This window comes from Shinella sp. WSC3-e (genome assembly GCF_945994535.1).
Classification (GTDB): domain Bacteria; phylum Pseudomonadota; class Alphaproteobacteria; order Rhizobiales; family Rhizobiaceae; genus Shinella; species Shinella yambaruensis.
This window is the reverse complement of the sequence record NZ_OZ000530.1, coordinates 4,213,821-4,325,137: the sequence shown is the minus strand read 5'-3', so window position 1 is coordinate 4,325,137 and position 111,317 is coordinate 4,213,821. Positions and strand designations below refer to the sequence as shown.

Sequence of the window (111,317 nt, the reverse complement as noted above, 5' to 3'; positions counted from 1 at the left end):
GAGGCGGTAAAGGCCGGCGGTCAGGAGATGCTGCCCGAGGATGACGAACCAGTGCCGGATGCGCCCTCCCTTCGGGGCCGCCTTCGTTTCCACCGACAAACCGGCGCCGGACAGGCCGATCTGCGGGCCCTCCGGCGCGATCGGATGGCCCTCCCGCTCCTCGCCGCCGGCCAATGCGACGATCTCCAGGACCAGGGCTTCGAAGGCCTGCGCGTTGCCCTGTCCGGCGGGAAGCGCGATGATCGAGACGATGTCGCCGCGGCGGGAGCGGATCGGGTTCCATCGACAGGAGAGGCCGGTAAGGTCCGGATGGGTCTCCGGCGGTGCCGGCGGCACGGCAAAGCGTCCCTCCTTCATGCACGCTTCGGCCCAGCTCGACCCGCCGCCGGCAAACATCGCGTAGGAAACGTCCGGGGTGACCTGGAACCGTGCGACGCGCACTTCGCGCCCGGCGGCGATGATCTCGGCGACGGGAACGAGCGCGACGCGCAGCGTCAGCCCGAGTTCCTTGCCGACCCAGTTCTGCACCGCCGAAAGGGCACTGCGCGCCCTTTCGGCACCGGACGGCGGCACGGCGACGATGGCGCCGTCACCGCCGAAGACGAAGGGAAGATCGTTGTTGCCGAGCGCATTCAGGACCGCCGAGATGACGCTGGCGCCGGCCATGTTGACCGCCTTGTAGCGGCCGGCCTCGATCGCGCCGGAGGAATCGACGATATCCGCCGTCGCCAGCGCCCAGCCGGCCGGCAGCGCATGATAGTTGTGGCTGTCCGCAACGCCGGCGAAATCGACGAAGACGGGAAGCGCGCTGAAGAATGTTTCGCTGGAAAGCTCGTTCATGCCGCAAGGCTACCATATCGGCGCGGGGCAGACGACGGTGGTTCGGCCAGGAGCGGAGAACCGCCTGTCGCCGGCAACGTGCCTGGAACACAGGCGCCTGGGGCGAAGCACACCGGCCTTCGACCGCGCGAGGCAGGAAGGCCCGCCGGAACCGGCGGGCTTGCGGGATGCAGGCGGTTTCCTCCATCGTGCGGCCGGCGCATGCGCTGAGGGCTGCCAGCCCGGTCAGCCGACCTTGTGTTCCGGATCGAGCCTCGAGCCGGTGTCGGACGGCGGCTCGATGATGATCGGCGACGGCGCTTCGGTGGCATCCACCTCACGGATCCATTCGCGCCAGATGGCGACGAGGAGGGCCATGAGGACGGGACCGATGAAGAGGCCGAGGAACCCCATGGTCTTCACGCCGCCGATGAGGCCGAAGAAGGTGGGCAGGAACGGCAGCTTGATCGGACCGCCGACGAGGCGGGGCCGCAGCGTCTTGTCGACGATGAAGAGCTCGACCGATCCCCAGACGAAGAGGGCGAGGCCCGCGACGGGCGAGCCGCTGGAGACGAGATAGATGGAGACGAGCGTGAAGGAGAGCGGCGCACCGCCGGGGAAGAGCGCCATGATGCCGGTCAGGACACCGAGCGTGACGGCCGACGGCACGCCGGCGATCCAGTAGGCGATGCCGAGCACGATGCCTTCGCCGATGGCGATCAGCGTCATGCCGGTGACGGTGGAGCTGATCGTCGCCGGCACGATGCGCGAGATGCGCTCCCAGCGCATCGGCAGGATGCGCTCGCCCAGCCGATCCACCTGGCCGGCGAAGGACTGGCCGTCGCGATAGATGAAGAAGAGAGCGATCAGCATGAACAGCATGGCGAGCAGCAGGCCGAAGGCCTTGCCGCCGGCCGCCAGCGCAACCCGGTAGATATTGCCGATATTGGCGCCGCTGACGATCTGCGTCAGCTCGCCGATGGCCCCCGGGTGATCGAGGAAGCGCGTCCATTGCATGTCGAGCCAGCCGCCGATCACCGGCAGCGCGCCGATCCAGTCCGGCGTCGGCGCGCCGGTGCGGTTCGTCTCGACGGCCCAGCCGATCCAGTCGCGGATCTCGTGGAAGGCATAGGTCGAGGCGATCATGATCGGCCCGACGATGAAGGCGAGGATCAGAAGGATGGCGATGGAGGCGGCGAGCGTGCGATTGCCGTTCACCTGGGCGAGCAGGCGCGAATAGAGCGGCCAGCTGGCAAAGGCGATGACGAGCGCGGCAAGCACCGGCACGACGAAGCCGTGGAAGAAGTAGATGCCGGCGAACACGATGAGGACGAGGAGCCAGCGCGCCGCCGAGATGGGCGATATGAGCGCGACGCTGCTCGGGCGCGCCGCGCCGAGAAACCGGGGCTCACTTCTGCGATGTTCCGAATGCAGCAAACTCGTCCACTCCCTTGGGGCCGGGCTCCGGCCGACTGTCTAGATAAGGTGTATCCCAAGAATGTTAAACATATACGTGGTTTTTTTGGCGGGGCGCGCCGAGAGGTCGCAGACGGGCGCGATCGCCCGTTCACGAAAGATGGAACGGCAGGCCGCAGGTGGATTGTTGACGTTTACGTCAATGTAAGTTACCGATGACCCTTGATGACGCTTGCCAAAAGCTTCATCCTGTGTGCATCGGATGGTTGGAGGACCCTTCGGTGCCGGCGGGACCGCGCGCAAGAGGAGGAACATCATGTCGGCCACGATCCAGGACACTTCCCCGCAACCGACCGGCCGTTTCTGGCTTGCCTCCTACCCGGAAGGCATGGCGGAGGCGATCGCCCCGCTCGAACATGCCTCGATCGGCGCCCTCGTCGAGAGCTGCTGCGCGCGCTATGCCGATCGCCCGGCCTTCACCAGCATGGGCAAGACGCTGACATTCCGCGATTTCGAGGCGGCCTCGGCCCGGATCGGCGCCTGGCTGCAGGCAAGGGGCCTCGAAAAGGGCGACCGTGTCGCCGTCATGATGCCGAACATCCTGCAGAACCCGGTGATCATCTTCGGTATCCTGCGCGCCGGGTTCGTCGTGGTGAACGTCAACCCGCTTTACACGCCGCGCGAGCTCGAACACCAGCTGAAGGATGCCGGCGCCAAGGCACTGTTCGTGCTGGAGAATTTCGCGAGCACCGTGGCGCAGGTCGTCTCACGCACGGCCGTCAGGCATGTCGTCGTCGCCACGATGGGCGACATGCTCGGGCTCAAGGGCCTCATCGTCAACCTCGTCGTGCGCAAGGTGAAGAAGCTCGTGCCGGCCTGGTCGCTGCCGGGCCATGTGCCGTTCACCCAGGTGACGGCGGAAGGCGCGCGCGGCACGCTGAAACCCGTCGACATTGCGCCGGACGACACCGCCTTCCTGCAATATACCGGCGGCACGACGGGCGTTTCGAAAGGCGCGACGCTGACCCATGCCAACCTGCTCTCCAATATGGAGCAGATCAAGCTGTGGATCGAGCCGACCTTCCATATCAAGAAGCGGCCGGACCAGCTCGTCTTCATCTGCGCGCTGCCGCTCTACCATATCTTCGCCTTGACGGTGAACGGGCTGATGGGCATCGCGCTCGGCGGTCACAATGTGCTGATCGCCAATCCGCGCGACATCCCGGCCTTCGTCAAGGAGCTGGCGAAATACCGGGTGCATATCTTCCCCGGGCTCAACACGCTGTTCAACGCGCTGATGAACAATCCGGACTTCGCCAAGCTGGACCTTTCCGGCCTCGTGCTGACGCTCGGCGGCGGCATGGCGGTGCAGCGGCCGGTCGCCGAGCGCTGGCAGAAGATGACGGGCTGCGCCATCACCGAGGGCTACGGCCTTTCGGAGACCTCGCCGGTGGCGACCGCCAACCGCTTCGACAAGCCGGAATTCACCGGCACGATCGGCCTGCCGCTGCCCTCGACGGACATCGAGATCCGCGATGACGACGGCAGGACGCTGGCGCTCGGCGAGGTGGGCGAGATCTGCATCCGCGGCCCGCAGGTCATGGCCGGCTACTGGCAGCGGCCGGACGAGACGGCCAAGGCGATGACCCCGGACGGCTTCTTCCGCTCCGGCGACATCGGCTTCATGACGCCGGAGGGCCTTATCAAGATCGTCGACCGCAAGAAGGACATGATCCTCGTCTCCGGCTTCAACGTCTTCCCGAACGAGATTGAGGAAGTGGCGATGTCGCATCCCGGCATTCTCGAATGCGCGGCGATCGGCGTGCCGGACGAGCATTCCGGCGAGGCGGTGAAACTCTTCGTGGTGCGCAAGGACCCCGCGCTGACCGAAGCGGACGTGAAGGCCCATTGCGCGGCGAACCTGACCAACTACAAGCGGCCGAAATTCGTCGAGTTCCGCAACGAGCTGCCGAAATCCAATGTCGGCAAGATATTGCGCAAGGATCTCCGGGGCTGATGTGCGCCCCGGTTAAACCGATTTAATTTTTTCGCCAAGTGGCATTTGCGGTCTTGATTTGCTCCTGCCAAAGCGACTAGCTAGCCGGCATCGTCCCAAGCCAAGGAAGACGCCGATGAACGCGCTTGTCGAAAAGCTGAAATCCATCGTTCGCGATACCAACGCCACAGACATAAGGGCTGCCTTCGCGGCCGATCCGCAGCGGTTCTCCCGCTACAACGCCACGCTCGGCGACCTCCTCTTCGATTATTCCAAGTGTGCGGTCAACGACGCGGTGCTCGACGGGCTGGAAGCACTCGCCCGGCACGCGGACGTGGAGGGCAAGCGCGACGCGATGTTCTCCGGCGCCATCATCAACATCACGGAGGAGCGCGCGGTGCTGCACACGGCGCTGCGCAACCGCGCCAACACGCCGGTGCTCGTCGAGGGCAAGGACGTCATGCCGGATGTCAACGCCGTGCTCGACGCCATGGGCGCCTTTGCCGACGGCATCCGCTCCGGCGCGCTGAAAGGCGCGACGGGCAAGAAGATAACCGACGTCGTCAACATCGGCATCGGCGGCTCGGATCTCGGCCCCGTCATGGCGACGCTGGCGCTCGCCCCCTATCATGACGGTCCCCGCCTGCATTTCGTCTCGAACATCGACGGCGCGCATATCGCCGACACGCTGAAACTTCTTTCGGCCGAAACCACGCTCTTCATCGTCGCGTCGAAGACCTTCACGACGATCGAGACGATGACGAATGCCGCGACGGCGCGCAGGTTCATCGCCGATGCACTCGGCGAGGCGGCGGTCGGCAGCCATTTCTGTGCGGTCTCCACGGCGCTCGACAAGGTCTCCGCCTTCGGCATCGAGGGAAACCGCGTCTTCGGCTTCTGGGACTGGGTCGGCGGGCGCTACTCGATCTGGTCGGCTATCGGCCTGCCGCTGATGATCGCCATCGGCAAGGAGAACTTTGCCGCATTCCTCGCCGGCGGCCACGCGATTGACACGCATTTCCGCGAAGCGCCGATCCGGGAAAACATCCCGATGCTGCTCGGCCTCATCGGCTATTATCATCGCAACGTGCTGGGTTATCCCTCACGCGCCATCCTGCCCTACGATCAGCGCCTGTCGCGCTTCCCGGCCTATCTCCAGCAGCTCGACATGGAATCGAACGGCAAGTCCGTGACGATGGATTCGACGCCGGTCGAGGGCCAGACCGGCCCGGTCGTCTGGGGCGAGCCCGGCACCAACGGCCAGCACGCCTTCTACCAGCTCATCCACCAGGGCACGGCGATCATCCCGGCGGAATTCATGATCGCGGCGAACGGTCACGAGAAGGACCTGCGCCACCAGCACCAGCTCCTGATCGCCAATTGCCTGGCGCAGTCCGAAGCCCTGATGAAGGGCCGCACGCTGGCCGAGGCCAAGGCGCAGCTCACCTCGAAGGGCATGGACGAGGCGAAGGCGGACAGGATCGCCCCGCACCGCGTCTTCTCCGGCAACCGCCCGTCGATCACCATGGTCTATGACAGCCTGACGCCCTTCGCGCTCGGCCGATTGATTGCCCTTTACGAACATCGTGTCTTCGTCGAGGGCGCGCTCTTCAACATCAACTCCTTCGACCAATGGGGCGTGGAGCTCGGCAAGGAACTGGCGACGGGCCTGCTGCCGGTCGTGGAAGGCAAGGAAAGCGCCGCGGGGCACGATTCCTCGACAGCCGGCCTCGTGGCCGCGCTGCTGAAGGCGGCGACGTAGTCTCAGCGCAGGCTGAGGCGGCGTGCCGCGAATGCATCGCGCGGCACGCGGGCGAGGTTGCCCAGGAACTCGCGGGCGCAGGCGCGCCAGCTATAGGCCATGGCACGGCCGCGCGCGGCCTCCTTGGGGATGTCGAGTGCGGCAAGGGCCGCTTCCCGCAGATCCTCCGACAAGGCGCCGCCCTCGCCCAGAACGTCCCGCGGGGCCGTGACCGGAAAGGCGGCGACCGGAACGCCGCTTGCCAGCGCTTCCAGCATGACATTGCCGAACGTGTCCGTGCGGCTCGGGAAGACGAAGACATCGGCAGCGGCATAGATCGCGGCAAGCTCCTCGCCGGTCTTGCGGCCGAGGAAATGCACGTCCGGATACCGCTGGCGCAGCGCGGCAAGGTCCGGCCCGTCGCCGACGACGACCTTGCTGCCCGGCAGGTCGAGGCCGAGGAAGGCGGGCAGGTTCTTTTCCACCGCCACGCGCCCGACATTCAGGAAAACGGGCCGCGGCAGGCCGAGATCGCGGCGCCGCGCCGGATCGAACAATTTCGTATCGACGCCCCGCGACCAGCGCTTGATGCGCACGAAGCCCCGCGCCGCCATTTCCGCCCCGAGCGACTTGGTCGCCACCATCATGCCGTTGCCGGCATTGTGGAAGCGGCGCAGCCACCAGTAGCTAAGGCTTTCCGGGACGGGCAGGCGCGCGCTGATGAATTCGGGAAAGCGCGTATGATAGGCCGTCGTGAACGGCAGGCGGCGCTCCAGGCAGGCGCGCCGTGCCGCCATGCCGAGCGGGCCTTCGGTGGCGATGTGGATATAGTCCGGCGCGATCTTCTCGATCTCGGCCAGGACACGGCGCTTCGAGGCTATGGCGAGCCGGATCTCCGGATAGGACGGCAGCGGCACCGTGGTGAAACCCTGCGGCGTCAGGAAGGCAACCTCGATACCCTCCTCCGCCATCGAGCGGGCCAGCTCCTCCAGCGTATGGACCACGCCGTTCAGCTGCGGGTGCCAGGCATCCGTGACGACGAGGATGGTGGGCGCCGGGCCGTTCGGGCGGGCGGCATCGGGCGAATCTGGAGCGGTGTGATCGAGCATGGCCCCTTTGACCACGCTGCGATGACAGGCGGATGAAGGCGCACTTTGGGCCTGGCACGCCCTTTTCGGGGTGCGCCCGTCGGCTTAAGCCAGCCCGATTTCCTTGGCCCAGGGCGGGTTGGCGCCGGCGCGCGAGACGGTGACGGCGGCGGCCTTGGCACCGAGCGCCAGCACCTTGGCGATCTGGTCTTCATCGAGCCGGGCGACCTGGTACTTGGTGAGGAGGTTCTGCATCTTCAGCGAGGCGAGCACGCCTGCATCGAACGTATCGCCGGCACCGACCGTGTCGACCACGCTCACGCGCTCGCTCGGCACGATGACCTTGTGGTTCGCGCTGTAGCCGACGGCGCCTTGCGCGCCGCGCGTGACGACCACGAGCTTGGCGCCATGATGCAGCCAGTGGCGGGCAAGCGCCTCCTCGTCCCCCTCGAGGCCGAACCAGGCGAGGTCCTCGTCGGAGAACTTGACGATGTCGGCCATGGCCGCCATGCGGCGGATGCGGCCGAGATGGGCGTCCTTGTCCTTGATGAAGCCGGGCCGGATGTTGGGATCGAGCGAGATGACGCGCTTTTCGTGCTCGCGCCGCAGCAACGCCTCGTAGGTGGAGCCGCAGGGCTCGGGAATGAGGCTGATGGCGCCGAAATGCAGCGCCTCGCAGTCATCGCCGAGAAGCGGCAGCTCCGCCTCGGTGATCATGCGGCCGGCGGTGCCCTCGTCATAGAAGGCATAGCTGGCGTGGCCGTCGACGAGCTTGACGAAGGCGACCGTCGTCGGGCGCGAAAGCGTTGCGCAATAGCTGTAGTCGACGCCGCTTTCGCCGAGCGTCCTGCGCAGGATGTCGCCCATCATGTCGTCGGAAAGGCCGGTGAAGAAGCCGGTCGGCACGCCGAGGCGGCCGAGCGCGATCGCCGTGTTGAAGATCGCCCCGCCGGCATAGGGTGCATAGGCATCCTCGCCGAGCGTTGTCGTCCGCGGCAGCATGTCGATCAGCGCTTCACCACAACACAGGATCATTCCCGTTCCTCCCTAGGCAATTCCGGCAGAGCCGATTTCAATCGATTTAAACGATCTCGATGGAAAGCGCCAGAGGCTTTTACGAGGTCGGCAGTTCCGCAACGCCGCCATGGGCGGCCGACCAGGCGAGCGGCGCATCGAAAAAGGCGGCGACGGAGGCGAGCGTCACGTCGTCGAACAGCTTCTCCTGCCGCGCCACGGCCAGCACGTCGCGCCAGGTGGCGATGTGATGCAGCCTGACACCGCCATTGGCATAACGCGCCTCGGCCTCCTTGAAGATGCCGTAGTAGAACAGCGACATGCCGTGGTCGACCACGCCGCCGGCGGCACGGATCGCGTCGATGAAGGTGAACATGGAGCCGCCGACGGTGACCAGGTCCTCGATGACGAGCACGCGCGCACCTTCCGGCATCACGCCTTCGATCTGCGCGTTGCGACCGTGGCCCTTCGGCTTCTTGCGGACATAGATCATCGGCAGGGCGAGGCGATCGGCGAGGAGGGCGGCGAAGGGAATGCCGGCCGTCTCGCCGCCGGCGATCACGTCGAAACGTTCGAAGCCGGCTTCACGCACGAGGGTCGCGGCGGCGAAATCCATGATCGCCGAGCGGATGCGCGGATAGGAGAGCAGCTTGCGGCAGTCCATGTAGACCGGGGAGGCCATGCCGGAGGCGAGCTTGTAGGGCTCCTCGGGGCGGAAATGCACCGCCTTGATCTCCCAAAGCATGCGGGCCATCAGCTCCGCCATCACGGCCCGGTCCGGAAAGGAATTGGAAAACATCGGCATCTCCCGCATGACTGTCTGCCCGTGCGCATAGCAGCAAGAGCCTCGGCTTTCCAGCGGCAGCGGCCTTTTCCAGAGGCCTGACGGCGAAAAACCCTCCCCGGAGGCCGGGAAGGGTTTCTGGAGGATCAGGGTCCGGCGCCTGTTTCAGGCGGCCGAGCGGCGGGCGTCGATCGAGAAGGTCCCGGGGCCGAAGGCGGCGAGCACGAGGAAGCCGCCGGCGATCGTGATGTTCTTCCACATCATCAGGCCGTTGAAGACGGTGAGCAGGCCGTTGGCGCCGTCCGGGAAGCCTTCGATGGCGATCGTGCCGCTGTGGAACACGAGAGCCGTGAACACGCTGAAGGCGGCGAGAAGGTAGGCGGCGATGCGCGTCTGGAAGCCGACGAGGACGAAAATGCCGGCGACGAGTTCAAAGATGCCGGCGAGATAGGCAAGCGCGGTCGCAGCCGGGAGGCCCGCACCGGCGATCATGCCGGCCGTGCCCGAGGGATCGATGAGCTTCGGATAACCGGCGGTGATGAACATGAGGGCGAGAAGAATGCGTCCGACGAGGACGACGGCGTTCTGTTGCATGGAAAGCTCCTGAGGCTTCGGCGTTTGCGTTGACGAAGAGATATCAGCTTTCTTTCGTCAAACTAGACGGCCGATCGAAAGACAGATCGTTCTCTTTTTGTGAACGATATCGCCTGTTCCCGGCGGAACAGAAGAGGCGTCGCCGCCGTGCGACAACGAGATCACGACACCCCGCCCCCCTCCTGCCGGAACCTCCATGCGTCATTCTCTCCTCGCCCTTGCCCTTGCCGCCGTCTCCTTCACCTTCATCGCGACCGGCCATGCCGGTACGCCCTATGCGCAGGGCTACTACGGGCATTACCAGCAGACCTGCATCACCAAGCGCATCCGCACGGAAGACCCACATGGCAAGACCATCACCAAACGCGTCCGCATCTGCCAATAGGAGACGAGGCCGTCCCGGAAAGCTCCGTTCTTTTCTGTTGCAAGCGCCCGGCGGCTGGGCGAAGATTTCAACCGAGCGGCGTATGTTTGTTTCGTCCGCGGCGGTCGGGGGAAACCGGGTATGAACGAGATCAACAAGAGTGCCGCGTTCTGGCGTTCTTTTCCGATTTTCGAGGGGTTTGGCAAGGACACGATCGGCGAGATCGCCGGCATCGCCACCTTTCGCAAATGGCCGGCCGGCACGGTGATCTTCCAGCGCGGCGACGAGGGCACCTATCTCATCGTGCTCGTTTCCGGCCGCATCAAGCTCTCGCTCATCACGCCGCAGGGCAAGGAACTGTCGCTGCGCCAGCTCGAGGCGGGCTCCATCCTCGGCGAAATGGCGATCCTCGACGGCCAGCCGCGCTCGGCAGATGCCACCGCCGTCGTCGCGACGGAAGGCTATGTCATCGCAAAGCGCGACTTCCTGGAGATCCTCACCCGCAACCCGACGGCCGCGCAAGCGATCATCCACTATCTCTGCACCAAGCTGCGCGAGACGACGGAACAGCTCGAGACCATCGCGCTCTACGACCTCGATGCGCGCGTGGCGCGCTTCTTCCTCGCCACCTTGCGCAACATCCATGGCGAGGAGCTGCCGGAGAGCGCCAATCTCCAGATCTCGCTGAGCCAGACCGAGATCGCTAGCATCGTCGGCGCGAGCCGGCCGAAGATCAACCGGTCGATCCTCGCGCTGCAGGAAGCCGGCGCCATCCGCCGCAACGACGGCATCATCCATTGCCATATCGGCCGGTTGCGGACCATCGCCGAGCCGGACGATGACTAGAGTGTTCCGATGCAATCCAAAACGCGGCGCCGCAACGAATCCATGCCGGAATTGCCGTAGCCCGCGGATCCCAGGGTCATGATCGCCAAGAGATACAGACCGCTTGCCGCCGGCCTCGTGGCGAGCCTTGCCGGCGCGCTGGCGCTGTTCTTCCTTGGCGAGACGGCGCTGGAGCGGCAGCGCGAATTCTATTTCGATGCCCTGACCCAGGCGGTTCCGGCGGTCCAGAGCGACCGGATCGTCGTCGTCGACATCGACCGCAAGGCCTTCCAGAGCGCGCCGGAGCGAGACTGGACACGCACGCAGACGGCGGTGCTGATCGAACACCTGGCCGCCGCGAAACCGGCCGCGATCGCCTTCGACTTCGTCTTCAGCACCAATTGCGCCGCGGACGACCCCGCCAATGCAGCGCTGGCAAGCGCCATCGGCAAGACGACGACCATCTTGGGCTTCCTCATCGGCGAGACGTTCGACGGAGCGCCGCATCCCGTGCCCGCGCTGGCCCTGCAACAACCGGTCGACGTGCCGGAACTCTGGTTCATCGACGGCACGGAAAGCTCGTGCTCCTTCCTGCAGGACAAGGCCAAGGCGGCGGCCGCCGCCTTCCTCGTCGGCGACGAGGACGCGGTGGTCCGCCGGGTGCAGGCCTATGCGATCGTCGGCAATGCCGCCTATCCGGCGCTCGGCGTCGAGGCGGCGCGCCTTGCGGCCGGTGCGCGCACGCCGGTGCTCGGCGGCCGTCCGGCCTGGCTGCGCCATGATTCCCGCATCCTTCGGCTCGACGAGGACGGCAGCCTGCGCTTCGTGGCAAGCAGCGCCGGCACGATCGGCGCGCGGACCCTTTCGGCGGCGGATGTCGTCGCGGGTACGGTGCCGGCGGACCGGATCGCCGGCAAGGTCGTGCTGATCGGCAGCAGCCTGCCCAATCTCGGCGGGCTGCGCACCAGTGCCTCCATGCCGCTCGAACCGTCGGTGCAAATCCATGCCGACGTGGCGAACGCCATCCTGACCGATCATATCCCGACGCGCGACCTCGGCCTCCTGCCCGTCGAAGCGGGCTTCGCCTTCCTCGCCGGGGCGGCGGCGGCGCTGGCGGCGGCGCGGCTTCGCCCGCTCTTTGCCGCGCTCGCCGGCATCGGGCTCGTCGGCCTCGTCTTCGGCGCGTCGGTCCTGCTCTATGCGCGCACCGCGCTTCTCTCCGATGCGGGCGGCGTTTCGCTGATCGTCGCCACCGCGGCGCTCGTCACCGGCCTCCTGCAATTTGCCCATGTGCGCCGGGCCGAAGCGACGGCCCGCCAGCGCTTTGCGCAATACCTGCCGCAATCCGTCGTCGCCCGCTACATCGACAACCCGGATCTCGGCCGCGTCGCCGGCGAGGAACGGCAGGTGACGGCCCTGTTCACGGACATAGAGGGCTTTTCCGCGCTTGCCCAGAAGATCGGGCCGCATGATCTCGTCAAGCTGCTCGACATCTACTTTTCCGAGGTCAATGCCCTCGTTGCGCGGCATGGCGGCATGGTGGACAAGGTGGTGGGCGACGCCGTGCACGCGCTCTTCAACGCGCCCGACGATCTGGAGCGCCATGTCGACAAGGCGCTTGCCTGCGCAGACGAGATCCGTGCGCTGACGGAAGAGATGCGCCGCCGCCCCGCCTTCCTCGAAAAGGCGTTCGGGCGCACGCGCATCGGCGTCGAGACGGGCATGGCGGTGCTTGGGGAGGTGGGGACCGGCGGCAAGCTCGACTATACCGCCCATGGCGACGCCGTGAACCTTGCCGCCCGGCTGCAGGATGCCAACAAGTTCCTGGGGACCCAGATCTGCGTGGGGCCGCGCGCGGCCGGCGAAACCAGCCGCCCGCTGCGCGCCATCGGCAACCACGAAATCCGCGGCTTCGGCACGATGGAGCTGTTCACGCTCGATTGACGCCCGGGCCGGCGCGGGCGCATACCCGCCCTTCCCCCAATTTTACAGCCGCGTCAGCGGATCCCGACGCTCGCATAGGCCTCGCGGATGCGGGCCTCGCCCCATCGGGTGATCTCGCCCGGCGCGGCGCCCGCCGACGCGATCTCGACGCCCTCGCCGCGGCCGACCGGACGCGTGACGCCGCCGCCCGAGACCTCGACGAGACCGTGCTCGACGAAGACGGCGAAGACGCCGCGGCTCGGACCGGCGAAGAACTTGGTGCCGCGCACGCCGATCATGCCGAAGGCGGTGCGCATGGTGAGGTCGATCTTCGCAAGGCCTTCGGGCCGGTCGAAGACCATTTGCCCCGTGCCGAGCTCGATGACGCCGCCTTGGCCGGCGATAAAGGTGTCGATCAAGAGTTCCGTCTCACTGCCGAGCAGCAGGCTGGTGTCATCGCCGAGCTCCAGCGAGGCGAAGCTTTCCTTGCCGGTCTTGAGGAAATCATGGTCCATCAGGCTCGCGCCGGCCTTCAGGCCCTCGAGATGGTTCGCCTGCTTGCGGGTGACGTCGCCGGTGATCTCGACGGCCTTGCCGATCACGGCATTGGCCTGGGTGGCGCGGATGCCGATGCCCGTCAGGGCCAGCGCGCCGCCCGCTATGAAGAGCCTGCGGCTGAAGGAGACCGGACTGAAAGCGTTGAGCGTTCGCATGACATGCCTTTCGCGCGAGAACAAACCCGACGGAATGGAATTGAACCGATGCAGACCGTGCCGTCAACCGCGCACCGCCTGCCCTGCACCCCTTATGCGCCGCCCTGCCCGCTCCTTCTGTTCCCGCGGAAACAGCCGTCTTTCGCCCGTCCTCTAAGGTGCGGTCATCCAACGAAGGGAGACGGATCATGATCAAGCGATCCACAGGAATGAAGACGGCTGGCCGCGCCCTTTTCTTCGCGGTCCTTCTTGCAGGCGCCGCAGGCGGCGCCAGGGCCGATGTGCTTTCCATCGAAAACCGGTGCGACGCCAGCGCCGGCAGCCGCTACGACATGACGCGCAACACAACCTTCGCGCCGGTCGCGCTCGACGACATCGAGATCGGCCCGGCGCTTTCGGCCTGCCGCGAAGCCTACAATGCCGGCGGCGGGGCGCGCATGGCCTTCCAGCTTGCCCGGGCGCTGGAGCGCGCCGGCCAGGACCTCGAGGCCATGAAGCTCTATGCGGAGGCGGCCGCGCTCGGGCATACGGTGGCGATGGTGAACTACGGCGCCATGCTCGGCAAACGCGGCGATGCCGCCGCGGAATTCAGCCATTACAAGAAGGCTGCCGAACTGGGCGACCTGCTCGGCGCCTACAATCTCGCCGTCGCCTATCGCGACGGTATCGGCACGAAGATCGACGGCGCGGCGGCGGCCCGCTGGTTCGACAAGGCAGCCGCCGCCGGCGACGAGACCGCCGCCTTCAATCTCGGCGTGCTGCTCGACGACGGCAGCCTGATCGAGGAGGACAATGCACGGGCGGCGGCCTTCTACCGCCTCGCCGCCGAAGGCGGCAGCGTCGATGCGATGATCAATCTCGGCCTCATGCTGGAAGCCGGGGAAGGCATCTCGCAGGACCTTGCCGCGGCCGCCGGCTACTTCAAGCAGGCCGCCGACCGCGGCGACAGCTACGGCAAGCTGAAATTCGGCCTGATGCAGCAGAGCGGCACCGGCATCGTGAAGAATGTCGAGCAGGCGGTGACCAGCCTCGTCGCGGCCTTCGAGATGCGCGATGTCGATCTCGAGGTCATCCTACGCGACACGCCGGAAAAGCTCAGCGCCGACGCCCGCCTTGCCATCAAGCAGGTGCTTGCCGGACGCAAGCTGATTGCCGGCGCCGAGAATGCGGAGATCGACCCGATCACCCTCGGCGCCATCGAGAAGCACTACGCCGGAAACTAAGCCTTTCCTTGGGGAGGGATCAGCGAATCTCGCCCGCCTGCGGTCCCCAGGTGTCCGTCATCGCAAAGCCGTTCGCCAGCGGATCGGTCGGGTCGAGCGCGATCTGGTGGAGGCCGAATGTCCAGCCGCGGCCGGTGATGGTCGGGATGATGGCCTTGCGGCCGGCAACGACCGTTTCGGCCTCGAGCCCCACCTCGAATTCGGACCCGATGATCGAGCGCGAGCGGAACGTATCGCCCACCTTGGCAAGGCCGCGGGCATGCAGCGTTGCGAGGTTGGCCGAGTTGCCGGTGCCGCAGGGCGAGCGGTCGACGCGGCCGGGCCACATGGTGGTGGCGGTCCGCACCAGGCCATCCGGGTCGCGATCACGGAACATGACATAGGCGACGCCACTGATCTCCGGGATTTCCGGGTGCACCACCTTCATCGACGTGTTGATCAGGTCCTTCAGCGCCATGCCGGCGTCGACAAGCGCACGGGCATTGGCCTTCTCGATCTTCGTGCCGATCTGGTCGACATCGACGAGCGCATAGAAAATGCCGCCATAGGAGATGTCGAAGCGCACGCGGCCCCAGTGCGGCGTGTCGATTTCCACGTCGAGCTCCTGCACGAAGGACGGCACCATGGTGAGCCTGACCTTCTCGCAGCGCCCGTCGCGGCAGGTCGCCGTCGCCTTGACGAGGCCGGCGGCCGTGTCGAGCACCACCACCGTTTCCGGCTCCTTCATCTCGACGATGCCGGATTCCAAGAGCGCCGTGGTGACGCAGATCGAATTGGAACCGGAGGAGGCGTGCGCCTGGTCGGCCTGCAGGATGATGAAGCCGGCATCGGCTTCCGGCCGCTTGGCGGGAACCAGAAGGTTCACCGAACCGGTTGCGGCCGCGCGCGGCTCCAGGCACAGGAAGCGGCGCAGGCTGTCATCCACCGTGTTGATGTGGTGGAGCTGCTCGGCGATCGTGTTGCCGGGGATCTTCGGCACGCCGCCGATCGCCACCTTGCCGATCTCGCCTTCGCAATGAACGTCCAGCAGCTGGATCGTACGCTTCCATCTCATGTCGATATGCTCCGTCTGTGCCGGTCCGGCGGCGGTTTCCATCCCCGGGGCCATGGGCGGGGAACAGTTGTTTCATTCTTCTGATATATCAGATTGCTGCTCGTTCCAACTGCTTTTCATGCGACGGGTTTGCACGCTACGAAAAGCACCCGGGAGGAGATTGCCCATCCCGGACAATCCGTTCGCCACGAGGCCCTTTCATGACCAAGCTCATTGTCTTCACCGATCTGCACATGGTGCCCGAGGGCACGAAGATCATCGGCCTCGATCCCTATCAGCGCCTGCTTGCCGGCATCGAGCATGTCAACCGTCACCATGCCGACGCCGACCGGGTCATCTTCACCGGCGACCTGACGCACCGTGCCGACACGATGTCCTACCAGCGCCTGCGCGACCTGCTGTCGCTGCTCGTGCCGCCTGCCGCCATCACCATCGGCAACCACGACTATCGCGAGCGTTTCCTTGAGACCTTCGCCCATGTGGCGCCCGACGAGAACGGCTTCGTGCAACAGGTGGTCGACTTCGACGACTGCCGCGTGGTGCTGCTGGACACGCTCTTCGCTCCACCCTACGACTATCCGCGCAGCCATGCCGGCTACCTGTGCGAACGACGCCTCGCTTGGCTCGACCGGATGCTGGCGGGCGCGAACGGCCTTCCGGTCCTCCTCTTCATGCACCACCCGCCGCACAAGACGGGTTTTACCGGCATGGACGCGATCAGGCTCGGCAACGAGGACGCCTTCTACGACCTCGTGCTGAAACACGGCAATGTGCGCCACATCTTCGCCGGCCATGTGCACCGCACGATCGGCGGCTCGCATCGCGGCATTCCCTTCTCTATCTTCAAGAGCCCCGTCCACCAGCAGCCGATGCCCTTCGACACGCCGAACGCCTCGCTCTCGGTGGACGAGCCTGCCGCCTACGGCATCGTCGTGGTGACGGGCGAGGGCCTGCAGGTGCACCACGAGGACTACGAAATCGCGCGGCGCGATTCCGAGATCGCCTGAAGAGGCCGGTTAACGCGCGTTACACATCGTGATGCCCGATCCGCGTTCTGCGGGAACCGGGCAGGGCATCCCACGTTGTCTCCGCCGAAGGGGTGGGAAACCCAACTTTCGAAGGAGAAAGACATGCGCAAGATTCTCATGGCCGGTGCCGCGCTGGCACTCATCGGCGCCACGGTCGCCCATGCGGACGATGGCGACAAGGAAGTTCTCGGCGGCGCTGCGGGCGGTGCCGCCGGTGCCGCTGCGGGCGCCGTGGTCGGCGGCCCGGTCGGCGCCATCGTCGGGGGCGTCGTCGGCGTGGCGATCGGCGCGGAAGCCGCCGTTCCGGACGATGCCCGCGTCTATGTGATGGAAAACCCGACGCCGCCGGTCGTCCTGGACGGACAACTGACCGCCGACACGCGCTTCGACGACACCGTTACGCTGACGCCGATCCCCGATCATCCGGACCTCGCCTATGTCTATGTCGACAACCGCCCGGTGATCGTGCGCACGGACAGCCGCCAGGTCGTCTATGCGCCCGAGATCGAGACGACCGCCAGCATCTCGCCTGACATCCCGGAGACGACCATCACCTATGTCGAGCGCCACCCGCTGGAGCCCGTCGTGCTGGAAGGCCCGGTCGAGGCCGGCGTCGTGGTCCCGGACACCGTCCAGATCGTCGAAGTGCCGGAAAGCCCGACCTATGGCTACATCTATGTCGACGAACGTCCCGTTCTCGTCGACCGCAGCACCCGCGAGGTGATCTGGGTCCGCTGACCCCGCGGGATCATCGAGGAAGGGCGGCCCCTGCGGGGGCCGCCTTTTTACTGTCCGGTCGCCGTCACCGCGGTATCCTCGACCGAGCGGCCGAACCGCAGCCACTGGTCGTCGTAGTTCTTGCGTGTCACCGGATCGAAGACGGCGATGGGCGTGGAGACCGCGATGCTGGCGACGCTGCCCACCGTCTGCGCCGTGCCGAGCGCCACCGCACCGAGCCGGTCGCCGAGGCCGACCTCGGAATCGGTGACGGTCTGGCCGGCGATCAGCCGGTTGCCGATGAGCCGGACGACCTCCGGACTTTCAGCGAACTTCCCGTGGTTCAGGCTGTCGCCGGATTTCAGCGCCGTCAGGTCCAGCACGATGATGCCCTGCTTCTCCAGCATGCTGCGATAGGGTTCCTGGGACGGGTCGATCTGGCCGAGCCGGTCGACATTGCCGGAAATGCGCCGCGAGAGCGTCAGCGCCCGGTCGTCACGCGAAACGAAGAGCGTGAATTGCGGGCGCTCCGCGCCGATGGCGCGCAGCTGCTGGCCGAAGACGTCCACGTCGAGGTCGGGCGAGGCGAGGATGACCTGCTGGATCTTCTTCGGCACGCGCCCGTCGCGGATCGCCATCTGGCGCAGCGTCTCCACCGCAAGCCAGGTGCCCATGGAATGGGCCATGATGGTGATCTCGCCGACCTCCGGCGTGTCGACCGCCGCCCGCAGCAGCTCCTCCAGCGCATCGCGCGAATAGTTCGTGCTTTCCTTGTCGTAGGAATAATCGAAGATGCTGGCGCGCGAGGGCCAGGTGAAGATGACGGGCGCGGCGTCGGTCTTCGAATCGTGCACGATCTGCGCGAAGCGGTAGACGGCATCCTCATAGCGGTTGTTGAAGCCGTGCACGAAGACGAGCACGCGACGGCTTTTCGGCAGGTGCCCGTCGAGCCAGGCGCGGCCGGCCTTCGCGCTGTCGATCGGCGTCACGCTGACGGTGGAGAAATCCTTCATCGGATCGGCCGGCAGCTTTTCCGGCCATTGCACCTGCCCCACCTTGCGCTTGCCGTCCGGCGGAATGGAGACGGTGATGTCGCGCATGACGAGCTCGGAGCCGCGCTCGCCGGAAAACAGCACGCCCGGCTGTTGCGAGGGCGCGCGGGTGGTGGCGACCAGGAGGTCGACCGTGGAGACGCCCGCCGGCGTTTCGCCGCTCGGCACGAGCACGCCCTCCGGCCGGCCGGCGCAACCTGCAAGGGCAAGCAGTCCGGCGAAGATCACGCGACGCAATACGCGCGGCATTTCGCGGTTCATCATGCCCCGCTTCCTTCCGCTTTCAAGGTTTCGCCGGTGCATGCCTCGCACCGTTCATCCCTGCTTAGCCGAGCGGCGGGCGGTTTTGAAGAGAGCCCGAAGGCAAGGACCGCCACGGAGCGCCTCGCGTGGCATATCGGTCACGCGAACAGCAATGCCGGGAGAGAGCCGAGGACGGCCAGGTTCGACCGCGGAGCGGCCGGCAGATCGTCTTTATGGATTGGAAAGAATGGCGCACCCGAAGAGATTCGAACTCCTGACCCCCAGATTCGTAGTCTGGTGCTCTATCCAGCTGAGCTACGGGTGCGCTGGCAGTGGCGGGTCTGTTGCCCGGCTGCGAGGCGGTTCTCTAAAGGGTCCTCCGGTCTATTGCAAGCGTCTTTCGCAGAAATAATGTACTTTTTTCATCGGGCCGTCACACGGGGAGCGGCAGAGGCCCGGATTACGAGGCGCGGTGGCGGAAGGCGTCGAGGGGGACGGGGCGGTCCGGCAGCTCGATGCGGAACAGCGTGCCCGGCGTCGGCTTTTCCACCAGCGCGATGGTGCCGCCATGGGCGAGCACGAGCTCGCGGGCGATCGCAAGGCCAAGGCCCGTGCCGCCCGAGCGGACGGAGCCGCGGAAGGCGGCAAAGAGGTTTTCGCGCGCCTTTGCGGGCATGCCGGGGCCGTTGTCGTCGATGGCGATGGACACGACGCTGCCGGTGCGAAGCCCCGTGACGAGCACGGTGCGCCGCTCCGCGCCGCTGTCCTGCGACAGCGCCTCGACGGCGTTGCGGCACAGATTGTGGATGACGCGGAAGAGCTGCTCGCTGTCGGCATCGACCTGCAGGCCCGGCTCGACCTGCGCGACGAAATCGATGTCGCTGCGCGAATCGAGCGCCAGCACCTCGGAAACCTCCTGAACCAGCGGGCGCAGCGCGACGAAGCGGCGGCGCGGCTCCGGCTCGCGCATCCGGCCGTAGGAGAGCACCTCGTTGGTATAGCCCACCGCCCGGTCGATGCTGCGCAGGAGCTTCGGCGCGACACGCTTGACCACGGGGTCGTCGACGTCGGACAGGCGGTCGGACATCAGCTGGGCCGAGGAGAGGATGTTGCGCATGTCGTGGTTGATCTTCGACACGGCAAGTCCGAGATCGGCGAGGTTCTTCTGCTCCTTCAGCGTGCGTTGCAGCGTCTGCTGCATGGCGGCGAGATGGATGCCGGCGACGGCGATCTCGTCGCGCCCGCCGGACGGCTCCAGCACGCGCGCCGGGTTCGACGGGTCGGCGGCGAATTCCTGGATATTCGCGGTCATGCGGCGGATCGGGCGGATCAGCAGGCGGTTGAGCGCGAAGAAGATGGGGCTCGCCGTGACCACGGAGATGATCATGGACAGGATGAAGACGTTGCGCGCATAGCCCAGCATGGCGCGGCGCAGTGCCCGCTCGTCGAGCAGCAGCTCGATGCGCGTGCTCGATTCGCCGACCGGGCCGAAGACGCGGATGACGCGGTCGCCGCCGAAGAGCAGCGTGTCGAAGGCGTCGTAGACGGCGGTCAGCGTCGAGACGTCGGAAAGATCGTATTGCGCGTCGATGCTCGGCGGCATGTCGACGGCGGCGACCATGCGGGAGGCGTCCTCCCGCTTCAGGATGATCGCCTTGGTGCCGGTTGCCATCAGCGTCTCTTCCTGTACGGCGCGCGGCAGCTCGTGGTCCGGCAGGCCCTCGATGACGACGCTGGCGGCCGCCGCGGTGTTCAGGCGGTCGCGCAGCCATTGCAGGCGCATGTTGGCGACCGACGGCACGAAGATCAGCACTTCGGCGATCAGGACGAAGATGGCCGTGACCAGGAGGAGCCGCCCCGACAGGCCGGACAGGAAGCCGACCGCCGGCACCGGCTTCTCGGTCAAGGACGGCACCCCGTCTCTGTCCACCATCTTTCAACTCCTCGGCAGGCCGCGTCGCGACCGGGGATCGGCGACGTATTCCTGCCAATCATAGGAGATTGCGGCAAATTTTCCAACGGCGCCGCGGGAACGGCAAAAACGCAGCGATCCCGCGACCGCCGCGCCGAAGGCCGGAATCCGGCTACGAAATGCCGCAGCGCCCCATGCGCGCCCCTCAGGGCGCGGGGGCGGCGATCAGAATTCCTCCCAGTTCTCCTGGGCGGCCGCCGCCGTGGCAGCGCCGCGATTGCCGCCGAAGGCGCGGGCGACATTGCCGATCATGCGGCGGGCGGGCGATTCGACCGGCCGGGTCTCGGCGCGCACGGCCGCCACGCGCTGCACGGCATCGCCGGTACGGAAGCGGGCGACGAGATCGGCCAGGCTGTCGGCCTCGCCCTTCAGCTTGTGCGTGGCGGCCGAGGTCTCCTCGACCATCGCGGCATTGTGCTGGGTGACCTGGTCCATCTGGTTGATGGCCGTGCTGACCTCCTGGAGGCCCGTCGCCTGTTCGCGGGCCGCGGTAGCGATCGCATGGATGCGGTCGTTGATCGTGACGACGCGGTTTTCGATGTCGGAGAGGGCCGCGCCCGTCTCCTGCACATATTTGACGCCGACGGAGACTTCGTCACCCGACTTGGTGATGAGGCCCTTGATGTCCTTGGCGGCGCTGGCGGCGCGCTGGGCGAGCTCGCGCACTTCCTGCGCGACGACGGCAAAGCCCTTGCCCGCCTCGCCGGCACGCGCGGCCTCGACGCCGGCATTGAGCGCGAGAAGGTTGGTCTGGAAAGCGATCTCGTCGATGACGGAGATGATCTGGCTGATCTCGTTCGAGGCCTGCTCGATGCGGCTCATCGCACCGATCGCATTGCGCACGATGTCGCCGGACTGTTTGGCGCTCTGCGTCGCCTCGCCGACCATGGTCGTCGCCTCGTTCGCCCGCTCCGTCGAGTTCTTGACGGCGGCGGTGATCTCCTCGAGGGCGGCGGAGGTCTCCTCCAGCGCGGCGGCCTGCTGCTCGGTGCGCTTGGAAAGGTCGTCGGAGGCGGTGCGCAGCTCGCCGGAATTGGCGTTGATCGCATCCGTCGAGGCGCGTACCTCGCGCATGGTGCGCTGGAGGGTGGCGAGCGTCGCGTTGACGTTCTGCTGCAATTCGGCGAAGGCGCCGCGGAAGGTGCCGTCCATGGTCTGCGTCAGGTCGCCCTCGGCGAGCGCGCCGATGACGCGGCGGGTTTCGGCAATGCCCTCCTCCACGCCGGCGACCAGTTCGTTGACGCTGCGGGCGAAGCGGTTGAGGTCCTCGTTGTGGTAGTCCTTGTCGATGCGCGAGGAGAAGTCGCCCGCCGCCGCGGCATGCACCACGGTGGCGATCGAGGATTGCAGGTCGGCACTCTTCTCGCGCAGGATCTCCTCCTGGGCGTTGAGATCGCGCACGGTGATGGCATTCTGGCGGAAGATGGCGACGGCGGCGGCCATCTCGCCGATCTCGTCCTTGCGTCCGGTATAGGGCACTTCCGTGTCGAGATCGCCACCGGCAAGACGGTTCATCGTCTCGGTCACGTTCTGGATCGGACGGCTGAGCTCGTTGGTCGCGATATAGAAGGCAACGCCGCCGCCGAGCGCGAGGCCGACGCCGACCGTGCCGAGCACGAGCATCAGCATGAGGGTTTCGAAGGCGGCGACATCGGCCTTGATCGCGGTGAGGTTCTCGTTGTCCGTCTGGACGACGGCGTCGATCTCCTGCTGGAAGGCCTTGCGGTTGGCGCGGTTGCCCTCGTTGTTGCCCTGTTCGTTGGCCGCGGCGATGGAGACGCTCGTGCCGAGGCGGGCCGTTTCCATGCGGAAGGTGCGGAATTCTGCGGCGCGCGCCACCACGGCGTCGAACGCGGCCTTCTGTGCCTCCGGCACGATGGGGCGCCATTCGCTCAGCGTCTTGTCGATGCCGTCGAGCTCCTTGGCGATGCCCTCGGCAAATTTCGCGGCGCCCTCCATGTCCTTGGAGGCATAGATGCCGCGGGATTCCATGACGACGGCGGTGACCTGGCGGTTCAGGTGTTCGCCGAGGAAGGCGCGGTCGGCGGCGTTCTCATACTGGCGGAGCTTGTCGCTGTATTCCGACACCACATGGACGGCGATCCCGCCGATGAGGACGGAGATGAGGCCCATCAAGCCCACGATGAGATAGATTTTGCCGCGTATCTTCACGTCACACTCCAAGAAGGATGGATGGCAAGAGGGCCCCACCCGCTTCGCCTTGGGAAGGAAGGTAAACGCTAAAAGTTAATTAGACTTTGATACAACCGCCCAAACATTGGGCGCATTTGCAATCGCTAATGCACCGGGGCGGGAAGGAAGCCTGGAAATCCGGGAAACCCGCCTCACGTTACGTGACCAAAACATGACAAAGCACAATTCAGGTGCAACTTCTAGGCGTTATCCCGTTAACCATTGTGACAGTCGCGCACGGCGCCGCGTCCGCAATTGACTTTCGACCGTTTTTGCCCTTATAAGCCGCGCACGTCCGGAAAGCCTGGCTTCCCGCGAGGGCAAGCCTATGCCGGACTTCAACGCTCCTTGCGTAACGCAAACCCAAGAAGGGCCGCACACCGCGGTATTAAATAAATGTCGAAGCGTACCTACCAACCCTCCAAGCTTGTTCGCAAGCGTCGTCACGGTTTCCGCGCCCGCATGGCAACGAAGGGCGGCCGCAAGGTCCTGTCCGCACGTCGCGCCCGCGGCCGCGCACGTCTCTCGGCCTAAGGCCGTGCCTGCCCGAACAGAGGCGACGGGCATATGACGAAAACTGTTGAGAAACCTGCTGTCGGACGGCTGAAAAGCCGTCCGCAGTTTCTTTTTGTGCGCGAGGGCGAGAAACGCAAGGGACCGCTGTTCCTTCTCGAAGTGCGCGACCGGCAGATGCCGGACGAAGCGCCCCGCGTCGGCTTCACCGTTACCAAGAAGCACGGCAACGCCGTGGAACGCAATCGCATGCGCCGGCGCCTGAAAGAGGCGGTGCGGCTATCGGCCGGGTTTGCAATGGAGCCCGGACACGACTATGTGGTTGTCGCCAGACGGGACGTGTTGAGCGCCCCCTTCAAAACCCTTGAAGCCCGTCTCAACGACAGGATCGCGACGGTCAAGAAACAGAAGCAGCAGCAGCGCCCTGCTGCTCCCGGGAAAGAGTGATGGAAAAAAACCGCAATTATTTCGTGGCGATCGCGCTGTCCGTGCTGATCCTCGTGGCCTGGCAGTTCCTTTATGTGAACCCCAAGCTGGAAAAGGACCGCGCCGCGCTCGAGGCGCAGCAGGCCGCCCAGAGCCAGCAGACCACCACCTCCGGCGGCACGACGACGACCGCGACCGGCACGAGCGGCACGCTGCCGGGCAGCACGGCGGCAACCACCACGACCGAGACGCGCGAGACGGCGCTTGCCAAGTCCGCCCGCATCGAGATCGACACGCCGTCGCTTTCCGGCTCCATCAGCCTGACGGGCGCCCGCTTCGACGACCTGAAGCTGAAGGAATTCCACGAGACCGTCGACAAGACGAGCCCGATCATCACGCTGCTCAGCCCCGCCGAGACCGAACACGGCTATTTTGCCGAAATCGGCTATGTCGGCAGCGAGGCGACCGGCCAGGTCCCCGGCCCGCAGACCGTGTGGACGCAGGACGGCACCGGCAAGCTGACGCAGACCACCCCGGTCAAGCTGACTTATACCAACGACAAGAACGTCACCTTCACGCGCACGATCGCGGTCGACGAACACTACATGTTCACGATCACCGACAGCATCGAGAACCGCACGGATGCGGTGATCGCGCTTTCGCCCTATGGCCGCTCGACGCGCTTCTTCAAGCCGACGGATCCGTCCGTCTACGTGCTGCACGAAGGCTTCATCGGCGTGCTCGGCGATCTCGGCCTGCACGAGGTGAAGTATAGCGAGACCGAGGAAGACACGACGGTCGCGCCCGGCAAGGCGACCGGCGGCTGGCTCGGCATCACCGACAAGTACTGGGCGACGGCCCTCGTGCCGCCGCAGGCGACGCCCTACGAGACACGCTTCTCCTACTTCCAGGACGGCCGGCCGCGCTACCAGGCGGACTACCGCCAGGACGACGTCACCATCGCGCCCGGCCAGTCGATCGAGGTCAAGAACCTCTTCTTCGGCGGCGCCAAGGAAGTGCCGATCATCGACCAGTACGAGGCGTCCTACTCCATCCCGCGCTTCGACCTGATGATCGACTGGGGCTGGTTCTGGTTCTTCACCAAGCCGATGTTCCAGATGATGGACTTCTTCTTCCGCTATTTCGGCAATTTCGGCATCGCGATCCTGATCACCACGATCGTCGTCAAGGGCCTGTTCTTCCCGCTTGCCAACAAGCAGTACGCCTCCATGGCGAACATGAAGAAGATGCAGCCGAAGATGGAGGAGCTGAAGGCCAAGCACGGCGACGACCGCATGGCGCTGCAGCAGGCCATGATGCAGCTCTACAAGGAGGAGAAGATCAATCCGCTCGCGGGCTGCTGGCCGATCCTCCTGCAGATCCCGGTCTTCTTCGCGCTCTACAAGGTGATCTACGTCACCATCGAGATGCGCCATGCGCCGTTCTTCGGCTGGATCCAGGACCTCTCGGCGCCCGATCCGACGTCGCTGTTCAACCTGTTCGGCCTGCTGCCCTACGACGTGCCGCACTTCCTTCTGATCGGCGTCTGGCCCATCATCATGGGCATCACCATGTTCCTGCAGATGCGCATGAACCCGACACCGCCGGACCCGACCCAGGCGATGATCTTCACCTGGATGCCGCTGATCTTCACCTTCATGCTGGCGACCTTCCCGGCCGGCCTCGTCATCTACTGGGCCTGGAACAACCTGCTCTCGATCATCCAGCAGGGCATCATCATGAAGCGCCACGGCGTGAAGATCGAGCTCTTCGACAATCTGAAGGGATTGTTCGGAAAGAAAGCCGGATCATCCTGACGACCGCCTCGACGAACTCCAAGGAAACCCCGGCCTCGCGCCGGGGTTTCTTTTTGCCGATTTTTCCGCAAGGCCCGCTTGCGACATCGCCCCGTCGCTGGCATGGAAGCGGTGCGGGCGCATCCCTGTCATGCTCCCGGCGATCCCTTTGTCTTCATGCAAGCCCGAACGCAAGACCGCTTCTCGCCCTTTTGCCGGACTTGCCCTTGCGAGCCCACCATGTCCGCTTCCACGCTTCCGCTCACCCCCACGCTTCCGGAGAGACGGGGGCAGGGCTATGGCGCCGCCCTCGTGCTCGGCTCGGCCGTCGTCTGGAGCTTCGGCGGCACGCTGGCGCGCTTTCTGGCCATCGAGGACGGCTGGACCGTCGTCTTCTGGCGCTCGCTCTTTGCCGCCCTCTTCCTGCTCGGCTTCATGCTGCTGCGTGACGGCCCGCGCGGCACCGTGCAGCTGTTCAGGGGCATGGGTCTTGCCGGCATCGCGGTGGGGCTGTGCTTTGCCACCGCCTCCACATCCTTCATCCTCGCGCTCGCCTATACGACCGTCGCCAATGTCGTGCTGATCCAGGCCGGCGTGCCGCTGATCGCCGCGCTGATGGCCTGGCTGCTCTTCCGCGAGAGGATCGCCCTCCACACCTGGGTCGCCATCGCGGCGGTGATCGGCGGCGTTGCCATCATGGTCTCGGAATCGCTCGGCGGCAGCGTCTCGATGATGGGCGATGCGCTCGCCCTGCTGATCGCCTTCGCCTTCGCCACCGCGACGATCATCACCCGGCGCTTCGCCCATGTGCGCATGACGCCCGCCGTCTTCTTCGGCACGCTCGTCGCCTGCGCGGTGGCGGCAAGCCAGGCCTCCGGCTTTGCCGTGAGCGGCCAGGAACTCGGCATTCTCATCGTCTTCGGCGCGCTCAATTTCGGCCTCGGCCTCGCCCTCTTCGTCACCGGCGCCCGCCTCGTCCCCTCGGCGCTCGCCGCCCTGCTCGGCACGGCGGAGACGGTTCTGGCGCCGCTCTGGGTGGCGGTCATCCATGGCGAAGTGCCGGGCGCTCGCACCGTCATAGGCGGCATCATCGTGCTGGCGGCGCTCCTGTGCTATCTCGGCGTCGAGCTCTGGCGGCAGCGGCGCGCTTGACTTTCGCGGCCAAAACCGGGAAGCCGGGGGCTGGACAACAAGGGCGCGATTTATGACCGAGACGACGTCGCCGGACGACAAGCCGCTGTTCGGCAGGCCGTGGATCTTCATCCGCGGCGTGCCGGCGATGAAATTCCTGCCGCCGGAAGGCCCGCCGGAGATCGCCTTCGCCGGGCGTTCGAACGTCGGCAAGTCCTCGCTGATCAATGCGCTGGTCGGCCACAAGGGCCTGGCACGCACATCCAACACGCCCGGCCGCACGCAGGAGCTCAACTATTTCGTCCCGGACGGGTTTTCCGGCGCCGAGGACGACCTGCCGCCGATGGCGCTCGTCGACATGCCCGGCTACGGTTATGCCCAGGCGCCGAAGGAACAGGTCGACGCCTGGACCAAGCTCGTCTTCGACTACCTGCGCGGCCGCTCGACGCTGAAGCGCGTCTATGTGCTGGTCGACAGCCGCCACGGCATCAAGAAGAACGACGAGGAGGTTTTCGCCCTGCTCGACAAGGCGGCCGTCTCCTACCAGATCGTGCTGACCAAGACCGACAAGATCAAGGATGCCGGCGTGCCGCGCCTCGTCGGCGAAACCCTTGAGAAGATCGCCAAGCGTCCGGCCGCCTATCCGGAAGTGCTGGCCACATCCTCGGAGAAGGGCCGCGGGCTCGACGACCTGCGCAACGCCATCATCGCGGCCATCGCCCGATAGGGCTCAATCGAACCGGACGGCACCGGACGCAAGAACGGGGCCGGTCGCCTTGCCGCCGGGCGAACCGCCGAAGGGTTCCGCGCTGACGGAGAGCGTCGCGCCCTGGACGAGCCGGCCACGCAGTTCCCCCGGCACGGTGAGCGTGCCCTCGCCGGTCTGCGGCAGCACGCCGAGCGAGACGGGCGCCCTGCCCTCCTGCGTCAGCCACAGTTCGAGCGACTTGTCCTTGCCGCCGCCGGCGACCGGCGTCACCTTGAGCGAGCCGCTCGCCTCGTCATAGCGCGCGACGAGATCGATCGCGGCGCCCTCTCCCGCCAGGTCCGCGACGAGGCGCCCGCCGCTCACCGGGCGTGGAGCGATGAGCGCGCTGATCAGCAGGGCAAGGCCCGCCGCAACGGCGAAGGAGGCAAGGGCGAGCGCCCGCCAGAAGGCGAGCGAACCCCAGCAGCCGCCCGCGACCCTGCCGGAGAAGGCGGCATCCCGTGGTGCCGCGCCGAGCAGGCGCTGCTCCATGGGGGAGCGGGCACGCGGCGGCAGGTGCAGCGCCTCGTAGTCGTCCTCGAAGGTGGCAAGGTTCTCTTCCCAGCGATTGACGATGGCGGCGAACTGACGGTCCTTGACGAGCCGCGCCTCGACCTTGCGGCGGTCCTCGGCGGAAAGCACCCCGAGCACATATTCGCCGGCGATCACCTCGTCGCGGCGGGGGTCTCTCATCTCTCGGTCGGGCGCCGTCATCGGCTCATGCACTCCCTCTGGTTTCGGCAGCGTCGGGGCGAGGAACGGGCCTCCGGCCCTATATAGGCATTCCCGAGCGCTTTTGCTCATGCAAATGCGCAAGCGCGCCATCATATTCCCCATCGCCCTTTCCCGCCACCGATCTTGCGCCCCCGACGGGCCTTGCCCGTCTTTTTCAAGGCCCCGGCAGCAATATGGCGGGCGGATCATTCCATCGTCACGAAACATGCGTTAAACAGGCGCCCACCCATTCCCAAGAGGCCGCCATGTCCCTATCCGAAAGCGAAACCCAAGCCCGCCTTCTCGCGCAAGCCCTGCCCTTCATGCAGCGCTACGAGAACAAGACCATCGTGGTGAAATATGGCGGCCACGCCATGGGCAATGCGGAACTGGGCAAGGCTTTCGCGAGCGATATCGCGCTGCTCAAGCAGTCGGGCGTCAACCCGATCGTGGTGCATGGCGGCGGCCCGCAGATCGGCGCGATGCTGACCAAGATGGGCATCGAATCGAAATTCGAGGGGGGCCTGCGCGTCACCGACCAGAAGACGGTCGAGATCGTCGAGATGGTGCTCGCCGGCTCGATCAACAAGGAGATCGTCGCGCTCATCAACCAGACGGGCGAATGGGCGATCGGCCTGTGCGGCAAGGACGGCAACATGGTCTTCGCCGAAAAGGCCAAGAAGACCGTCGTCGATCCGGACAGCAATATCGAGCGCATCCTCGATCTCGGCTTCGTCGGCGAGGTGGTCGAGGTCGACCGCACGCTGATCGACCTGCTCGCCAAATCCGAGATGATCCCGGTCATCGCCCCGGTCGCCCCCGGCCGCGACGGCCACACCTACAACATCAACGCCGACACCTTCGCCGGTGCCATCGCCGGCGCGCTCAACGCGACGCGCCTGCTCTTCCTCACCGACGTGCCGGGCGTGCTCGACAAGAACGGCCAGCTCATCAAGGAACTCTCGGTCGCCGAGGCCCGCGCCCTCATCAAGGACGGCACGATCTCCGGCGGCATGATCCCGAAGGTCGAGACCTGCATCGACGCCATCAAGGCCGGCGTGCAGGGCGTCGTCATCCTCAACGGCAAGACCGCCCATTCGGTGTTGCTGGAAATCTTCACCGAGCACGGCGCCGGCACGCTGATCGTGCCCTGACGCTTCTGCCGGCGACGCCAAGCCGCCGGCCCCTCACCAGAAGAGCAGGCCCAGAATGCCGCAGACGATGAGCAGGCAGCCGACGACTTCCGTGCGGTTGACCCGCTCGTGGAAGAGGAAATACGAGGCCATGAAGGTGAAGACCAGCTCGATCTGGCCGAGCGCGCGCACATAGGCGACCTGCTGGAGGCTCATCGCCGTGAACCAGCAGGCCGAACCCAGCACCCCGGCAATGCCGACCAGCGCGGACGAGCGCCAGCTTCTCAAGACCTCGACGATTTCCCGCTTGTCCTTCCAGGCCATCCAGACCAGCATGAAAGCGGTCTGGAAAGTGGTGACGCAGGCGAGCGTCACCGCAGCGTTCATGATCGGCCCCGGCCCGTCGAGCGAGAGGGACGCGCTGCGATAGGCGACGGCCGAGACGCCGAAGACCGCGCCGGAGGCGATGCCGATCAGGGCGGTGCGGCTCGTCAGGGCAGCGACGGTGTTGCGCCAGGAGAGCGGCGCGCGGGCGACGGAAATCAGCATCACGCCGATGACGCCGACGACGATGGCGATGACCGCGCCGAAGGTGATGCGCTCGCCGAGCAGCACGAAACCGAAGATCGCCGCCTGCACCGGCTCCGTCTTGGAATAGGCGGTTCCCACGGCGAAATTCCGAAGCGAGAACAGATAGACGAGCAGCATGGTGGCGAATATCTGGGCCAGCCCCCCGATGACGGCCCAGAAGGCAAAGGTCCAGTTCAGCGAGGGGAAGGCGAGGCCGACGATGCGGTTCAGCACCAGCACGTAGAGGATCGCCAGCGGAAAGCCGTAGCCGAAGCGCACGAAGCTCGCACCGCGCGTGCCGAGCTTGCCCTGAAGATGCTTCTGCAGGGCCGAGCGCAGGTTCTGCAGGAAGGCGGCGGCGATGGTGATGGGGATCCAGAGTTCCATGCCCTGCCGCTAGCACGCGGGCCGGGCCAAATCCATCGCCGGCGCCAGCCTCCCATGGAAAATTCCGTTTCCCTCCGCGCAGGCGCATGCCATAAGACGCTGCATGACCGATCTTCCGAACAAAGCCGATTTCAGCCATGTGCGTGACTGGGTCTTCGACCTCGACAACACGCTCTATCCGCACCATGTCGATCTCTTCGCCCAGATCGACAAGAACATGACGGCTTACGTCTCGGCCCTGCTCGGCCTGTCGCGCGAGGAAGCGCGCGCCCTGCAGAAGCAGTATTATTTCGACCACGGAACGACGCTCAAGGGCCTGATGATCCATCACGCCATCGACCCAGTGGACTTCCTCGAAAAGGCGCATGCGATCAACTATGACGTGCTGTCGCCCGACCTGCCCCTCGGCGAGGCGATCCAGGCGCTGCCGGGCCGCAAGTTCATCTTCACCAACGGCAGCGTCAAGCATGCCGAGATGGCGGCGAGGGCCCTCGGCATCTTCCACCATTTCGACGACGTCTTCGATATCGTGGCGGCCGAATACGTGCCGAAGCCGGCCGGCGCGACCTATGACAAGTTCATGGCGCTGCACCGGGTCGACACGAAGCAGGCCGTGATGTTCGAGGACCTGCCGCGCAACCTCATCGTGCCGAAGACGCTCGGCATGAAGACCGTGCTGCTCACCCCGCGCGACGAGGGTCACGAATTCACCGATGCCTGGGAGAAACGCACGGAGGACGACAAGCATATCGATTATGCGACCTCGAACCTGACGGCTTTCCTCAACGCGCTGCTCTAGGCAAGAGCCGACACATTCCCGACACGGAAAAAACCCTTTTCCGTCAAAAGCTTGAATTACCAATTTGTAACTGGTGCCGGCCGGCATTCCCCCTATCCTGCCTCCCCAAGGGACGATGATGGATGAAAGGAATGACCATGGCTAAAAAGGAACTTCTCCTCGGCGCCGTCGCCGCCGGCCTTCTGCTTTCGGGCGTCGCCGCCCCCGCCTTCGCCGAGGGCGAGGGCCGGCACGGACCGCGCCATGCCGCGATGATCGAGCGCCTCGACGCGAACAAGGACGGCAAGGTCTCGCTCGACGAGTTCAAGACCAACATCTCCGCCGCCTTCAAGACCTTCGATGCCGACGGCGACGGCCAGGTGACGAAGGACGAGATCAAGGCCCGCCACGACGCGTTCCGCGATGCCCGCAAGGCCGTGCGTGACGCCGCCGATGCAGACAAGGACAAGGCACGCGAGGCGTTGCGGGCCGCCGGCCCCTTCATGCTGCCGGGCGCCGGCCGCATGTTCGACCGTGCCGACACCGACAGGAACGGCACGCTTTCCGAAGCGGAAGTGCTTGCCTCGGCGGAGAAGATCTTCGAACGGCGCGACAGCAACAAGGACGGCGCGATCGACACGGCCGATGCCCGCCCCCATAAGGGCAAGGGTCACCACGGCAAGGGTGGCGAGGAACGGGACGAGCGCATGCTGAAGCGCCTCGATGCCAACAGCGACGGCAAGGTCTCGCAGGAGGAGCTGCTGCAGCGCGCCTCGGAAACCTTCCAGCGCTTCGACGCCGACAAGAACGGCGAGGTGACGAAGGCCGAAGTCGACGCCAGGCGCGAGGCCTTCCGAGACGCCCGCAAGGCCTTCCGCGAAGTGAAGGCGACGGATGGCGAGGCGAAGGCGGCCGCCCGCGAGGCGCTGCGCGAAGCCCGGATCGACCGCATGGGCGGCCGCATGTTCGAGCGGGCGGATGCCGACAAGAACGGCACGCTGACCAAGGCGGAAATGGAAACCGCCGCCGCCGCGATGTTCAAGCAGCGCGACAGGAACGGCGACGGCTTCATCACCGCCGACGAGATGGGCAGGCGCCACAAGTAAGCGCCGCGTCGAATGCGGAACGCCCCGGTCGATGCCGGGGCGTTTTATTGAGGAGCGGCACCGGAAGGCCCCGGCCACGATTCCGGCCAGGCCTCTCAAGCGAGCGCGGCTGCCGCCTGCTCGGCCTCCAGCTTCTCGTAAAACTTCACGATGATGTCCCAGGCCTCGTCGGCCGTCTCGACGAACTGCATCAGCTCGACATCGCCGGGCGCGATCGTCCCGAAGGCGGCAAGCGCGTCGAAATCGATGATCCTGCGCCAGAATTCCTTGCCGAACAGGATGAGCGGCACCAGCGCCATGCGGCCCGTCTGCATCAGCGTCACCGTCTCGAACAGTTCGTCGAGCGTGCCGAAGCCGCCCGGAAACACCGTCACGGCCTTGGCGCGCAGCAGGAAATGCATCTTGCGGATGGCGAAATAGTGGAAGTTGAAGCTGAGCTCCGGCGTCACATAGGGGTTCGGCGCCTGCTCGTGCGGCAGCACGATGTTGAGGCCGATCGACGGCGCGCCGACATCGGCCGCCCCGCGGTTGCCCGCCTCCATGACGCCCGGCCCGCCGCCGGTGACGACGACATATTCCTTGAAGCCGAGTTCCGCCGACTTCTCCGAGCACTTGCGCGCGAATTTGCGGGCCTCGTCGTAATAGACCGAGGCGGCCTCGAGATTGAGGCGCTGCGTCTCGTTGCGCGCCGCCCAGGCCTCCTGGCCGGGGGCGGGAATGCGCGCGCCGCCGAACATCACGACGGTCGACTTGATGCCGCGCTCGGCAAGCATCATCTCGACTTTCAGAAGCTCCAGCTGCAGGCGCACCGGGCGCAGCTCCTCGCGGCAGAGGAAATCGTCGTCGACATAGGCAAGCCGGTAGGCCGGATGGGCCGACTGCGGCGTCTGCGGCACGACGGCGGCGCGGTGCTTGTCCTGCGCGCTGTCGGCCAACGGATCCCACACGCCGTCCTTGCGGCGCAGATTCTTCTTCTTCAGTCTTGCCATGTCATTTTCCTGCTTGCTGGCCCGCTTTCCGGCCCCACGGGATTACCATTGCGCCCGTGCGACAGTATCTGCCGGAAAGGGGCTTCATCTTTTCCGGCACTTGCTCTAGAGCATTTTGCAGATTGATGAAATCAACCTTCCGGCATCCCGACAATCGAAAATAAGCCTCGAAGTTTAAGGAATTCCGATGAGCCTGTCCGACCTCGCCACCCTTTCCGCCACCATCGAGCGCGCCTTCGAGGAACGGGACGGCATCAACACCGGAACGCGCGGCGAAGTGCGCGATGCGGTGGAGACGTCCCTCAACCTGCTCGACAGCGGAAAAGTGCGCGTCGCCCAGCGCGGCGAGGACGGCACCTGGACGGTGAACCAGTGGCTGAAGAAGGCCGTTCTCCTGTCCTTCCGCCTCAACCCGATGGAGATCGTCAAGGGCGGCCCGGGCGACTCGTCCTGGTGGGACAAGGTGCCCTCCAAGTTCGACGGCTGGAGCGTCAACGAATTCGAGAAGGCCGGCTTCCGCGCCGTGCCGAACTGCGTGGTGCGCCGCTCGGCCTATATCGCGCCGAACGCCATCCTGATGCCCTCCTTCGTCAATCTCGGCGCCTATGTCGGCGAGGGCACGATGGTCGACACCTGGGCGACGGTGGGCTCCTGCGCGCAGATCGGCAAGCATGTGCATCTTTCCGGCGGCGTCGGCATCGGCGGCGTGCTGGAGCCGATGCAGGCCGGACCGACGATCATCGAGGACAATTGCTTCATCGGCGCCCGCTCGGAAGTCGTCGAAGGCTGCATCGTGCGCGAGGGCTCCGTGCTCGGCATGGGCGTCTTCATCGGCAAGTCGACCAAGATCGTCGACCGTGCGACAGGCGAGGTGACCTATGGCGAGGTGCCGCCCTATTCCGTCGTCGTCGCCGGCTCCATGCCGTCGGACAAGACCATGCCGAACGGCCTGCCGGCGCCGGGGCTCTACTGCGCCGTCATCGTCAAGCGTGTCGACGCGCAGACCCGCTCGAAGACCGGCATCAACGAACTGCTCCGGGATTGAGCCATGGCAGTCGTGGAAGAGCAGAGGCCGAGCCTCGCCTGGCTCTTCTTCGGCTGGTCCGGCCGGGTCAGCCGGGTGCCCTTCGCGCTCGGCTGGGCCTTCTGGCTGATGCTGCTTTCGGCCGCGCTCGCCCGCATCATCATCGTGCCGGAGGAGGATCCCTCCTTCCTCTTCTGGTCCTTCGTCTTCGTCGGCGTGGCGCTCGTCTCCACGGTGTCCTCCGTCCTCCTGACGGTCAAGCGGCTGCACGACATGAACCTGCCGCTGCCGCTGATCATCTGCCTGTTCATCCCGGCCATCTCCTTCTTCGCGCTCTTCGCCTTCATGGTCTGGCCGGGCACGAACGGGCCGAACGACTACGGCCGCCTGCCCAACCGCCCGAAAGACTGAGAGGCGCGCGCTTCGGCCGCGCGTGACAGCGCACGGCCGATCGGCTAAATCTCGATTCTCCTTCCTCCCTTTCGTGCCGTGACCGCATGTCCATGACCTCCGCCGATCCGATCGCCAATCTTGCAACACTCATCCGCTGCCCCTCCGTCACCCCTGCCGAGGGCGGGGCGCTGACGGCGCTCGCCGCCATGCTGGCGCCGCTCGGCTTCACAGTGGAGCGCATGACGGCGCGCGAGCCCGGCATGCCCGACATCGAGAACCTCTATGCCCGCATCGGCACCGAGGGGCCGCACCTGATGTTCGCCGGCCACACGGATGTCGTGCCCGTCGGCAATGAGGCGGCCTGGACGCATGCGCCCTTCGGCGCCGAGGTCGCCGGCGGCGAGATGTTCGGCCGCGGCGCGGTCGACATGAAGGGCGGCATCGCCTGCTTCGTCGCGGCCGTCGCGCGCCAGATCGCGAAGAACGGTCCGCCGGAGGGTTCGCTCTCCTTCCTCATCACCGGCGACGAGGAAGGCCCGGCCGTCAACGGCACGATCAAGCTGCTGCAATGGGCCGCAGAGCGCGGCGAACGCTGGGATGCCTGCCTCGTCGGCGAGCCGACGAACCCGGACCAGCTCGGCGACATGATCAAGATCGGCCGGCGCGGCTCCGTCTCCGGCACGATCACGGTACATGGCGTGCAGGGCCATGCCGCCTATCCGCACCTCGCCGACAATGCCGTGCGCGGCGTGATCGCGCTTACCGATGCCCTGATGCATCCGCCGTTCGACGTCGGCACGGAAAATTTCCAGCCATCGAATCTGGAGGTAACGACGATCGATGTCGGCAACCCCGCGACGAATGTCGTGCCGGCACAGGCGATCGCCCGCTTCAACATCCGCTTCAACGACAGCTGGACGGCCGAGACCGTGATGGCCGAGATCGTGCGCCGGCTCGATGCCGCCGCGCGCGACGAAAGGCTGCGGCCGGGCCGCCCGCCGCTCCGCTACGACATCGCCTGGGCCGAGCGGCCGAGCCACGTCTTCCTCACCCGCAACGACCGGCTGATCGCCTCGCTGTCGGGCGCCGTCGAAGCCGTAACCGGACGCGCGCCAAAGCTGTCGACGACCGGGGGCACCTCCGATGCCCGCTTCATCAAGGACTACTGCCCGGTCGTGGAGTTCGGCCTCGTCGGGCAGACCATGCACATGGTCGACGAGCGGGTGGCGATCGCCGATCTCGAGACGCTGACCGTGATCTACGAGACCTTCCTCCAGCGCTGGTTCGGCGATGCCCGGGCTTGACGAGGTCCTGCACTATCTCACCGGCGTCTTCCTGCTCGTGCGGCAGAAGCAGGAGGGGTTCGGCTGGCTGGACCTGACGATGCGCGGGCTTGTCCGCTCCTTCTGGGCCTTCGCCTGGTGCCTTCCCGCCTTTGCCGTCATCTGGGCATCCTGGCGGCTGTATTTTCTCGGCAGCATGCCGGCGGGAACGCCGGCCGGCCTCTCCTTCTTCGTCAAGCTCCTGGTGATCGACGTGGCGGGCTGGCTGCTGCCGCTCGTGCTTCTGGCGGCGCTCGCGCGTCCGCTCGGCTACGGCAAGCATGTTGCGACCGTGGTGACGGCGAGCAACTGGATCGCCGTGCCCTTTGCCTATGCCGCGGCGATCCCCTTCGCGCTGACGCTGGTCCTGCCCACGAGCGCGCCCTTTGCCGGCCTGCTGCTCTATGCGGTCTTCGGCGCCAGCGTCGTGCTGCAGTTCCGCCTCGTGTGGATGTGCGTCGGCAGACAGACGCTGCTCGCCTCGGCCATGACGGCGATCTACGTGCTGCCGCCGATGATCGTCGGGCAGCAATTGCAGCAGCTCCTCGGCACGTTGCCGGGCTGATGCGCCTTTCGCCCTCCGGGCCGCCTAGTAGTCGACAGCCATGAAATAGAGCCCGTCCGGCGGCGCCACGGGGCCGCAGGCCTTGCGGTCGCGCGCCTCCAGCGCCGCGCGCACGTCCTGCGGTGTCCACTTGCCCTCGCCCGCCAGCTTCAGCGTGCCGGCGAAGGAGCGGATCTGGTTGTGCAGGAAGCTCTGTGCCGAGACGCGCATCTCGATCAGGTCGCCGCTGCGCGTCACATCCAGTCGGTCGATGGTGCGCACGGGGCTGTTCGCCTGGCACTGGGCGGCACGGAAGGTCGTGAAGTCGTGCCTGCCGACGAGCATCTGCCCGGCGGCATGCATCACCTCGTGGTCGAGCGCCCTGGCGACGAACCAGGCCCGGTTCGCCTCCAGCGCCAGCGGCGCTGGGCGCGAGATGATGCGGTAGAGATAGTGCCGCTTCACCGCCGAGAAGCGGGCGTCGAAATCGTCGGGCACCGCCGCCGCATCGAGGATCGCGATCCGCTCGCCGGCCATGCCGAGATGGGCGTTGAGCGCGTTGCGCAGCGTGTGCTCCTTCCACAGCCGGGAAAGGTCCGCATGGGCCACCTGCCCCATGGCATGCACGCCCGAATCCGTGCGCCCCGCGCCGCGGATCGAGACGGTCTCGCCCGTGAGCGACAGGATGGCCGCCTCGATGGCGCCTTGCACGGAGTGCCCGTTGTCCTGCCGCTGCCAGCCGACATAGGGCGTGCCGTCATATTCGATGCGGAGGCGGTAGCGCGGCATCAGCCGATGACCTGGCCGGCCGCGACGGGCGTGCCGCGCAGGAAATCGGCCGCGTCGAGCGGCTTGCCGCCCGCCTTCTGCAGGCGCACGAGCCGGACGGCCCCGCCGTCACCGCAGGCGACCGTGAGCCGGTCGTCGAGAACCGTGCCGGCGGCTTTCGCCGTGGTTTCACCGGACGGCGCGCTCGCCAGAACCTTCACCCGCTCCGGCTTGCCGCCGACCGGCAGCTCGAACCAGGCGCCGGGGAAGGGCGAGAGGCCGCGGATATGGTTGTGCACGTCGCCGGCGGGACGGGAAAAATCGACGCGGGTCTCGGCCTTGTCGATCTTGGCCGCGTAGAGCACGCCCTCCTCTGCCTGCGGGGTCAGCGGCAGATCGCCGGCTTCGAGATTCGCCATGGCTTCCACCATCAGGGCGCCGCCCGCCTGCATCAGCGTATCGTGCAGCTCACCGGCCGTCATGGTGTCGCTTATCGCCACGCGATGGGTCAGCGCGACCGGGCCGGTGTCGAGGCCCTTCTCCATCTGCATGACCATCATGCCGGTTTCCGCGTCCCCCGCCATGATCGCCCGCTGGATGGGCGCTGCACCGCGCCAGCGCGGCAGCAGCGAGGCATGACCGTTGTAGCAGCCGAGCCGGGTGCCGGTAAGGATCGCCTCCGGCAGCAGGAGGCCGTAGGCGACGACGACGGCGACATCCGCCTTCAGCGCGCGAAAGGCCGCGCGGTCGGCCTCCTCGCGGAAATTGAGCGGGGTGAAGACGGGAAGCCCGAGCCTTTCGGCCGCCTGGTGCACCGGCGACTTCACCAGTTCGAGGCCGCGGCGGCCGGCCGGGCGCGGCGGCTGCGAATAGACGGCGACGATCTCGTGGCCGGCCTCCGCCAGCGCCTCAAGCGTCGGCACGGAGAAATCCGGCGTGCCCATGAAGATGATGCGAAGGGCCATCGGTCAGCCTCCAGGAAAGCGGTTCCAGCAAAAGCGCGAAGCGGCTTTGCGGCCGGAATTGCATGAAACAAAGCCTGGGCGGCAAGCGCCTGGTTGTCGCCTCAGAGCGCCTTGCTGCCGCGCAGCTTCGCCGCCTTGGTGAACTTGCGGATCACCATTTCGCGCTTCAGCTTGGAAATATGGTCGATGAACAGCACGCCGTTGAGGTGATCGATCTCGTGCTGCAGGCAGGTCGCCAGCAGGCCGTCGGCCTCCGTCAGCTGCTCCTTGCCGTCGCGGTCGAGATGCTTGACGGTGATGGCGGCGGGGCGCTCGACCTCGGCATAATAATCCGGGATCGACAGGCAGCCCTCCTCATAGACCGAGCGGGCATCCGAGGCGGAGACGACTTCCGGATTGATGAAGACGAGCGGCTTCTTGTCCTCGCCCTCCTTCGAGACGTCGAGCACCAGCATGCGGCGCGCGACGCCGATCTGGATCGCGGCAAGGCCGATGCCCGGCGCATCGTACATGGTTTCCAGCATGTCGTCGGCGAGTGCCTTCACCTCGCTGTCGACGGTCTCGATGGGCTTCGAAACCTGGCGGAGGATCGGATCGGGAAGGATAATCAGCGGCTTGATGGTCATCTCGCCTCCTTAGCGCGGTTTTTTGACGCTTTCAATCGGCTTCGACCGTCGCCAGCGTAGCATGTCCTGCGCATCCGTTCACGTTATGATCTGGTTTCCGCCGCAATCCGTGTTATGGTCGCGGCATGATCGATCCGACCTTTGACATGCTGCTCGCCTCCCTCCTTGCCCGGCTCGGCGGCCCCGGCCCGGCGCTCGTGCTGCTCGCCGCCGTGCTGATCGCCGTCTTCGGCCTGCTTTCGGCCCGCCGCAGCCAGGCGCGCCAGCGCGAGGCGGCGGCGATGGCGGAGCTGCGCTTTGCCGAACTCCTGAAGGCACAGACGGAAATGCAGGGACGCGTCGCCGCCATGGCCGACGTCTTCGGCGCGAAGCAATCGGAGACGAACCAGGCGATCAATGCCCGGCTCGACGGCCTGACGCAGCGGATCGGCCAGTCGATCTCCGAGCAGACCCGCTCGACGCACGAGAACCTCCGCCGCCTGCAGGAACGGCTTGCCGTGATCGACAATGCGCAGAGCAACATCCAGTCGCTGGCGAAGGACGTGGTCGGCCTCCAGGCGATCCTCTCAAACAAGCAGACGCGCGGCGCCTTCGGCCAGTCGCGCATGGAGACGATCATCGCCGACGCCATGCCGCCCGGCGCCTACCAGTTCCAGGCGCAGCTTTCCAACGGCGTCAGGCCCGACTGCACGATCCGCATGCCGAACGGCCAGCCGCCTCTCGTCGTCGATGCGAAATTCCCGCTGGAGGCGTGGAATGCGCTGTCGGACGGGCGCTCCCCCGAGGCCGCCAAGCTCGCGGCACAGCAGTTCCGCCGCGACATGGAGACCCATATCCGCGATATCGCCGAAAAATATCTTCTCGCCGGCGAGACGCAGGACACCGCCTTCCTCTTCGTGCCCTCCGAATCGATCTTCGCCAGCATCCACGAGAATTTCGAGGCCATCGTGCAGCGGGCGCACCGGGCGCGCATCGTCATCGTTTCGCCGTCGCTGCTCATGCTCTCCGTGCAGGTGCTGCAGGCGCTTCTGAAGGACCAGCGCATGCGCGAGCAGGCCCATGTCATCCAGGGCGAGGTCGCCCGGCTGATGGACGACCTGACGCGGCTCGACGACCGGGTGCGCAAGCTTTCCGGCCATTTCACCGCCGCGCAGAAGGATGTCGACCTCATCCTGACCTCGACGGAGAAGCTCACCCGGCGTGGCGCGCGCATCGGGGACATGGAATTCGAGACGGCATCGGCGCTTTCCGCGCCTGCGGAGACGGCCGTCGAGACCCGGACGGGGCAGCTTCGGCTGAGGGTGGTTGACGAGGACTGACCGCCTCGGGCAGTGTCCGGCGGAAACGACAAGGGGCACCTCTCATGATCACCGTCTTCGGCTCCATCAACATGGACCTCATCGCCACGCCAGAACGCCTGCCGAAGCCGGGCGAGACGGTGATGGGCAGCAGCTTCACCACCGCCGCCGGCGGCAAGGGCGCCAACCAGGCGCTCGCCGCCCGCCGCGCCGGCGCGATCGTGCGCATGGCCGGCGCCGTCGGCGACGACCGACTGGGCAGCCAGGCGCTGGCGCTGCTCGCCGACGCCGCCGTCGATCTCAACGGCGTGCGCTCCGCCGCCGAGGCGACCGGCACGGCCCATATCCTCGTGGACGACGAAGGCGAGAACGTCATCGTCGTCGTGCCGGGCGCCAACGGCACCGTCAGCGAGGAGGATGCGAAGCGCACCGTCGGCGGCATGACGCGCGGCGATTACCTGATGCTGCAGTTCGAAATTCCCAATGCCGCCATCGAGGCCGCGCTCGTCAGCGCCAAGCAGAAGGGCGTCATCTCGATCGTCAACATCGCGCCCTTCAGCGCCGATGCCCGTCGTCTCGGCGCGATGGCCGACATCCTCGTCGCCAACGAGACGGAATTCGACCTCTTTGTCGGCAAGGGCGAACTCTCTGACGAGGCACGCGAGACGACCATGCGCACGCTGCATGCGGGCAGCGGCCAGACGATCATCGTCACGCTCGGCGCCGACGGCGTCGTCGCGATCCGCAGGAACGAGATTTTCCGCGCCGCCGGCCTCAAGATCGAGCCCGTCGACACGGTGGGTGCGGGCGACACGTTCTGCGGTTACCTCGCCGCCTCGCTCGATGCCGGGCTCGGCTTCAAGGAGGCGCTGCGCCGCGCCGCCGTCGCCGGATCGCTCGCCTGCCTGAAGCCCGGCGCCCAGCCCTCCATCCCCTTCGCCCCCGCCGTCGACGCCGAAATCTAAACGGTGGCGCGGCCGCGCCGCCCGCCGGATTTCGCAATTGACACATCGGGCGTCGCATTGGCTGCGACGCCCGAGAAATCAGCCGGTTGCGCCAAGAAGTGGCGGCGACGCTTGGCTATTTATTAATATTTTATGGGTTACTGAAATCTTCAGATTCCGGCCCTTGAGACCGGCCATCTCTGGCGCTGGTTGCGCGCCGTGCCCTCCATGATGGAGCCCCCCCGCAAACGACTGTGCTCCTCCGCGGTGCCCGCCGCGGACGTCTCTCATCGTGAGGTTTTTATGTTCAAGTTCCAGGCCAAGTCGCTTGCGACGAAGCTCATCGCGGTCACCGGCGGCACCATCGCCCTGGTGATGCTCGCCTCCAACACCGTACTCATCGGCCAGACGCAGAGCCGCGTCGCCGCTCTCGTCTATTCCGAAGCCGATACCGAGGCGAAGGCGATCGCCGCCGACATCGCGACCGATATCGGCCAGCTCGCCAGCGCCGCGCGCTCCATGGCGGGCGTGATCGAACAGGGTCATGCGGGCGGGCACTTCGACCGCAAGGAAGTCGTGGATATCATCAAGGCGAACGCGGAAAAGAACAGCTTCGCGCTCGGCAGCTGGTTTGCCGAGGAGCCGAACGCCTTCGACGGCAAGTCGCGCGAGACGGCCGAACAGCTGGAAACCGGCACGTTCAAGGACGGCTCGTTCAACCCGTACTGGACGAAGCGCAAGGATGGCTCCATCGCGCTCTCCACCTTCGAATCCGACTACAAGGCCGAATGGTATTCGCTGGCCGCCGGCAGCGGCAAGGGCGCCATGAGCCAGCCCTACAAGGAAAGCTCGACCGGCGAAGGCTTCACCATGGCCTCCATCGCCTTTCCGGTCGCCCCGGGCGGCAGGCTGATCGGCGTCACCGGCGTCGACGTTTCCCTGAAGACGCTGAACGAGAAGCTCAGCCAGCTGAAGCCCTTCGGCGAAGGCCGCGTCATGCTGCTGTCGCAAACCGGCAAGTGGATCGTTGCGCCGAACGCAGATCTCCTGATGACGGACTATGACGGCGGCGGCGCCGACATCATCAAGGAGGCGCTTGCGACGGGCAAGACCGGCCGTATCGAAAACCTCTCCTTCGACGAGCTCGCCGCCTTCGACCGCGTCGTCTACCCCTTCGCGCTGCCGGACATCAACACGACCTGGGTCGTGCTGGTCGACGTGCCGCGCGCCGCGATCAACGCACCGGTCGACGACCAGACCCGCATGATGATCCTCGGCGGCCTGATCGTTCTCGGCGCCGTTCTCGCCGGCCTCTACTTCGCCGTGCGCTTCTTCGTGCAAAAGCCGCTCGCCGGCCTCGTTTCCGGCGTCGCGACGCTCAGCAGCGGCGTCTATACCCAGCCGATCGCCGGCCAGGAGCGGTCGGACGAGACCGGCTCGGTCGCCAAGGCGCTGGAAGGGTTCCGCCACCAGCTCGCCGACACCAAGCGCCTCGAAACCGAGGCCGACAACCAGCGCCAGCTGACCGAGGCCGAGCGCAACCGCTCGGAAGCCGAGCGCGCCGAATCGAGCGCCCTCCAGCGCGACATCGTCGCCCGCCTCGGCGACGGCCTTGCCCAGCTTTCCTCGGGCAACCTGACCTTCCGTCTCTCCGGCGATTTCCCGGGCGAATACGGCAAGCTCAAGAACGACTTCAACTCGGCGATCGCCAGCCTCGAGGAGACGATCCAGACGGTCAATGCCTCGGTCGGCAATATCGGCGGCGGCACGGGCGAGATATCCAAGGGCGCGGCCGATCTCTCGCACCGCACCGAACAGCAGGCGGCAAGCCTGGAAGAGACGGCGGCCGCCCTCGACCAGCTCACCTCGCAGGTCAATTCCAGCGCGGAAAACGCCCGCGTCGCCGCCAAGTCGGTGGAAACGGCCAGCGACGACGCCAGCAAGTCCGGCGAGGTCGTGCAGAAGGCGATCGGCGCCATGCACGGCATCGAGCACTCCTCGCGGGAAATCTCCAACATCATCGGCGTGATCGACGACATCGCCTTCCAGACGAACCTGCTGGCATTGAATGCCGGTGTCGAGGCCGCCCGTGCAGGTGAAGCCGGCAAAGGTTTTGCCGTCGTCGCCCAGGAGGTGCGAGAGCTTGCCCAGCGCTCGGCCAATGCCGCCAAGGAGATCAAGACGCTGATCAACACCTCCGAGGTACAGGTCCGCGAGGGCGTCGATCTCGTCGGCAAGGCCGGCAGCGCGCTGGAGAACATCGCAGAGCAGGTCATCCAGATCAACGGCCTCATCCGCCAGATCTCCTCATCCGCCTCCGAACAGGCCGTCGGCCTCAAGGAGATCAACGCGGCCGTCAACCAGATGGACCAGGTGACGCAGCAGAACGCCGCGATGGTGGAGGAGACCACCGCCGCCTCCATGGCGCTGAACGACGAGGCCCAGACGCTGAAGTCGCTCGTCGCCCGCTTCCGCGCCGGAAACACCGCCGTGGCCTCTGCCCAGCCCGTGCAGCAGGCGACCCGCCACGACGTCCAGCCGCAGCGCGCCGCCTACCAGGCGCCGCGCGCCGCGGCCCGCGCCATGCCGCAGGTCGCCGGCAACACGGCGCTGGCGCAGGACGACTGGGAAGAGTTCTGAGACGGACCGAATGACGAAAAAGGCCGGTGGAGACACCGGCCTTTTTGTTTCGGGGAGGAACGGATTGCAGGCGGATGACGGGGACAGCCGTGCCGGCAAGGGCTATGTCCGCTCCGTCGGCTTTGCCTGGAGCCGGCCGCGGGAGCGCGAACGGCTGGCGCTGGCGAGGCGCTGCGAAGCCTCCTTCAGTTCCAGGTCGGAAAACAGGCTCCGGTATTCGGGCCGCAGCATCAGCGCCTCCATGGAAAGCTCGGCCTTGCCCGCGTCGAGCAGCCGTTCCAGCCCGGTCGTGCCGGGCTTGAAGACGAGTTCCTTCGCCGCCGCCACGCCGCCGTTGAGCAGCACGAAGCGGCGCAGGAGGACCGGGCGGAAGCCGAGCGCCGCGAAGCGGTCGTAAAGGCCCATCATCTCCGTGTGGAAACGACCTTCGGCGCCCGGCCCGGCGCTGCGGGGGCCACGCATCAGAGACGGCCGACGCGCTCGGCGAGAAGAGCGAAGAAGCCGTCGGCATCGACGTCCTTCATCACCCGCGCATTGTGCTTGCGGCCAGTGACCTGCCACCAGTCGACCACCGTCATGCCTGTCGTGAGCGGCGAGGCGGTCTCGATCTCCACATTGCAGTCGCGGCCGGAGAACAACTCCGGCTTCAGGAGATAGGCGATGACCGTCGGATCGTGCAGCGGGCCGCCGTCGGAGCCGTATTTTTCGACGTCGAAACGCTCGAAGAAATCAAGCATCTCGACGAGGGCCTTGGCGGGGCGGCTGCCGATCTCGCGCAGCCTGGCGACGCGGCTCTTCAGCGTCAGCACCTTGTGGGTGACGTCGAGCGGCATCATGACGATCGGGATGCCGGACCTGAAGACGGCGGCAGCCGCTTCCGGATCGACATAGATGTTGAATTCTGCAGCCGGCGTGATGTTGCCACCCTCGAAGAAGCCGCCGCCCATCATGACCAATTCGCGCACGCGGCCGGCGATGTCCGGCGCCTTCTCCAGCGCCGTCGCGATGTTCGTCAGCGGGCCGAGCGTGCAGAGCGTCACCGTGCCGGCCGGTTCGCGCCGCAGCGTCTCGATGATGAAATCCACGGCATGCCGGGCCTCCAGCGGCATCTGCGGCTCGTGCAGTTCCGGGCCGTCGAGGCCGGACTTGCCGTGCACATGCTCGGCGGTGACCAGCGGGCGGGCGATCGGCCTGTCGGCGCCGGCATAGACCTTCACGTCGGTGCGGGAGCAGAATTCCAGGATGATGCGGGCATTGCTGGAGGTGCGCGCCAGCGGCACGTTGCCGGCGACGGTGGTGATGCCGAGGATATCGAGTTCGGGGCTGCCGAGCGCCAGCATGATCGCGGCGGCATCGTCCTGGCCGGGATCCGTGTCGATGATGATTTTCCGTGGCTCAGACATGCCGTCTCCGTTTCCTCGCTGGTTCTGTTCTTGGCCCGCCTTACGCGGGCGAAGCGGCGACTATATTTGCGAAATCGCCATTCGCAAGCGTCTTGCGCCCTGCGCCGGCAATCCCCATATTGCAGCCATCGGGATGCCGAGGTCGGGTCCCGCCGAAGTCGCTTGAAAGCCAAGGACTAGACGCATGTCACGCATGACCCCTTTCACGAGCCCGCTGCTTCTGGGCTTCGATGCCATGGAAAAGACCCTTGAGCGCATCGCCAAGGGCAATGATGGCTATCCCCCATACAATATCGAGCGGCTGCGGCCGAACGGCGAGACAGGCGCACCGGAACGGCTGCGTATCACCCTTGCCGTCGCGGGTTTTTCCGAAGACGAGCTCGATGTGACGACGGAGGAAAACCAGCTCGTCATCCGCGGCCGCCAGGTCGACAGCGGCGAGCGGGACTATCTCTACCGCGGCATTGCGGCCCGCCAGTTCCAGCGCACCTTCGTGCTTGCCGACGGCATGCGCGTTTTGGGAGCGGAGCTGAAGAACGGCCTGCTCGCGGTCGATCTCGTGCGGCCCGAGCCTGTGCGAATGGTAAAGAAAATTAACATTTCCGTATCAGACTAGATCATGAGCCGTTCCTGCGGGAACACCCGCCGGAACGTTTCAAGCGTAACCTGATCGCCTGACGTACCGATGGGCCATGGTGGCCATGGACGTCCGGTGGCCGGCCCTGCCATGGAGGCAAAGATGGGACTGAAGACTGTAACCCCCACCGTTTCGAAGGCGGATCTTGCGCATCTCGGCGCCGGCGAAGTCGGCTACATCCGGAAGATGAAGGCCGACGAAGTCTCGCGCGTCTTCCCGGAAGCGCCGGAAATCGACCCGAGCCTGGATCTGTGGGCCCTGTTCGGCGCCGACGGCACGCCGATCCTCCTGACGGACAACCGTTCGAGCACCTTCTACAAGGCGGCCGAGGACGACCTGCGCACCGTCAGCCTGCACTGATGCCGGAAAAGCCTTCCGTCAGAGACGGCGGAAGGTGAGATAGGCCGACTTGCGGCCCTCGCGCTTGGCCTTGCCCTCGTAGCGCGTGCCCGGCCAGCCGGCAAACGGCGTCAGCCAGTCGACCGCGTTTTCGGCGGTCCACACGAAAGCGGGATGAGACCCGCAGTGCATCAGCGTCCAGTTGACATAGGTGTCGATGTCGGACGCGAAGCAGAAGAGTCCGCCGGGCTTCAGCACCCGGGCAAAGCGGTCGAGATTGACCTTCGAGACGAACCGCCTCTTCCAGTGCTTCTTCTTCGGCCACGGATCCGGATAGAGCAGGTCGATCTGATCGATCGAGGCCGCCGGAAGCCAATCCAGCAGCGCCGTCGCATCGTCGTCATAGAGCCGGATATTCTTCGCGCCCGTTTCCTCCACGCTGCCGATCAGCTTCGCCATCGAATTGACGAAGGGTTCGACGCCGATGAAGGCGGTATCGGGCGCTTCCTGCGCACGATGAATGAGGTGCTCCCCGCCGCCGAAGCCGATTTCGAGGCGTGTCCGGGCCGGCGAGAAATCATAGAGCGCCGCAATGTCCGCCGGCGCCGGGGCCGAAAGATCGACCTTCAGCACCGGCAGCACGGTCTGAAGATGCTGCGCCTGCCGCTCCCTGAGCGGTTTTCCCTTGCGGCGACCGAAGAAGGCCTCGCTCGCGCGGCTGCGGCGCTCTGCATCCGTCATGTCGGCCTCAGTTCTTCAACGCTTCCTTGAGGGCCTTGACGAGGTCGAGGCGCTCCCAGGAGAACGAGCCGTCGCGGCCGGCCTTGCGGCCGAAATGACCGTAGGCGGCGGTCTTGGCGTAGATCGGCTTGTTGAGGTCGAGGTGGCGGCGGATGCCCGACGGCGACAGGTCCATGACCTTGCGGACCGCGGCCTCGACGGCGTCTTCGCTCACCTTGCCCGTGCCGTGCAGGTCGACATAGACCGAGAGCGGCTGGGCGACGCCGATGGCGTAGGAAAGCTGGATCGTGCAGCGGTCCGCAAGGCCGGCGGCGACGACGTTCTTGGCGAGGTAGCGCGCGGCATAGGCGGCCGACCGGTCTACCTTAGTCGTGTCCTTGCCGGAGAAGGCGCCGCCGCCATGCGGGGCCGCGCCGCCATAGGTGTCGACGATGATCTTGCGGCCGGTGAGGCCGGCATCGCCGTCCGGGCCGCCGATGACGAACTTGCCGGTCGGGTTGATGTACCAGGAGCAATCGTCGGCAATCTTCAGGCCGTTCAGCGCCTCGCGGATATAGGGTTCCACGACCTCGCGGACCTTCTTGGAATCCCAGCTGTCATCGAGATGCTGCGTGGACAGCACGATGGAGGCGACATCGGCCGGCTTGCCGTCGACATAGCGCACGGTCACCTGGCTCTTGGCGTCCGGACCGAGCTTGCCGGCATCGCCCTCGCCCTTCTTGCGAGCTTCGGCGAGAAGCTGGAGGATGCGGTGCGAATAGTAGAGCGGCGCCGGCATCAGCTCGGTGGTTTCGCGGCAGGCGTAGCCGAACATGATGCCCTGGTCGCCGGCGCCCTCGTCGCCCTGCTTGTCGGCGGCGTTGTCGACGCCCTGGGCGATGTCGGCGGACTGGGAATGCAGCAGCACGTCGATCTTCGCCGTCTTCCAGTTGAAGCCGTCCTGCTCGTAGCCGATGTCGCGGATCGCCTTGCGGGCGGCCGACTTGAACTTGGAGGGGTTGATGACGTCGTTGCCGTCCTTGTCCTTCTTCAGCAGGCTCGGCGGCAGGCGCACTTCACCGGCGATCACCACGCGGTTGGTCGTCGCAAGCGTCTCGCAGGCAATACGGACCGACCACGGATCGACCTTCGACTTCACGGCTTCGCGGTAGACCAGATCGACGATTTCGTCGGAGATGCGGTCGCACACCTTGTCCGGATGACCCTCGGCGACGGACTCGCTGGTGAAGAGATAGCTGCTGCGCATGCGGGAATTCCCCTCAAAGAAATGGACTTCGACGTTGTTATTCAGTTCGCGGAGGAAAAACAAGCGCAGAAGGACATAAGAATATGTTTATGTCCCGGCTTTCCGGGTGTTTTGCCGCAGTCGTCGCGGGCGCGACACAAGCGCGCGCAAATGAAAAGCGGCCCCGTAGGACCGCCTTTTTCTTCCAGATCTCACGCGGAGATCACTCGAGTTCGGCCTCGGCGGCAAGCGCCTTGACGAGGTCCACGAGCTTGCGGCGGACCTTGGGATCGCCGATCTTGACGAAGGCCCGGTTGAGTTGGAGCCCTTCGGAGGAGGACAGGAAGTCGACCACGTAGTTGGAGCTCGACGCTTCGGCAAAGCCCGCCTGGGCGTCCGCCTGTTCACCCGGCGCATCCTCGAAGAAGAAGGAGACGGGCACGTTGAGAATGCTCGAAATGTTCTGCAGGCGGCTGGCGCCGACGCGGTTCGTGCCCTTCTCGTATTTCTGGATCTGCTGGAAGGTGATGCCGAGGCTTTCGCCCAGCTTCTCCTGACTCATGCCGAGCATGGTCCTGCGAAGCCGGATCCGGCTACCGACGTGAATATCAATCGGATTCGGCTTCTTCTTGTTTTCCATCATCAATGTGTCCTAACGCGCAGAAATGGCCCCACCCTGCCGGCAGCCTTAACGAAAACTTAACGCCACGTTGTATGCGCAAACCCTGAAGGTCACCACAATACAGGAGAACCGCCGGCGGCGTGCACTATGCTATTTTAGGGGTTTTTGGTCAATTCGTCCTGTTTCTAAAACCAATGCTAGAAATGCCCGCCATTGCGAAGAGAACGCCGAGAACAATCAGAAACGACCAATTCTGCTGCTTTGCCCGGTCTGCAGCCGCAAATCTTCCCGGGATAGTTGCATCGACAAAACCCGGGACATCATGGGCAAGGCCTTCCACCACCCTGCCCTTCGCATCGACCACGGCGGAAATACCGTTGTTGGCGGCGCGAATCAGTGGCAGGCCGCGTTCGACGGCGCGCAGCCTTGCCTGCTGGAAATGCTGGTAGGGGCCGGGCGTCCTGCCGAACCAGGCATCGTTGGTGACATTCAGCAGAGCAGCGGCCGTTTCCGCCGATCCGTTGATCTCGGAGGGGAAGATCGCCTCGTAGCAAACCAGCGGATAGAGACCCTTGCCAAGCGCATTCAGGAGCTGGTGCTCGCGGGCGGCGGAAAAGCCGCCCGGCATGGCGACGGCATCCACGCCGAGGCTTTCGAAAATATCGGCAAAGGGCATGTACTCGCCGAAGGGAACGAGATGCACCTTGTCGGCCGCGCCGGTGATCTGACCGCGGCCGTCGATGGCATAGATGGAGTTGTAGTAGCGCGGCGCCTTGCCGGAACCGGCGCTTTCGGTGCGCACGGCGCCGGCGATCAGCGCCTGGTCGTCCTCCAGCACGGCCGCGATGCGCACCAGCGCATCCGGATTGTCGGTGACGATGAAGGGGATGGAGGTCTCCGGCCAGACGATGATGTCGGGCCTCCTGCCGCCCGCCGCCGGACTTGCGGCGCTCAGCGCCAGATGCTGCTCGAAGATCTCGGCGCGGGCGCCGTCGTCGAGCTTTAGCGCCTGGTCGATCACCGGCTGGACGAGGCGGATGACGGTCGCCTCGTCTTCCGGCGCCGGCACGATGTTCAGGGCATAGTAGCCGTAACCGAGCTGGGCCGCGAAGAGCAGGACGGCGAGCGAAAGGCCGGGGCCCCGGCCGCGTCGCGTGCCGATCAATGCCGGCGCGGCGAAAACGAAGACGGCAAGCGCATTCATGCCGGCAATGCCGACGACGCCGGCCGCTTGCATGAGCAGCGGCACGGGCATCGCGCCGTAGCCGACGGCATTCCAGGGAAAGCCGGTGAAGAGCGTGCCGCGCAGCCATTCGCCAATGCCGAAGGCGAAGGCGAGCGCGGCGATGCGGCCCATGCCGTCCGACCAGAGGAGGCGGGCGAGCGCGGCCGCAAGACCATAGTAGAAAGCAAGGAAGGCCGGCAGGCCGAAGACGGCAAGCGGCAGCGCCCAGGCAAAGGCATCCGCCTCGACGAGCAGCGCATTGCCGAGCCACCACAGCCCGCCGACGAAGTAGCCGAAGCCGAAAAACCAGCCGATGCGGAAGGCAGGCGCCAGACGCCGCAGGAAACCGGCCTCCGGCGCGGCGCTGGCGCCGTCGAGCAACCAGACGAGCACGGTAAAGGAGACGAACAGCGCTGCGAAGAAACCGAAGGGCGGCAGTGCCAGCACCCCGATCAGGCCCGCAAGAAATGCCAAAAGCGCCCGTCTCGTCCCAGACAGGAGCATGACCCTGCCCGCAAGCCGCTCCATGCCGTCCCCTTCATGTCCCCGAATCAGCCGCGCCAGTCTTCCAAAAAACCAGCGCCTTGTCCCGCGTCACGGCGGCACAAGGCGCAGATCATTTTTCAAGGGGGCCGTCCGCCTATTCGGCGTTCGCCCCGTCGTTCTGCTGTTCCGGCAGTTTCGGCCGGTCGCCGGCAAGGGGCAGGCCCTCGCCCTCCGGCTTGCGCTCGCGGCGGCGAACGGAGCCGGCGCGCTTGCGCGTGACGCGCACCCGCTTGACGCGGCGCGGATCGGCGTCGAGAACGTGGAACTCGAAGCCCGGCACCGCCTGCACCACCTCGCCCCGCACCGGGATGCGGCCGAGCGAGGCGAAGATCAGGCCGCCGAGCGTATCGGCGTCTTCGAGCTGCTCGCGAATGTCGAAATCCGGGCCGATGGCTTCCGCCAGCTCCTCCAGCTCGACGCGGGCGTCGGCGATGAAGACATCGTCGCTGACGCGCTGGATCATGGCCTCCTCGTCGTCGTGCTCGTCCTCGATGTCGCCGACGACCATCTCGACGATGTCCTCCAGCGAGGCAAGACCGTCCGTACCGCCATATTCGTCGATGACGAGGGCCATCTGCGTGCGGTCGGCCTGCATGCGCGCCATCAGGTCGGCGGCGAGCATGGAGGGCGGCACGAAGAGAACCTGGCGGATGATGCCGGCTTCGGCGACGGTCTTCGACAGATCGACACGGCCGAGGTCGAATTCGGCCTTCGGCGTGCGGGTCGGCTTCTCGCCATTGGCGGGAGCCGGTTTTGCACCGGTGCGGCGCTTGTTGCGTGCCTGCTTGGTGACATAGGCGAGCAGGTCGCGGATATGAACCATGCCGCGCGGATCATCGAGGCTCTCATTGTAGACCGGCATGCGCGAGCGGCCGGAATCCTCGAAGATCACCATCAGCTCGGCGATCGTGATGTCCTGGTCGACGGCCTCGATATCGGCGCGCGGCACCATGACGTCCTCGACCCGCACCTCGCGGAAGCGAAGAATGTTGTGCAGCATCGCCCGCTCTTCGGGCAGGAAGGTCGGCTCGCCGCCGCTCTCTTCCGTCATCAGGGCGTCGGCGAGGTCCTTGCGCAGGCTGGAGGCACCCGTCATGCGCCAAAGCCGTGCGGCGCGGGACCAGAAGGATGTCCGGCCCCCGCTTTCCTGCTTCGGCGCGCTGCTACTACTGCCCGCCTCGTCCTGACTTGAGGCGTCCGCCTCACTCTTTTCCGTTTCTACGGACTGGTTTCTAAAGTCGCTCATTGGTCCAAACTATTCATCGGGGTCATCCCCGTACGGGTCAGATAGGCCAAGCTCGGCAAGAATGCGAGTCTCCAGCCCCTCCATTTTTTCCGCTTCCTCGTCGTCCATGTGATCATAGCCGAAGAGATGCAGAAATCCATGCACCAGCAGGTGCGTGAGATGATCGTCGAAAGACTTGCCGAGATCCGCCGCCTCGCGGGCCAGCGTTTCCTCGGCAAAAATGATATCGCCGAGCATCGGCCCCGGCATTTTTCCGGGCGTCAGCGGAAAGGCCGGGAAGGACAGGACATTGGTCGGCTTGTCCTGGCTGCGCCATTGCGCGTTGATGCCGCGGATCTCCCCGTCGCTGGTGAAGACGAGGGAGACCTCCGGGGCGCCCGTCTTCGGGAAGGGCTGCCTTTCCTCCCGCCGGAGGAAACCTGCGGCCGCGCCGAGCGCACGTTCGCTGATCTCGCGCAGGCGCTCTTCCGAAGGCCATGCGCCGTCTTCGACGGAAATCTGGATATCGAGTTCGCTCATCAGAATTTTGAGCCGCCTCAGCGGTCCATCTGCTCGCTTTCGTCCTGCACCGCTGTCTGGGCTTCATAGGCCCGGACGATGCGGGCGACCATGGGGTGGCGCACGACATCGGCGTCCTTGAAGCGGACAACCGAAACGCCCTCGACGCCCTTGAGGATCTGCAGCGCTTCGACAAGGCCCGACTTGACGCCACGCGGCAGGTCGACCTGGCTCGGATCGCCCGTGACGATCATGCGGCCGTTCTCACCCAGACGCGTCAGGAACATCTTCATCTGCATGGAGGTCGTGTTCTGCGCCTCGTCGAGGATGACCGCGGCGTTGGCGAGCGTGCGGCCGCGCATGAAGGCGAGCGGCGCGATCTCGATGACGCCGGCGGTGATGGCGCGTTCGACCTTGTCGCCCGGCATCATGTCGTAGAGCGCGTCATAGAGCGGACGCAGATACGGATCGACCTTCTCCTTCATGTCGCCGGGCAGGAAGCCGAGACGCTCGCCGGCCTCGACGGCCGGACGCGACAGGATGATGCGGTCGACCGCGCCGCGCTCCAGGAGCTGGGCGGCATGGGCGACGGCGAGATAGGTCTTGCCCGTGCCGGCCGGGCCGACGCCGAAGACGAGCTCGGACCGCTCCAGCGCGCGGATATAGGTATCCTGCATCGGGGTGCGGGCAACGATGGTCTTCTTGCGGGTGGAGATCTGCGACATGGTGAGCTTGGCCTTGCGCTCCATCGTCGGCAGGGAAAGCTGGTCGTCCGCGGCGATCGCCATGCGGATCGCGCCCTCCACGTCGGAAAGCTCGATCGAGCCTCCCTTCTGAAGCCGGTCGTAAAGGTAATCGAGGGCGTGGCGGGCCTGGTTGGTCGCCACCACGTCGCCGGAAATGGAGATGGAATTGCCCCGCGCACGCGCATCGATGCCGAGACGCTGCTCCAGCAGCTTCAGGTTCTGATCGAACTGGCCGAACAGCTCGCTTGCGTATCGATTGTTCTCGAAGGTCAGCACGAAGTGATTGGCGTCGGTCTCTTTTTTCGACTGGCGCGGCGATGACGTCGTCAATTCGTGTCCGTTCAAGCGGTCAGGCTCCTTGCGATCCGCCCGTCAACCGATCGCTTGCGCGAAAAGGCTGTTGGGCCCGGTATCGGTGATTCGTACCCGGATAATGTCACCGATTTCAGACGCTTTTGCATCAACATTCACAGGCTGCAGCCAAGGCGAGCGGCCGACGAGCTGGCCGGGCATGCGGCCGGGCTTCTCCAGGAGCAGGTCGATCTCCTTGCCGACGCAGCCGCGGGCGAATTCGCGCTGCTGCTGAAACAGCAAAGCCTGCAATCTTTCAAGGCGTTCCGACTTCACGTCTTCCGCGACATGGCCGTCCATCTCCGCGCCGGGCGTGCCCGGGCGTATGGAATACTTGAAGGAAAATGCCTGTGCATAACCGACCGTCTCGATGAGGCGCATCGTGTCCTCGAAGTCCCGGTCGCTCTCGCCGGGGAAGCCGACGATGAAATCGCCCGAGATCGCCAGTTCCGGCTGGACCGCGCGGATGCGCTCGATGAGGGCGATATACTCGGCCGCCGTGTGGCGCCGGTTCATCGCTTTCAGGATGCGATCGGAGCCCGACTGGACCGGCAGGTGCAGATAGGGCATCAGCGCCGGCAGGTCGCGATGGGCTTCGATCAGGCGGTCGTCCATGTCGCGCGGGTGGCTGGTCGTATAACGCAGGCGCGCGAGGCCCTTGATACCGGCGAGCCGGTAGAGGAGGTCGCCAAGGCCCCATTCGCGGCCGTCCGGACCGAGGCCGTGCCAGGCGTTGACGTTCTGGCCGAGCAGGGTGATCTCGCGCACGCCGCCTTCGACAAGGCGCTCGGCCTCCGAGACGATCTGCGAAACCGGGCGCGAGACTTCCGAACCGCGCGTATAGGGCACCACGCAGAAGGTGCAGAACTTGTCGCAGCCTTCCTGCACCGTCAGGAAGGCGGTGACGCCGCGGGCCCGGGTCTTCGCCTTTTCCGGCGCGGGAAGATGCTCGAACTTGTCCTCGATGGCATAGTCGGTCTCGACGACGCGCTCGCCGCCCTTGGCGCGGCGCAGCGCGTCCGGCAGGCGGTGATAGGTCTGCGGGCCGACCACCAGGTCGACTGCCGGCGCGCGGCGCAGGATTTCTCTACCCTCGGCCTGGGCGACGCAGCCGGTGACGCCGATCACCATTTCGCGGCCGTCCTTGGCGCGCGCCTTCTTCATCTCGCGCAGGCGGCCGAGCTCGGAATAGACCTTTTCCGCCGCCTTCTCGCGGATATGACAGGTGTTGAGAAGAACGAGGTCGGCTTCCTCCAGGACGTCCGTCGCCTGGTAGCCGTCCTTCGACAGCGCATCCGTCATGCGGTCGCTGTCATAGACGTTCATCTGACAGCCGTAGGTCTTCACGAAGACCTTGCGGGTGTTCGGACGCGCGTTCGGCGTGGCGCCGGCTTCGGGCGGAAGGAGGGATTGTTCGCTCATGGCCGCTTCCATAGTGGAAAAGCCCCGGAAAATGAAGCCCTGTCACGTTCCCCGGACTATCGGCCGCGCAAGCGCGCGCCCAGCATGGCGCGAATGCGTGCCTCGACCGTGCGGCTGACCTGCTTGCGGTTGCTGCTGCGGGAATAGTCCACCCGCTCGCCGAAATCGACATCGACATCCACCGCCCCCTCGCGCGCGACGCCGAGGAGATGCGGCAGGAGCTCGATATCGCCCGGCCAGGCGGCGAGCGGTCGATGGAAGCGCCCCATGGCCATGCCGTGCACGCCGGTATAGGCGATCGAGACCGGCTGGATATGCACGACACCGCCCGGCGCGTGCGGCACCGCGGAGGCGGCCGCGCCGAAGAGCGAGGTCTTGATCTCCAGCAGGCGGTTGCCGTCCGAAGTCGTGCCCTCCGGGAAGAGCACGACGATCTCGCCGGCCGTCAGCCGCCGCGCGATCTCGTCGACCTGGTCGCCGGTCTTCCGGCGCTGGTCGCGTTCCACGAAGATCGTCGCCTGGAGGCGGGCGAGGATGCCGAAGACCGGCCAGCCGCGCACCTCGGATTTGGCGATGTAGACCACATCGGCCACCGAGCCGAGCACCAGGATGTCCTTCCAGGAGACATGGTTGGAGGCAAGCAGCAACGGCCGTTTCGCCTCCAGCGTGCCATGCACCCGCACCCGGAGGCCGAGCACCCAGCAGGCGACACGGTGCCAGAGGCGCGGCAGACGGCGGCGGACTTTCAGGTTGAAGCGCAGGCCGACGAGCTGGACGGGCAGCAAGACGGCCGTCACCGCGCTAAGCACGAGGAAAGCGACGGCAAGACGCAGCCAGACGATCAAAGGGGCACCGGTCGCTGGGAGAAAACCGGCCTTGATGAAAGGTGGCTTCCCCCCTCTGCCCGGCAGGGCATCTCCCCCTCAAGGGGGGAGATTGGATGGGGAATCGTCTCCCCCCTCTCCAGCGGTGCTGATTGAACGAGGTTTTCGCGTCTTGTCGATCTCCCCCCTTGAGGGGGGGATGCCCGGCAGGGCAGAGGGGGGTGCCGCGGTACCGGATGCAGCAGCCTGAAGCGAACGGTCATGGGCCGCCTCACTCGCCCTCCTTGAGCGGAATGCCGTAGAGTTCGAGGCGGTGGTCGACCAGCTTGAAGCCGTGCTCGCGCGCGATGCGCTCCTGCAGGGCCTCGATCTCGGGCGAGTGGAACTCGATGACCTCGCCGCTCTTCAGGTCGATCAGGTGGTCGTGGTGCTCGTCCGGCACGGTCTCGTAGCGCGAGCGGCCGTCGCGGAAATCGTGGCGCTCGATGATGCCGGCATCCTCGAAGAGCTTGACCGTGCGGTAGACGGTGGAGATGGAAATGCGCGAATCGACGGCCGACGAGCGGCGATAGAGCTCCTCCACGTCCGGGTGATCGGCCGAGGCCTCCAGCACGCGCGCGATCACGCGGCGCTGCTCGGTCATGCGCATGCCGCGCTCGACACAAAGCTCTTCCAGCGATTTCTCGACATCCGACATGCGATCCAGCCCTCTTCCGTTCAGCCTCCCGATAGGGGACTAACGAAGATCGCGCCGCAAGACAAGCGCCGTGGACCTGTGGCCGTCGGCGGCGACATAATAGGCCTTGCGCTCGCCGACCTTCACAAAGCCGAGCTTGGCATAGAGCCCGCGAGCAGCGACATTGCCCTCGTCGACCTCCAGGAAAATGTCTTCGGCGCCGCGCATCTTGGCCTCGCGCAGTGCCGCCTGCATCAGCCGCCAGCCGAGGCCCGCGCGAGAAAACCGCTCGTCGACGCCGATCGTCAGGATCTCCGCCTCCCCGGCCGTGGCCCGGGCCAGCACGAAGCCGCCGGCCGTGCGGCCGTGCGCGCCCTCCCGCAGCGCAAGGAAGCCGTAGACCGGCTCCTGCAGCAGCAGCGAATGGAACTCGCCGTCGTTCCACGGCTGGGGGAAACGCGCGCGATGCAGGGCCGCCGCAATGCCGGCATCGGCGGTTTCCAGCGGGAAGATGTCGAAGGCCGGCTTGCGGGTGAAATAGTCGGTCAGGGACATGCCGTCATGCCCTCTTGATCGCGAAACCCGCCTGCGGCTTGGCATCGGGACCGCGCAGATAGAGCGGCTTGGGCGGATGGTCCGCCGGGTCGAGGCGGGCACCGAGGCGCGCGACGGTGGCGATGGAAACGCCGTCGCCGCCCTGCGGCGCGCCATCACGCAGGAGCGCGGCCGCCGAGCCGGCGATCGCCCCGTCATGCCCCGCCGCGAGCGTTCGCGCCGCGTCCAGGGCAGCGATCGCGGGCGCCGACAGCGCGCTGCCATCGGCGGCGAAGCGCTGCCAGTAGACCTCGTCCCGCTTGGCATCCATCGCGACCAGCAGCGGTGTGGCGGCCCGGCGGTCCGCGGCCAGAGCCGACAAAGTGGAGACACCGACGGCCGGAATGCCGAGCGCCAGCGCAAGGCCACGCGCCGCCGCGACGCCGACGCGGATGCCGGTGAAGGAGCCGGGGCCGATGGTGACGGCGATCCGATCGATATCCTTGAGCGTGAGGCCGGCGGCATCGAACGCCGCATCGACGAATTCCATCAGCCGCTCGGCATGGCCACGGCCGATATCGGCGCCGGCGGCGCCGAGAATCCTGTCCTCGTCGGGGTCATAGAGCGCCGCATGGCAACCCGTGCCGGCCGTATCGATCGCAAGCACGATCATGCCGGGCACCGGGGCATTGCGGGGCAGGCCTTACATGACGGCTTCAACTTCCTGCACTTCCGGTACGAAATGGCGAAGGAGGTTCTGCACGCCGTGCTTCAGCGTCGCCGTTGAGGACGGGCAACCCGAGCAGGCACCCTTCATGTTGAGATAGACGACGCCGTCGCGGAACCCCTTGAAGGTGATGTCGCCGCCGTCCTGGGCCACGGCCGGGCGCACGCGGCTGTCGAGCAGTTCCTTGATGGTGGCGACGATCGTCTCGTCGCCCTCGTCGAAGAATTCGCCCTCGTCGGTCTCGTTGCCGCCGAGCGCGCCGCTCGCCATGACCGGCTGGCCGGACATGAAGTGTTCCATGATGTTGCCGAGGATCGCCGGCTTCATGTGCTGCCAGTCGGCGCCGTCCTTGGTGACGGTGATGAAATCATAGCCGAGGAACACGCCCGTGACGCCGGGGACGGCGAACAGGCGGGCCGCCAGGGGCGAAGCCGCGCGCGCTTCCGTCTCGTCGCGGAACTCTGCCGTACCGGTTTCCAGAACCACCTTGCCCGGCAGGAATTTCAGGGTCGCCGGGTTCGGCGTCGCTTCGGTCTGGATGAACATCTTTCTCTCCGTGCGGCCGGGCGCTCGCCGATCGGCCAGAATATTTAGAATAATTCAAAAGAAGATAGGCGTTTCCGCGCCTTTCTTCAAGACTGGAGATCAGCTCAGCGCGTCCAGTTCCTCGTCGGACAGCGAATCCGGAATGACCGTCACCGGAATCGGAAAGGCCTGGCCGCGGCTGGCAAGCGAGGAGACGAGCGGCCCCGGCCCCTCCTTGGCGGAACCGGCCGCCAGCACGAGGATCGCGACGTCCCGGTCCTCCTCGATCAGCCCGTTGATCTCTTCGCTGGCGACGCCCTCGCGGATCACCGTTTCCGGCTCGATGCCGACCGATTCGCGCAAGGCCTGCGCCGCCTTCGCCAGCACGGCCTCCGCTTCCTCGCGCGCTTCGGCCCGCATGATCTCCTCGACGCCCAGCCATTGCTGGAAATCGCCATTGGCGATCACGTAGAGCAGGACGACGCCGCCATTGGAGTTCTTCGCCCGCATTCCCGCATAGTGGACGGCGCGCTGGCATTCCGGCGTGTCGTCGATGACCGCCAGGAATTTCCGGCGGTGGCCTTCAAGGCGGGAAAGTCGTCGAGAAACCATACGGCCTCATCATCTCCAGGTGCTGCGCAATTCCGCACGCAAACCGCTGCACACTTCTGCCGGGATTTGCGCCGGGACGTTTCGAGGCGACCTTACTGCACAAAACCGATGATGTCGCGAACTTCCTTCATGGTTTTTTCGGCCCGCGCCCGCGCCCTTTCGCCGCCATCGCGCAGGATGGCGTCGATATGGCTCGTGTCGTCCATCAGGCGGCGCATCTCGTCGGTGATGGGCGAGAGGACGTTGACGGCGAGGTCGATGAGCGCCGGCTTGAAGACGGAGAACTGCTGGCCGCCGAACTCGGCGAGGATTTCCGCCTTGGACTTGTCGGAGAGCGCGGCATAGATGCCGACGAGGTTCTCCGCCTCCGGGCGGCCCTTCAGGCCCTCGACTTCGCCCGGCAAGGCATCCGGATCGGTCTTGGCCTTGCGGATCTTCTTGGAGATCGTGTCGGCATCGTCCGTGAGGTTGATGCGCGAAAGGTCGGAGGCATCCGACTTCGACATCTTCTTGGTGCCGTCGCGCAGGCTCATGACGCGCGGTGCCGGGCCGCCGATCAGCGGCTCGACCATCGGGAAATAGGCATGCACCGGCTCCTCGCCGACGACGATGTCGACGCCGGTGCCGGCCTTACGGATGTGGCTGCCGAAATCGATGTTGAACTTCTGCGCGATGTCGCGGGTCAGCTCCAGGTGCTGCTTCTGGTCGTCGCCGACCGGCACATGGGTGGCGCGGTAGACGAGGATGTCGGCGGCCATCAGGCTCGGATAGGCCAGCAGCCCCAGCGAGACCTGTTCGGCATTCTTGCCGCCGGTCTTGTCCTTGAACTGGGTCATACGCTCCATCCAGCCGATGCGCGCCACGCAGTTGAAGATCCAGGCAAGCTCGGCATGCTGCGGCACCGCCGACTGGTTGAAGACGATGTGCTTCTTCGGGTCGATGCCGGCGGCAATGAAGGCCGCGGCGATCGAGCGAATCTGGCCGCGCATGTCCTCGTGCACGAGCTGCGCGGTGATCGCGTGCAGGTCGACGACGCAGTAGATGCAGTCGTTGTCGGCCTGCAGGGCGACGAACTTGCGGATCGCGCCGAGATAGTTGCCGAGATGGAGGTTGCCGGTCGGCTGCACGCCGGAGAAGACGAGGGGCTTGAATGCGCTCATGGCGATATCCTTCAGGCGGGTGGAAGGCCTGGTTCCGTTGTTGTCGTGGCGCCGCTTATGCACGGCGCGGGGGCGGCGATCAAGACCGCAGCAGCGCCGCCCGGTTGCCACGTCTCATCAGAAACTCCTCATAAATGACACTTTCCGGTTCTTATCTCCGGGCGGGGCAGGGACCGTCGGATTTCGACAGGCCTCGTTTCGACGCAAAGGCGCAGACCGGAGGGCGTGTGCCATGCGAAAGAGCTGTTCGACCGTGCTTGCCTGCATGATCGCGCTGACGTCGTTCTTCGCGAGCGAAGCCATGGCGAGCGGACGGCACAAGCATGCCGCAAGAATCGAGAAGGGCGCGGCGAAGATCTATACCGTGCAGACGCCGCGCGTGCGGCACCGATGTTTCCCCGGCAAGCTGCGGGCAATCCTTCTCCATATCGCCCGGCAGGTCGGGCGACGGCCGCTCGTCACATCCGGCCACCGCTCCGCCGGCCGGAGGGGATCGCTGCATCGAAAATGCCTCGCTGCCGATATCCGCGTGCAGGGCGTGCCGGTGAAGCGGATCGTCGCCGCAGCAAGGTCCGCGCCGGCCATCGGCGGCGTCGGCACCTATTGCAACGGCATCGTGCATGTCGATGTGGGGCCGAGGCGCAACTGGCATCATTGCGGCGGGCTGGCGCGCCTTGCAAGGCGCGCCCGGCTCGCGACGCGGTGAGGCGGCCTATTCGGCGCTTTCCTCGCTCGGCGCGGCCTTGCTCTTGCGCTTGAGGTTGCGCCGGATCATGCCGAGATCGGCACCGCCGATGAGGAAGGCAACGGAGAAATAGACCAGCATGGCAAGGGCGATCAGCAGGCCGAGCGCCACGAGCTGCTCGTAGAGCGGCGCGGTGGATGCAAGGCGATCGGCGAAATAGCCGGAGGCGTAGTCGAGCGCCACGGCCATGATGACCGTCGCGGCCAGCAGGCGGGCGACGCGCCAGAGCAGCGCCTTTTCCAGCGGCCAATGGCCACGCCGCACCAGCGTCACGAACAACAGCAGCGCCGTCAGCCAGCCGGAAACGGCTTCGGCCGTGGCGATGCCGCGCTCGTGGAACAGCGGGAAGAGCGAGACGGCGAGGATGCAGTTGACGACGACCGACAGCAGCGTGATGCGCATCGGCGTCTTGGTATCCTCGCGGGCGAAGAAGCCTGGGTTCAGCGCCTTGATCATCACGAAGCCCGGCAGGCCGAGCCCGTAGATGGCAAGCGTGCCGGCGACGACGGACGTCGTTTCCGGGCTGAAGGCGCCGCGCTCGTAGAGCACGCGCACGATCTCGTCGGAGATGACCCAGAGCGCGCCGGCGGCGGGCAGGGTCAGGAAGAGCACGAATTCCATCGAGCGGTTCTGCAGGTTGCCGGCCTCCCGCTCCTGCCCGCCCTTCAGCGCGCGGGCGAGTTCCGGCAGCAGCACGACGCCGACGGCGATGCCGACGACGCCGAGGGGGAGCTGGTAGACGCGGTCGGCATATTGCAGGGCGGCGATCGCGCCGTCCTTGGTGGAGGCGATCATCTGGCCGATGATCTGGTTGATCTGGGTGATGCCGCCCGTCACCGCCGCCGGCAGCGCGAGCCAGAGCAGGCGCTTGACGTTCGGCGTCATGCGCGGCCGGCGAAAGCCGATCTTCATGCCGGCATGGCGCACGCCCGCATAGAGCACGGCCATCTGCAGGAGGCCGGCGGCGAGCACGCCCCAGGAAAGATACCAGGCCGTCTCCAGCGGCGAGGCACCCTGCCAGAGCCCGTAGCCGAGCGCGCCGATCAGCACAACATTGAGGAAGACGGGCGCGACGGCAGCGGCGAAATAGTGATGCAGCGAATTCAGCATGCCCGACAGCATCGCCGTCAGCGACATGCACATGAGATAGGGGAACATGACGACGGCGAGCTTCACCGTAACGTCGAACTTCTCCGCGTCCCCCACGAAGCCCGGCGCGATGATCCAGGCGACGATGAGCGGCATCAGGAGCTCCATCGCGATGGTCAGCATCAGGAGCACGGTGAAGAGGACGCCGAAGACCTCCTCGGAAAAGCGCTTCGCCCCGTCGATGCCGCCGGCCTCGATCTCTTTCGCGAAGAGCGGCACGAAGGCGGCGTTGAAGGCGCCCTCGGCGAAGAGGCGGCGGAAGAGGTTGGGGAAGCGAAAGGCGGCGTAGAAGGCGTCGGCCATCGGTCCGGTGCCGAGGGCTGCGGCCATCAGCGTTTCGCGCGCGAAGCCGAGCACGCGGCTGCCCAGCGTCGCGCCGCCCACGGTCGCGAATTTTTTCACCAGACTCATTGTTCCGTCCTGATCCTCTTCGACGTGGCGGCAACGGGCGCGATCATGCCGGGCGGCATGCGGTCGCGCAGCTCGTCCGCCTCGTCCGCCATGACGGCCTTCAGCCGCGCGGCGATGTTGGCCTGCCGGTTGTCGTTGGTGACCTTCTGGCCGACGAGGTCGGTGACGTAGAAGGTGTCGATGACCTTCTCGCCGAAGGTGGTGATATGCGCCGAGGCGATGTCGAGCGAGAGATCCGACAGCACCGCCGTCACCTCGGACAGGAGGCCGGGGCGGTCGAGGCACTCGATCTCGATCACCGTGAACTTGTTCGACAGCGTGTTGGAGATCGTCACGGCAGGCGAGACGGTGAAGGTGCGGTTGCGCTTGCGGCTCTTCGTCCGGGTGGCGATCACCTCCGGCAGGCGCTTGCGGCCGGAGAGCACGTCCTCGATCATCCGGCCGATCGTGCCCGCCCGGCGCATCTCGTCGGCATCGTTCGGGAACTCGCGGTTGACGAGGATCGTGTCGAGCGCGCGGCCGTCAGAGGTGGTGAAGATCTGCGCATCGACGATGTTGGCGCCCGCCGCCGCACAGGCCCCGGCGATCACCGTCAGGAGGCGCGGATGGTCGGGCGAAAGCACGGTGATCTCGGTAATGGCGTGGAAGGAATGGGTGCGCACCATCGTCGCCAGCGGCTGGCCTGCCTTGTCCGCCTCGCGGATGAAGGCCGCGTGGCGCACCTGGTCCTCTAGCGAGACCGTCAGCAGGTAGGGATCATAGTGCAGCCGCGTATAGGTCTTGCGGTCCTTCTGACTCCAGTCGGCGGGAAGCGCACCGGAGAGGATTTCCCGCGCGGCCTGGGCGCGCTCCTTGCGCGACAGTTCGGAAAAGCCGCCGGAGATCAGGAGTTCGGTCTCGTAATAGAGCGTGCGCAGGAGCTGGCCCTTCCAGCCGTTCCACACGCCCGGGCCGACGGCGCGGATATCGCAGACCGTCAGCACCAGCAGCATCTTCAGCCGCTCCAGCGACTGCACCTTCTCGGCGAAGTCGACGATGGTCTTGCGGTCGTTGAGGTCGCGGGTCTGCGCGACCATCGACATGGTCAGGTGCTCCTCGATCAGCCAGACGACAAGCTCCGTCTGCTTCGGCGAGAGCCCGAAGCGCGGGCAGAGTTTGCGCGCGACCCTGGCGCCCGCCTCCGAATGGTCCTCCGGCCGGCCCTTGGCGATGTCGTGCAGCAGCACGGCGACATAGAGCGAAATGCGATCCTCGATACCGGGCATCAGCTGGTAGCTCAGCGGATGGGCATCCTTCTCGCGCCCCTGGTCGATATCCGCCAGCACGCCGACGGCGCGGATCAGATGCTCGTCGACCGTATAGTGATGATACATGTTGAACTGCATCATCGCGACGATCTTGCCGAAATCCGGAATGAACCGGCCGAGCACCCCCGCCTCGTTCATGCGGCGCAGGATGAGCGCGGGATCGCGCGGCGAGGTGAGGATCGACAGGAAGAGGCGGTTCGCCTCCTCGTTCTCGCGCAGCGCCGCATTGACGAGCTTCAGCGAGCGCGTGACCTGCTTCAGCGCGTCGGGATGGAATTCCAGCCCGTTGATGTCGGCGATGTGGAAGAGCCGGATCAGGTTGACGGGATCGCGCTTGAAAACGTCGGGATCGGCGATGGTGATGCGGCCGCGGTCTTCCAGGAAATCCAGCGTGCCGGCGATCTTGCGCGTGCGGCGGGTAAAGCGGCTGATGACGGCGGTGAGGCCGGGCGCTTCCTTGGCCTGCTGGTCCTCCAGCGTGGCGCAGAAGATGCGGGTGAGGTCTCCGACGTCCTTGGCGACGAGGAAATAGTGCTTCATGAAGCGCTCGACCGCCGAAAGGCCGGGATGCGGCTGGTAGCCGAGGCATTCGGCGATCTCGCGCTGGATGTCGAAGGAGAGCCGTTCCTCCGCCTTGCCCGTCAGGAAGTGCATGTGGCAACGCACCGCCCAGAGGAAATCGTCCGCCTTCTGGAAGAGCTTGTATTCCTGGCGCGACAGGACGCCGAGCTTCACCAGGTCGGCGGGGTCGCGGATGTGGTAGAAATACTTGGCGATCCAGAACAGCGTGTGCAGGTCGCGAAGCCCGCCCTTGCCTTCCTTGACGTTCGGCTCGACGAGGTAGCGCGTGTCGCCGGCCTTGCGGTGGCGCTCGTCGCGCTCGGCGAGTTTCGCCGCGATGAATTCGGGGCCGGTGCCGCGGATGATCTCTCGGTCGAAGCGGAGGGCAAGATCCTCGAACAGCGCCACCGAGCCACAGATGTAGCGCGCCTCCAGGATCGCGGTGCGGATCGTCATGTCGCCCTTGGAAAGCTGGATGCATTCCTCCAGGTTGCGCGTCGCATGGCCGACCTTGAAGCCAAGATCCCACAGGATGTAGAGCATGAACTCGATGGCCGGCTCGCTCCAGGCGGCGGGTTTTACCGGCAGGAGGAAGAGCAGGTCGATATCCGAGCCCGGCGCCAGCGTGCCGCGGCCATAGCCGCCGACGGCCGTCACCGTGATGCGGGCGGCGGGCGGCGCCTGGCCGGCGCTGAAGACGTGGTTGAGCGCAAAGTCGTGCAGGACGGCGATCAGCTGGTCCTGCAGCCAGGAAATGCGCGCGGCGCATTGCAGGCCGCTGCCATCGGCGAAGAGCAGTTCGCGTGCCCGCTCGCGGCCCGCGGCGTTCACCTTCTTGAACTCGGCCAGCAGCTCGCGGCGCATGCGGTCGCGATAGTCGGCATTGGTGCTGGCGATGAATTCGCATCTGGCGCGCAGCGCGGGCACGTCGATCAGGCCGGAATCGGCCGGCGCCAGGAGTTTCTTTTCCATCGGATGCCGGCTTGCGTCCCGCTTCTCGTCGATCGCCCGTTCGGTTCGCATGCGCTATAGACCCTTTCCGCAGGCGAGGACAATGATCCCAGGCGCTAGCGATTGCCAAGTTCTTTCTTCAGCGCATAGAGGGCATCGAGCGCCTCGCGCGGCGTCATGTCGTCCGGGTTGAGCGCCTTCACCAGCGTCTCCACCTTCGACGGGGCGGATCCGCGCTGGATCTCCTCGCGGCGCACCGCCACCTGGAACAGCGGCAGATCATCGATGAGCTGGCTTGCCGGATTCTTGCGGTCCGCATCCTCGAGCTTGGCCAGCACATCCTTGGCGCGCGAGACCACCGACGGCGGCAAGCCGGCAAGGCGCGCCACCTGGATGCCGTAGGAGCGGTCCGCCGCACCCGGGCCGACCTCGTGCAGGAAGATCACGTCGCCGTCCCATTCCTTGACGCGCATTGTGGCGTTGGAAAGACGGTCGAGCTTTTCCGACAGCACGGTCAGCTCGTGGAAATGCGTGGCGAAGAGACCGCGGCAGCGGTTGGCCTCGTGCAGGTGCTCGACGGCGGCCCAGGCGATCGAAAGACCGTCGAAGGTCGCGGTGCCGCGGCCGATCTCGTCGAGGATGACGAGGGAACGGTCGGTCGCCTGGTTGAGGATTGCCGCCGTCTCGACCATTTCCACCATGAAGGTCGAGCGGCCGCGGGCAAGGTCGTCCGACGCGCCGACGCGCGAGAAGAGCCGGTCGACGATGCCGATATGGGCGCTTTCGGCCGGCACGTAGGATCCCATCTGGGCGAGGATGGCGATGAGCGCGTTCTGGCGCAGGAAGGTCGACTTACCGCCCATGTTCGGGCCGGTGAGCAGCCAGATCGCGCCGTGACCCTTGCCGTCCTTCGGCGAGAGGTCGCAGGAATTGGCGACGAAGGCGGCGGACTGCTGGCGGCGCAATGCCTGCTCGACGACCGGATGCCGCCCGCCGACGATGGCGAACATGGTGGAGCGGTCGACGACGGGCCGGCAATAGGCCTGCTCCTCGGCAAGCGCCGCAAGCCCGGCGGAGACATCGATGACGGCAAGCGCCCGCGCCGCCGCCTTGATGGCCTCGGCCTCGGCGACGACGGCATCGACCAGGCCGTTGAAGGCGGCAAGCTCGATGGCGAGCGCCCGGTCGGCGGCATTGGCGATCTTGGTTTCCAGCTCGGAAAGCACCGTCGTGGTGAAACGCATGGCGCCGGCCATGGTCTGGCGGTGGATGAAGCGCGCCTTTGCCTCGTCGCCCTCCGTCAGCGCCGCGGCATTGCCGGCGGAAACCTCGATGAAGTAGCCGAGCACGTTGTTGTGCTTGATCTTCAGCGACTTGACGCCCGTTTCCTCGGCATATTGCAACTGGAGCCCGGCAATGACACGGCGCGACTGGTCGCGCAGCGCCCGCATCTCGTCGAGTTCGCCATCCGCGCCCTCGCGGATGAAGCCGCCGTCGCGCTTCAAGAGCGGCAGTTCGTCGGCGAGCATGACGGCAAGGCGATGCGAAAGGTCGAGCGGCAGTGCGCCGATGGCCTGCGCGGCCTCGGCAAGCTCGCCCTCCAGCCTCTCGCCGGCCATCAGCCGGGCGACGTCGCCGGAAATCGTAAGGCCCTGCAGGATCGCGCCGAGATCACGCGGCCCACCCCGACCGAGCGCGATGCGCGACAGGGCGCGTGGCATGTCGGGCAGACGCTTCAGCACCGCGCGCAGGTCCTCGCAGAAGGACGGCCGGTCGCCAAGGGCGGCGATCGAATCGAGCCGCGCGTTGATCGTGTCCGGATCGGTCAGCGGCGACATCAGCCGCTCGGCGAGCAGCCGCGCCCCGCCGCTCGTCGCCGTGCGGTCGATCGCCTTCAGGAGCGTGCCGGAGCGCTCGCCGGAGAGCGTGCGCACCAGTTCGAGATTGGCGCGCGTCGCCGGATCGATGAAGAGCGTGGAGGCGGAACTTTCCCGCTCCGGCCGGCCGAGCGGCGGGCGCTCGGCGATCTGCGTCTTTTCCACATAGGCGACGGCCGCCGAGGCGGCGGCAAGTTCGGCGCGGGAGAAGGTGCCGAAGCCATCCAGCGTCGAGACGCCGAAATAGCGGGCGATGCGGCCCTCCGCCGTCGCGCTGTCGAAGAGCACGGCCGGCTGCGGCACGGCGACGCGCCCGAGCACGTCGAGCACCGGGCGGAACTCCGGGTCGTAGAACACCGTGTCCGGCACGATCAGTTCGCGCGGCTCGATACGCAGGATATCGGCGAGAAGCTGGCCCTGGCTGGTTTCCGACAGACGGAAGATGCCGGTCGAAATGTCGATCCAGGCGAGCGCCATCGATGGTTCCGCCCCGCCGCGGATGCGCGCGACGGCCATCAGGTAGTTGGCGTCGGAGGGCGAGAGCAGCTTCTCCTCGGTTAGCGTGCCCGGCGTGACGAGGCGCACCACGTCGCGCCGCACGACGGATTTCGAGCCGCGCTTCTTCGCCTCCGCCGGATCCTCGACCTGCTCGCAGACCGCGACGCGGAAGCCGAGCGCGATCAGCCTCTGCAGATAGTCGTCGGCGGCATGGACCGGCACGCCACACATCGGGATGTCGAGGCCCATATGCTGGCCGCGCTTCGTCAGCGTGATGCCGAGCGCGCGGGCGGCGTCCACGGCGTCCTGGAAGAACAGCTCGTAGAAATCGCCCATGCGGTAGAACAGCATGCTGTCCGGATTGGCCGCCTTGATTTCGATATACTGCTCCATCATCGGCGTTGCCGATGCGCGGCTTTCGTCACTGGCAAGGTCTGCCGTCGACAGGATATCGTTCGGACGCACGATCTGATCGTTCACGGAGAGTCAGTTCTTCCTAAAAAAGAGGTGTCACCCTAGCCACGGGGCGCTATAGAAAACAACACCTGCGAGGAGTTATGGGCCTATCGCCCACAGGAGTGTGAAGGGGGAAGCATGCCGGGAACCGACAAATCCGATCGCCAGAGGGCAACCGTCACCGACACGGAAGCACTGGATTTCCACGCGTCCGGGCGCCCCGGAAAGCTGGAGATCACGCCGACCAAGCCGATGGCGACGCAGCGCGACCTTTCGCTCGCCTATTCGCCGGGCGTCGCGGTGCCGGTGAAGGCCATCGCCGCCGATCCGGCGACCGCCTATGACTACACGACGCGCGGCAACATGGTCGCCGTCATCTCGAACGGCACGGCCATCCTCGGCCTCGGCAATCTCGGCGCGCTCGCCTCCAAGCCGGTGATGGAAGGCAAGTCGGTGCTCTTCAAGCGCTTTGCCGACGTCGATTCCATCGACCTCGAGGTCGACACCGAAAATGTCGACGAGTTCATCAACTGCGTGCGCTATCTCGGTCCCTCCTTCGGCGGCATCAACCTGGAAGACATCAAAGCGCCCGACTGCTTCATCATCGAGCAGCGCCTGCGCGAACTGATGGACATCCCGGTCTTCCACGACGACCAGCACGGCACCGCCATCATCGCCGCCGCCGGCCTGATCAACGCGCTGGCGCTGACCGGCCGCGACTTCAAGACGACCAAGCTCGTCTGCAACGGCGCGGGCGCCGCGGCCATCGCCTGCATCGAGCTCATCAAGTCGATGGGCTTCGCGCCGGAGAACGTCATCCTCTGCGACACCAAGGGCGTTATCTACCAGGGCCGCGAAGACGGCATGAACCAGTGGAAGTCGGCCCATGCGGTCAAGACCGACCGCCGCACGCTCGCCGAGGCCATGGACGGCGCCGACGTCGTCTTCGGCCTTTCGGCCAAGGGCGCGCTTTCGGAGGAGATGATCCGCTCCATGGCGCCGCGGCCGATCATCTTCGCCATGGCCAATCCCGACCCGGAGATCACGCCGGAAGAGGTCGCCCGCATCCGGGATGACGCCATCGTCGCCACCGGCCGCTCGGACTATCCGAACCAGGTCAACAACGTCCTCGGCTTCCCCTATATCTTCCGCGGCGCGCTCGACGTGCGCGCCTCCACCATCAACGATGCGATGAAGATCGCGGCGGCCGAGGCGCTCGCCCATCTTGCCAAGGAAGACGTGCCGGACGACGTTGCCGCGGCCTACCAGGGCGTGCGCCCGCGCTTCGGCGCGCAGTACATCATCCCCGTTCCCTTCGACCCGCGCCTCATCTCGGCCATCCCCGTCGCCGTCGCCAAGGCCGCAATGGAGACCGGCGTCGCGCGCAAGAACATCCCCGACCTCGACGCCTATGCACGCGACCTGCGCGCCCGACGCGACCCGATCGCCTCGACGCTCCAGCAGATCTATGCCCGCGTGCGACGCCAGCCGAAGCGCGTCGTCTTCGCCGAGGGCGAGGAAGAGCAGATGATGCGCGCCGCCGTGTCCTATGCCAACCAGCAGCTCGGCACCGCCATCCTGCTCGGCCGCGAGGAGCATATCCGCGAGACGGCGGAACGCGCCGGCATCGACCTCGACCGGCCCGGCATCGAGCTGCTCAACGCCCGCATCTCCAAGCGCAACAACGTCTATATCGACTACCTCTATGCCCGCCTGCAGCGGAAGGGCTTCCTCTACCGCGACGCCCAGCGCCTGATCCACAACGACCGCAACCACTTCGCGGCCTGCATGGTGGCGCTCGGCGATGCCGACGGCATGGTGACGGGCCTCACCCGCAACTATTCCACCGCGCTGGAAGACGTGCGCCGCTGCATCGACGCCAAGCCCGGCCACCGGGTCATCGGCGCGTCGCTGGCGCTCTGCCGCGGCCGCGCCGTGCTCGTCGCCGACACCGCCGTGCACGACATGCCCTCCTCGGAGGAGCTGGCCGACATCGCGGAAGAAGCGGCCGGCCTTGCCCGCCGCCTCGGCTACGAGCCGCGCGTCGCCATGCTCGCCTACTCCACCTTCGGCCATCCCTCGGGCGAGCGTTCGGAGCGGGTGCGCGAAGCCGTGAAGATCCTCGACCGCCGCCGCGTCGATTTCGAATATGACGGCGAGATGGCGGCCGACGTGGCGCTCAACCCGCGCATCATGGAGCAATATCCGTTCTGCCGCCTTTCCGCCCCCGGCAACGTGCTCGTCATGCCGGCGTTCCATTCGGCGTCGATCTCGACGAAGATGCTGCAGGAACTCGGCGGCTCGACGGTGATCGGCCCGCTGCTCGTCGGCCTCGACAAGTCGGTGCAGATCGTCTCGATGGGCGCGAAGGACAGCGACATCGTCAACATGGCGACGCTGGCCGCCTACAATTCCGGCGTCTGACCTGCCGGGACAGTCCCGCGGCCATGGCCGCAGGACTGTCGCTTGCTTCCGCGAATCCCACGAAGCAAAAAGCCGCCCGTCCCGGAGGTCGGGAACGGGCGGCAAATCAGACTATACTGACCTTCAATGAAACTGTTCAGCTGGCGAAACGCCCGGCATCCGCGCCGTAGTAATTGAGATAGCGGCCGGAGATCTTGCCGATCGGCAGCACGATCAGGACATCCGTCGTGTTGAAGCCGTGATCGACGACGGCACCGTTGCCGACTGTCGCGCCGAGGCGCAGGTAGCCCTTGATGAGCGGCGGCAGCGCCGAAAGCGCCTTGCGCGTGTCGATGCCTTCCGCGGGCATCAGGTCCATGGTGCGGAAGAGTTCCGGCCGGGCCGAAACGCTCCACTCGTCCTTCGCCAGCACGTTGTGGTGCAGGAAGGAGAGCGCCAGCGCGTGCTCCTCCGGCACGATGCCGTGGAAGGAGGCGCAGCCGAACATCACGTCGATGCCGTGCTTCAGCGAATAGGCCCAGTTGCCCTGCCAGAGCAGCTCCACGGTGCGCTTGGTGCGGTAGGCCGGCAACACGCAGGAGCGGCCGAGTTCCATGAAGCGCTTTTCCGGATGGCGCGCAACCAGCGCCTCCACGTCGAATTCCGACTGGGAATAGAAGCCGCCGGAGACCGCGGCGACATCCTGGCGCAGCAGGCGGTAAGTGCCGACGATCTGCTCCTCCGCATCGCCCTCGATCGAGGTGTCGAGCACGAGGAGATGGTCGCAGACCATGTCCCAGGCGTCGATATCGCGCTTGCGGCGGATGGCGTCGGGCGAAAGCTGCGCCTGCATCTCCTCGGCGAAGACGCGGTAGCGCACGGCCTGGGCCGCGTCGATCTCCGTCACCGAACGGGCGATGCGCGTTTCGAGATTGCCGATGCGGCCGAGCACGTCCGTACCCGAGCGGCCCGCGGCCGGGGCCGTCTTCTGGAGCATCTCCGCCGGTGCGATGGTCTGGGCGAGGTCGAGCGTCATGGCAGTGTACCCGTCAAACGAAACTTCGCGGTTTTAACCACGATTCTGCAACAGGATAATGACGCAAGGCCGGCTTGGATAGCGAAAAGCCACCGGCCGGAGAAGATCAGGCCTGCGCGCGCCGGGCAAGGCGGGCGATTTCCGCAATCAGCTGAACGGGATCGGCGGGCTTGGCCAGCACGGCGTCGGCACCGGTCGCCAGAAGCTCCTCGCGCAGCCCCGCACGACTGTCCGCCGTCAGCACGACGACCGGCAGGCGGGCATTGCCATAATCGCGCCGCACGATGCGGGCGATCATCTCCCTGCCCTCGCCGCCCGGCATGCCGAGATCGGTGAGGACGAGATCGGCGGCAAAGGGGCCGGCATCCGTCGCGCCCGCAAGCGCGGAGACGAGCGCCGGATAGTCCGGCACATGGCGCACCGTGTGGCCGGCTCGTTCCAGCACGGAGCGCACCAGCATGGCATTGACCGGATCGTCCTCGGCAAGGAGGATGCGCGCGCCCGTCGCGGCTGTCTCCGCCGGCTCGGCGGTGGCGGGCGGCAGGTCCTTCAGGATCGGGCGGTTGTCGTTGATCGCATCGCGCACCTCGATGCCCTTCATGCGGCCCCGCAGCACCTCGACCAGCGAACGTTCGCGCAGCGGCCGGATGAGCCAGGAATCGTAGCCCTCGCCATTGCCGATCGCGCGGCCGCTGCGCTCTTCCGGATTGACGAGATAGATGCGGCGCGCACGGCTGTCGCGGAACATCGCAAGATCGGCCAGCTCCCGGCGGAAGACGCCGGCAAGGCGGTTGTCGACGATGATGTCGGTCAGTTCGGCCCGCTTGCCGGCAAGGCCCTGGGCAAGGTCGAGCGCCTCGTCGAGCCCCGTTGCCAGATGGCAGGTGCCGCCGAGCGCATCGATGGTGCGTACCAGCGCCCTGGAGGCCGGGCCGGCCGGCGCCAGAAGAAAGACCAGGCTGCCCTTCAAGACGCCCTTGCGCGCACCGCCGGTGCCCGCGGCCTTGTGCGGGCGATCGACCGGCATGCGGATGGTGAAGGTGCTGCCCTTGCCGGGCGTGCTTTCCAGCGTCAGCGCACCGCCGGCCTCGCTGAGGATGCGGGCGGAGATGGCAAGGCCGAGGCCGGTGCCGCCGCTGCGCTGCGCGGCGCTTCCCGTCTGCTCGAACTCCTGGAAGATGCGGGCCTGCTCCTCGGCATTCATGCCGGGGCCGGTGTCGGTGACGCGGATGACGACGGCGCCGCGATCGAGCGTGGTTTCCAGAAGGACGCCGCCCGTATGGGTGAACTTCACCGCATTGCCGACCACGTTGTAGAGCACCTGGCGCAGGCGCGGCGCATCGTAGAGGAGAAGGCCCGGCACGTCCGGAGAAACGAAGGAGCCGATCTCGATGCCCTTTTCATGGGCGCGGTGCGAGAGCATTTCCACGACGCTTTCCAGCATCGGGCGCACCGGCTCCTCCGAGGGGCGGAGCTGGAAGCGGCCGGCCTCGATGGTGGAGAAGTCCAGGAGGTCGTCGACGAGCTGGACGAGCGCATGGCCGGACTGGCGCATGCCGGCAAGGTAGTTCTTCTGCTCGGCGGTCAGCCGCGTCTGGCCGATGAGATGCGACATGCCGAGAATGCCCGAGAGCGGCGTGCGGATCTCGTGGCTGACGGTGGCGAGCAGGCGGGATTTCGCCGCGCTCGCCTCCTCGGCGCGCTGGCGGGCGCGCTCGCGCTCGCCCTCGGCGCGGCGCTCCTCGGTGACGTCGCGGGCGATGGAATGCACGACGAGATCGCCGGAGGCGGGATCGCGCACGGTGACGTCGTGCCAGGAATAGATGCGCTTGCCTGCCGGGCCATCGACATCGACGTCGTAGCGATGGGCGATCGCCTGCGAGCGGAAGGTAAGGCCGAGCGCCTCGCAGGTCCGGCCGACGACGTCGGTTGCGCCCGTCAGGTCGGTGAGAACGGCATTGGCGCTGAGAATGCGGCCGTCGAGCGCGCGCATGACGACGATGTCGCCGAGCACGTCATGGATGGCGGAGAGGATTTCCGAGGTCTCGCTGCGCTCCCAGGAGCGGTCATGCGTCGCCTCGACACCGGATGCCGGGCGACGCGCACGCAGGAGGAAGACCCCGCCGGCCATGCCGGCAAGGCCGAGCACGACGGCCGCGATGTAGAAGCCGGCGGCAAAACCCGTTGCCAGCACGAGCGCGCCGAACAGCAGGCCGGTGCCGGCGATCACGCTGCGGACAGTTGCTTGGCCCTCCGGCTCGGGCACGGGCGCGGCCGCCTCCACCTCGACGGCCTGCGGATCGGCCGCCGCCTCTTCCTGCCCACGGGTGCGGGCGGCGCGGCGCGGCGCTTCGGCAAATTCGGCCTTGAGCCGGTCTTGTAGCTTGACGGGTTCGCTCATGAACGCCCGCATAGCACGCGGACCGTTCAAATCGGCTTCAGCAAGTCGTTCGAATTTTAACGATTGCGCCGGCGCAGCAGGAGGAGTTCGTCGAGGATGACCAGTCCGGCGCCGATGGTGATGAACGTGTCGGCGAGGTTGAACACCGCGAAGGACCAGGTATCCGTGTAGAAGAGCACGTAGTCGATGACGTAGCCCAGGAGGACCTTGTCGATGATGTTGCCGAAGGCGCCGGCGATGATGAAGGCATAACCGGCATGGGCGAAGTCGCGCGCCTTCGGCGTCTGGCGCCAGAGCCACACGACGAAGCCGACGACGAAGAGCCGAAGCGTGATGATGAACCAGCTCTCCATGCCCGAGAGCATGGAGAAGGCGACGCCGTAATTGTAGGTGCGGTAGAGCGCCAGCATCGGCATCACATGCACCGCCTCCTGGAAGGGAAGCCACATCTCGACGGCGAATTTTATCGCCTGGTCGACGGCGAGCGCCAGAAGGATGACGACGATGACGGGCACTGGCCGGGACATCAGCGGAATGCGTTCGCTCATGCGCGGGCTTCCAGCGTCAGGAGGTGACGGCGGGCCTCGAAGAGCATGACGCCGGTGGCGATGGCGAGATTGAGCGAATCGGCGCGGCCGGCCTGGGGGATGCGGGCAAGCGCATCCGCCGCCCGGGCAAGCTCGTCCGGCAGGCCGGACTGCTCGTTGCCCATCAGCAGCACGACGGGTTTCTTCCTGTAGTCGATGGTGCGGTAGTCGACGGCGCCGGCAAGGTGGGTCGCGACGACCTCGACGCCCGCCGTCTTCTTCCAGGCGAGGAAGTCGGCGACGTTCGTCTTGACCAGCGGCATGGCGAAGACCGAGCCCATGGTGGCGCGCACGGTCTCCATCGAGAACGGATCGGTCGCCTCGCCGACGAGGATGACGCCGCCCGCGCCCGCGGCATCCGCCGTGCGGATGATCGTGCCGAGATTGCCGGGATCGCGCACGCGGTCGAGCGCGACATAGGTCTCGCCGGTCTTCGGCCTCAGGTCGCGGAGAGGCGTCCAGCGCTGGGTGAAGATGCCGACGACCATCTGCGGATTGTCGCGCCTTGTGATCGAGGACAGCACCTTCTCGCTGACCTCCAGCACCAGCCCGCCGCGCGCCACCGTCTTCGTCGCGCATTGCACGACCTGGGGCTTCTCCTTGACGTTCTTGGCATAGACCAGCGTCCGGATCTCGAAGCCGAGTTCCAGCGCGTCGATGACCAGCTTCAGGCCTTCCGCCATGAAGCTCCTGGTCTCGTCGCGGTGCTTCTTGTCGGACAGCGCCTTGATGTCCTTGACGATCGGGTTGGAAAGGCTCGTCACCTCCTTCACCTGACCGACGCGGCGCGTTGCGGAATGATCGTGGCTCATGCGCTGACCCATCGGCTGAAGAGGGAGGTGGAGAGCGCACGGCCGGCATCCCTGCCGTCGGGGCCGCTCTCGCGGATGACGAGCTCGCCCGATTCCACCGTGCCGCCGGCACCGCGCATGGTCTCGCGCATCAGTTCGTGGATGGAATAGAAGCTCGCGCGGATCGAATAGGCCGTCAGCACGAGGCCGATCGCCCTGGGCGACAGGATCTCGCGGCAGACATCCAGCATCAGCGGCAGGTGGTCGAAGAGGTGCCAGACCTCGCCGTTCGGGCCACGGCCGAATTTCGGCGGGTCCGTCAGGATGATGTCGTAGGTGCTGCCGCGGCGCTCCTCGCGCTGGATGAACTTCATCGCATCCTCGCAGATCCAGCGGATCGGCAGCTTTTCCATGCGGCCGAGCGCCTGGTTCTCGCGCGCCCAGCCGATCGCCTTCTTGGAGGCGTCGACATGGGTGACCTCCGCGCCGGCGCTGGCCGCGACCAGCGAGGCGACGCCGGTATAGCCGAAGAGGTTCAGTACCTTGACGGGCCGGCCCGCCGTCTCGACCTTCTCCTTCATCCAGCGCCAGTGGGCGAGCTGCTCCGGAAAGACGCCGACATGGCGGAAGGCGGTGAAGCGGCCGTGGAAATCGACGCCGAGCAGCTGCATCGGCCAGGTCTCGCCCAGCGCGGCCCTGGGGAATTTCCAGCGTCCCATGCCGTCCTCGTCCGTGTCGCCGGTGAAGAGCGCGTCGGCCTTGTCCCAGATGCCGGGACGGCTGCGCTGCCAGAGCGCCTGCGCTTCCGGCCGCACGATGCGGTAGGGGCCGTATTGTTCGAGCTTCTCGCCGGCGCCGCTGTCGATCAGGCGGTACTGGTCGGAGCCCGCGGTTTCGAGGATGACCGGCACGCGCTCGGCCGGTTTCTCGCCTTCGCGGCGCGTCAGGGCGCGCGCAGGCACCTCGGGCGCCGGGCGCGGCTCCTTCTTCGGCGGGGCTGGGGCCCTTGCGGCCGGGGCCCTCTCGGCGCGCGCCTTGACGGGCGCGGCGGGGCCGCTCTTCGGCCGGCGGTGTCTGTCCTTCACGATCGATCGTCCGTCGTCGGTTGAATTCTCACCGGCAACGCCGGAAAACAAGCGGTCCCCATACCATCCCTCCCCCACTTGGCAAAGGGCTTTCCGATTGCGATAGTTTTGGTCCGATAAGGGAGGATCGATCATGGACATGTCCGGCGAAGAACGCATTGCCGCTCCGCGCGAGGCCGTCTGGGCGGCGCTCAACGATCCGGACGTGCTGAAGGCCTGCATCCCGGGCTGTCAGTCGCTCACCATGAAATCGCCGAACGAGCTGGAAGCGACGGTGAAGATCAAGATCGGCCCCGTCTCCGCGAATTTCAGCGGCGAGGTGACGCTGTCGAACCTCAACCCGCCCGAGAGCTACACGATCTCCGGCGAGGGCAAGGGCGGCATCGCCGGCTTTGCCAAGGGCGGCGCGGACGTGCGGCTCACCGAGGATGGCGACGGCACGATCCTTTCCTACGACGTCAAGGCGCAGATCGGCGGCAAGCTCGCCCAGCTCGGCTCGCGCCTCATCGATTCGACCTCGAAGAAGCTCGCGACGCAGTTCTTCGCCGATCTCGGCGCAAAGCTGAACGGGGGCACGGCCTGAGGCGCGCGGCGCGCGCCTACTTGCCGGAAGCCGGCAGCACCGCCTGCGAGGCGATGGCCTCGGCGCGTGTCTTGTGCTTTTCCGCCTCGCTGTGCCACTTGACGGCCTCGCTCGCCTCGATGCGGGCGCGCTTGCGGTACTTGCCCTGGGTGAACCAGGTGGCGAGCGAGCCGATCACCAGGCCGAGGATCACCGCGAGGAAGAGATAGACGAAGAAGGGCGCGGTGACGGAAAGCACGCTGTCTTCCGGTCGGAACGGGTTGAGCGCCAGCGTCACCGGCTGCCGGTTCGCCACCGACAGCACGATCAGCACGATGCCGATCGGGATGAGCACGAGGATGTTGACTACTCTCTTGATCATGGCGTCGCCTTTCTGGCGCAAGGCGCCGTTCGGGCGCCCGCGCTTTAGTCGTCCTGGTCGGCCTGGCCGGGGTTCAGCCGCTCGCGCAGCTCCTTGCCGGTCTTGAAGAAGGGAACCCACTTCTCCTCGACGAAGACCGCATCGCCCGTGCGCGGGTTACGCCCCGAGCGGGAGGGGCGGTTCTTGACGGAGAAGGCGCCGAAGCCGCGCAGCTCCACCCGGTTTCCGCCGGCCAGCGCATCGGTGATCTCATCGAGCACCGCGTTGACGATGTTCTCGACGTCGCGGTGGTAAAGGTGGGGATTGCGCGCGGCGACAATCTGAACCAGTTCCGACTTGATCACTGTATCCCCCTCAAAAATTCTTGTTTTTCAATCGCGATCAACCTGCCAAACCGAGACCAGACCGTCAAGAAACAACTTTTCGCCGGTCAGCTTTTCGATCGTCGGTTGAAGGTCGAGCGGCAGGTCGAAGATGGAGCGAGCGAACTCGCGCAGGCTGGCGCCCATGAAGAAGAAACCGGAGCGGTTCGCCGGCCGGTAATCGACGAAGGGAAGGTCGGCCGGCACCTTGCGCTCGTCGAGATAGGCGCGGATCTCCTGCGGACCGCCGAGCCGGTCGACGAGCCTGGCGGCGAGCGCCTGGCGGCCGGTGAAGATGCTGCCGTCGGCAAGGCGCAGCACCTCGGCGCGCGGCAGCTTGCGGCGCTCGACGACGAGGTCGACGAACCAGTCGTAGCTGTCCATCACCATGGCGCGGATCATCGTCTTGGCCTCCTCGCTTGCCGGATGGAACGGCGAGGGCTCGGCCTTCAGCGGCGCGGACTTGATCTCCTCCAGCGAGACGCCGATCTTGTCCATCAGCTCCTTCATCTGCGGATACTGGAAGAGCACGCCGATGGAACCGGTGATCGAGCTTTCGCCCGCGACGATCGTGTCGCCGGCCGTTGCGATCATGTAGCCCGCGGAGGCGGCGAGCGTGCGCACGTCCGAGACGACGGGCTTCTTTTCCGCCACCTTGCGCAGCGCCTTGAAGATCACCTCGCCGCCATAGGTGGTGCCGCCGGGCGAGGAGATCGTCACGACCAGCGCCTTGGCCCGGTCGTTGCGGGCGATTCGGTCGAGGCGCTCCAGGAGTTCGGTATCGTCCCGGATGATGCCGCTGATGTCCACGCGGGCGATATGGTCGCGTGCCCCGCTGCCCGGCCAGCGCAAGGCGGCCGCGGCGAAGACGGCGAGGAGCACGATCCCGATGGCGGCGATCCGCCAGAAGGTGAGCTTGCGGCGTAGTTGCCGGCGGTCGGCGATGGCGGCGTGATCCATTCCCTGTCCTCAACTCTGGTGGCCACCGCTTGCAAGGTGGCTTGCCGAAGGCCCTATCGATATGGCATTCCAGAGGCAAATGGCAATTCGTCGCTGAACTTTCCTGGGCAGACATTGTTTGTTGAGGAATAATCGCCATATGGGGCCCGTTATCCGCAGTGGCCCGCCGTTTCGCAGCGAACGCCATTCGGCACTTTAATATAGCAGGCACAATGCTGGACACCGTGACAGAAGCACCGTCGGGTGCACAGGGCGTAGGCGCTTCCGCCGAGGCTTACCGCCTCGCGGCGCGGCATTCCGCCCGTGTGCGCGTGCTGAAGGTCGCCCTGCCCGTCGCGGCCATCGTCATCGGCCTTGTCTTCGCCATCGTGTCGATCGTGCGCACCTATGTCCCGTCCAACCTGCAGGTGGAAAGCGCCACCATCGAGGACGGCAAGATCGTCATGCGCAATCCGGCGATTTCCGGCCGCAACGACGACGGCATCAGCTATTCCATGAAGGCCGAGCGCGCGCTGCAGGACATGAAGCAGCCCGACGTCATCACGCTGGAGAACATCACGGCGAAGATGCCGGTCAACGAGACCACGATCGCGGAAGTGGTCGCCGCGACCGGCGTCTACGATCGCGGCAAGAACCTGCTCGACATGATCGCCCCCTTCACCATCAGCCTCAACACCGGCCTTGAAGCCGCCTTCCGTTCGGCCCATCTGGATATCGACGGCGGCAACATGTCGACACAGGAGCCGGTTTCCATCCGCTCGCGCGAAGCATCCATTGTTGCGCAGTCGCTGAGAATGACGGATAAAGGCCGGGTCGTCGTCTTCGAAGGCAAGGTCGTCGTCGATGTCGATCCTGCCGCCATCCGCAACCGAGAAAAGTAAGAGCGCCATGTTCGCCACTCTTTCCGCCCCGCTCCGGGCCGCCAGCATTTCCGTTCTTGCCGCAGGCCTTGCGCTGATCTCGGTTCCTGCGGACGCCCAGCAGACGTCGAGCCGCATGAAGGGCATGCAGCTGTCGAACGACAAGCCGATCCAGATCCAGAGCGACAAGCTGGAAATCCGCGACCAGGAGAACAAGGCCGAGTTTACCGGCAATGTGAAGGTCGTGCAGGGCACGACGACGCTGCAGGCAGGCAAGATGGTCGTCTACTACGCCGCCAGCGGCGGCGGCTCGGTGGCCAGCGGCGATGCGGATATCGAGAAGATCGACGTTTCGGAGAAGGTCTACCTGAAGTCCGGCACGCAGGAAGCGACGGCCGACACCGGCACGTTCAACCTCGTCAACGAGACGCTGCTGCTGAAGGGCGAGAAGGTCGTGCTGTCGGAAGGCAAGAACGTCTTCGTCGGCTGCCAGCTCACGGTGACCATGCGCACCGGCGAGGCCAAGCTCGACGCCTGCGGCGGCCGCGTCATGATCCAGCTCGATCCGAAGTCCCGCAAGCAGACGAACTGATATAGCGTGTCCTCCTCTTTGCTCACCCGCCTGACGCGCCGCCCCAGGAAGGCCGCGCAGGAGCCCCAGCGCAGCGTCGACCTTTCGCGCTACGACGGGACCCTCATTGCCCGCGGGCTGACCAAGAGCTACCGCGACCGCTGTGTCGTCAACGGCGTGTCGCTCGTCGTGCGCCGCGGCGAGGCGGTCGGCCTGCTCGGCCCGAACGGCGCGGGCAAGACGACCTGTTTCTACATGATCACGGGCCTCGTGCCGGTCGACGCGGGCTCGATCGAGATCAACGGCAACGACGTCACGACCATGCCGATGTATCGCCGCGCCCGCCTCGGCGTCGGCTATCTGCCGCAGGAAGCCTCGATCTTCCGCGGGCTGACGGTGGAGGAGAACATCCGCGCCGTGCTGGAAGTGCACGACAAGGACAAGGCGCGGCGCGAGCAGAAGCTCGACAGCCTGCTCGCAGAATTCTCGATCTCGCATCTTCGCAAGTCGCCGGCCATCGCGCTGTCCGGCGGCGAGCGCCGCCGCCTCGAGATCGCCCGGGCGCTCGCCACCGACCCGACCTTCATGCTGCTCGACGAACCTTTTGCCGGCGTCGATCCGATCTCCGTCGCCGACATCCAGGCGCTGGTACGCCACCTCACCTCGCGCGGCATCGGCGTTCTCATCACCGACCACAATGTGCGCGAGACGCTCGGCCTCATCGACCGGGCCTATATCATCCATGCCGGCGAAGTGCTGACCCATGGCCGGGCGAACGACATCGTCGCCAATCCGGATGTGCGCCGCCTCTATCTTGGCGACAATTTCAGCCTCTGACGCAAACCCTGCGCACGCACGCCGCGATTTTCACCAAGTTTACGGCTGGCGCTTGACCAAACCCATCAAAAAAGCAATTTTTGGGCCAGTTGGATTTCGCCGCCCCGCCACGCCGGCCGGAGGCCGCTTTTCCGGGGAGTAGAGCGTCCGCATGGCACTCGCAGCCAGCCTTTTCCTGCGCCAAAGCCAGTCGCTGGTGATGACACCCCAGCTCATGCAGTCCATCCAGCTCCTGCAGATGACGCATGTCGAGCTCAACCAGTTCATCGCGCAGGAACTTGAGAAGAATCCGCTCCTGGAGATCGCCTCCGGCGACGAAGGCGGACGGGACGGCGAGCAGGGCGGCGAGGATTATGCCCTGCCGGGCGAGGAACGCGGCCATGCCGAAGGCGGCGGCGAGGACGGGTTCCAGCCGGACCTCTACGACAGCGCGACCAGCGGCAGCGCGGGCAGCGCACCCGAAACGCTCGATGGCGGCCTCGACAACGTCTTTCCCGACGATGCCGGCCCGCGCGCGGCCGATGCGCCGGAACTCATCGGCCAGTGGAAATCCATGCCCGGCGGCGGCGAGGATGGCGAGGGCTACGACCTCGACGACTTCGTGGCGACCCGCAAGACGCTGCGCGACGTGCTGAACGAGCAGATTCCCTTCCTCCTGCCCGACCCGGTCGACCGGCTGGTCGCCCAGCATCTCGTCGACCAGCTCGACGATGCCGGCTATCTCCAGGGCGGCACGGCCGAGACGGCGCTGCGCCTCGGCAAGCCGGTCGCCGACATCGACCGCGTGCTGCACCGCCTGCAGGAACTCGACCCGCCCGGCGTCTTCGCCCGTTCGCTCAGCGAATGCCTCGCCATCCAGCTGAAGGCGAAGGACCGGCTCGACCCGGCCATGGCGGTGCTCGTCGACAATCTCGAACTGCTCGCCCGGCGCGATTTCGCCACGCTGAAGAAGCTCTGCGGCGTCGGCGAGGAAGACCTCGTCGACATGCTGGCGGAGATCCGCAAGCTCGACCCCAAGCCCGGCACGCGCTACGAGACGAGCGCCTCGGAGGCCGTGGTGCCCGATATCGTCGTGCGCGCCGCGCCGGACGGAACCTGGCATGTCGAGCTCAATGCCGAGACGCTGCCGCGCGTCCTCGTCAATCGCGACTACTACGCCTCCGTCTCCAGCCGCACGAGCCGCGACAGCGCCGATTCCGGCTTCCTCAACGAATGCCTGCAGACGGCCAACTGGCTGACCCGCAGCCTCGACCAGCGCGCCCGCACCATCATGAAGGTGGCGAGCGAGATCGTGCGCCAGCAGGATGCCTTCCTGATGCACGGGGTCGACCATCTGCGCCCCTTGAACCTGAAGACGGTCGCCGAGGCGATCAAGATGCACGAATCGACGGTGAGCCGCGTCACCTCGAACAAATACATGCTGACGCCGCGCGGCCTGTTCGAGCTGAAATATTTCTTCACCGTCTCGATCGGCTCGGCAGAGGGAGGCGATTCCCATTCGGCCGAAAGCGTGCGTCACCGCATCCGCGCCATGATCGCGCAGGAGTCCCCCGACGCGGTGCTCTCTGACGACGACATCGTGGGTGCCCTGCGCGAGGGGGGCGTGGATCTTGCCCGCCGCACCGTGGCGAAATACCGCGAGGCGATGAACATCCCCTCCTCCGTGCAGCGGCGCCGGGAGAAGCGGGCGCTCGCCAAGGCCGCCACCTCGTGAAACAAAGCCGGAGAACCGGCGTTTGCATATGACAGACGTTAAGAATGCGTGAACCCGGGAATTGACTTCGCTGACGGGACGGGCTAATGCGCGCCCCACTTTCGAAGGGAAGGCAGGCCGGAACTCCAGACATATCCCCGCTTTTCTGAAGCGTGCGTCACAAAAACCAGTGCATGCGTGAAAAGCTTGGAACGTGGATAAGGTTGGAATAGACTGTTGCACGCAAATCACGAAAGAGAGGAAACCTCCATGAGTGTGCGTGTATCCGGAAAACATATGGAAATCGGCGACAGCTTCCGCCAGCGTATTGAAGAGCAGGTGGGAGAGGCCGTAACCAAATATTTCGACGGAGGATATTCGAGCCAGGTTACCGTGGAAAAAGCGGGGTCGCGGTTCAGTGCCGATTGCAAGGTGCACCTCGATACCGGCATGGCCTTGCAGGCGAATGGCGAAGCGAACGATCCCCTGGCGGCCTTCCAATCGGCCTCCGAACGGATCGAGAAGCGCCTGCGTCGGTACAAGCGCAAGCTCAAGGATCACCACAACGGCAATGGTCATGATGCCTTTGCAGAAGTGGCTTACACGGTGATGGATTCGGTCCCCGATGAAGACGACGAGCTTCCCGAGGACTACGCGCCGACCATCGTTGCGGAAAGCACGAAGAAACTCAGGACCATGTCCGTCGCCAGCGCCGTCATGGCGCTCGACATGACGGACGAGCCGGTCCTTCTCTTCCGCAGCGCCGGGTCGGAGCAGCTCAATATCGTCTACCGACGCAACGACGGCAATATTGGCTGGATCGACGCAGCCAATATCAAAGGCTGAGTGACGGGAGCGTGGCGCCGGGACGGGCGCCACGCTTCTTCAATCCCTTCACCCAGCGCACGAGGACAAAAGCATGGCATTGGCAGGTTTGCTGCAGCAGAGTGCGATTATTCCGGCGATGAAGGCCAATTCCAAGAAGCAGCTGCTTCAGGAGCTGGCGACAAAAGCGGCAAAGATCACCGGTCTTCCGGAACGTGAGATCTTCGACGTCATCCTTCAGCGCGAGCGGCTCGGTTCGACCGGCGTGGGCAATGGCATCGCCATCCCGCACGGCAAGCTGAAGGAGCTTTCGCAGATCACCGGTCTCTTCGCGAGGCTCGAAACCCCCGTGGACTTCGAGGCGCTGGACGACCAGCCGGTCGACCTCGTCTTCCTGCTTCTGGCCCCGGAAGGCGCCGGCGCGGACCACCTCAAGGCATTGTCGCGCATCGCCCGCGTGCTGCGCGACCCGGCAATGGTCGCAAAGCTGCGCGCCTCCGACAGCGAGAGCGCCATCTATGCCTGCCTCAGCGAGGAGCAGGCATCGAACGCGGCCTAGCGTTTTATGGAATGCACATGAAAAAACCGGCGGTTTTGCGACCGCCGGTTTTCTTTGTCCTGTCGTCTGCCGATCAGGCCTGCGCGGTGCTCGCCTCGCTGGCGGGCGCCTTCGGGCCACCCTTGGAAACGCCGACCATGGCCGGGCGCAGCACGCGCTCGCCGATGACGTAGCCGTCCTGCACGACCTGCACGACCGTGTTGTTGGCGACGTCCGGGTTCGGCACTTCGAACATGGCCTGGTGGAAGTTCGGATCGAACTTCTCGCCGATCGGGTCAAGCTTGCGCACGCCGTGGCGTTCGAGCGCTGCGAGCATGGAACGCTCGGTCATCTCCACGCCCTCGGCCAGCGCCTTCAGGCCGGTGTCTTCGGCGGCCTGCGCTTCGGCCGGAATGGCATCCAGCGCGCGGCGCAGGTTGTCGGACACGGCCAGCATGTCGCGGGCAAAACCGGCGACGGAATAGGACTTGGCGTCCTTCACGTCACGCTCGGTGCGCCGGCGCAGGTTGTCCATCTCGGCGGCGAGGCGCAGGTACTTGTCCCTGAGTTCGGCGTTTTCGGCCCGCAGGGCATCGACCGGATCCGGCTCCGCCGGGGCGGCCGCCTCGGCAGTCGCCTCCTCCGGCGCGAATGTGTCGGCGGCGATGGTGCTCTCTACCGCTTCGTCAGGTCCGTGTTTCTTGCTCTCGTCGGTCATGACGTACTCCGAATTGCATCTTTTAAGGGGTTTGGCCCGATATCGAGCTTTGATCCCGAAAAATCAAGGGCCGATGCCCGGATTGCGGGCATTCAGCGCGAAAGCCGCGAGATCAGCTGGGCCGTATAGTCCACCATGGGCACGATCCGGGAATAGTTGAGCCGCGTCGGCCCGATGACGCCGACGGCCCCGACGATCTTGTCGTCGCTGTCGCGATAGGGCGCGACGATGAGCGAGGAGCCGGACAGCGAGAAGAGCTTGTTCTCCGAGCCGATGAAGATGCGCACGCCCGGGCCCGTCTCGGCAAGGTTCAAGAGTTCGATCAGGCTGTCCTTGCGCTCCAGGTCGTCGAAGAGCATGCGCAGGCGATCGATATCCTCGGCGCCGGCAAGGCCTTCCAAGAGGTTCGCCCGGCCGCGCACGATGAGCCGCGTCGGCTTGCCCTCATCGAAGCCGCCGGACCAGACCGCAAGGCCCCGCTCGACGAGATCCTGCGACAGCTTGTCCAGCTCGCTGCTGATTTCGCCGCGCAGCCGTTCGAGCTGCGAGCGCGCTTCCACGAGCGTGTTGCCGGCAAGATGGGCGTTGAGGAAGTTGGCGGCCTCCGTGAGCTGCGAGCTGGTGACGCCGGCCGGCAGTTCGATGATGCGGTTCTCAACCTGGTCGTGATCGCCGACCAGCACGACCAGCGCCTTGGTCGGCTCCAGCCGGATGAACTCGACATGCTTCAGCACGGCGTCGTTCTTCGTGGTGATGACGAGGCCCGCGCCGCGCGACATGCCGGACAGCGCCTGGCTCGCCTCGTTCATCATGGTCTCGACGGCGGTATGCTTCTGGCCGTGCGGGCGCACATGGCGCTCGATCGAGGCGCGGTCCTCCGGCGAGATGTTGCCCACCTGCATGAAGGCATCGACGAAGAAACGCAGGCCAAGCTGCGTCGGCAGCCGCCCGGCGCTGATATGCGGCGAATAGATGAGGCCGAGCTCCTCGAGGTCGCTCATCACGTTGCGCACCGAGGCCGGCGAGAGCGACATGGGCAGGATGCGCGACAGGTTGCGCGAGCCGAGCGGCTCGCCGCTTTCCAGATAGCTCTCGACGATGCGGCGGAAGATTTCGCCCGAACGCTCGTCGAGCGCCGCCTGACTGTCAGGACCCGGAGATCTCTTCAAAACCATCTTTCCGCTGCAAACCCTGTTATCCGACAGGAATATAGTGATTTCGAAGGTCAGCGCAAAACGGATTTTCCCGGCATGGTTTCCCGCTGCAAGGTGCCAAAACGCAAGCGCCGTGCCGCACCACCATTCCCTCGCCCGGCGATCTGGTCTAAAGCAGCTTCCCAGACAATTCAGACAGGAGTTCGCAATGCGGCCGTCCGGCAGAAAAACCGACCAGATGCGCAAGGTTTCCTTCGAGCGCAACATTTCCAAACATGCCGAAGGCTCCTGTCTCGTCAAGTTCGGCGATACGCACGTGCTCGTCACCGCGAGCCTGGAAGAAAAGACGCCGCCGTGGCTGCGCAACAGCGGCAAGGGCTGGGTGACCGCCGAATACGGCATGCTGCCGCGCGCCACCGGCGAACGCATGCGGCGCGAAGCGGCATCCGGCAAGCAGGGCGGCCGCACGCAGGAGATCCAGCGTCTCATCGGCCGCTCGCTGCGCGCCGTCGTCGATCTCGAAGCGCTCGGCGAACGCCAGATCACCGTCGACTGCGATGTCATCCAGGCCGACGGCGGCACGCGCACCGCGTCCATCACCGGTGCCTGGATCGCCCTTCACGACTGCCTGAAATGGATGGAAGCCCGCAGCATGATCAAGGTGGAGAAGGTCCTGAAGGACCATGTCGCCGCGATCTCCTGCGGCATCTTCGCCGCCCAGTCGGTCATCGACCTCGACTATCTCGAAGACTCCGCCGCCGAGACCGACGCCAATTTCGTCATGACCGGCTCGGGCGGCATCGTCGAAATCCAGGGCACCGCCGAGGGCAAGCCGTTCACGGAGGAGGAATTCTCCGGCCTGATGGCGCTCGCCCGCGCCGGCATCGCCGACCTCGTCGGCCTGCAGAAGCAGGCGATCGCCTGAGACAGGTTTCGCCATGACCGCCGCGATCGAAGGCATTCTCGAAACCGCGCTCTACGCGGACGACCTCGACGCGGCGGAAGCCTTCTATGGCGGCATCCTGGGATTGGAAAAGATCACGCGGCAGGCGAACCGCCACGTCTTCTTCCGCTGCGGCCCCGGCGTTCTCCTGATCTTCAATCCGGCCGAGACCGTGCATCCGCCGCCGCCCCAGGCCTTTCCGGTGCCGGTGCACGGCGCGAGGGGGCCGGGCCATGCCTGTTTCCGCGTGCCGGGCCCGGCGCTTGATTTCTGGGTGAAAAAGCTCGAAGAAGCCGGCATCGCCATCGAAGCGGATTTCCGCTGGCCGAACGGCGCCCGCTCCATCTATTTCCGCGACCCCGCCGGCAACAGCCTCGAATGCGCCGAACCGGGCCTCTGGAACATCGCTTGAGGAATTTCATGCGCAAGCTCGACACCAAGACGATCGTCGTCGCCAGCCACAATGCCGGGAAGATCCGCGAGATCGAGGACCTGATCGGCCCCTTCGGCTTTTCCGCCAGGTCCGCCGCCGAACTGAAATTCGAGGAACCGGACGAGACCGGCACGACCTTCGAGGAAAACGCGACGATCAAGGCGCTCGCCTCAGCGAAGGCCGCGGGCCTGCCCGCCCTTTCGGACGATTCCGGCCTCGTCATCGACGCGCTCGACGGCGCGCCGGGCGTCTACACGGCGAACTGGGCGGAAAAGGAAGACGGCACGCGCGACTTTGCCATGGCCATGGAGAAGGTGGAGAAGGCGCTTGCCGAGAAGGGCGCCACCGAGGCGAAGGACCGCACGGCGCGCTTCGTCTCCGTGCTCTGCCTTGCCTGGCCGGACGGCCATACCGAACTCTTCCGCGGCGAAGTGGAAGGCCACGTCGTCTGGCCGCCGCGTGGCACGCAGGGTTTCGGCTACGATCCGGTCTTCCGGCCGGACGGCTACGAGACGACCTTCGGCGAGATGAGCGCGCAGGAAAAGCACGGCTGGAAGCCGGGCGATGCGGCCGCGCTGTCGCACCGCGCCCGCGCCTTCAAGCGCTTCGTCGAAACCTGCCTGAAGGCCTGAGGCGCGATGACGGCGGTGCCCCTCGACATCCGGCCGGGCACGGGATCGGACCTTTCCGACCCCGGCTTCGGCATCTATGTGCACTGGCCGTTCTGTGCCGCCAAATGCCCCTATTGCGACTTCAACAGCCATGTGCGCCACCAGCCGGTCGATCAGCCGCGTTTCGTGCAGGCCTTCCTGAAGGAAATGGCGACGATGCGCCGGCTCACCGGCTCGCGCAGCGTCACCAGCATCTTCATGGGCGGCGGCACGCCCTCGCTGATGGCGCCGGAAACGGTGGATGCGATCCTCAACGGCATCGCCCGCCACTGGCATGTGCCTGACGGCATCGAGATCACCATGGAGGCGAACCCCTCCAGCGTCGAGGCCGAACGGTTCCGCGGCTATCGCGCGGCCGGCGTCAACCGCGTCTCGCTCGGCGTTCAGGCGCTGAACGACCGGGACCTCAAATTCCTCGGCCGGCTGCATGACGTTGCCGACGCACTGAAGGCGATCCGCCTCGCGCGCGACATCTTTCCGCGCATGTCCTTCGACCTCATCTATGCCCGGCCGAACCAGACCGTCGAGGACTGGGACCGCGAATTGAAGCAGGCCGTCTCCTACGCCGTCGATCATCTCTCGCTCTACCAGCTCACCATCGAGGAGGGCACGCCCTTCTACGGCCTTCACAAGGCCGGCAAGCTGGTCGTGCCTGACGGGGAGCAGTCCGCCGTGCTCTACGAGGCGACGCAGGAAATCACCGAGCGCGAAAACATGCCGGCCTACGAGGTCTCCAACCACGCCCGCCCCGGCGCGGAGAGCCGCCACAACCTCACCTATTGGCGCTATGGCGACTATGTCGGCATCGGTCCCGGCGCGCATGGCCGCCTGACGACCGGCGGCGCGAAGATCGCCACCGCCACGGAGCGCAAGCCGGAAGCCTGGCTGGAACGGGTCGAGGCGGAAGGCCACGGCATGATCGACCAGGAGCTTCTGGAGCGCGAGGCACAGGCGGACGAACTGCTGCTGATGGGCCTGCGCCTCAAGGAGGGCGTCGATCTCGCCCGCTGGCAGACCCTCTCCGGCCGCGACCCGGATCCCGACCGGGAACAGTTCCTCATCGAGCACGGCTTCATCGAGCGGCTCGGCAATTCGCGGCTGCGCTGCACGCCGGCCGGCATGCTGATCCTCGATGCCGTCGTCGCGGACCTCGCCTGCTGATCAGCCGCCGGCATCCGAGCCGAGCGGCCGGCGCTTTTCCATCACCATGCGCAGGAGACGCCCGTCGATGGCCGCAAGGCCGACGGCGATCAGCGCCATGCCGGCAAAATGCTTCGGCGCCAGCACCTCGCCGAGAACCAGCGCGCCGAGCAGGATGGCGCTGACGGGGATGAGGAAGGTCACGAGCATCAGGTTCGTCGCACCCGCCGTGGCGAGAATGCGGAAGAAGATGACATAGGCGAGCGCGGTGGCGAGGAAGGCGAGGCCGAACAGGGCCATCCAGGTCTGCGCCGAGGGCATGGCGAGCGTCCATGGGCGGTCGACGACCAGCGCGACGGGCAGCATCAGCACGGCGGAGGCCGTCACCTGCCCTGCGGCCGGCAGCAGCGGCGGCAGGCCCAGGCGGCGGAAGCGGCGGCCGAAGATGCCGGCGATCGAATAGGAGACGGCGCCGCCGAGCACGGCAAGCTGCGCCAGGAGGTTGGCGCCGAGATCGGAGAGGACCGAGGGGCCGATCATCAGCGCTACGCCGAGAAAGCCGACGAGGACGCCGACGAGCCGTCCGCCCGTCATCTTCTCGTCCGTCGTCAGCAGATGGGCGGCGATGACGGCAAAGAGCGGCGTGGTGGCGTTGAGGATGGAGGCGAGGCCGCTCGCGATGTGCGTCTGGCCCCAGACGATCAGCGAGAACGGGATGATGTTGTTGAGCACGCCCATGCCGAGGAAGGCGAGCCAGACTTCCCTGCTGCGCGGAACGGCATGGCCGGCAAGGCGCACGACCGTCCAGAGCGCGAGGGCGGCAAGGCCGACGCGGGCGGTGACGATGGTGAGCGTCGGCAACTCGCGCACCAGGATGCCGTTGAAGAGGAACGAACCGCCCCAGAGAAGCGAGAGCGCGATGAGCAGGCCCCATTCGCCTGCGGTCATGCTACGGTTGGCCATGGGAATCTCCTTGCGAAATTTTCTAAACCTGTCGCAGTGCCCGGATGTCAAAATCCGGCTTTCGCGCTATAATTTCGCGGATTTTCATGCCGTACAAACGATCATATTTCGGCTCTTCAGCGAGGAAAACTAAATCATGAACGGCCGCCTCCCCTCCCTTTCCGGCCTGCGCGCCTTCGAAGCGGCGGCGCGACACCTGAGCGTCACGCTCGCCGCCGGCGAGCTCAATGTCACGCCGGGCGCCGTCAGCCTGCAGATCCGCGAGCTGGAGCAATCGCTCGGCGTGCAGCTCTTCGAGCGCCGGCCGCGGCAGATCAGGTTGACGGAGAATGGCGAGGGCTACTTCAAGGCGATGCGCTCGGCCTTCCGCATGATGCGCGAGGCGACCGACGAATTGCTGGCCCGGGCAAAATCCCCCGCGACGCTGGCAATCAGTTGCACGCCGACCTTCGCCGCACAGTGGCTCGTGCCGCGCCTGCCGAAATTCGAGGAGCGCCTGCCCGGCGCCGACATCCGTATCAGTGCCTCCAACCGCCTCGTCGACTTTGCCCGCGACGGCGTCGATATCGCGATCCGCCACGGCTTCGGCCGCTACGAGGGCCTTGTCAGCGAAAGGCTGCTCGACGACGACCTGATGCCCGTCATCGCGCCTGCCCTCAAGGAGAAGATCCCGCTCGATGCGCCGGCGGACCTTGCCGGCCATGTGCTGATCCACGACGTGCACCGGCAGGACTGGCGGCTCTGGCTGGAGGCGATGGGCGTTGCCGGCATCGACGTGCAGCGCGGCCCCGTCTTCACCGACAGCAACGGCGCGATCGAGGCGGCCAAGGCCGGTGACGGCGTGGCGCTGGCGCGGCTTTCGCTGGTGGCACGCGAGGTCCAGGAGCGGCGGCTTATCGCCCCCTTCCCGCGCGGCGTGGCGACGGGGCTTGCCTATTACATCGTCTATCCGCCGGGCGCGCTGGACCGGCCGGCGGTCGCGGCTTTGCGGCAATGGCTGACGGAAGAGGCGCGCGCGGTGCGCGGACACTGAAAAGGAGCCTTCCGGCCCCTTTTCGTCACGGCATGAACGCCATGATCATTCGTTGATCAACCGCTTCAGCAGTTCGATCTCGTGGCTGAGCTTGGTGTCGCCCGCGATCAGTTCCTCGATCTTGCGCACCGCGTGCAGCACCGTCGTGTGGTCGCGTCCGCCGAAGCGACGGCCGATCTCCGGGAAGGAGCGCGGCGTCAGCGTCTTCGACAGGTACATCGCGATCTGCCGCGGCTTGACGATGACGCGCGTGCGGCGGTTCGAGACCAGCTCCTGACGCGAGACGTTGTAGTGCTTCGCCACCACGCGCTGGATGTCCTCGATGCGCACCCGGCGCGGTTCGCCGGCGGCGACGAGGTGGCCGAGCAATTCGTCGACGCGCTCGATCGTGAGGTTCGGCTCGAAGGAGCGGCGGAAGAGCAGCTGGTTGAAGGCGCCTTCCAGTTCCCGGCCGCTCGCCGTGATGTTGCGCGCGACATGGCTCAGGATATCGACCGGGATATCGAGCGAAGCGTCCTCCTGCTGCGCGGCGGCGAGCCGGCGCTTGAGGATTTCGAGGCGCATTTCGTAGTCCGGCGCTTCCATCTCGATGGCGACGCCGCCCTGCAGGCGCGAGCGCACCCGCGGATCGAGCGATTCCAGCTCCCACGGCGCGCGGTCGGCGGCGACCACGACCTGCCTGGCGGAATCGAGCAGCATGTTGAGCAGGTGGCAGAATTCGTTCTGGATCGAATTGCCCTGCAGGAACTGCATGTCGTCGATGATCAGGAGATCGATGTTGCGCAGCGTCTCCTTGAGGGAGAGCGCATCATTGTCGCGGATCGCGGTCGCAAAGCGCCACATGAAGTATTCGGCCGTCAGATAGACGACGCGCGGGTTGCGGGCGCTTGCCAGCGCGCCGAGCGCGATCGCCTGGAGAAGGTGCGTCTTGCCGAGGCCGACGCTGGAATGGACGAAGAGCGGGTTGAAGCGCACGGCGCCGGCGCCGGCTTCCGCGATCGTGCGGGCAGCGGCAAGGGCGACGCGGTTCGACGTGCCCTCGACGAAGGCGTCGAACGTATAGCGCTGGTCGAGCGGCGAGCCGAAGAGCGGGCCGGACGGCTGCTGCACGCGCGGCTGGGCCGAAGCGGCAACCGATACCGCTGCGCTGGCGACGGGCTGCGGACCGCTCGCGGCGCGGCGCGGCTGCGCCTGCGGTGCTGCGGGCTCGGTGGCCGCCGCCTCCTCGGCGACGCCGGTGCGGGCGCCGCGGGTTGCGGTTCGCACCAGGATCTCCACCTTGAGGATTTCGGCATCCTCCTGCTGGAACAGGCTGGTGATGAGATCGAGATAACGATTGTTGATCCAGGACTTCAGGAACGTCGTCGGCACCGACAGGCGCACGACGCTCTTGGAAACGGAATGGACCTTCAGCCGACCGAACCAGCTCGCGAAGACGTCCGGGCCAACCTGCGCTTTAAGGCGCGCACTGACCCGCTCGAAAATCGCGTCCTGCTTCATATCGGATGGAACCCCCGCCGCCTGCGCCCCTTCTTGCGGGAGCGTTTTAAGTGCATTTTCCCCGTTTGCGAATGCACCAGCCGTTCTGGCCGTATTCATCTGCATCTTGCCGCCTTTCATGCTTCCTTCGCCACGTCGGCATTCCTGCCGGCGCCTTTCATGTTTGCCATCTCCCGACCGCGCCGAGCCATCGCCCGGTCCGGAACATGGTGCCCCGATCGTACCGACCCCCTACATTCGGCCCGATCCCGTTTCTCAAACACAATTCGGGTCCATCGGATCCGTTGTCATACCGGATCATCAAGTCCCGCCTGTGGCCGCGCCGCTCACTCCCTCGTCGAGCGTACGGCGGGCATGCCCTATCATCCGGCCGTCCTCACGGCCTCCTCAACCGGCGCAATCGAAAGTCACAAAACCCTTGCCAGTGTGCGGTGAGGCACCTGGGGCAAGCGTTGCCGGTTGGATGATTTTACGAAGCGGAGCCGCTCCGTCACAAGGGACAAACAACCACCGCTGCCTTTTGAAGCAGTCTTGTCGGCGATCATTTTAAGGCTGTGTCCGCGCCCCCTGTGGAAAGCATTTAGGCAGGATCAGGCACCAAGATCAATCACGAATTTTACGCAAAATTAAGGGGCGGCCGTTGACTCGCAAGCCCGTTCCTGACTCGGAATCAGGGGCCCAAAGGAGAATCTGTTAGGAATCAATGGCTTTGTTTTCGGGTCCTTTTCGGAAGGCTTGAAAAACGAAAAAAATAAAAATTCGCTTGACTCAGATTGCTGTCAAACTCCCGCAACGAAAGGGGGGAGGATGTCACCCAACCTCCTGCAAGTAACTGAATTTAAAGGATTTTCTTCGTCACTCTTTTGACACGATCAAGCCTTGCACATTAACCATGGCAGGTTCGAAAAACCAAAGAAAAAGCCCGGCGCAAGCGCCGGGCTTTTCCTAATATTGCATAGCTCGATGGGGCTATCAGGCCGACATCGTCTTCACGCGGTTCGCCAGACGCGAGACCTTGCGGGATGCTGTATTGGAATGGAGCACGCCCTTGGTGGCAGCGCGCATCAGTTCCGGCTGGGCAGCCTTCAGAGCGGCGGCGGCCGAAGCCTGGTCGCCGGAGGCGATGGCCTCTTCGACCTTGCGGATGAAGTTGCGGACGCGCGAGCGGCGCGACTTGTTGACTGCGGTGCGCGCGGCGATCTTGCGGGTCGCCTTCTTTGCCGAGGTTGTATTGGCCATTTATGCCTCTCTTCAGAAATCTGACACAAACTCCACCCTCGCCGTGCCGGGTCACTGCGACCTGTCATCAAAGCAATTCGGGAGCAATATCGGAAAACCTTGGAATTCGGCTTTCCAAACTGTGGGCGGCGTATAGCGGGAAACCACGACGACGTCAACGCGGATTCTGCAAGAAACGCCGCCCGGCGGACTAGCGATGCCGGAAGGCCGGCTTGCGCTTCTCGATGAAGGCCGCCATGCCCTCCTTCTGGTCCTCGGTGGCGAAGAGCGCATGGAACAGCCGGCGCTCGGCGCGCATGCCCTCGGCAAGGACGGTCTCGTAGGCGCGTCCCACCGCCTCCTTCGCCAGCATGGTGGCGGGCAGGGAATAGCCGGCGATCTTTTCCGCCGCGGCCAGCGCCTCCTCCAGCAGCCTTTCGGGCGCGACCACGCGGGCGACGAGGCCGGCGCGTTCGGCTTCCGCCGCGTCCATCAGCCGGCCGGTGAGGATGAGGTCCATCGCCTTCGCCTTGCCGAGGGCGCGCGTCAGGCGCTGCGTGCCGCCCATGCCGGGAATGATGCCGAGGGTGATCTCCGGCTGGCCGAACTTCGCCGTTTCCGAGGCGATGATGAAATCGCACATCATGGCGACCTCGCAGCCGCCGCCGAGCGCAAAGCCGCTGACGGCGGCGATCATCGGCTTGCGGCAGGCCGCCACGTCGTCCCAGCCGGCGGCAAGATCTTCCATCATGGCGTCGGCAAAGCCGTAGGGCTGCATCTCCTTGATGTCGGCGCCGGCGGCAAAGGCCTTTTCCGAGCCGGTGAGGACGATGGCGCCGATGCCGGCGTCCGCCTCGAAGGCGGCGAGCACGCTCTTCAGCTCGTCGAGCAGCTTGCGGTTCAGCGCATTCAGCGCCTGCGGCCGGTTGAGCGTGACGAGGCCGACGCGTCCGCGCGTCTCCACCAGCAGGGTTTCATAGGCCATGGTTCTCTCCTCTGTCTTATTTCTGGCAGGCGGCGCAATGGAAGGTGGAACGGCCGCTCTGCACGATGCGGCCGATCGTGCCCGTGCAGCCGGGCGTGCGGCAGGGCTCCTTCTCGCGGTCGTAGACGGAGAAGGAGTGCTGGAAGTAGCCGAGCGAGCCGTCGGCGCGGATATGGTCGCGCAACGTCGAGCCGCCCGCCTCGATCGCATCGGCGATCACCTGGCGGATCGCCTCGGTGAGGAGGACGAGCTCCTTCTTCGGCTTGCCCGCGGCCGTGACCAGCGAGCCCGCCAGCCTTTCCGGCGAAAGGTGCGCGCGCCAGAGCGCTTCGCAGACATAGATGTTGCCGAGGCCTGCAATGTTCTTCTGGTCGAGCAGGGCGGCCTTCAGCGGCGTCTGGCGGCCGCGGAACTTGGCGGCGATGTAGTCGGCGTCCAGCGTGTTGCCGGTCGGCTCGGCGCCGAGGTCGCGGAAGAACGCATGGGCGGCGATGTCCTCCCGCCGGGCGAGGTCCATGAAGCCGAAGCGGCGGGGATCGTTGTAGATGACGCGGCGCACGCCCTCGGGCGTTTCCAGGTGGAAGACGACGTGGTCGTGGCGCGTGTCCTTGCTGCGGGGGATGTGGAAATCGCCGGGCGGCTCGGCGCCCTCCACGCGGAAGGAGCCGGACATGCCGAGATGGGCGATCACCACGTCGCCGCCCTCGATATCGATCAGCAGATATTTGGCGCGGCGGCCGAGCGAGACGATGCTGCGACCGGACAAAGCCTCGGAAAAGGCCGGCGGGAAGGGAAAGCGCAGGTCCGGGCGGCGCAGCTCCGCCCGGCGGATCGTCGCCCCCTCCATGACGGGGGCAAGGCCCCGGCGCACCGTTTCCACTTCCGGCAATTCCGGCATCGTCTTCTCCTTCGATTTAACCTTGAGCGCATTTGCCGCGGCGCGGCATTTCCCTCTCGGCAATCTATGTCCTATATACCCGGCGAAGCGGCGGGCGCTGTGCGTGAGATAGCGCGGCGCCGGCCAATTCGCTATGGTCTTTGCGGCAATCCGGCTGCGACAGACCGGCCCATGGAGACGACGATGACGGAACAGCGCACATCCGCGGACGGCGGCATGGAAACCTCCTACGGGTTTCGCGAGGTGCGGCAGGGCGAGAAGCAGGCGCTCGTCAACGACGTGTTCCACAAGGTGGCCAAGCGCTACGACATCATGAACGACGTCATGTCCGCCGGCCTGCACCGGGCCTGGAAGGACGCGATGATCGCAAGCCTCAACCCGCGCAAGGACCCGTCCTACAGGGTGCTCGACGTTGCCGGCGGCACCGGCGACATCGCCTTCCGCATCGTGGAGGCTTCCGACAGGCTGGCGCATGCCACCGTGCTCGACATCAACGGCTCGATGCTTTCCGTCGGCGCCGACCGGGCGGCGAAGAAGGGCCTTTCCGCCAATCTCGATTTCGTCGAGGCCAATGCGGAGGACCTGCCCTTCGAGACCGGCAGCTTCGATGCCTATACGATCGCCTTCGGCATCCGCAACGTGCCGCGAATCGATGTCGCGCTGGCGGAGGCCTATCGCGTCCTGAAGCGCGGCGGGCGGCTGCTCGTGCTCGAATTCTCCGAGGTGGAGATGCCGCTGCTCGACCAGTTCTACGAAGCCTGGTCGTTCAAGGCGATCCCCCAGTTCGGCAAGATGATCACCGGGGATGCCGAACCGTACCAGTATCTCGTCGAATCGATCCGCAAGTTCCCGAACCAGCAGGATTTCGCGGCGATGATCCGCGCCGCCGGCTTCTCCCGCGTCACCTTCACCAACTACACCGGCGGCATCGCGGCGCTGCATTCAGGCTGGAAGCTGTGAGCATGGCCCGGTCCTCCTCCCAGCAGCACCTTGCCGCATGAGTGTTTTCGGCGCCTATCTTCGGCTCGCCCGCGTGGGCTGGGTCCTCGTGCGCGAGGGCGTCGTCTCGGCCCTGCCGACGGAGGGCATGCCGCCGCTCGCGCGCACCGCGCATACGCTTGCCGGTCTCTTCGAACGCCGCCGGGCCTCGAAGGAGGACCGCAGCGACCGCCTTGCCCGCGCCATCGAACGGCTCGGCCCCTCCTATGTGAAGATGGGCCAGTTCCTGGCGACCCGGCCCGACGTCGTCGGCGCCGAGATCGCCGTCGACCTTTCCGCCCTTCAGGACCGCATGGCGACCTTTCCGCGCGAAGCGGCCGTCGCCACCGTCGAAGGCTCGCTCGGCCGGCCGCTCGACGAGCTCTATGTCAATTTCGGCGACCCGATCGCCGCCGCCTCCATCGCGCAGGTCCATCCCGCGACGGTGCGCGATGCGACCGGCGAACGGCAGGTCGCGGTCAAGGTCATCCGCCCCGGCGTGCGCCAGCGTTTCGCCCATGACCTGGAAGCCATGTATGCCGCCGCGCGCCTTCAGGAGCGCATCCTGCCCAACACGCGCCGGCTGAAGCCGGTCGAGGTGACGCGCACGCTGGAGCAGACGACGAAGGTCGAGATGGATCTTCGCCTGGAGGCAGCCGCGCTTTCGGAACTCGGCGAAAACACCGGGAACGATCCCGGCTTCCGCGTGCCGAAGGTCGACTGGGAGCGCACGGGGCGCGACGTCGTCACCATGGAATGGATCGACGGCATCAAGATGTCGGACGTCGAGGGATTGCGCGCCGCCGGCCACGATCTCGACAGGCTGGCCGATACGCTGATCCAGTCCTTCCTGCGCCATACGCTGCGCGACGGCTTCTTCCATGCCGACATGCACCAGGGCAATCTCTTCGTCGATCCGCAAGGCACGATCGTCGCCGTCGACATGGGCATCGTCGGCCGGCTCGGCAAGAAGGAGCGCCGCTTCCTCGCCGAGATCCTCTACGGCTTCATCACGCGCGACTACCAGCGCGTCGCCGACGTGCATTTCGAGGCGGGCTACGTGCCCTCGCACCACGATACCGCCAGCTTCGCCCAGGCGATCCGCGCCATCGGCGAACCGATCCACGGCCAGCCGGCCGAGACCATCTCCATGGCAAAGCTCCTAACCCTGCTCTTCGAGGTGACGGAGCTCTTCGACATGGAGACCCGCACCGAACTCGTCATGCTGCAGAAGACCATGGTGGTGGTGGAGGGCGTTTCGCGCACGCTGAACCCCCGCTTCAACATGTGGAAGGCGTCCGAAGGCGTCGTCGGCGACTGGATCCGGGACAATTTGGGGCCGAAGCGGCTTTTGACGGACCTGCGCGACGGTGCCCATGCCGCCCTGCGGCTGGCCGAGGCGGCCCCGGAAATCGCCGCGAAGGCGGAAAAGCTTTCGCAGGACATCACCAGCATGGCCGAAAAGGGCCTGCGTTTCGATGCGGAGACCGCCGAAGCGATCGGCCGGTCCGAGGCCCGCCACAGTCGCTCCGGCCGGCTGGCGCTGTGGATCATTGCTGCAACACTCATCTATATCGCCTGGAAGCTTACCTGACGGGTTGCTTTCCCCGCGTTGACAACACCGGAAAATTGCATCCATATCGTCCGCTCCGAGGGTGGACGAAACTGAAATCATGCGTGTGTTGAAGCTGGGCGTTTCGGCCCTCGCGATCGTTGCGGGCTTTTATCCGGCGTGTGCGGAGGTTCTGCCGCGCGGTTCTACCGTCGATGGCGCCGTCGTGGATCGCAAATCCGGCGAGGAGGTGCGTTTCGTCGAGGTGGACAGCTGGCGCGGCGTCGAGGTCAACCAGGACCTTCTCGCCGGCGACACGCTTCGCACCAATGCCATCGGCAGCCTTGCCATCCGCTTTGCCGACAACACGCTGGTGCGCATGGCGCGCGAAACGGTCCTGCGCGTGCGCAAGATCGACGGCGCCTCGGACAGCCAGCTCAATCTCGAAGGCGGCACGATCTGGGGCCGCGCGGACCGCGGCGGCAGCGGGCTCACCGTCGATACGCCCGCGGCGGCAGCGGCCATTCGCGGCACGGACTGGACGCTGCGCGCCGAGGGCGACCGCACGACGCTGACCGTGCTCGAAGGCACGGTGGAGCTTTCCAACGCGCAAGGCACGGTGACGGTCGGACAGGGCGAAGGCGCCGTGGCGCGGATCGGCGAGGCGCCGCGCAAATACATCCTCGTCAATCTCAAGGAGCGCGAGCAGGTCCTGCTCTACAGCGAGGTGCGCGGCACCTTCGCGAGCCTGCCCGTCAGCGGCACGGAAAGCACGAAGGCCCGCGCCGAGCGGCGGCGCATCCTCGACACGCCGGAGGCCGGCCGCAGCCGCGAGGACTGGCTGACGCTCGCCGAGACGGCGCTCGCCTATGACGGCAGGGCGGCCGCCGAGGCCGCCCTTTCCCGCCTGCCGCGCCCGCTTCCCGCCGCGCTGGAGGCCCGCGCCAGCCTGGTCGAGGCGATGATCGCCGGCCAGGCCACGCGGTATGACGAGGCGATCCGGCTGTTCCGCAAGGCGATGCCGCATCTTTCCGGCGAGCGGCGCACCATGGCGCGCTACGGCGAGTGGATCGCGCTCTCGCTGGAAAACCCCGACACCGACGCCAAGGCACCGTCGCTGAACCAGACGCCAGGAACCGCCGGGGAGGCGATCGCCCAGGCGATCGCCATCGCCAATCTCCGGGGACAGGTCGAGGCGATCGAATTCCTCCGCAGGGCCGAGCCGCGCTTCCCGAACGAAGCGGCCCTGCCCGCCATGCGCGCCAGCCTCGCCTACGAACTCGACGACCGCGACGAGGTGCGCGCGGCGCTCGCCCGCGCCAGATCGATCGATCCCGACGATCCTGCCCATCTGCTCGTCAGCGCGCGGTTCCGCTCCACCGTGTCGAGCGACATCGACGGGGCGCTTGCCGAGCTCGACCGGGCGGTGAAGGCCGCGCCCGGCGACGACGCCGTGTGGAACGAGATCGGCATCCTGAAGAGCGACCGCAACGCCATCGTGGAGGCCAATGCCGCCCACCGGCGCGCCATCGCCCTCAACCCCGAAAACGCCGCGCTGCACGCCAATCACGCCCGCTTCCTGATGGACAACGACCAGATGGCCGCGGCAAAGGCGGCGATCGACGCCGCCGAGGCGCTCGATCCCACCTCCTATGCCGTGCTTGCCGCCAAGGGTCGCTATCTCCTGCGCATGGGCAGGACCGCGGAAGGCGAAAAGGTCCTGCAGGAGGCGGCCGCCGTCAACCCGACCGCCGGCGACGCGCTGATCGGCCTTGCCATCGCCAGCTACCAGAGCGGCGCCGACGCCGAGACCGCCCAGGCGCTCGACAATGCCGACCGTTTCGACCGCGACAATCCGAGCATCGCCCTCATCCGCGCCGGCATCGCGATCGATGAATTCCGCGCCGACGACGCCATCCTCAACGCTCGAGAGGCGCTGCGCCGCCGCCAGGCGCGCGGCGGCTACTATTCCGGCTACGACACCAACCGGCAGGTCTCCTCCTATCTCGGCGTGGCGCTCGACAATGTCGGCCTGACCGAATGGGGCCAATTCTATGCCGACCGCTCCTACGATCCCTTCGTCTCCACGACCTATGTCGACGAGGCGACGGCGGGTGGCGGCAGTCCTTTCGTCAACACGCCGCTCTCCGGCCTCGACCGCTCCTCCTCCGGCGGTTCCTCCATCGCATCGGAGCTTCAGGCGCGGCTGTTCGCGCCGCTGTCGATCGCCTCGGAAGAAAAGCGCAACAGCCTGGAGACCCGCAACTTCTTCGAGGCCTCGCTGGGCGGAACCCTTTCGCACTACGGCGCCGACATCGGCTGGGCGAGCGACATCCTCCTCCAGGGCACGAGCTACACGCCCGTGCCGGTCAGCTACTATCTCAAGGGCGATATCATCCGGCCGGAGAGCGCGCGCGAAAACGACGAGAACGATCTTCTGGGCGGGCTCTTCAACATCGGCATCAAGCCGACCCTGACGGACAGCGTCTATCTCTTCGGCAACAGGATCCGGCAGGAGGTCGGCTATCCGGGCCAGACCTCCAATCCCGCGCCCTTCAACGACAGCGTGACGGATGCCACCGAGTTCGGCGTCGCCTGGAGCCATGTCATCGGCGAGCGCAACGTGGTGCAGGCCTTCGCGGTCAACCGCCGGGTGGACGACCTGACCCGATACCGCTCCATTGTCGACGCCGATGAGAATGACGATATCCCGCCGATCACCTATCGCGTCAATGAAAAGTCGCGGGAGGACGTTTTCACCTATGGCGTCGGTCATCTCCTCGGCATCGGGCCGCTGACGCTGCGCTACGGCATGGAGGCGGCGGAGAGTGACTTTCGGGTCTCGGTGATCGAGACCGACCTGACGACCGGCGAGATCAAGGATCTCGGGGCCGCCAACGGCGGCAGCTCGACGACGCGGGCCTATATCGACGGCTATCTGGAGCTTTCCGACAGCCTGCAGGTGCAGGCGGGTGCCTTCCAGTCGCGCTTCGACGGCGACAGCCCGCGCTGGGGACCGGTCGACTACCGGCTCGGCATCGCCTTCGCGCCGAGCGACAGCCACTGGCTGCGCGCCTACTATCGGCAGGATACGCAGTTCGCCAGCAACTATACGCTTTCGCCCGTCACGACGGTCGGCCTTTCCCCGATGGAGCTGCCGCTCTTCCGGGGCGGGCAGACGCGGACGACGGCGGTACGCTGGGACGCCGAGTGGAACGAACGCTTCTTCACCGCAGTCGAATATCAGCACCAGCGCTTCAACGGCCTGACGCTGACGCCGGAAGACTTCATGGCGAGCTTCCTGACGGACACGGGCAAGATCGACCGCCTGCAGATCAGCGCCAACTACTGGGTCGGCGACGGCCTCGGCGCCTTCGGTTCCTTCACCTGGAACACCAGCAAGGACACCACGGCGGGCTGGGATCCCTCCTTCGACGTGCCGCTGGTGCCCGACTATGTGGCGCAGGTCGGCCTGACCTACGTGCACCCCGCGCGCTGGACGGCGACGCTCGCCCAGAGCTTCGTGGGCCCGCGGCTCGGCTCGCACTTTTTCGATGAGAACGACGCGCCGGCTGGCAGGACGCTCGACAGGTACTGGACGACGGACGTCGCGCTGACCTGGAAATCGCAGAGCGGGCACCTGGAGGCCGGCCTCAGCGTGCTGAACATCTTCGACAACGACATCGAGATGGCCGATCGCCTGCCAGGCCCCGGCCGCACCTTCCTCGCGACGATGAAGGCGCGATTCTGAGGGGGCGCTTGACCGGCATCCGGCGGGCGCTAGTCTTTCAGCGATGACCGATGAACCGCTGACCGCAACCGAGCCGCAGCCCTTTCTCGAACGGGTGCGCCGGCAATTGCGCGGGCTCTATTTCGGCCGCGACCGGGAGGCGATCCGCTTCCAGGCCGCCATGCTCCTCGTCGATATCGCAATCCTCGGCTTCTTCATCGCGGGCCCGTATCTGCGCAAGGGGCCGGCCTATATCATCGTCGATTATGTCATCGCCGCCGTCATCGCCTTCGAGCTGGGCGCGCGGGCGCTGATCGCGCCGAACCTGCGCTACTGGACGATGCGGCCAATGACCTGGGTGGACGTCGTCGTGCTCGGCACGCTGCTCTTTCCCAACCAGCTGCACAACTTCGCCTTCCTGCGCGTCCTGCGCATCTGGGCGATCAGCCAGAGCAAGCTGGTGACGCTGCTGCTGCACCGCATCGGACACGGCGACAAGGAAGAGGTCATCCAGGCCTGCGTGAACTTCCTCGTCTTCCTCTTCCTCGTCACCGGCTTCGTCTATAGCAACTTCTTCTACGGCGCGGAGGGATTCGAAGGCTTCGTCGACGCGCTCTACTTCTCCGTCGCGACCGTCACGACCACCGGCTTCGGCGACATCACCCTGCCCGGCACGCTGGGAAAACTCACCTCCATCGTCACGATGATCATCGGCATCTCGCTCTTCGTGCGGCTCGCGCAGGCGATCGTGCGGCCCTACAAGGTGACCTTCCCCTGCCCGCAATGCGGCCTCTCGCGCCATGAGACCGATGCCGTGCACTGCAAGGCCTGCGGCCATGTGCTGAACATTCCAAACGACGGCGCCTGAGGCAAACCACCCTGACTTGGCCCGACGTGTCTGTTCCCGCAGGACGGGAAAGGTGCTACTTTAGAAAAGCCGGAACAACCGGCGCCTCGCATTGCAAGACCGTATTCTCCAGAGGGCCAGAGGGGAGCCGTCCATGCGCAAGATCCTTGTTTCCATCGCCATTACCGCCTTGTCTTTCGGCGCGTCCGCCGCACCGTCGCTTGCCGGCATGATGCCGGATGCCGCGACGATCCGGCCGGCCGGCACCGTCGAACTTGCCACGCACTACTACGGCCACAAGCCGAAGTGCGTCTGGAAGAAGATCAAGAAATACGACTACTACGGCAAACTCGTCATCAAGAAGGTGAAGGTCTGCCACTAGGCGCCCTGCCGGCCTGACGGGACGGTTTGGGGAACCGCCGTCGGGCCAGGACCTGGAAATACCGCCGCAACGGGACAGGACGGGGCGACCGTCCTGCCGAGGATGGGTCGTGCGCTTTCCGCGCGTCCTCGAAGCGAGAAAACGCTCTATCTCTTTGTTTTTGCGCTGTTCCAAACGCAAAACCGCCGCGCACTTTTGCTGGAATTGGTCCAGCGTCTTGTTTTCATGCCGTTCCGGGCGCAAAACCGCTTCAGCGCTTTTGCTGGAATTGCCTAGGACCCGCCATGCCGCTTGCTGGAAAACGCATCCTCCTCGTCATGTCCGGCGGCATCGCCGCCTACAAGAGCCTCGACCTCATCCGCCGGCTGCGCGAGCGCGGCGCGGAGGTTCGTCCGGTCATGACGGCGGGCGCGCAGCAGTTCGTCACGCCGCTTGCCGTCGGCGCGCTTTCGGCCGGCCATGTCTATACCGACCTGTTTTCCCGCGAGGACGAGCAGGATGTCGGGCATATCCGGCTGGCGCGTGATTGCGACCTCGTCGTCGTCGCCCCCGCCACGGCCGACCTGATGGCGAAGATGGCGAACGGCCTTGCCGACGACCTCGCCTCCACCGTGCTGCTCGCCACCGACCGGCCGGTGCTGCTCGCCCCGGCCATGAACCCGAAGATGTGGGTGCATCCGGCGACACGGCGCAATGTCGCGACGCTGCGGGGGGACGGGCTCGCCTTCATCGGCCCCAATGCCGGCGAGATGGCGGAAAGCGGCGAGGCCGGCCTTGGCCGCATGGCCGAGCCGCTCGAGATCGTCGCAGCGGTGGAAGGCCTGCTCGACGGCGGGGCAAGGCCGCTGGCCGGCCGCAAGGCCGTCGTCACTTCCGGCCCGACCCATGAGCCGATCGACCCCGTGCGCTACATCGCCAACCGCTCCTCGGGCCGGCAGGGCCATGCCATCGCCGCCGCACTCGCCCGGCTCGGGGCCGAGGTGACGCTGGTCTCCGGTCCCGTCACGCTCAGCGATCCGCCGGGCGTCACGGTCGTGAAGGTCGAGCGGGCGGAGGAGATGCTGCAGGCGGTGCTCGCCGCGCTGCCGGCGGATATCGCCGTCATGGTCGCGGCCGTCGCCGACTGGCGCGTGGCGACACCGAACACGGAGAAGATCAAGAAGCAGCCGGGCGAAGGTCCGCCGCCCCTGATGCTCGCCGAGAACCCCGATATCCTGAAGACCGTCGGCCACAATGCCAAGCGCCCGAAGGTCGTCGTCGGCTTTGCCGCCGAGACGCAGGATGTCGAGAGCAACGGCCGCGTGAAGCTGCAGAAGAAGGGTGCCGACCTCATCGTCGCCAACGACGTCTCGCCGGAAACGGGCATCATGGGTGGCACGCGCAACAGCGTGAAGCTGATCACCGCCGGCGGCGTCGAGCAATGGCCGGATCTTTCGAAGGACGATGTCGCCGGCCGTCTTGCCGGCTGGATCGCCGAACGGCTTACCTGACGAGGGCGAGGCGCCTCTCCATCGCCAGCGCAGGCCGGCCGGCGGGAGAGAAGATGCGCACGTCGACGCCGTTTTCGCCGAGCACGACGGCGCTGCCGTCGGGGATTTCCACCCAGGCTTCCGTGTCGTCGTTCAGCGGCTCGGAGACCAGGCAGTAGCCGCCCGTCGCGCCCATCGGCGCGGCATAGAGCGTCGGCGCGGCGTAGTCCGTCGCATAGCGCACCGCATAGAGCTGGTCGCCATCCGTGAAGGCGGCGGTGAAGCGCACGAGAACGCGGCGCTCCAGATGGGCGGCGAGTCGCTCGACGAAGGCGATCGTCTCGGCCATGGCGCCGAGCGGATCGCGGGCAAGGCCGAACTGCAGGGCGAGCAGGAACAGCAGCTCGGAATCCGTCGAGCCGGTGCGGGCCGTGTAGAGATCGTTGTCCAGCATGGTTTCGAGCGGCCGGCGCAGGTGCTCGAAATCGGCGATCTGGCCGTTGTGCATGAAGGACCAGATGCCGTGGACGAAGGGATGGCAATTGTCGCGCCGCGTGCCGCCGCCCGTCGCGGCGCGCACATGGGCAAGGAAGAGCGGCGAGCGCACCTGCCTGGCGATGCTTCTGAGGTTGCAATCCGACCAGGCGGGCAGGATATCGCGATAGCGGCCGGGCTCCGGGCGCTCGCCATACCAGGCGATGCCGAAACCGTCGCCATTGGTCGCCGTCTTCGCGCGGGTGGCGCAATGGGATTGCTCGATCAGCGAATGGGCGGGCGAGGACACCAGTTCCTCAAGGAAGAGCGGCTCTCCACGATAGGCTGCCCAACGGCACATGACGCTATTCTCGCTTTCGAAGACCGGCACGAACCGGTGGTGGACCCGACGCATTAACCATGGCACTGCCCGGATTTTCAACGCAAATGGGTAAAAATGCGTTAACGAATGTAAACGGGCCGAAACCATGCGTGTCATTATGATGACGGCGGCAAAAGGCGCGGTTTCCGGGGGAACACGCGTTTTGTGAACGGTTCGTTTTCCGGGCGCCGGATTTCGTGAATAATGGCCGGGGCATGGTCCGATCGTGATGAACGTGCGCGAGGTGCAACAGGCGATGCGGGGACTGCAGAACGGCACCTTCATCACGCCGGCGCATTGACGCGCGGTCGCGAACCCCTATCCTTCCACCCTGTCCCGCGGCGGAAGGATGGACCATGCGGATCGACGGTCAATGCCATTGCGGCTTCGTCACCTACGAGGCCGAGATCGACCCGGAGGCGGTCTCCATCTGTCATTGCACGGATTGCCAGCGGCTGACCGGCTCGCCCTATCGCGTCACCGCGAGCATTCCGAAGGACGCCCTGCACCTCACCGGCAATCCACCGAAACTCTACACGAAGACCGCCGGGAGCGGCCGCAAGCGCCTGCAATATTTCTGTCCCGAATGCGGCTCGCCGCTGTTCACGACAGGCACCGGCGAGGACGCCGCGGCCTGGGGCATCCGCTGGGGCAGCATCAACCAGCGTGCGGCGCTGAAACCGACGCGCCAGATCTGGTGCCGCTCGGCCCTCGACTGGTTCGGCGAGACGGCGGCGCTTCCCGGCGCCGCGAGGGATTGAGCCATGGCGACAGGGCGCTTCCGGATCGTACGAACCGGCGTGGAAGGCATCGAGGCGGTCTTCGCCGACAGCCGGCATACGTTCGCGCGCCATACCCACGAGACCTACGGCATCGGCCTCATCGAAAGCGGCGCGCAGAGATCGGCGAGCGGGCGCGGTCTGGTGGAGGCGGCGGCCGGCAACACGATCACCGTGAACCCCGGCGAGGTGCATGACGGCGCGCCGCTCGGCGACGCACCGCGCGCTTGGCGCATGCTCTATCTGGAGCCGGCGCTCGTCCGCGCGGCGGCGGAGGATATTTTCGAAGGGCGCCCGCGCGAGGAATTCTACGCGCCGGTGCTGGACGACGGGCGCATCGCAGGCCTGGTTTCCCGGCTGCTCGCCCTGCTTCTTGACGCCGGCGCCGATGCGCTCGGCCGCGAGGAACAGCTTCTCCTGCTGCTCGCCGCCGTGCTGCGTGAAGAGGCGCCGCGACAGGACGGGCCGGTGGCCATAGGTCGTGCCCGCGACCGGCTCGACAGCGACCCCGCTTCGGCCGCGACGCTGGAGGACCTTGCCGGCGATTGTGGCGTCGGCCGCTTCCGGCTGGTGCGCGATTTCGCCCGGCTCACCGGCCTGACGCCGCATGCCTACCTGCTCCAGCGCCGCACCGAGCTTGCCCGCCGGCTGATCGCGGCCGGCACCCCGCTTGCCGAGGCCGCCATCGAAGCCGGCTTTGCCGACCAGAGCCACATGACGCGCAATTTCACCCGCCGCTACGGCTATACGCCCGGCGCCTATCTCGCCGCGCGCGCCTGAGCGGCCCGCATCCCGCAATTTCATTCAAGACCCCCGGCGCCCTTCCGGTGTTCCCTGCTGCCTTTCAACCCGCATGGAACCAGACATGACTTCCGAATTCCTCATCACCTCGCTCGTCGTCATCCTTCTGCCGGGCACCGGCGTGATCTATACGCTGGCGCTCGGCATCAGCGGCGGGTTCCGCGCCGCCGTCCTGGCCGCCTTCGGCTGCACGCTCGGCATCGTTCCGCATATCCTCGCCAGCGTGGTCGGCCTTGCCGCCGTGCTGCATGCCAGCGCGCTCGCCTTCGAGGTGCTGCGCTATATCGGCGTCGCCTATCTCCTGTTCATCGCCTGGAGCCTGCTGAAGGACAGCAATGCGCTCGATGTCGGGCCTGAGCAGGCACCGGCCGGCAGTGCGCTGAGGATCGTGCGCAAGGGCATCCTCACCAACATCTTCAACCCGAAGCTCTCGCTGTTCTTCCTCGCCTTCCTGCCGCAGTTCATCCCGGTGAGCGCCTCCGGAGATGCCACGGGCCAGATGCTTTTCCTCGGCGGCGTCTTCATGGCCCTCACCTTCCTCGTCTTTGTCGGCTATGGGGCGCTTGCCGCCGGCCTGCGCCGGCAGGTGCTGAGCCGGCCGGCGGTCATCGTCTGGATGCAGCGCAGCTTCGCCGCCGCCCTCGGCCTGATGGGCCTCCGGCTCGCGCTGTCCGACCGCTGACCGATCAGTTGCCGGACAGGTGGAAATGATGCAGCGGACCGTGGCCGGAGCCGACGGTCAACGCATCCGACAGGCGCACGGCACCGGCGATGAAGCGCTTGGCCGCCGCCACGGCATCGGCAAGCGCCTGCCCCTTGCCGAGCTCGGCGGCGATCGCGCTCGACAGCGAGCAGCCGGTGCCATGCGTGTTGCGCGTCAGCACGCGCACGCCCTCGAACCAGTGCAGCCGATCGGGCGTCGCGAGCACGTCGGGGCTCTCGCTGCCCGGCAGGTGCCCGCCCTTCAGCAGCACCGCCTTCGGCCCGAGGTCGAGCAGCCGCCTTGCCTGGTCCTCCATGCCGGCCCGGTCCACGGCCTCCGCCTCACCCAGAAGAGCCGCCGCCTCCGGCAGGTTCGGCGTGAGCACGCTTGCGCGCGGCAGCAGCTGGTGCACCAGCGCCGCCACGGCCTCCTGCGCCAGGAGCGAAGCCCCGCCCTTGGCGACCATGACGGGATCGAGCACGATGGGCACCGCGCGATGCGGCGACAAGGCGGCCGCCACCGCTTCGGCGATCTCCGCCGAGGCGATCATGCCGATCTTCACCGCATCCACCCGGATATCCGCGAAAACCGCGGCGATCTGTGCCGCCACGAAGTCGGGCGGGACCAGATGCACGCCGGAAACGCCCTGCGTGTTCTGTGCCGTCAGGGCCGTCAGCGCCGCCATGCCGTAGGTGCCGCGCGCGGCAAAGGTCTTGAGATCCGCCTGGATGCCGGCGCCGCCCGAGGGATCGGAGCCCGCGATCGAGAGAATGTTTGCGATTGTGTCGGCCATCTCGCCTCCTTCCCGGCAGGGGCGGCCTCGGGGTGGCGGCGATGCGGCACCCGTTCGACTCCCTCCGCCGGCATGATCCGGTTCAGGTTCAAAGGGTGCTTCTCAGCCCGCCTTCCGGCGGACGCCCCTGTCTTGAACGGGTTTTCGCAAATGACGCGGCGCCTGTCACGCCGAAAGTGGCGTCGCAGCGCGTTTGCCACCGGCGCCATGCATCCTTTTCCCCGAGAGCGGGGAAAAGGTGGCGGATTAAATCGTGGGCGGGTGAGCCCGCCCGCTCAGGCCTTGGTGACGTGGTATTCCTTGATGGCAACCATCTTGATCGCCGGATAACGTTCCGCCTCGTAGCGCAGCGAGAAGGCATCCTGCGCCAGGAAGACCGGGTCGCCGTCGAGGTCGCGGGCGATATCGCCGCGGCGCTGGGTGACGAACTTGTCCAGCTCCGCCGCGCTGTCCGACGAGATCCAGCGGCAGACGGAAAAGCGCGACATTTCGAAGGAGACGGGCAGGCCGTATTCCGCCGAAAGCCGCTCCTTCAACACGTCGAGCTGCAGCGCACCGACGACGCCGACGATGGCGGGCGAGCCGTCTTCCGGCGAAAAGAGCTGCACGACGCCCTCCTCCGCCATCTGCTGGAGCGCTTCCTTCAGCTTCTTGGCCTTCATCGCATCCTCCAGCCGCACGCGGCGCAGGATTTCCGGCGCGAAGTTCGGCACGCCTTCAAAGACCAGCGCCTCGCCTTCCGTCAGCGTGTCGCCGATGCGGAGCGTGCCGTGGTTGGGGATGCCCACCACGTCGCCGGCATAAGCCGTATCGGCCAGCTGCCGCTGCGAGGCGAAGAAGAACTGCGGGGCCGAAAGGCCGATCGTCTTGCCCGTGCGGGCAAGGCGCACCTTCATGCCGCGCTCCAGCATGCCGGAGCAGACGCGGGCGAAGGCGATGCGGTCGCGATGGTTCGGGTCCATGTTCGCCTGGATCTTGAAGACGAAGGCCGTCATCTTGTCTTCCGAGGCATGCACCTTGCGCACGTCCGCCACCTGGTCGCGCGGCGGCGGCGCGAAGGCGCCGAGCGCGTTGATGAGGTCGCGAACGCCGAAATTGCGGAGCGCCGAGCCGAAGAAGACCGGCGTCATGTGCCCTTCGAGGAAAGCTTCCTGGTCGTAGGGCCGGCAGGCCTCGCGGGCGAGCTCAAGCTCCTCGGTGAAGGCGGCCCGCTCGTTTTCCGGCAGGTTCTTCGCCACCACCGCCGGGTCGTCGATCCTCGTCGGCTGCACCTGCGTGTCCGAGCCGCGGAAGGTGCGGTCGGCCAGGTGATAGGAGCCGCAGAAGGTCTTCGAGCGGCCGACCGGCCAGGTGACCGGGGCGGTGTCGAGCGCCAGCTTCTCCTCCACCTCGTCGAGGATTTCGAACGGATCGCGGCTTTCGCGGTCCATCTTGTTGACGAAGGTGATGATCGGGATGTCGCGCAGGCGGCAGACCTCGAACAGCTTGAGCGTGCGCGGCTCGATGCCCTTGGCGGCGTCGATGACCATGACGGCCGCATCCACCGCCGTCAGCGTGCGGTAGGTGTCGTCGGCGAAGTCCTCGTGGCCGGGTGTATCGAGAATGTTGAAGACGTTACCGTCATATTCGAAGGTCATCACCGAGGTGACGACGGAGATGCCGCGTTCACGCTCGATCTTCATCCAGTCCGAGCGGGTCTGGATGCGGTCCTTCTTCGCCTTCACTTCGCCGGCGAGCTGGATGGCGCCACCGAAAAGCAGCAGCTTTTCCGTGAGGGTGGTCTTACCGGCGTCCGGGTGCGCGATGATCGCGAAGGTGCGGCGGCGGGAGACCGCCTCTGCAAGGGTTTCGGCCATTTTCTGCAATATCCTGTGAGTTGCCGCGGTCTTTACAGGCTCCGCCGGGAAGATGCAATTGACGGGGTGGGACTGCGGCCGGCTTATGGGCGCATGAACGCACATGCTCCCACCCAGCCCACGCTCTGCCTTCTCCGCCTGCCGCATGGCGCGGACATCGCGCTTCCCGCCTACGAGACCGGCGGCGCCGCCGGCATGGACCTGCGCGCCGCCGTGGCGGAAGACCAGCCGCTGACGCTGCCGCCCGGCCAGCGCGCCCTGGTGCCGACCGGTTTCGTCTTCGAGATCCCGGCCGGCTACGAGGGACAGGTCCGCCCCCGCTCCGGCCTCGCCTTCAAGAACGGCATCACCTGCCTCAACACGCCCGGCACGATCGACAGCGATTATCGCGGCGAGGTAAAGGTGCTGCTCGTCAATCTCGGCGAGGAGCCCTTCGTCATCGAACGGGGCATGCGCGTCGCGCAGATGGTGATCGCGCCGGTCACGCAGGTTGCCGTGCGCGAGGTGGAGACGGCGGGCGAGACCACCCGTGGCGCCGGCGGTTTCGGCTCCACCGGCGTGCGCTAGGGCCATGCCCGACCGCAAGGGCCTTTCCTTCCGCTCGGACTATTTCGGCGACGGCGCCGCCTGGCGGGCGCTTGCCGGCCTCCTCGAAGACATCTTCGACATCGACGTGACGGTGATGGACCGGCTCGGCGGACCGGACCCGACGAGCATGCCCTTCGCCTGGTTCGACGATGCCGGCCGCTGTATCGCCAATATCAGCGCGTTTTCCCTGCCGCTTGTCGTCAACGGCACGTTCGTGCGCGCCGCGGGCCTGCAATCGGGCGCCGTGCGGCCGGAATACCGCGGCAAGGGGCTCTATCGCGATGTCATGGAAGCGGCGCTCCGGCACTGCGATGCGGAAGGGTTCGAGGCCGTCGCGCTTCTGACCGATACACCGGACCTCTACCATCGCCACGGCTTTCGCGCGCTGGCCCAGCATCGTTTCTCCGGACCGGCACCGGCAGGCGGGCGGGCCGGACCGCTCCGGCGGCTCGATATCGGCAGCGAGGTCGACCTTACGCTGCTCGGCCGCCTGCTCGATGGCCGCCGGCCGGTGTCCGATCGCTTCGCGCCGCTCCGGCAGAAGGAAATGTTCCTGTTCAACGCCGCGCTGATGCCGGACCTCAGGCTCGACCTGATGGAAGAGGCGAAGGCCGCGATCGCCTGGCAGATGGGCGAGGACGGCGGCTTCGATCTCCTCGATGTCGTCGGCGCGCGCATTCCGAGCCTTGCGGACATCCTGGCGAGCCTGCACCTCGCACCTGCCCGCGTCACGGTGCACTTCGCGTCCGATCACCTCGTCTGGGCGGGCACGGCCGTGCCGGACGAAGGCGACATGGTTTTCATGCTGCGCGCGGCGGAAGACCTCGCGCCGGAGCAGCCTTTCGC

Annotated in this window: 105 protein-coding genes, 1 tRNA gene and 1 riboswitch (2 of these 107 cut by a window edge); of the genes, 50 read left to right on the top strand and 56 right to left on the bottom strand. The window is 66.2% G+C overall.

Annotation, left to right across the window (positions count from 1 at the left end; genetic code table 11):
* Both AABF56_RS21200 and AABF56_RS21195 read right to left on the bottom strand, forming a co-directional pair.
* A protein-coding gene (locus tag AABF56_RS21200) for a DUF3095 domain-containing protein (RefSeq protein WP_272804264.1) crosses the window boundary here: on the bottom strand, positions 1–840 show its 5' portion. 330 nt of this gene lie to the left of the window's left edge; only the first 840 of its 1,170 coding nucleotides appear in the window; its start codon is at positions 838–840; its stop codon lies off the left edge, out of view.
* Positions 841–1,065: 225 nt separating this feature from the next.
* Positions 1,066–2,256 carry an AI-2E family transporter gene (locus AABF56_RS21195; RefSeq protein WP_272804263.1) on the bottom strand — a complete coding sequence of 397 codons (1,191 nt, stop codon included), beginning with the start codon at positions 2,254–2,256 and terminating at the stop codon, positions 1,066–1,068.
* A gap of 295 nt (positions 2,257–2,551) precedes the next feature.
* Here AABF56_RS21195 and AABF56_RS21190 point away from each other — a divergent pair, with 295 nt between their 5' ends.
* Positions 2,552–4,252: a long-chain fatty acid--CoA ligase gene (locus AABF56_RS21190; RefSeq protein ID WP_272804262.1), complete on the top strand. Its 1,701-nt coding sequence runs from the start codon at positions 2,552–2,554 to the stop codon at positions 4,250–4,252.
* 115 nt (positions 4,253–4,367) lie between these two features.
* Positions 4,368–5,993 (top strand): glucose-6-phosphate isomerase, encoded by a 1,626-nt coding sequence (pgi, locus tag AABF56_RS21185; RefSeq protein ID WP_272804261.1) that lies wholly within the window; start codon positions 4,368–4,370, stop codon positions 5,991–5,993.
* 2 nt (positions 5,994–5,995) lie between these two features.
* Here pgi and AABF56_RS21180 read toward each other — a convergent pair whose 3' ends face one another.
* The 4 genes from AABF56_RS21180 to AABF56_RS21165 form a co-directional block, all read right to left on the bottom strand.
* Positions 5,996–7,081, bottom strand: coding sequence for a glycosyltransferase family 4 protein (locus AABF56_RS21180; RefSeq protein ID WP_272804260.1), 1,086 nt, complete (start codon positions 7,079–7,081; stop codon positions 5,996–5,998).
* A gap of 84 nt (positions 7,082–7,165) precedes the next feature.
* Positions 7,166–8,095 (bottom strand): carbohydrate kinase family protein, encoded by a 930-nt coding sequence (locus AABF56_RS21175; RefSeq protein ID WP_244767301.1) that lies wholly within the window; start codon positions 8,093–8,095, stop codon positions 7,166–7,168.
* Positions 8,096–8,174: 79 nt separating this feature from the next.
* Positions 8,175–8,873, bottom strand: a complete 699-nt coding sequence (locus tag AABF56_RS21170) for an orotate phosphoribosyltransferase (RefSeq protein WP_272804259.1) — start codon at positions 8,871–8,873, stop codon at positions 8,175–8,177.
* Between the two features lie 150 nt (positions 8,874–9,023).
* Entirely contained in the window at positions 9,024–9,494 is a 471-nt protein-coding gene (locus AABF56_RS21165; RefSeq protein ID WP_272807390.1) for a DoxX family protein, read from the bottom strand.
* Between the two features lie 154 nt (positions 9,495–9,648).
* On the opposite strand from AABF56_RS21165, the gene AABF56_RS21160 reads away from it, so the two are divergent.
* The 3 genes from AABF56_RS21160 (at position 9,649) to AABF56_RS21150 (ending at position 12,585) form a co-directional block, all read left to right on the top strand.
* Entirely contained in the window at positions 9,649–9,837 is a 189-nt protein-coding gene (locus AABF56_RS21160) for a hypothetical protein (RefSeq protein ID WP_272804258.1), read from the top strand.
* A gap of 120 nt (positions 9,838–9,957) precedes the next feature.
* Positions 9,958–10,662, top strand: coding sequence for a Crp/Fnr family transcriptional regulator (locus tag AABF56_RS21155; protein ID WP_244767297.1), 705 nt, complete (start codon positions 9,958–9,960; stop codon positions 10,660–10,662).
* A gap of 81 nt (positions 10,663–10,743) precedes the next feature.
* A complete protein-coding gene (locus AABF56_RS21150) occupies positions 10,744–12,585 on the top strand; it encodes a CHASE2 domain-containing protein (RefSeq protein WP_443021140.1) in 1,842 nt (613 codons plus the stop codon).
* Between the two features lie 53 nt (positions 12,586–12,638).
* Here the strand turns inward: AABF56_RS21150 and AABF56_RS21145 are convergent, their stop codons facing one another.
* The gene (locus AABF56_RS21145) at positions 12,639–13,277 is read right to left on the bottom strand and encodes a FecR family protein (protein ID WP_244767295.1); all 639 of its coding nucleotides are present in this window, start codon (positions 13,275–13,277) and stop codon (positions 12,639–12,641) included.
* Between the two features lie 188 nt (positions 13,278–13,465).
* Here AABF56_RS21145 and AABF56_RS21140 point away from each other — a divergent pair, with 188 nt between their 5' ends.
* The gene (locus AABF56_RS21140) at positions 13,466–14,500 is read left to right on the top strand and encodes a tetratricopeptide repeat protein (protein WP_272804256.1); all 1,035 of its coding nucleotides are present in this window, start codon (positions 13,466–13,468) and stop codon (positions 14,498–14,500) included.
* Between the two features lie 19 nt (positions 14,501–14,519).
* Here the strand turns inward: AABF56_RS21140 and AABF56_RS21135 are convergent, their stop codons facing one another.
* The gene (locus tag AABF56_RS21135) at positions 14,520–15,554 is read right to left on the bottom strand and encodes a proline racemase family protein (protein WP_272804255.1); all 1,035 of its coding nucleotides are present in this window, start codon (positions 15,552–15,554) and stop codon (positions 14,520–14,522) included.
* A gap of 200 nt (positions 15,555–15,754) precedes the next feature.
* Between AABF56_RS21135 and spdA the strand changes: the two genes are divergently transcribed.
* Together spdA and AABF56_RS21125 are read left to right on the top strand one after the other, a co-directional pair.
* Entirely contained in the window at positions 15,755–16,561 is an 807-nt protein-coding gene (gene spdA / locus AABF56_RS21130; protein WP_272804254.1) for a 2', 3'cyclic nucleotide phosphodiesterase SpdA, read from the top strand.
* Positions 16,562–16,684: 123 nt separating this feature from the next.
* Complete coding sequence (locus AABF56_RS21125) at positions 16,685–17,320, top strand: DUF1236 domain-containing protein (protein WP_272804253.1); 636 nt, start codon at positions 16,685–16,687, stop codon at positions 17,318–17,320.
* Positions 17,321–17,367: 47 nt separating this feature from the next.
* Here AABF56_RS21125 and AABF56_RS21120 read toward each other — a convergent pair whose 3' ends face one another.
* The 4 genes from AABF56_RS21120 to AABF56_RS21105 form a co-directional block, all read right to left on the bottom strand.
* On the bottom strand, positions 17,368–18,615 hold the full coding sequence (locus tag AABF56_RS21120) for an alpha/beta hydrolase (RefSeq protein ID WP_244767290.1): 1,248 nt from the start codon (positions 18,613–18,615) through the stop codon (positions 17,368–17,370).
* Positions 18,616–18,842: 227 nt separating this feature from the next.
* Positions 18,843–18,919, bottom strand: a tRNA-Arg gene (locus AABF56_RS21115).
* Positions 18,920–19,054: 135 nt separating this feature from the next.
* Positions 19,055–20,527 carry a sensor histidine kinase gene (locus AABF56_RS21110; RefSeq protein ID WP_244767289.1) on the bottom strand — a complete coding sequence of 491 codons (1,473 nt, stop codon included), beginning with the start codon at positions 20,525–20,527 and terminating at the stop codon, positions 19,055–19,057.
* Positions 20,528–20,731: 204 nt separating this feature from the next.
* Positions 20,732–22,738 carry a methyl-accepting chemotaxis protein gene (locus AABF56_RS21105; protein ID WP_244767288.1) on the bottom strand — a complete coding sequence of 669 codons (2,007 nt, stop codon included), beginning with the start codon at positions 22,736–22,738 and terminating at the stop codon, positions 20,732–20,734.
* Positions 22,739–23,155: 417 nt separating this feature from the next.
* Between AABF56_RS21105 and rpmH the strand changes: the two genes are divergently transcribed.
* The 5 genes from rpmH to yihA all read left to right on the top strand — a co-directional run bounded on the left by rpmH (position 23,156) and on the right by yihA (position 27,352).
* Positions 23,156–23,293 carry a 50S ribosomal protein L34 gene (gene rpmH, locus AABF56_RS21100; protein WP_037405882.1) on the top strand — a complete coding sequence of 46 codons (138 nt, stop codon included), beginning with the start codon at positions 23,156–23,158 and terminating at the stop codon, positions 23,291–23,293.
* 33 nt (positions 23,294–23,326) lie between these two features.
* The gene (gene rnpA / locus AABF56_RS21095) at positions 23,327–23,719 is read left to right on the top strand and encodes a ribonuclease P protein component (RefSeq protein WP_244767287.1); all 393 of its coding nucleotides are present in this window, start codon (positions 23,327–23,329) and stop codon (positions 23,717–23,719) included.
* Positions 23,719–25,515: a membrane protein insertase YidC gene (gene yidC, locus AABF56_RS21090; protein WP_272804252.1), complete on the top strand. Its 1,797-nt coding sequence runs from the start codon at positions 23,719–23,721 to the stop codon at positions 25,513–25,515. Before rnpA ends, yidC begins: the two co-directional genes overlap by 1 nt.
* Positions 25,516–25,734: 219 nt before the next feature.
* A complete protein-coding gene (locus AABF56_RS21085) occupies positions 25,735–26,646 on the top strand; it encodes a DMT family transporter (protein ID WP_272804251.1) in 912 nt (303 codons plus the stop codon).
* A gap of 52 nt (positions 26,647–26,698) precedes the next feature.
* Positions 26,699–27,352, top strand: a complete 654-nt coding sequence (gene yihA, locus AABF56_RS21080) for a ribosome biogenesis GTP-binding protein YihA/YsxC (protein WP_244767284.1) — start codon at positions 26,699–26,701, stop codon at positions 27,350–27,352.
* A 3-nt stretch (positions 27,353–27,355) separates the two neighbouring features.
* On the opposite strand, the gene AABF56_RS21075 is transcribed toward yihA, so the two are convergent.
* Positions 27,356–28,066 (bottom strand): anti-sigma factor, encoded by a 711-nt coding sequence (locus AABF56_RS21075; protein WP_336314364.1) that lies wholly within the window; start codon positions 28,064–28,066, stop codon positions 27,356–27,358.
* Positions 28,067–28,353: 287 nt separating this feature from the next.
* Here AABF56_RS21075 and argB point away from each other — a divergent pair, with 287 nt between their 5' ends.
* On the top strand, positions 28,354–29,241 hold the full coding sequence (gene argB, locus AABF56_RS21070) for an acetylglutamate kinase (protein WP_272804249.1): 888 nt from the start codon (positions 28,354–28,356) through the stop codon (positions 29,239–29,241).
* Positions 29,242–29,274: 33 nt separating this feature from the next.
* On the opposite strand, the gene AABF56_RS21065 is transcribed toward argB, so the two are convergent.
* The gene (locus AABF56_RS21065) at positions 29,275–30,177 is read right to left on the bottom strand and encodes a DMT family transporter (RefSeq protein ID WP_272804248.1); all 903 of its coding nucleotides are present in this window, start codon (positions 30,175–30,177) and stop codon (positions 29,275–29,277) included.
* A 103-nt stretch (positions 30,178–30,280) separates the two neighbouring features.
* Between AABF56_RS21065 and AABF56_RS21060 the strand changes: the two genes are divergently transcribed.
* Positions 30,281–30,976 (top strand): pyrimidine 5'-nucleotidase, encoded by a 696-nt coding sequence (locus AABF56_RS21060; protein WP_244767280.1) that lies wholly within the window; start codon positions 30,281–30,283, stop codon positions 30,974–30,976.
* 137 nt (positions 30,977–31,113) lie between these two features.
* On the top strand, positions 31,114–32,061 hold the full coding sequence (locus AABF56_RS21055) for an EF-hand domain-containing protein (RefSeq protein ID WP_272804247.1): 948 nt from the start codon (positions 31,114–31,116) through the stop codon (positions 32,059–32,061).
* Between the two features lie 95 nt (positions 32,062–32,156).
* On the opposite strand, the gene AABF56_RS21050 is transcribed toward AABF56_RS21055, so the two are convergent.
* On the bottom strand, positions 32,157–33,050 hold the full coding sequence (locus AABF56_RS21050) for an LOG family protein (protein WP_244767278.1): 894 nt from the start codon (positions 33,048–33,050) through the stop codon (positions 32,157–32,159).
* 187 nt (positions 33,051–33,237) lie between these two features.
* Between AABF56_RS21050 and dapD the strand changes: the two genes are divergently transcribed.
* The 4 genes from dapD to AABF56_RS21030 all read left to right on the top strand — a co-directional run bounded on the left by dapD (position 33,238) and on the right by AABF56_RS21030 (position 36,354).
* Positions 33,238–34,095 (top strand): 2,3,4,5-tetrahydropyridine-2,6-dicarboxylate N-succinyltransferase, encoded by an 858-nt coding sequence (gene dapD / locus AABF56_RS21045; RefSeq protein WP_244767277.1) that lies wholly within the window; start codon positions 33,238–33,240, stop codon positions 34,093–34,095.
* Between the two features lie 3 nt (positions 34,096–34,098).
* Positions 34,099–34,485 (top strand): DUF805 domain-containing protein, encoded by a 387-nt coding sequence (locus tag AABF56_RS21040; RefSeq protein ID WP_244767276.1) that lies wholly within the window; start codon positions 34,099–34,101, stop codon positions 34,483–34,485.
* A gap of 92 nt (positions 34,486–34,577) precedes the next feature.
* Complete coding sequence (gene dapE / locus AABF56_RS21035; RefSeq protein WP_272807389.1) at positions 34,578–35,771, top strand: succinyl-diaminopimelate desuccinylase; 1,194 nt, start codon at positions 34,578–34,580, stop codon at positions 35,769–35,771.
* A complete protein-coding gene (locus AABF56_RS21030) occupies positions 35,758–36,354 on the top strand; it encodes a hypothetical protein (protein WP_244767275.1) in 597 nt (198 codons plus the stop codon). The genes dapE and AABF56_RS21030 overlap by 14 nt, the downstream gene beginning before the upstream one ends.
* Before the next feature lie 24 nt (positions 36,355–36,378).
* On the opposite strand, the gene truA is transcribed toward AABF56_RS21030, so the two are convergent.
* From truA to def, 3 genes are all read right to left on the bottom strand, one after another.
* Positions 36,379–37,122 (bottom strand): tRNA pseudouridine(38-40) synthase TruA, encoded by a 744-nt coding sequence (truA, locus tag AABF56_RS21025; protein WP_272804246.1) that lies wholly within the window; start codon positions 37,120–37,122, stop codon positions 36,379–36,381.
* The gene (fmt, locus tag AABF56_RS21020) at positions 37,122–38,066 is read right to left on the bottom strand and encodes a methionyl-tRNA formyltransferase (RefSeq protein ID WP_272804245.1); all 945 of its coding nucleotides are present in this window, start codon (positions 38,064–38,066) and stop codon (positions 37,122–37,124) included. The genes truA and fmt overlap by 1 nt, the downstream gene beginning before the upstream one ends.
* 101 nt (positions 38,067–38,167) lie before the next feature.
* Positions 38,168–38,692, bottom strand: coding sequence for a peptide deformylase (gene def / locus AABF56_RS21015; protein ID WP_244767272.1), 525 nt, complete (start codon positions 38,690–38,692; stop codon positions 38,168–38,170).
* Positions 38,693–38,838: 146 nt separating this feature from the next.
* Here def and AABF56_RS21010 point away from each other — a divergent pair, with 146 nt between their 5' ends.
* From AABF56_RS21010 to AABF56_RS21000, 3 genes are all read left to right on the top strand, one after another.
* Positions 38,839–40,011, top strand: a complete 1,173-nt coding sequence (locus tag AABF56_RS21010; RefSeq protein WP_272807388.1) for a DNA recombination protein RmuC — start codon at positions 38,839–38,841, stop codon at positions 40,009–40,011.
* A gap of 44 nt (positions 40,012–40,055) precedes the next feature.
* The gene (locus tag AABF56_RS21005) at positions 40,056–40,955 is read left to right on the top strand and encodes a ribokinase (protein ID WP_244767271.1); all 900 of its coding nucleotides are present in this window, start codon (positions 40,056–40,058) and stop codon (positions 40,953–40,955) included.
* Between the two features lie 282 nt (positions 40,956–41,237).
* The gene (locus AABF56_RS21000) at positions 41,238–43,574 is read left to right on the top strand and encodes a methyl-accepting chemotaxis protein (protein ID WP_272804244.1); all 2,337 of its coding nucleotides are present in this window, start codon (positions 41,238–41,240) and stop codon (positions 43,572–43,574) included.
* Between the two features lie 102 nt (positions 43,575–43,676).
* Here the strand turns inward: AABF56_RS21000 and AABF56_RS20995 are convergent, their stop codons facing one another.
* Both AABF56_RS20995 and AABF56_RS20990 read right to left on the bottom strand, forming a co-directional pair.
* Positions 43,677–44,036, bottom strand: coding sequence for a hypothetical protein (locus AABF56_RS20995; RefSeq protein ID WP_272804243.1), 360 nt, complete (start codon positions 44,034–44,036; stop codon positions 43,677–43,679).
* Complete coding sequence (locus AABF56_RS20990; protein ID WP_272804242.1) at positions 44,036–44,977, bottom strand: nucleoside hydrolase; 942 nt, start codon at positions 44,975–44,977, stop codon at positions 44,036–44,038. The genes AABF56_RS20995 and AABF56_RS20990 overlap by 1 nt, the downstream gene beginning before the upstream one ends.
* Before the next feature lie 184 nt (positions 44,978–45,161).
* Here AABF56_RS20990 and AABF56_RS20985 point away from each other — a divergent pair, with 184 nt between their 5' ends.
* Both AABF56_RS20985 and AABF56_RS20980 read left to right on the top strand, forming a co-directional pair.
* Positions 45,162–45,593, top strand: a complete 432-nt coding sequence (locus AABF56_RS20985; protein WP_272804241.1) for an Hsp20 family protein — start codon at positions 45,162–45,164, stop codon at positions 45,591–45,593.
* A 123-nt stretch (positions 45,594–45,716) separates the two neighbouring features.
* Positions 45,717–45,974, top strand: a complete 258-nt coding sequence (locus AABF56_RS20980) for a BQ00720 family protein (RefSeq protein WP_064332367.1) — start codon at positions 45,717–45,719, stop codon at positions 45,972–45,974.
* Between the two features lie 18 nt (positions 45,975–45,992).
* Here AABF56_RS20980 and trmB read toward each other — a convergent pair whose 3' ends face one another.
* From trmB to trpS, 15 genes are all read right to left on the bottom strand, one after another.
* Complete coding sequence (trmB, locus tag AABF56_RS20975; protein WP_272804240.1) at positions 45,993–46,694, bottom strand: tRNA (guanosine(46)-N7)-methyltransferase TrmB; 702 nt, start codon at positions 46,692–46,694, stop codon at positions 45,993–45,995.
* Positions 46,695–46,701: 7 nt separating this feature from the next.
* The gene (gene metK, locus AABF56_RS20970; RefSeq protein WP_272804239.1) at positions 46,702–47,940 is read right to left on the bottom strand and encodes a methionine adenosyltransferase; all 1,239 of its coding nucleotides are present in this window, start codon (positions 47,938–47,940) and stop codon (positions 46,702–46,704) included.
* Between the two features lie 202 nt (positions 47,941–48,142).
* Positions 48,143–48,562, bottom strand: a complete 420-nt coding sequence (locus tag AABF56_RS20965) for a helix-turn-helix domain-containing protein (protein WP_064328645.1) — start codon at positions 48,560–48,562, stop codon at positions 48,143–48,145.
* A gap of 148 nt (positions 48,563–48,710) precedes the next feature.
* Positions 48,711–50,294, bottom strand: a complete 1,584-nt coding sequence (lnt, locus tag AABF56_RS20960; RefSeq protein WP_272804238.1) for an apolipoprotein N-acyltransferase — start codon at positions 50,292–50,294, stop codon at positions 48,711–48,713.
* Positions 50,295–50,406: 112 nt separating this feature from the next.
* Positions 50,407–51,558, bottom strand: coding sequence for a hemolysin family protein (locus tag AABF56_RS20955; RefSeq protein ID WP_272804237.1), 1,152 nt, complete (start codon positions 51,556–51,558; stop codon positions 50,407–50,409).
* 9 nt (positions 51,559–51,567) lie between these two features.
* Positions 51,568–52,077 carry an rRNA maturation RNase YbeY gene (gene ybeY / locus AABF56_RS20950; protein ID WP_244767262.1) on the bottom strand — a complete coding sequence of 170 codons (510 nt, stop codon included), beginning with the start codon at positions 52,075–52,077 and terminating at the stop codon, positions 51,568–51,570.
* 17 nt (positions 52,078–52,094) lie between these two features.
* Positions 52,095–53,147: a PhoH family protein gene (locus tag AABF56_RS20945; protein ID WP_244767261.1), complete on the bottom strand. Its 1,053-nt coding sequence runs from the start codon at positions 53,145–53,147 to the stop codon at positions 52,095–52,097.
* Between the two features lie 27 nt (positions 53,148–53,174).
* The gene (gene miaB / locus AABF56_RS20940) at positions 53,175–54,575 is read right to left on the bottom strand and encodes a tRNA (N6-isopentenyl adenosine(37)-C2)-methylthiotransferase MiaB (protein WP_272804236.1); all 1,401 of its coding nucleotides are present in this window, start codon (positions 54,573–54,575) and stop codon (positions 53,175–53,177) included.
* A gap of 56 nt (positions 54,576–54,631) precedes the next feature.
* A complete protein-coding gene (locus AABF56_RS20935) occupies positions 54,632–55,420 on the bottom strand; it encodes a lysophospholipid acyltransferase family protein (protein ID WP_272804235.1) in 789 nt (262 codons plus the stop codon).
* Positions 55,421–55,670: 250 nt separating this feature from the next.
* Complete coding sequence (locus AABF56_RS20930) at positions 55,671–56,096, bottom strand: Fur family transcriptional regulator (protein WP_244767258.1); 426 nt, start codon at positions 56,094–56,096, stop codon at positions 55,671–55,673.
* A gap of 39 nt (positions 56,097–56,135) precedes the next feature.
* Positions 56,136–56,630, bottom strand: a complete 495-nt coding sequence (locus AABF56_RS20925; protein WP_272804234.1) for a GNAT family N-acetyltransferase — start codon at positions 56,628–56,630, stop codon at positions 56,136–56,138.
* Positions 56,631–56,634: 4 nt separating this feature from the next.
* Positions 56,635–57,282, bottom strand: coding sequence for a tRNA (adenosine(37)-N6)-threonylcarbamoyltransferase complex dimerization subunit type 1 TsaB (tsaB, locus tag AABF56_RS20920; protein ID WP_272804233.1), 648 nt, complete (start codon positions 57,280–57,282; stop codon positions 56,635–56,637).
* A gap of 30 nt (positions 57,283–57,312) precedes the next feature.
* Positions 57,313–57,882 carry a NifU family protein gene (locus AABF56_RS20915; protein ID WP_244767255.1) on the bottom strand — a complete coding sequence of 190 codons (570 nt, stop codon included), beginning with the start codon at positions 57,880–57,882 and terminating at the stop codon, positions 57,313–57,315.
* 99 nt (positions 57,883–57,981) lie between these two features.
* Entirely contained in the window at positions 57,982–58,473 is a 492-nt protein-coding gene (locus AABF56_RS20910; RefSeq protein ID WP_244767254.1) for a universal stress protein, read from the bottom strand.
* A gap of 92 nt (positions 58,474–58,565) precedes the next feature.
* Positions 58,566–59,633 (bottom strand): tryptophan--tRNA ligase, encoded by a 1,068-nt coding sequence (trpS, locus tag AABF56_RS20905; RefSeq protein WP_272804232.1) that lies wholly within the window; start codon positions 59,631–59,633, stop codon positions 58,566–58,568.
* 232 nt (positions 59,634–59,865) lie between these two features.
* Here trpS and AABF56_RS20900 point away from each other — a divergent pair, with 232 nt between their 5' ends.
* Positions 59,866–60,339: a YcbK family protein gene (locus AABF56_RS20900; protein ID WP_272804231.1), complete on the top strand. Its 474-nt coding sequence runs from the start codon at positions 59,866–59,868 to the stop codon at positions 60,337–60,339.
* A gap of 6 nt (positions 60,340–60,345) precedes the next feature.
* Here the strand turns inward: AABF56_RS20900 and murJ are convergent, their stop codons facing one another.
* The 3 genes from murJ to mutS all read right to left on the bottom strand — a co-directional run bounded on the left by murJ (position 60,346) and on the right by mutS (position 67,612).
* A complete protein-coding gene (gene murJ / locus AABF56_RS20895; protein WP_272804230.1) occupies positions 60,346–61,938 on the bottom strand; it encodes a murein biosynthesis integral membrane protein MurJ in 1,593 nt (530 codons plus the stop codon).
* Entirely contained in the window at positions 61,935–64,778 is a 2,844-nt protein-coding gene (locus AABF56_RS20890) for a [protein-PII] uridylyltransferase (RefSeq protein ID WP_272807387.1), read from the bottom strand. The genes murJ and AABF56_RS20890 overlap by 4 nt, the downstream gene beginning before the upstream one ends.
* A 95-nt stretch (positions 64,779–64,873) precedes the next feature.
* Positions 64,874–67,612 carry a DNA mismatch repair protein MutS gene (gene mutS / locus AABF56_RS20885; protein WP_272804229.1) on the bottom strand — a complete coding sequence of 913 codons (2,739 nt, stop codon included), beginning with the start codon at positions 67,610–67,612 and terminating at the stop codon, positions 64,874–64,876.
* A gap of 114 nt (positions 67,613–67,726) precedes the next feature.
* Here mutS and AABF56_RS20880 point away from each other — a divergent pair, with 114 nt between their 5' ends.
* A complete protein-coding gene (locus AABF56_RS20880) occupies positions 67,727–70,012 on the top strand; it encodes an NADP-dependent malic enzyme (protein ID WP_244767249.1) in 2,286 nt (761 codons plus the stop codon).
* 136 nt (positions 70,013–70,148) lie between these two features.
* Here the strand turns inward: AABF56_RS20880 and AABF56_RS20875 are convergent, their stop codons facing one another.
* The 5 genes from AABF56_RS20875 to AABF56_RS20855 form a co-directional block, all read right to left on the bottom strand.
* Positions 70,149–70,988 carry a GNAT family N-acetyltransferase gene (locus AABF56_RS20875; RefSeq protein ID WP_244767616.1) on the bottom strand — a complete coding sequence of 280 codons (840 nt, stop codon included), beginning with the start codon at positions 70,986–70,988 and terminating at the stop codon, positions 70,149–70,151.
* Between the two features lie 145 nt (positions 70,989–71,133).
* A complete protein-coding gene (locus AABF56_RS20870; RefSeq protein ID WP_272804228.1) occupies positions 71,134–73,428 on the bottom strand; it encodes a hybrid sensor histidine kinase/response regulator in 2,295 nt (764 codons plus the stop codon).
* Positions 73,429–73,484: 56 nt separating this feature from the next.
* Positions 73,485–73,976: a signal peptidase II gene (gene lspA, locus AABF56_RS20865; protein ID WP_272804227.1), complete on the bottom strand. Its 492-nt coding sequence runs from the start codon at positions 73,974–73,976 to the stop codon at positions 73,485–73,487.
* Positions 73,973–74,827 (bottom strand): TrmH family RNA methyltransferase, encoded by an 855-nt coding sequence (locus tag AABF56_RS20860; RefSeq protein ID WP_272804226.1) that lies wholly within the window; start codon positions 74,825–74,827, stop codon positions 73,973–73,975. Before AABF56_RS20860 ends, lspA begins: the two co-directional genes overlap by 4 nt.
* Positions 74,824–75,942, bottom strand: a complete 1,119-nt coding sequence (locus tag AABF56_RS20855) for a class I SAM-dependent rRNA methyltransferase (RefSeq protein ID WP_443021080.1) — start codon at positions 75,940–75,942, stop codon at positions 74,824–74,826. Before AABF56_RS20855 ends, AABF56_RS20860 begins: the two co-directional genes overlap by 4 nt.
* Before the next feature lie 82 nt (positions 75,943–76,024).
* On the opposite strand from AABF56_RS20855, the gene AABF56_RS20850 reads away from it, so the two are divergent.
* Positions 76,025–76,474, top strand: a complete 450-nt coding sequence (locus tag AABF56_RS20850) for an SRPBCC family protein (protein ID WP_064328626.1) — start codon at positions 76,025–76,027, stop codon at positions 76,472–76,474.
* 16 nt (positions 76,475–76,490) lie between these two features.
* Here the strand turns inward: AABF56_RS20850 and AABF56_RS20845 are convergent, their stop codons facing one another.
* Genes AABF56_RS20845 through sppA form a run of 3 tightly spaced genes read right to left on the bottom strand, consistent with a single transcriptional unit; the run spans position 76,491 to position 78,157 of the window.
* Positions 76,491–76,835, bottom strand: a complete 345-nt coding sequence (locus AABF56_RS20845; RefSeq protein WP_064328625.1) for a LapA family protein — start codon at positions 76,833–76,835, stop codon at positions 76,491–76,493.
* A gap of 44 nt (positions 76,836–76,879) precedes the next feature.
* Positions 76,880–77,197: an integration host factor subunit beta gene (locus tag AABF56_RS20840; protein WP_160858077.1), complete on the bottom strand. Its 318-nt coding sequence runs from the start codon at positions 77,195–77,197 to the stop codon at positions 76,880–76,882.
* A 9-nt stretch (positions 77,198–77,206) separates the two neighbouring features.
* Positions 77,207–78,157 (bottom strand): signal peptide peptidase SppA, encoded by a 951-nt coding sequence (sppA, locus tag AABF56_RS20835; protein ID WP_272804225.1) that lies wholly within the window; start codon positions 78,155–78,157, stop codon positions 77,207–77,209.
* Positions 78,158–78,369: 212 nt separating this feature from the next.
* Here sppA and lptC point away from each other — a divergent pair, with 212 nt between their 5' ends.
* The 6 genes from lptC to ptsN all read left to right on the top strand — a co-directional run bounded on the left by lptC (position 78,370) and on the right by ptsN (position 83,502).
* Entirely contained in the window at positions 78,370–79,038 is a 669-nt protein-coding gene (lptC, locus tag AABF56_RS20830; RefSeq protein WP_272804224.1) for an LPS export ABC transporter periplasmic protein LptC, read from the top strand.
* Positions 79,039–79,045: 7 nt separating this feature from the next.
* On the top strand, positions 79,046–79,609 hold the full coding sequence (locus tag AABF56_RS20825; protein ID WP_272804223.1) for an LptA/OstA family protein: 564 nt from the start codon (positions 79,046–79,048) through the stop codon (positions 79,607–79,609).
* 18 nt (positions 79,610–79,627) lie between these two features.
* Positions 79,628–80,425 (top strand): LPS export ABC transporter ATP-binding protein, encoded by a 798-nt coding sequence (lptB, locus tag AABF56_RS20820; RefSeq protein WP_398430435.1) that lies wholly within the window; start codon positions 79,628–79,630, stop codon positions 80,423–80,425.
* A gap of 151 nt (positions 80,426–80,576) precedes the next feature.
* Positions 80,577–82,139, top strand: coding sequence for an RNA polymerase factor sigma-54 (rpoN, locus tag AABF56_RS20815; protein WP_272804222.1), 1,563 nt, complete (start codon positions 80,577–80,579; stop codon positions 82,137–82,139).
* A gap of 249 nt (positions 82,140–82,388) precedes the next feature.
* On the top strand, positions 82,389–82,964 hold the full coding sequence (hpf, locus tag AABF56_RS20810) for a ribosome hibernation-promoting factor, HPF/YfiA family (protein WP_244767239.1): 576 nt from the start codon (positions 82,389–82,391) through the stop codon (positions 82,962–82,964).
* A 73-nt stretch (positions 82,965–83,037) separates the two neighbouring features.
* Entirely contained in the window at positions 83,038–83,502 is a 465-nt protein-coding gene (ptsN, locus tag AABF56_RS20805) for a PTS IIA-like nitrogen regulatory protein PtsN (protein WP_023516844.1), read from the top strand.
* 73 nt (positions 83,503–83,575) lie between these two features.
* Here ptsN and grpE read toward each other — a convergent pair whose 3' ends face one another.
* Positions 83,576–84,199 (bottom strand): nucleotide exchange factor GrpE, encoded by a 624-nt coding sequence (gene grpE, locus AABF56_RS20800; protein ID WP_272804221.1) that lies wholly within the window; start codon positions 84,197–84,199, stop codon positions 83,576–83,578.
* 92 nt (positions 84,200–84,291) lie between these two features.
* Positions 84,292–85,368 (bottom strand): heat-inducible transcriptional repressor HrcA, encoded by a 1,077-nt coding sequence (gene hrcA / locus AABF56_RS20795; protein ID WP_244767237.1) that lies wholly within the window; start codon positions 85,366–85,368, stop codon positions 84,292–84,294.
* A 193-nt stretch (positions 85,369–85,561) separates the two neighbouring features.
* On the opposite strand from hrcA, the gene rph reads away from it, so the two are divergent.
* The 4 genes from rph to hemW are packed head-to-tail and all read left to right on the top strand — an operon-like array spanning position 85,562 to position 88,561.
* Positions 85,562–86,278 carry a ribonuclease PH gene (gene rph / locus AABF56_RS20790; RefSeq protein WP_244767236.1) on the top strand — a complete coding sequence of 239 codons (717 nt, stop codon included), beginning with the start codon at positions 85,562–85,564 and terminating at the stop codon, positions 86,276–86,278.
* 13 nt (positions 86,279–86,291) lie between these two features.
* Positions 86,292–86,708, top strand: coding sequence for a VOC family protein (locus AABF56_RS20785; RefSeq protein ID WP_272804220.1), 417 nt, complete (start codon positions 86,292–86,294; stop codon positions 86,706–86,708).
* An 8-nt stretch (positions 86,709–86,716) separates the two neighbouring features.
* Complete coding sequence (rdgB, locus tag AABF56_RS20780; RefSeq protein ID WP_272804219.1) at positions 86,717–87,361, top strand: RdgB/HAM1 family non-canonical purine NTP pyrophosphatase; 645 nt, start codon at positions 86,717–86,719, stop codon at positions 87,359–87,361.
* 6 nt (positions 87,362–87,367) lie between these two features.
* Positions 87,368–88,561, top strand: coding sequence for a radical SAM family heme chaperone HemW (gene hemW, locus AABF56_RS20775; RefSeq protein ID WP_272804218.1), 1,194 nt, complete (start codon positions 87,368–87,370; stop codon positions 88,559–88,561).
* On the opposite strand, the gene AABF56_RS20770 is transcribed toward hemW, so the two are convergent.
* Complete coding sequence (locus tag AABF56_RS20770) at positions 88,562–89,503, bottom strand: DMT family transporter (protein ID WP_272804217.1); 942 nt, start codon at positions 89,501–89,503, stop codon at positions 88,562–88,564. It lies immediately after the preceding gene.
* A 136-nt stretch (positions 89,504–89,639) separates the two neighbouring features.
* Between AABF56_RS20770 and gcvA the strand changes: the two genes are divergently transcribed.
* Positions 89,640–90,536, top strand: a complete 897-nt coding sequence (gene gcvA, locus AABF56_RS20765; protein ID WP_272804216.1) for a transcriptional regulator GcvA — start codon at positions 89,640–89,642, stop codon at positions 90,534–90,536.
* A 45-nt stretch (positions 90,537–90,581) separates the two neighbouring features.
* Here the strand turns inward: gcvA and dnaA are convergent, their stop codons facing one another.
* From dnaA to mutM, 4 genes are all read right to left on the bottom strand, one after another.
* The gene (gene dnaA / locus AABF56_RS20760) at positions 90,582–92,036 is read right to left on the bottom strand and encodes a chromosomal replication initiator protein DnaA (RefSeq protein ID WP_272804215.1); all 1,455 of its coding nucleotides are present in this window, start codon (positions 92,034–92,036) and stop codon (positions 90,582–90,584) included.
* A 972-nt stretch (positions 92,037–93,008) separates the two neighbouring features.
* Positions 93,009–93,275 carry a 30S ribosomal protein S20 gene (gene rpsT, locus AABF56_RS20755; protein WP_023514010.1) on the bottom strand — a complete coding sequence of 89 codons (267 nt, stop codon included), beginning with the start codon at positions 93,273–93,275 and terminating at the stop codon, positions 93,009–93,011.
* A 190-nt stretch (positions 93,276–93,465) separates the two neighbouring features.
* On the bottom strand, positions 93,466–94,239 hold the full coding sequence (locus AABF56_RS20750; RefSeq protein WP_244767229.1) for an enoyl-CoA hydratase: 774 nt from the start codon (positions 94,237–94,239) through the stop codon (positions 93,466–93,468).
* 16 nt (positions 94,240–94,255) lie between these two features.
* Positions 94,256–95,137, bottom strand: coding sequence for a bifunctional DNA-formamidopyrimidine glycosylase/DNA-(apurinic or apyrimidinic site) lyase (gene mutM / locus AABF56_RS20745; protein ID WP_272807385.1), 882 nt, complete (start codon positions 95,135–95,137; stop codon positions 94,256–94,258).
* 183 nt (positions 95,138–95,320) lie between these two features.
* Here mutM and ubiE point away from each other — a divergent pair, with 183 nt between their 5' ends.
* From ubiE to coaBC, 6 genes are all read left to right on the top strand, one after another.
* Positions 95,321–96,097: a bifunctional demethylmenaquinone methyltransferase/2-methoxy-6-polyprenyl-1,4-benzoquinol methylase UbiE gene (gene ubiE / locus AABF56_RS20740; RefSeq protein WP_244767227.1), complete on the top strand. Its 777-nt coding sequence runs from the start codon at positions 95,321–95,323 to the stop codon at positions 96,095–96,097.
* A gap of 37 nt (positions 96,098–96,134) precedes the next feature.
* Positions 96,135–97,709: a 2-polyprenylphenol 6-hydroxylase gene (ubiB, locus tag AABF56_RS20735; protein WP_272807384.1), complete on the top strand. Its 1,575-nt coding sequence runs from the start codon at positions 96,135–96,137 to the stop codon at positions 97,707–97,709.
* 79 nt (positions 97,710–97,788) lie between these two features.
* On the top strand, positions 97,789–101,418 hold the full coding sequence (locus tag AABF56_RS20730) for a FecR domain-containing protein (RefSeq protein WP_272807383.1): 3,630 nt from the start codon (positions 97,789–97,791) through the stop codon (positions 101,416–101,418).
* A 43-nt stretch (positions 101,419–101,461) separates the two neighbouring features.
* Positions 101,462–102,265, top strand: a complete 804-nt coding sequence (locus tag AABF56_RS20725) for an ion channel (protein WP_244767224.1) — start codon at positions 101,462–101,464, stop codon at positions 102,263–102,265.
* A 133-nt stretch (positions 102,266–102,398) separates the two neighbouring features.
* Positions 102,399–102,626, top strand: coding sequence for a hypothetical protein (locus AABF56_RS20720; RefSeq protein WP_244767223.1), 228 nt, complete (start codon positions 102,399–102,401; stop codon positions 102,624–102,626).
* Positions 102,627–102,910: 284 nt separating this feature from the next.
* Positions 102,911–104,116 (top strand): bifunctional phosphopantothenoylcysteine decarboxylase/phosphopantothenate--cysteine ligase CoaBC, encoded by a 1,206-nt coding sequence (gene coaBC, locus AABF56_RS20715; protein ID WP_272807382.1) that lies wholly within the window; start codon positions 102,911–102,913, stop codon positions 104,114–104,116.
* Here the strand turns inward: coaBC and AABF56_RS20710 are convergent.
* The gene (locus AABF56_RS20710) at positions 104,109–104,930 is read right to left on the bottom strand and encodes a class II glutamine amidotransferase (RefSeq protein ID WP_272807381.1); all 822 of its coding nucleotides are present in this window, start codon (positions 104,928–104,930) and stop codon (positions 104,109–104,111) included. The genes coaBC and AABF56_RS20710 overlap by 8 nt on opposite strands.
* A 377-nt stretch (positions 104,931–105,307) precedes the next feature.
* Here AABF56_RS20710 and AABF56_RS20705 point away from each other — a divergent pair, with 377 nt between their 5' ends.
* The 3 genes from AABF56_RS20705 (at position 105,308) to AABF56_RS20695 (ending at position 107,213) form a co-directional block, all read left to right on the top strand.
* Positions 105,308–105,712 (top strand): GFA family protein, encoded by a 405-nt coding sequence (locus AABF56_RS20705; RefSeq protein ID WP_272807380.1) that lies wholly within the window; start codon positions 105,308–105,310, stop codon positions 105,710–105,712.
* A gap of 3 nt (positions 105,713–105,715) precedes the next feature.
* Complete coding sequence (locus tag AABF56_RS20700; RefSeq protein WP_272807379.1) at positions 105,716–106,510, top strand: AraC family transcriptional regulator; 795 nt, start codon at positions 105,716–105,718, stop codon at positions 106,508–106,510.
* Positions 106,511–106,595: 85 nt separating this feature from the next.
* A complete protein-coding gene (locus AABF56_RS20695) occupies positions 106,596–107,213 on the top strand; it encodes a LysE family translocator (RefSeq protein ID WP_272807378.1) in 618 nt (205 codons plus the stop codon).
* Positions 107,214–107,217: 4 nt separating this feature from the next.
* Here the strand turns inward: AABF56_RS20695 and thiD are convergent, their stop codons facing one another.
* Complete coding sequence (thiD, locus tag AABF56_RS20690; protein WP_272807377.1) at positions 107,218–108,027, bottom strand: bifunctional hydroxymethylpyrimidine kinase/phosphomethylpyrimidine kinase; 810 nt, start codon at positions 108,025–108,027, stop codon at positions 107,218–107,220.
* Positions 108,028–108,069: 42 nt separating this feature from the next.
* Positions 108,070–108,166: riboswitch (TPP riboswitch) on the bottom strand.
* Positions 108,167–108,302: 136 nt separating this feature from the next.
* Complete coding sequence (locus AABF56_RS20685) at positions 108,303–109,883, bottom strand: peptide chain release factor 3 (protein ID WP_272807376.1); 1,581 nt, start codon at positions 109,881–109,883, stop codon at positions 108,303–108,305.
* A gap of 93 nt (positions 109,884–109,976) precedes the next feature.
* Here AABF56_RS20685 and dut point away from each other — a divergent pair, with 93 nt between their 5' ends.
* Entirely contained in the window at positions 109,977–110,450 is a 474-nt protein-coding gene (gene dut / locus AABF56_RS20680; RefSeq protein ID WP_272807375.1) for a dUTP diphosphatase, read from the top strand.
* A gap of 4 nt (positions 110,451–110,454) precedes the next feature.
* A protein-coding gene (locus AABF56_RS20675) for a GNAT family N-acetyltransferase (protein ID WP_272807374.1) crosses the window boundary here: on the top strand, positions 110,455–111,317 show its 5' portion. The gene runs 25 nt beyond the window's last position; the window shows 863 of its 888 coding nt (coding positions 1–863); the start codon lies at positions 110,455–110,457; the stop codon falls past the right edge of the window.

What these genes read in the sequence shown, in the direction of transcription:
- AABF56_RS21190 (WP_272804262.1), top strand. Translation starts at nt 2,552, where the DNA reads ATGTCGGCCACGATCCAGGACACTTCCCCGCAACCGACCGGCCGTTTC.
- pgi (WP_272804261.1), top strand. Translation starts at nt 4,368, where the DNA reads ATGAACGCGCTTGTCGAAAAGCTGAAATCCATCGTTCGCGATACCAAC.
- AABF56_RS21180 (WP_272804260.1), bottom strand. Translation starts at nt 7,081, where the DNA reads ATGCTCGATCACACCGCTCCAGATTCGCCCGATGCCGCCCGCCCGAAC.
- AABF56_RS21175 (WP_244767301.1), bottom strand. Translation starts at nt 8,095, where the DNA reads ATGATCCTGTGTTGTGGTGAAGCGCTGATCGACATGCTGCCGCGGACG.
- AABF56_RS21170 (WP_272804259.1), bottom strand. Translation starts at nt 8,873, where the DNA reads ATGTTTTCCAATTCCTTTCCGGACCGGGCCGTGATGGCGGAGCTGATG.
- AABF56_RS21160 (WP_272804258.1), top strand. Translation starts at nt 9,649, where the DNA reads ATGCGTCATTCTCTCCTCGCCCTTGCCCTTGCCGCCGTCTCCTTCACC.
- AABF56_RS21155 (WP_244767297.1), top strand. Translation starts at nt 9,958, where the DNA reads ATGAACGAGATCAACAAGAGTGCCGCGTTCTGGCGTTCTTTTCCGATT.
- AABF56_RS21145 (WP_244767295.1), bottom strand. Translation starts at nt 13,277, where the DNA reads ATGCGAACGCTCAACGCTTTCAGTCCGGTCTCCTTCAGCCGCAGGCTC.
- AABF56_RS21140 (WP_272804256.1), top strand. Translation starts at nt 13,466, where the DNA reads ATGATCAAGCGATCCACAGGAATGAAGACGGCTGGCCGCGCCCTTTTC.
- AABF56_RS21135 (WP_272804255.1), bottom strand. Translation starts at nt 15,554, where the DNA reads ATGAGATGGAAGCGTACGATCCAGCTGCTGGACGTTCATTGCGAAGGC.
- spdA (WP_272804254.1), top strand. Translation starts at nt 15,755, where the DNA reads ATGACCAAGCTCATTGTCTTCACCGATCTGCACATGGTGCCCGAGGGC.
- AABF56_RS21125 (WP_272804253.1), top strand. Translation starts at nt 16,685, where the DNA reads ATGCGCAAGATTCTCATGGCCGGTGCCGCGCTGGCACTCATCGGCGCC.
- AABF56_RS21120 (WP_244767290.1), bottom strand. Translation starts at nt 18,615, where the DNA reads ATGATGAACCGCGAAATGCCGCGCGTATTGCGTCGCGTGATCTTCGCC.
- AABF56_RS21110 (WP_244767289.1), bottom strand. Translation starts at nt 20,527, where the DNA reads ATGGTGGACAGAGACGGGGTGCCGTCCTTGACCGAGAAGCCGGTGCCG.
- rpmH (WP_037405882.1), top strand. Translation starts at nt 23,156, where the DNA reads ATGTCGAAGCGTACCTACCAACCCTCCAAGCTTGTTCGCAAGCGTCGT.
- rnpA (WP_244767287.1), top strand. Translation starts at nt 23,327, where the DNA reads ATGACGAAAACTGTTGAGAAACCTGCTGTCGGACGGCTGAAAAGCCGT.
- yidC (WP_272804252.1), top strand. Translation starts at nt 23,719, where the DNA reads ATGGAAAAAAACCGCAATTATTTCGTGGCGATCGCGCTGTCCGTGCTG.
- AABF56_RS21085 (WP_272804251.1), top strand. Translation starts at nt 25,735, where the DNA reads ATGTCCGCTTCCACGCTTCCGCTCACCCCCACGCTTCCGGAGAGACGG.
- yihA (WP_244767284.1), top strand. Translation starts at nt 26,699, where the DNA reads ATGACCGAGACGACGTCGCCGGACGACAAGCCGCTGTTCGGCAGGCCG.
- AABF56_RS21075 (WP_336314364.1), bottom strand. Translation starts at nt 28,066, where the DNA reads ATGAGAGACCCCCGCCGCGACGAGGTGATCGCCGGCGAATATGTGCTC.
- argB (WP_272804249.1), top strand. Translation starts at nt 28,354, where the DNA reads ATGTCCCTATCCGAAAGCGAAACCCAAGCCCGCCTTCTCGCGCAAGCC.
- AABF56_RS21065 (WP_272804248.1), bottom strand. Translation starts at nt 30,177, where the DNA reads ATGGAACTCTGGATCCCCATCACCATCGCCGCCGCCTTCCTGCAGAAC.
- AABF56_RS21060 (WP_244767280.1), top strand. Translation starts at nt 30,281, where the DNA reads ATGACCGATCTTCCGAACAAAGCCGATTTCAGCCATGTGCGTGACTGG.
- AABF56_RS21055 (WP_272804247.1), top strand. Translation starts at nt 31,114, where the DNA reads ATGGCTAAAAAGGAACTTCTCCTCGGCGCCGTCGCCGCCGGCCTTCTG.
- AABF56_RS21050 (WP_244767278.1), bottom strand. Translation starts at nt 33,050, where the DNA reads ATGGCAAGACTGAAGAAGAAGAATCTGCGCCGCAAGGACGGCGTGTGG.
- dapD (WP_244767277.1), top strand. Translation starts at nt 33,238, where the DNA reads ATGAGCCTGTCCGACCTCGCCACCCTTTCCGCCACCATCGAGCGCGCC.
- AABF56_RS21040 (WP_244767276.1), top strand. Translation starts at nt 34,099, where the DNA reads ATGGCAGTCGTGGAAGAGCAGAGGCCGAGCCTCGCCTGGCTCTTCTTC.
- dapE (WP_272807389.1), top strand. Translation starts at nt 34,578, where the DNA reads ATGACCTCCGCCGATCCGATCGCCAATCTTGCAACACTCATCCGCTGC.
- AABF56_RS21030 (WP_244767275.1), top strand. Translation starts at nt 35,758, where the DNA reads ATGCCCGGGCTTGACGAGGTCCTGCACTATCTCACCGGCGTCTTCCTG.
- truA (WP_272804246.1), bottom strand. Translation starts at nt 37,122, where the DNA reads ATGCCGCGCTACCGCCTCCGCATCGAATATGACGGCACGCCCTATGTC.
- fmt (WP_272804245.1), bottom strand. Translation starts at nt 38,066, where the DNA reads ATGGCCCTTCGCATCATCTTCATGGGCACGCCGGATTTCTCCGTGCCG.
- def (WP_244767272.1), bottom strand. Translation starts at nt 38,692, where the DNA reads ATGACCATCAAGCCGCTGATTATCCTTCCCGATCCGATCCTCCGCCAG.
- AABF56_RS21010 (WP_272807388.1), top strand. Translation starts at nt 38,839, where the DNA reads ATGCTGCTCGCCTCCCTCCTTGCCCGGCTCGGCGGCCCCGGCCCGGCG.
- AABF56_RS21005 (WP_244767271.1), top strand. Translation starts at nt 40,056, where the DNA reads ATGATCACCGTCTTCGGCTCCATCAACATGGACCTCATCGCCACGCCA.
- AABF56_RS21000 (WP_272804244.1), top strand. Translation starts at nt 41,238, where the DNA reads ATGTTCAAGTTCCAGGCCAAGTCGCTTGCGACGAAGCTCATCGCGGTC.
- AABF56_RS20995 (WP_272804243.1), bottom strand. Translation starts at nt 44,036, where the DNA reads ATGCGTGGCCCCCGCAGCGCCGGGCCGGGCGCCGAAGGTCGTTTCCAC.
- AABF56_RS20990 (WP_272804242.1), bottom strand. Translation starts at nt 44,977, where the DNA reads ATGTCTGAGCCACGGAAAATCATCATCGACACGGATCCCGGCCAGGAC.
- AABF56_RS20985 (WP_272804241.1), top strand. Translation starts at nt 45,162, where the DNA reads ATGTCACGCATGACCCCTTTCACGAGCCCGCTGCTTCTGGGCTTCGAT.
- AABF56_RS20980 (WP_064332367.1), top strand. Translation starts at nt 45,717, where the DNA reads ATGGGACTGAAGACTGTAACCCCCACCGTTTCGAAGGCGGATCTTGCG.
- trmB (WP_272804240.1), bottom strand. Translation starts at nt 46,694, where the DNA reads ATGACGGATGCAGAGCGCCGCAGCCGCGCGAGCGAGGCCTTCTTCGGT.
- metK (WP_272804239.1), bottom strand. Translation starts at nt 47,940, where the DNA reads ATGCGCAGCAGCTATCTCTTCACCAGCGAGTCCGTCGCCGAGGGTCAT.
- AABF56_RS20965 (WP_064328645.1), bottom strand. Translation starts at nt 48,562, where the DNA reads ATGATGGAAAACAAGAAGAAGCCGAATCCGATTGATATTCACGTCGGT.
- lnt (WP_272804238.1), bottom strand. Translation starts at nt 50,294, where the DNA reads ATGGAGCGGCTTGCGGGCAGGGTCATGCTCCTGTCTGGGACGAGACGG.
- AABF56_RS20955 (WP_272804237.1), bottom strand. Translation starts at nt 51,558, where the DNA reads ATGAGCGACTTTAGAAACCAGTCCGTAGAAACGGAAAAGAGTGAGGCG.
- ybeY (WP_244767262.1), bottom strand. Translation starts at nt 52,077, where the DNA reads ATGAGCGAACTCGATATCCAGATTTCCGTCGAAGACGGCGCATGGCCT.
- miaB (WP_272804236.1), bottom strand. Translation starts at nt 54,575, where the DNA reads ATGAGCGAACAATCCCTCCTTCCGCCCGAAGCCGGCGCCACGCCGAAC.
- AABF56_RS20930 (WP_244767258.1), bottom strand. Translation starts at nt 56,096, where the DNA reads ATGTCGGATGTCGAGAAATCGCTGGAAGAGCTTTGTGTCGAGCGCGGC.
- AABF56_RS20925 (WP_272804234.1), bottom strand. Translation starts at nt 56,630, where the DNA reads ATGTCCCTGACCGACTATTTCACCCGCAAGCCGGCCTTCGACATCTTC.
- tsaB (WP_272804233.1), bottom strand. Translation starts at nt 57,282, where the DNA reads ATGATCGTGCTTGCGATCGATACGGCCGGCACGGGTTGCCATGCGGCG.
- AABF56_RS20915 (WP_244767255.1), bottom strand. Translation starts at nt 57,882, where the DNA reads ATGTTCATCCAGACCGAAGCGACGCCGAACCCGGCGACCCTGAAATTC.
- AABF56_RS20910 (WP_244767254.1), bottom strand. Translation starts at nt 58,473, where the DNA reads ATGGTTTCTCGACGACTTTCCCGCCTTGAAGGCCACCGCCGGAAATTC.
- trpS (WP_272804232.1), bottom strand. Translation starts at nt 59,633, where the DNA reads ATGAGCGCATTCAAGCCCCTCGTCTTCTCCGGCGTGCAGCCGACCGGC.
- AABF56_RS20900 (WP_272804231.1), top strand. Translation starts at nt 59,866, where the DNA reads ATGCGAAAGAGCTGTTCGACCGTGCTTGCCTGCATGATCGCGCTGACG.
- murJ (WP_272804230.1), bottom strand. Translation starts at nt 61,938, where the DNA reads ATGAGTCTGGTGAAAAAATTCGCGACCGTGGGCGGCGCGACGCTGGGC.
- AABF56_RS20890 (WP_272807387.1), bottom strand. Translation starts at nt 64,778, where the DNA reads ATGGAAAAGAAACTCCTGGCGCCGGCCGATTCCGGCCTGATCGACGTG.
- AABF56_RS20880 (WP_244767249.1), top strand. Translation starts at nt 67,727, where the DNA reads ATGCCGGGAACCGACAAATCCGATCGCCAGAGGGCAACCGTCACCGAC.
- AABF56_RS20875 (WP_244767616.1), bottom strand. Translation starts at nt 70,988, where the DNA reads ATGCTCCAGAAGACGGCCCCGGCCGCGGGCCGCTCGGGTACGGACGTG.
- AABF56_RS20870 (WP_272804228.1), bottom strand. Translation starts at nt 73,428, where the DNA reads ATGAGCGAACCCGTCAAGCTACAAGACCGGCTCAAGGCCGAATTTGCC.
- lspA (WP_272804227.1), bottom strand. Translation starts at nt 73,976, where the DNA reads ATGAGCGAACGCATTCCGCTGATGTCCCGGCCAGTGCCCGTCATCGTC.
- AABF56_RS20860 (WP_272804226.1), bottom strand. Translation starts at nt 74,827, where the DNA reads ATGAGCCACGATCATTCCGCAACGCGCCGCGTCGGTCAGGTGAAGGAG.
- AABF56_RS20850 (WP_064328626.1), top strand. Translation starts at nt 76,025, where the DNA reads ATGGACATGTCCGGCGAAGAACGCATTGCCGCTCCGCGCGAGGCCGTC.
- AABF56_RS20845 (WP_064328625.1), bottom strand. Translation starts at nt 76,835, where the DNA reads ATGATCAAGAGAGTAGTCAACATCCTCGTGCTCATCCCGATCGGCATC.
- sppA (WP_272804225.1), bottom strand. Translation starts at nt 78,157, where the DNA reads ATGGATCACGCCGCCATCGCCGACCGCCGGCAACTACGCCGCAAGCTC.
- lptC (WP_272804224.1), top strand. Translation starts at nt 78,370, where the DNA reads ATGCTGGACACCGTGACAGAAGCACCGTCGGGTGCACAGGGCGTAGGC.
- AABF56_RS20825 (WP_272804223.1), top strand. Translation starts at nt 79,046, where the DNA reads ATGTTCGCCACTCTTTCCGCCCCGCTCCGGGCCGCCAGCATTTCCGTT.
- rpoN (WP_272804222.1), top strand. Translation starts at nt 80,577, where the DNA reads ATGGCACTCGCAGCCAGCCTTTTCCTGCGCCAAAGCCAGTCGCTGGTG.
- hpf (WP_244767239.1), top strand. Translation starts at nt 82,389, where the DNA reads ATGAGTGTGCGTGTATCCGGAAAACATATGGAAATCGGCGACAGCTTC.
- ptsN (WP_023516844.1), top strand. Translation starts at nt 83,038, where the DNA reads ATGGCATTGGCAGGTTTGCTGCAGCAGAGTGCGATTATTCCGGCGATG.
- grpE (WP_272804221.1), bottom strand. Translation starts at nt 84,199, where the DNA reads ATGACCGACGAGAGCAAGAAACACGGACCTGACGAAGCGGTAGAGAGC.
- rph (WP_244767236.1), top strand. Translation starts at nt 85,562, where the DNA reads ATGCGGCCGTCCGGCAGAAAAACCGACCAGATGCGCAAGGTTTCCTTC.
- AABF56_RS20785 (WP_272804220.1), top strand. Translation starts at nt 86,292, where the DNA reads ATGACCGCCGCGATCGAAGGCATTCTCGAAACCGCGCTCTACGCGGAC.
- rdgB (WP_272804219.1), top strand. Translation starts at nt 86,717, where the DNA reads ATGCGCAAGCTCGACACCAAGACGATCGTCGTCGCCAGCCACAATGCC.
- hemW (WP_272804218.1), top strand. Translation starts at nt 87,368, where the DNA reads ATGACGGCGGTGCCCCTCGACATCCGGCCGGGCACGGGATCGGACCTT.
- AABF56_RS20770 (WP_272804217.1), bottom strand. Translation starts at nt 89,503, where the DNA reads ATGGCCAACCGTAGCATGACCGCAGGCGAATGGGGCCTGCTCATCGCG.
- gcvA (WP_272804216.1), top strand. Translation starts at nt 89,640, where the DNA reads ATGAACGGCCGCCTCCCCTCCCTTTCCGGCCTGCGCGCCTTCGAAGCG.
- dnaA (WP_272804215.1), bottom strand. Translation starts at nt 92,036, where the DNA reads ATGAAGCAGGACGCGATTTTCGAGCGGGTCAGTGCGCGCCTTAAAGCG.
- rpsT (WP_023514010.1), bottom strand. Translation starts at nt 93,275, where the DNA reads ATGGCCAATACAACCTCGGCAAAGAAGGCGACCCGCAAGATCGCCGCG.
- AABF56_RS20750 (WP_244767229.1), bottom strand. Translation starts at nt 94,239, where the DNA reads ATGGCCTATGAAACCCTGCTGGTGGAGACGCGCGGACGCGTCGGCCTC.
- mutM (WP_272807385.1), bottom strand. Translation starts at nt 95,137, where the DNA reads ATGCCGGAATTGCCGGAAGTGGAAACGGTGCGCCGGGGCCTTGCCCCC.
- ubiE (WP_244767227.1), top strand. Translation starts at nt 95,321, where the DNA reads ATGACGGAACAGCGCACATCCGCGGACGGCGGCATGGAAACCTCCTAC.
- ubiB (WP_272807384.1), top strand. Translation starts at nt 96,135, where the DNA reads ATGAGTGTTTTCGGCGCCTATCTTCGGCTCGCCCGCGTGGGCTGGGTC.
- AABF56_RS20730 (WP_272807383.1), top strand. Translation starts at nt 97,789, where the DNA reads ATGCGTGTGTTGAAGCTGGGCGTTTCGGCCCTCGCGATCGTTGCGGGC.
- AABF56_RS20725 (WP_244767224.1), top strand. Translation starts at nt 101,462, where the DNA reads ATGACCGATGAACCGCTGACCGCAACCGAGCCGCAGCCCTTTCTCGAA.
- AABF56_RS20720 (WP_244767223.1), top strand. Translation starts at nt 102,399, where the DNA reads ATGCGCAAGATCCTTGTTTCCATCGCCATTACCGCCTTGTCTTTCGGC.
- coaBC (WP_272807382.1), top strand. Translation starts at nt 102,911, where the DNA reads ATGCCGCTTGCTGGAAAACGCATCCTCCTCGTCATGTCCGGCGGCATC.
- AABF56_RS20710 (WP_272807381.1), bottom strand. Translation starts at nt 104,930, where the DNA reads ATGTGCCGTTGGGCAGCCTATCGTGGAGAGCCGCTCTTCCTTGAGGAA.
- AABF56_RS20705 (WP_272807380.1), top strand. Translation starts at nt 105,308, where the DNA reads ATGCGGATCGACGGTCAATGCCATTGCGGCTTCGTCACCTACGAGGCC.
- AABF56_RS20700 (WP_272807379.1), top strand. Translation starts at nt 105,716, where the DNA reads ATGGCGACAGGGCGCTTCCGGATCGTACGAACCGGCGTGGAAGGCATC.
- AABF56_RS20695 (WP_272807378.1), top strand. Translation starts at nt 106,596, where the DNA reads ATGACTTCCGAATTCCTCATCACCTCGCTCGTCGTCATCCTTCTGCCG.
- thiD (WP_272807377.1), bottom strand. Translation starts at nt 108,027, where the DNA reads ATGGCCGACACAATCGCAAACATTCTCTCGATCGCGGGCTCCGATCCC.
- AABF56_RS20685 (WP_272807376.1), bottom strand. Translation starts at nt 109,883, where the DNA reads ATGGCCGAAACCCTTGCAGAGGCGGTCTCCCGCCGCCGCACCTTCGCG.
- dut (WP_272807375.1), top strand. Translation starts at nt 109,977, where the DNA reads ATGAACGCACATGCTCCCACCCAGCCCACGCTCTGCCTTCTCCGCCTG.